Here is a 115343-nt window from a genome sequence, read left to right as displayed (position 1 = left end):
TCCAGCTTCTCGCAGCAGCTCAATCGTAAAAGACATAAGAATCGCCTCGACAACAGGAGGAAACGGAACATTCTGCCGGCTGCCTGCGATGGTGAGTGCCATTCGTGTTGGTAATAAACCGGGGTGATATGAGACAAGAGCGATGTAGAGCCCTGGTAAAAAAATCGTTAACAGTACGGCAAAATAACGGAGTAGGCGCAAAAGAGTCGCACTTGTCCATCTTTGATAATAATCCTCCGGTGATTGCATCAAGGCTGTAAGTGTCATAGGCATGATGAGGGCAAAAGGTGTGCCGTCGAGCAAAATGGAGACTTTGCCTTCAAGCACAGATGCAATCACCCGGTCAGGACGTTCTGTATTTTGAATCTGCGGAAAAATGGAGATGTGGCTGTCCTCAATCAGCTGTTCAATATAGCCGGTTTCAGGGATGTCATCCATTTTGATTTCGGTCATGCGTGATAAAATATCTTCTACTAATTTGGGATCAACAATATCACGAACGTACACAAGGGCAGCAGACTTTTTATTGCGAGTACCTACATTTATCTTTTGAATGACAAGGTTAGGGTCGTTTGCCCGCTCACGGATTAAAGCCGTGTTTTTTTCAAGATTTTCAATAAAACCAATTCGCGGACCTCTTACAAGGACTTCCGATTGCGGCTCTTCTACTTCTCTAAATTGAAAAAGATTCGTTTGGAGCGCAAGCGCTTGCGTTGCTCCATTTACAAATAAAATAGCCCTGCCGTTATATAACTGCTCGATGGCAAGGTTCATATCTTCCAGCACGTCATTTTGAATGCCAAAGAACGTTTTAGACAGGGACGGAAGCGTAGTAGAATCAACCTCGGTGATGTCCAGTTCCTTTTGCATGGGTGAAATGATTTGCTTGGAAAGCATCTCAAATTCTGTAAGTCCTTCAACGTACATGAGACATGCAGAGATAGCAGAAGGGCCAAATGAAAATGAGTGGAACACGATATCATCACTTTTCCCGGCAAAGCTTTTGACACGCTTGATGACGGACGCTATATCTTGTTCAATACGACTTTTCATAATACCTCACCCTCATGTCATGTTTTTTATAGAGTGACTCGATAGGAGGAGAATTATGCAAATAGAAAAAAGAGAATCCCTGCAAATAGGAATTCTCTCGTGTGTTTATCTGGCAAGCCAGCCGCCATCAACAGCTAAAATATGACCGTTCATATAATCAGAGGCTGGTGAGCTAAGGAAAACAGCAGCGCCGGCTAGATCCTCGGGCTTACCCCAGCGCCCGGCGGGGATTCGTTTGAGTATCTCTTCATTTCGATTTCCATCGTCTCGAATGGCTTGCGTGTTATTGGTCGCAATGTAACCAGGAGCGATCGCATTCACTTGTATATGCTGGTTCGCCCATTCGTTTGCAAAGGCCTTCGTCAGCCCTGCGACTGCGTGTTTACTTGCTGTATAAGCGGGGACAAAGACGCCGCCTTGAAACGAAAGAAGGGAGGCGATATTGACGATTTTCCCTTGTCTGTTTTTCAGCATCTGCTGTCCAACCCTTTGGGTGAGGAAAAAGAGACTATTGATATTCACATCCATGACCGTATGCCAATCTTCCTCTGAATAATGAGCGGCCTGCTCTCTTTTAATGGTGCCAGCATTATTGATTAAAATATCGATCGTATGCTTTTGTAACATGGCATCGACAGCCTGCTTTGCAGTTTGAGGGTCGGAAAAGTCAACCTGAACCGCATGAAATGAGCGGCCCGCCTGTTCGACTAGCGCTTTCGTTTCCTCAAGCGGTGTGTGGTGGTATGTGCCGATAATATCTGCGCCTGATCTGGCAAGCGCCACAGCAATGCCCTGCCCAATGCCGGTTCCAGGACCTGTCACAAGGGCTGTTTTGCCTTCAAGAGAAAAGAGGGACGCTACATAGGATGCTGACGTCATCACATTACCTCAGCTGGTCCATTGGGACAAAGTCCATATCTTTGAACGTATAGTTCTCGCCTGCCATCGCCCAAATAAATGAATAATTCGCTGTACCTGATCCTGAATGAATGGACCAGGCAGGAGAAATGACCGCTTCCTCATTGGCGACAACGAGATGTCTTGTTTCAGATGGCTCTCCCATAAAATGAAAGACACGAGCATCTTCTTCGATATCAAGATATAAGTACACTTCCATACGCCGATCATGAATATGAGCGGGCATCGTATTCCACGTGTTATTGGTTTCCAGCTGAGTGATTCCCATCATGAGCTGACAGCTTTGAATGCCATTTGCGTGGATGACTTGATACAGGTTTCGTACGTTTGAAGCAGACGCTTCCCCTAAGTGATTTGGTGTTAATTCAGCGATGGCTGCTTTTTGCGTAGGGTACGCTTGATGAGCCGTGGCTGATACAAGATAGAACTTGGCCTCTTCGCCTGATGAAGTAGCAAACTGTACATCTTTGTGTCCAAGCCCAATATATAAGAAATCTTTATGCTCCAGTACAAAGGCCTCACCATCGACAGTGACCGTTCCTTGACCGCCGACATTCACAATGCCGATCTCTCGTCTTTCAAGGAAATATTCCGTACGTAAAAAGTCTCCGGCATCTAATGTGAGCGGCTCTGCTGCCGGCATGACTCCGCCAATCACCACGCGATCCTCATGCGAATAGTAGAGCTTTAATTCACCACTGACGAATAGCGTAGGAATATGAAAATGACGACGAAGTTCCTCTGTTGTAAAACGTTTGACCTGCTCAGGGTGTACAGCATAACGATTTTCCATTTGAGATAAGCCTCCCTTTCCATCTGAAACAAAATATTGATGTTTTATTTGGTATCGGTTTCAAGGAAAATTCTAGAGGAAAAAGAGAACGCCGTCAACCGTTATTTTGAAATCGTTTTCTTTTTATTTATTTAGATGATTTTTTGCCCTCTTCATGCAAAAAAATCTTCTGGAATGCATGAAATTATGATATGCTCTTTTTAAGTTATTTGAAATCGGTTTCGAAACAAATGAGAAGATATCGATTGTGGGAGTTTTTTGAATGAAAGAGAAAAAGCAAACGAAAGTCACCATCAACGAAGTGGCCGCTTATGCAGGTGTTTCAAAATCAACTGTATCTAGATATATCAATGGCAGAACAAATGAAATTTCTGCTGATAAGGTAAAAAAAATCAAGAAAGCCATTGAGGAACTCCATTATCGTCCGAGTCAGCTCGCTCAAGGATTGAAAGTAAGAAAAAGCAAGGTCATTGGGTTTATTGTAGCCGACATTACGAATCCATTCTCTGTAGCGACACTTCGCGGTGTCGAAGAAATTTGTGATGAATATGGATACAGCATCATGGTGTGCAACACAGATAACCGTCCAGAAAAAGAACGAGAAATGCTCCTCAAGCTGAATGCGCATTATATTGAAGGGCTCATCATCAATACGACAGGCCAGAACAATGACATTCTGCAGGATTTTAAGAAAAACGGTGTACCGATTGTCCTTGTTGACCGGAAGTTACCTGAACTAAAAGTCGACACAGTGACAACGAATAACCGTGATATCACGATCCGGCTGCTTCAACAAATGTATGAGAAAGGCTATGAGCACATCGCCTTCTTTACTGAGCCTGTCGATGGAATCAGTCCTCGTGAAGAACGAAAAGAAGCATATGAACAGACAGCCATGAGTAAACATAAGACGTCCATTATTGCAGAAATTGATTTGAAGAAAAAGGAGCAATTGCGAGAAGAGCTTGTCCGTTTTGTACAACTAAACCAACAGAAAAAAGCGATTTTAGCAGCCAATGGATTACTCATGCTGAAGCTGATAAGTGAACTTGTAGAGCTTGGGATAAAGATTCCAGAGGAGATAGGCATTGCAGGGTTTGATGATACAGAATGGTATAAGCTGATTGGGCCTGGAATTACAACGGTTGCCCAGCCATCTCATGAAATGGGGAAAGCCGCAATGCAAAAAATCAAGACACGGCTTGAAGGGGATGAAAGTGCGCCCCAAACCATTCAGCTTGATGGAGAAATCATCGTAAGAAAATCTTTATAAACGATAGAAGAGAAGAGTATACATACGTGCATGCTCTCTCTTTTTCAGCTGATTTGAAACCGGTACCAAGAGAGGGGAGAAATGAGTGAAAGCATTGGATGCGGTCACATTTGGGGAATCAATGGCGATGTTTTACGCAAAAGAAGCCGGAGAGCTTCATCAAGTGCAGACATTTCAAAAGGCGCTTGCTGGTGCCGAAAGTAACGTGGCAGTCGGTTTGGCAAGGCTTGGCTTTGATGTGGGATGGATGAGCAAAGTCGGAGCAGATTCACTTGGCACATTTATTTTAGAAGAGCTTCAAAAAGAAGGGGTCGATACAAGTGCAGTGATCCGTTCAAATGATGGGTCTCAAACAGGGATTTTACTTAAATCAAAAGTGATGGATGGAGACCCTGACGTCACGTATTATCGTAAAGGCTCTGCTGCGAGCACAATGAGTCCAAGCGACTTTCCCGCCAGCTATTTCAAACAGGCAGGACACCTCCATATGACAGGTATTCCGCCTGCATTATCCAGTGAAATGAGAGCGTTTTCTTTTTGTGCTCTTCAAAAAATGAAAGAAGCAGGCAAAACCATTTCATTTGATCCAAACCTTCGGCTGCAGCTATGGGAAGAGGAGGAAGATATGATCCATACGGTGAATCAAATGGCTTTTCAAGTGGATTGGTTTTTTCCGGGGCTTGCAGAAGGGCAAAGGCTCACAGGCTGTCACGAGCCGGAAGAGATTGCCGATGTTTATTTGCAAAAAGGCGTCAAGCTTGTGGTCATGAAGCTCGGTGCAGAAGGTGCCTTTTATAAAAGTGCAGCCAGTCAGGGGATTGTGAGCGGATTTTATGTGCCAGATGTCGTTGATACAGTCGGTGCCGGTGATGGATTTGCCGTGGGGGTCATCAGCGGCTTATTGGACGGTTTATCATATGAAAAATCTGTGACAAGAGGCAATGCTGTAGGGGCTCTTGCGGTGATGTCTCCTGGCGATAAAGACGGACTGCCTACTCGGGAAGAGCTTCAGGCTTTTATGAAAGAAGCCAAACGATATCACAGACGAGAATATATGAAGGGAGATGAAGGATATGGGCAAGTCAGCAAGTTTGAGCGTTAAAGAGCAGCTCGCGGCTTGTAAGCTGATCGCAGTGGTGAGAGCGGGGAGTGAAGCAGAAGGCATTGAGACCATTGAGCGTTTAAAGAAAAAAGGCGTTCGAGCCATTGAAGTGACGTATACCACGCCTAATGCTGAACACATCATCGCGTCCTTTCAGCATGTGCAAGATCTGATTGTAGGAGCAGGCACAATCACAACCCTTGAGCAGGCACAATCAGCCATTGACGCAGGCTCACAATTTATTGTCAGTCCAGGATATCTCCCTGTGATCGGAGAGCATCTCTCATTTCACGACACACTCTATGTACCAGGTGTCCTCACCCCAAGTGAAATCATGCAGGCAAAAGCAGATGGCTACTGCTTGCTCAAGCTTTTTCCAAGCGGTTCCTTCGGTTTATCCTATATGAAAAACTTACAAGGTCCGTTTCCAGAGATTGAATTTATTCCAACGGGCGGTATTCATCCAGCCGATGTGCCAAAATGGCTGAAAGCTGGTGCAGTGGCAGTAGGAGTCGGAAGTCAGCTTGAAAGCAGTACAGCAGAAGAGTTACAAGCGGTACTTTCTTCATAAATAGTTGATATCAAACGAACAACTGGCGGATGGAGGCCGGTTGTTTGTTCGTTTATCTGACATAACAGCAGGTGAATGCTGACTCTTCACGTACAATGATCGTGAAGGAGTGATAGACATGTACATTCAACAAGATACACTCACGGATGGACAAATAGAGCAGCTGATTACCGCTCATATAGAAGAAATGAAAGAGCATTCCCCGCCAGAAAGCATTCATGCCCTTCCGTTAGCTGATTTGAAAAAGCAAGATGTCACAGTGTGGAGTGTGCGGGAAGGAGAGGAGCTTCTTGGCTGTGGAGCGTTAAAGGAGCTGTCAAGTGATCACGGCGAAATCAAATCAATGAGGACCGCAGCTCTCCATATGCGAAAAGGTGTAGCAAGGTATATGCTGAACCATCTTCTCCAAGAGGCAAAAAGGCGCGGCTATTCACGTGTCAGCTTAGAGACAGGTGCGATGTCTTTCTTTGAGCCAGCAAGAAAACTATATGAGAGTGTTGGTTTTTATATTTGCCCGCCTTTCGATTCATATCAAGAAGATCCAAACAGTTTATTTATGACAAAGGAATTATAGAGGTCGAGAGAGTATGCTTATAAGCAGCTCTTTTTTTATGCGCAATATTTGAAAGGGGGAGGATGTGGTGAAAAGATTAAAGTGGATCGGGATGGGCGCCTTTCTCACTTTTTGTGTCGTATCTGTTATTTTTTTAACATTATTAGGTCAAGATTTATTTAAAATTGAAAGCGCTTCCGAAAAAGCGTCATCAACCTATCAATATCACTTTGTCCTTGTACCGGAGGAACTTGATAATGAATATTGGCAGCTGGTACAAAGGGGAGCTGCTGATGCGGCAGCCGTTCATCGCGTGTATCTAGAATATTTGGGTCCGAAGCAAGCAGATATAGACGATCATCTGAAAACCATTGATATGGCAATCGCAGGGCATGTCGATGGCATTATGACGCAGGGACTTGATGCGAAAAAATACAAACCGCTTTTTCAGAAGGCGAGGGAAAAAGGCATTGATGTTGTCACCGTCGATACGGATGCAGAGGGGAGCAAGCGTCAAGTGTATGTAGGCACGGACAATTATTATTCAGGCTTTATCGCAGGACAGGCACTCATCGCAGATACAAAAGGCGAACAGTATGTAGGAATTGTCACAGGCAGGCTTGATGCCGTTCATCAAACGCAGCGTGTCAAAGGATTTCGAGATGCCGTCGCCGCTGAACAACGTATTCATATTGCTGGAATAGAAGAATCAGCCATTACGAAGTCAGGGGCCTCCGGTGCCGCGTATAAACTATTAAACGATCATGCGAAGCTCACCGCATTTTACGGCACGAGTGCATTAGATGGTGCAGGCATCATTCAAGCAACAGCACAATATCGATCGTCCACAGATTTTTATGTGCTCGCATTTGACACATTGCCAGATACGATTCAGGCGCTCGATGATGGAAAGATTGATGCAGTGGTTGTTCAGCATCCTTATGAAATGGGCTATCAAGCAGTGGAATCGCTTGTACGTTTGCAGAAAGGTGAAAAAGAAGAACCACTCCAGTACACAGGAACGAGTGTGATTCGGCGCGAGGATCTGCCTCTGCAGCAAACAGACAGAAAGCAGGGGGTGCAGCCATGAGAAGGATTCGAAGTAAATTGTTATTGGCATTTTTAATCCTTGTGTTCCTTGGCAACGTGGCCGCTTTTTTCGTCTATTGGAGCAGCTCGAACATCACATCAGAATATAGCAGAAGCTTTCGTTCCTTTCTCCTGCTCAATGATATATCGACAGAGGCAAAAACGATGTATGAAAAGGTCAATGCGTATGCGATTGAAAAGGATCGGCAGTTTGCCAAAGAATATCTGGCCTCAAAACAGAAAATGAAATCCTATGATCAGGCATTGCGAAAGGATGCCGGGCTTCATGCGGCGATTCCTTCTATTGAAAAATACCAATATATGATGCGGACGCTCATCAATGAAAGTGATGCGACCATGACACATGTAAAAGAAGGGAAAATCAAAGAATATGCAGCAAGTGTAAAGGAGGTGAGAACCGTCTCCTCCTACATACAAGAGCAAACGATGACCCTGCTTGATGATGAATTGTCTGAGTATCAAGTACTCTATCAATCTCTGCAAAAAAGACACCAAACCTATGCACTCTTTACCTTATGTTTGTTTACGCTGTCCATTGGGGTCGCATTATGGATGGCGTATATGATTGCTGGAGGGATATCAAGGCCGATCGTCCATCTGTCTCGAAGCGTAAAGGAAGTATCAGAAGGGAATTTTGATGGAGCGGACTTGCATGTCACCTCAAAGGATGAAATTTCTGTATTAAATGAGGCCTTTCAGCGAATGCGTCAAGAGATGAAAATGATGATTGAAGAGATGAAACAAAAGGCAGCCTTAGATCAAAAAATCAAAGACATGAAGCTGAAAACGCTGCAAAACCAAATGAATCCACATTTTTTATTTAATACATTAAACATCGTCTCACGCATGGCTTACTTAGAATCAGCGGATGCCACATCGAGGTTGATCCAATCCGTTTCCACGCTGATGCGGTATTCGCTCTCTGCTCTCAGTGCATCTGTTACGTTGGAGCAAGAAGTAAAAGTGGTCAAAGAATATTTTCATATACAAGAAACAAGATTTGCCGATCGTATTACATGCAAAACGACCATAGATGAATCATGTTTATCTGTACATATCCCAAGTCTCACCTTACAGCCGCTTGTCGAAAATGCCTTTATTCATGGCGTTGAACCAAAGGAGGAAGACGGGCTTGTCGAACTCTCGATCTATCAAGAAGGCGGCTATGTGATGATTCGGATTCGGGACAATGGGATGGGGATCAATGAACAAGAGATAAGGAGATTGCTATCAGAAAAAGAAGAGGAAAGTCCAAACACCTTGAGTAAAGGGCACTCGACAGGGATCGGTCTTCGAAATGTGATGTCAAGGCTGCATTTGTTTTACGGGGGAAAAGATGCCCTTCAAATTGACTCAAAGCCAAACGAAGGCACCACCATTCAATTGGCTATTCCGATGAAGGAGGGGCCGGCATGCTGAACGTGCTGATTGTGGATGATGAAAAAATAGAACGACTAGCGATGCGGAAATTCATGACCGATTGGCTTCCAGAGTGTCATATATCAGGAGAAGCTGAAAATGGAAAGAAGGCGGTTGAATTCGTGCGAACTGAGCCCGTTCATCTTGTGCTCATGGATATTCAGATGCCTGGAATGGACGGATTGACAGCGATCAAGCAGATCAAAGCGAGCAGTCCTCATACAAAATTCATTATGCTGACAGCGTACGATACGTTCGATTATGCCAAGCAAGCGATGCAGGAAGGGGTGAAGCAATATCTCGTTAAACCGGCTGACAAAGATGAAACCATCGCCGCCATTCGAACGGTTGCGGCAGAGATTCAGCAGGAGGCCTCTCAGCGGCAGGCGGTGGCGGCCGGTCAGCAGTCAAAGTGGCTCGAAGCTCATGTCATAAATGGTCAGTCTTATACCTCCATGGAGTTTCAACAAATGTTTCACGAATATGAAGCAGGTCTTGTCATCGCTGTTCAGCGGACAATCGGGGATCAGCTGTTGATTGATTTACAGACATCTCCCCTTTTTCATACGGTACCGATTCAGGTGAGTGGTGAGCTGTTTACATGTCTCATTTATCGCCACCAAGCGCCTGGTCAGTTAAAGGCAGATGTCCTACATGCGATTCGAACTGCCACAACAAACGATCAGCCTTCACCTGTCGTTGGCATGGGACACCCGGTCTCAAACCCGCTTTATCTTCAGAAAAGTGCAGCAGAGGCGAAGCTTTCCTATTATCAGCGAAAAAAGAGTCCCGGCGTTGTTCGTTATGGTTTTTATCAAACAGAAGAACAGTCCCATCCATTGATCCATCTGCCGGAGCTTGCAGACGATATGATGCAGGCACTGGAAGAAGGGAGAAGAGAGGATGCGCTGGCTTTATTCGATGCCTTTGAACTAGAGGGAGCGACCATTTCACAACTAAAAGAGCTGCTGATTTTATTTAAATCACGGCTCCGAGCAGACTGGCCAATATTAACGATCAGCACCGCAGCTGAATGCCGTGAGTGCTGTGAACATTTATTTGATGTGTATGAAGCGAGAACCCAGACCGTGAATGACATTGAGCGGGCAAAACGCTACATCAAAACGCATTTTTGTGAACAGATCACGCTTGAGCAGACTGCCGCCTATGTTGATTTAAGTCCAACCTATTTCACAAAGCGCTTTAAAGACGAGACAGGGCTGACATTTAAAGAGTATGTGACAACCTGCCGGCTGGATAAAATCAAAAAGCTTCTCAAAGACAGCTCGCTTAGTTTAAAAGAAATTACCTATCAGGCAGGATATACAGACCCCAATTACGTCAGCCGTGTGTTTAAGAAGATGGTCGGCTGTTCACCGAAGGAATATCGAAAACAAACCGTAAAAAAGTGAAGAATTTCATAAAAAAGTGAAGAAGTTTGCTGAAAAAAAGCGAGGATCTGCCATTATACTTATTTTGATAACGCTTACAAAATAGGGATGGGGGATCAATCATGAAGTTCAAATTAGGTTTTACGCTGTTAGCGCTCTGTATGCTTATCGTCACTGCCTGTAGTTCATCGACCAACTCAGATGCAAAAAAAGAGGGCGGAGCAGAGAAACTAGACATTTTCTCTTGGTGGACTGGAGCAGGTGAGGAGGACGGACTGAAAGCACTCATTCAATTGTTTGAAGAGAAAAATAAAGACATCCCAATTGAAAATGCAGCCGTCGCAGGTGGTGCTGGTACAAATGCAAAGGCTGTTCTGACTAGCCGGATGCAAGGGAATGACCCGCCAGCTACGTTCCAAGTACATGGCGGAGCGGAGCTGAATGAGAGCTGGGTCGCAGCAGGCAAAATGGAGCCGCTGGATGATCTATATGAAAAAGAAGGCTGGAAGGACAAATTTCCGGAATCACTCATCGACCTTGTCAGCAAAGATGGGAAAATCTATTCAGTACCAGTGAATATTCACCGAGGCAATGTGCTTTGGTATAACAAGAAGGTATTTGATGATGCAGGCTTAGAGCCGCCAACGACCTTTGATGAATTTTTCAAAACAGCAGATGCCTTAAAGAAAAAAGGCATTACACCGCTTGCACTTGGTGATAAAGAGCCTTGGGCAGCGACGCATTTGTTTGAGAGTGTGCTGCTCGGCGTTTTAGGCGCTGACGGATATCAAAAACTTTGGGCTGGCGACATGAAAATGGATGACGCAAAAGTGAAGGAAGCGGCAGACATCTTTGGACGTATGCTTGAATATGTCAATGATGACCACAGCTCACGTAACTGGCAGGATGCCTCGCAGCTCGTGGCAAAAGGAGAAGCAGCAATGAATGTCATGGGCGACTGGGCGAAGGGGTACTTTGTGAATGATCTCGATCTGAAGGTGAATGAAGACTTTGGATACGCGGCGACTCCTGGAACAGAGGGAAGCTTTATGGTGATCACCGATACATTCGGACTGCCAAAGGGCGTGAAACAGCCAGAAAACGTGAAGAAATTCTTATCTGTTTTAGGATCTGTCGAAGGACAGGATGCATTTAATCCGCTGAAGGGGTCGATACCGGCACGTGTAGATGCAGATGTCTCAAAATATGATGAATACGGAAAATCGGCGATGAAAGCATTTAAAGAATCAAAGCTGGCGCCGTCTCTCGCACATGGTTCAGCTGCTGAAGAAGGGTTTGTGACAAAAGCGAATCAAGCCGTAAATATCTTCGTCACGCAAAAAGACAGCAGCCAGTTTGTTTCATCTTTAAAAGATTCAATGAAATAAAGACGAGGAGGCGGCGGCTAAGCACCGCCTCTTTTTTGAAAAGGAGTGTAGCTTCATGCGCATGGACACATCGCCGATCACAAAAGCAGCAACACCTAAAGTCAAACGTGTTCGGAAAAAATGGAATGGGGATCAGCTGCTTGCGCTGCTATTTTTAGCCCCGTCGGCTGTTTTATTATTCATCTTTGTTTACGGCTTTATTGGCTGGACAGGGTATGTGTCATTATCAAACTGGACCTCGCTTGTTCCGAATTTCTCTTTTGCAGGTCTTCAAAACTATATCATGCTGTTTCAAGATTTCCGCTTTCAGTCAGATCTTCGAAATACGGTCTTTTTTACTCTATTCTTTATTGGAGCCGTCATTGCCTCTGGACTTGCACTTGCGATTTTACTAGATCAGAAGATCAAGGGTGAATCTCTATTTCGGAATTTATTTTTCTTTCCGATGGCCCTTTCCTTCGTTGTGACAGGGGTCGTCTGGCAATGGATTTTAAACCCGTCCACTGGGGTGAATCTGTTTTTAAAAACGCTTGGTATCCAGCCTAAGTGGTACACGGATACGAACATTTTAGCCGGATTTGTCTGGGGGAAAATTGAGTTTGGTGTCCCTGCCGCAATGATTGCAGTCGTGATTGCAGCTGTTTGGCAGATGACTGGCTTCTCTCTAGCGATGTATTTGGCGGGTTTGAGAGGAATTCCAGAGGAAGTAAGAGAGGCTGCTAGAATGGATGGCGCAACTGAATGGCAGATTTACCGGAAGATTATTTTTCCTCTATTAAAACCGATTACTGCAAGTGTCATTATCATCATGGCTCATATTTCGTTAAAGATTTTCGATTTGATTTACTCGATGACAGGACCGGGTGCAAACTTTGTCACAGATGTTCCTGGCGTTTACATGTTTGAAATGACCTTTAGAGGAAACCATTATGCAGGCGGTGCCGCCATTGCGATTGTTATGCTGATCTCTGTTGCGGTCTTTATCGTGCCGTATCTCCTGTCGAGCCGGAAGGGGGCGTCATCATGACAGCTAGATGGTTTGTCCGTCCAGTCCTTTATGCTTTATTGATTTTGTGCAGTCTTTTTTTTCTGATGCCAGTCTATGTCATGCTCGTCACAAGCTTGAAGCCATTAGGTGAAGTGACCCTTGAGAAAATGTGGGCGCTGCCATCAACACTCGATTTTTCAAGCTATCAAATCGCATTTGAAAAGCTAGCGCCCAATTTAATGAATTCACTTTATCTTGTCATTCCGGCTACCTTATTGTCAGCTGTACTAGGAGCGATGAATGGCTATGTCCTATCAAAATGGCGTTTCAAAGGGTCAGAAGTGGTCTTTACGCTGATGCTGTTTGGGATGTTTATTCCATATCAAAGTATCCTCATACCACTCATTCAATTTTTGCGTGAAATCGGATTGTATAATTCGATTCCAGGTCTGGTGCTTGTCCATGTCGTATATGGACTCCCGATCACAACGCTCATGTTCCGAAACTTCTATGTGAGCATCCCTGATGAAATGATTGAATCGGCAAAAATGGATGGCGCAGGGTTTATCGGGATTTTCAGACATATGATTCTTCCGCTTTCGATCACAGGGTTTGTTGTGGTCGCCATTTGGCAGTTCACAAATGTGTGGAATGAGTTCTTATTTGCAGTCACGATGACCACTGCGGAGCATCAGCCGGTGATGGTCGCCTTGCAAAATCTATCAGGCAGTCAAATTGTGCAATGGAACGTCCAAATGGCAGGGGCGATATTGGCCGCACTGCCGACACTTTTGGTCTATATTCTGCTCGGAAAATACTTTGTCAAAGGGCTTCTCGCAGGCTCTGTCAAAGGATGAAATATTTTTGTGTTATCGTTTTCATTTGGTGTACTGAAAGGATTGACTTCTCTTTAGATAGCGTCATAATAAAAGTTGAGACTTGCTAGTTTTCATCAAGCTTGGCAAGGATTATCAAAGGGTAGCAAAGGGAGGAGTCATCCTGAATGAAGCAGTCACCAATTTTTTTACTGCCTGAATTGAAGGAGAGAATATGGGGAGGTACAGCCTTAAGGGATCAATTTGGCTATGATATTCCTTCTGATCAAACGGGAGAATGCTGGGCAATTTCTGCTCATCCAAACGGACCAAGTGTCGTGCAAGACGGTCCATATAAAGGGAAAACGCTGATCGAACTATGGGACAATCACAGAGAATTGTTCGGGGGAATAGAAGGCGATCGATTCCCGCTGTTAACCAAAATTTTAGATGCAAACCAAGACTTATCCGTTCAAGTTCATCCGGATGATGATTATGCGGAAAGACATGAAAATGGCGAGCTTGGAAAAACAGAGTGCTGGTATATCATTGACTGCAAAGAAGGGGCAGAAATGATCTATGGGCACAATGCAAGAACAAGAACTGAGCTTGTGACCATGATGAACAGTGGAGATTGGGAAGGTCTTTTGCGAAGGGTGAAGATTAAGCCTGGTGATTTTTATTATGTGCCAAGCGGAACCATTCATGCGCTCTGCGAAGGAACGCTTGTCCTTGAAACGCAGCAAAGCTCAGATACAACCTATCGGGTATATGATTATGAACGAAAAGATCAGGATGGCAATGAACGTGAACTTCATTTTGTGAAAGCCATTGATGTCACAACGGTTCCTCATGTAGACGGTTATACAGATGAATCAGTTGAAACACGTCGGGGAGTGACCATTCGTACATTTGTCGAAGCAGAATATTTCTCTGTGTATAAATGGGAAATTGATCAAAAAGCAGAGCTTTCGCAGGATTATCCATTTTTGCTATGCAGTGTGATTCATGGAGAAGGGTCTTTAGAGCATGACGGAAACACATATCCACTGCCAAAAGGTACTCATTTTATTCTGCCGGCTGAAACAGGAAACTTCTCAATTGAAGGATCTTGTGAACTGATTGTGTCGCATATATAAAGGAAAAGAGGACTTCGAAGGGGTCCTCTATTTTTCTATTGCATAAATGACTTGAAAGAGTACTTGTTTTTGTCGATAAAGAGATTAGTAGACTATTATGCAAAGTTAAGAGAGGGACAGGGAACGTGAAAAAAACCATCAAGATTATGTTACTCGCAGCTGCCTTTGGTATGACAGTACAGACGGGCAAAGAAGCGCAAGCAGCCTCCTATGTCGATCAATCCATTTATACGATGAACACCTCAAAGGTATTTACAGCAGAATCAGAAGTGAAAAAAGCAGTGGAAACATTGAAGAAGGACAAAAAGTGGACAGCCACTTATCAAACCTCAGGAAACACGTCGACCTATCAGCTCACTGCCTCAGGATATGAGTCGCAAACAGCAGCGAGTGCAAGTGCAGCTGCATTAAAAAAAGAGACGGGCATGAGCGGTACGGTGTCTCCAGTAGGTGACCGCCTTCCTTTACAAAAGGTCGTATCTGACCCAGTCAATGATGAAGCTCAGGCAAAAAAGCTCTCGCTCGAGCTAACGAAAACATCAGGGCTCAATAGCACCTATGAAGTCATCAATCAAAGCAGACCTTCTTATCAGGTCATATCAGGAACCATTGATTCTGAAACGAAAGTCAAAAATATTCAAACCGAATTACAAAAGCAGGCCGGTGTCACCAGTACATACCAAACTGAAAACAAAGCTGGCACTGTGTATCAGCTGATTTCAGGCGGTATCGTTGGACAAAGTAAAGCGAATACCATCCTGCAAGGCTTTCAAAAGGAGTCTGGTTTAAAAGCAGTGCTTCAAACGGTGACAGCAGGCAAGTCATATTACATCGTCACATCAGCTGCACAAGCCAGCCAGTCAAAAGCACAGACGCTCCTTACCCAGCTGCAAAGAGAAGCAAAGATCAGGGGGAAGATTCAAAAGACAGGCGCTTTAAAAAATGTTTATCGCTTGGAATCAGGCTATTTCAAAGACAACAAACAAGCAGCCTCAGCTGCGGCTCAGATTAAGAAACAAACCGGCGCTGCAGGGACTGTGCAGCGAGTGGGAAAAACAAAAAATTATATCGTGAAACTCAATCAACTGAACGATACAGCATACGGAAAAACGGTAGCCTTTTTCAAGAAAAAGAAATGGCGCTACACATCCAAAAAGATCTCTTCTACACAGCCATATCAAGTAGTGACTGGAAACCTATTAGGAGATGATCAAGCGAAAAAAGCAGCGGCTTTCTTCCAAAAGAAAAAGGTATATACGACAACGAAAAAAACAGGCAAGGTATCTGACAGCACGTATCGACTTGTCGTCAATCAATCAGCAGACCAAGCGAAAATGAATAAAGGTGCCGCATATTTAAAAACGCAGAAGGTGACAAGCAGCATCACAACAGGTAAGGGACAAGCAGTCAGCAAAACGTATAGTCTCAAGACAACACCTGTATATGAGCAAAGTAAAGTCAAACAGGCTCAAGAGATTATCAAGAAAAATGGCGTTGCCAGCAGTACAAAAACGCTGACAGAAGCGGTTAAGCAATACCGGATCACGACAGAGCCGACGGCGAATCAGACAAAACTGAATCAAGCGTTAAGCTATTTAACGAAACAAAAAATGAAAGCAGCTGCTCAAAAAACAGGTACAACTGATTATGGTCAATATCAGATTAAAACTGGTGTTATTTCCACAGCTGCATTGCGCGACCAAGGCCTGGCATTTTTCAAAAAACGGAATGAACCAGCTGCTTATAAAACAACAACGAAACCAACCTACAAAATCAACATTACGCAGCAATTCACAGGATTACCAACTGTAAATGCGGCGATTGCCTTTGTGAAAAGCCAATATGGCTGGACAGCCACAGCCGTAAAAATCAAAAATGGCCCAATGGTCATGCAAACGAACTACAACCTCACTGTCAATGAGATGGTGAATAAGCAAATGAAGGTGTCACCACAGACAGATGGTGCAGCCTATGTCTATGCAGCATATGTAGACCCGGCGACGTCAACTGTGAATACGGACGGCTTAAATGTTCGTTCTACACCTGATTCGAGCTCTGCAAGCAACATCGTGGCGCAGCTGAACAAAGGAACAAAAGTAAGACAGCTTGGGAAAGAAGGAAACTGGATCAAGATCAGCTTGGGCTGGAGAAATGCAAGTTCAGCAGAGGTGCAAAAATATGTAGACCCAGCCAATATTGCTGAGGGCACTCAATCTTATTTTCAATTTCTGAAACTCTCTGAAGCTGCGAATCTCAATCCGGCAGAAGTCAATTCCAAGATTCTAGCAGGTAAAGGGATTCTAGCAGGTAAAGGACAAGCCTTTATTACGGCAGCGAAAACGTATCATATCAACGAAATTTATCTCATTTCTCATGCGTTGCTTGAAACGGGTAACGGAAGTTCGATTTTAGCGAATGGTACGATGTTTAATGAGAAGAAAGTATATAACATGTACGGCATTGGCGCATACGACAGCAATCCGAATTACCTCGGTGCAAAGTATGCGTATGAACAGCAATGGTTCACGCCAGAGGCAGCGATTATTGGCGGGGCAAAATTCATTGGCAACAGCTATATTAATCACGCCACATACAAGCAAGATACGATTTATAAAATGCGCTGGTCTAGTGCAGCGACTCATCAATATGCAACAGATATTGGCTGGGCTTATAAGCAAGTCACTCGTATGTATAGCTTGTATAACTTACTTGATAACTATACGCTGTATTACGACATCCCGGTTTATAACAAATAAAAAAACGTCCGTGCTTCCTAATGAGAAGCCGGACGTTTTTTGTGTAAGAGCTGCTGTTCAATAAATGATAGGAGCTGCTGACTAGACTCGCCCTTTGAATATTTGTTCCATTCCTCAGCGAAGGTTTTGATTCGTTCTCTGTGATCTGATTCGTTTAGATGAAGCAGCTCCTTCAAGAGCATGTCTTGAGTGACGCAAGCCTTTCCAGGAATGATGTCCTCATACCGATCGACTAAGCCGCGTTTCGCTCGATAAGTGTCTAAGTCATAAGTGAAGAACAAAACAGGCTTTTCAAGCAGCGCATATTCAAACACAATCGACGAATAATCTGTCATCAGTACATCGCAAGTACAAAGCAATGGATAGAGCGGCTGATCGGACACATCAAATATCCATTCACCGTCTGTTTCCGCCTTTGCTAAATGTTTGACCGCAGGATGAAGCTTGACGAGCAGAATATAGTCTCCATTTAGCTCTGTTTGCAATTGCTCTTTTGAAAAAGGCAGGACAAGATCGTCCATTGCAAAGTCTCGATAGGTCGGTGCATAAAGCAGGAGCTTTTTCCCTTTAGGAAAATCATTCGGCCTCAAGGAAGGCAGGCACTGATCATAGTACACATCCGTCATCGGTACACCTGTTGGTAAAAAACGTTCATCATTGACCCCAAACGAAGACTTAAAAATCTCGCGCATGTGATCTGAGCCTGTAACGATATAATCGAAAGACGCATAGACTCGTTTGAAGCGTTTGATATCACGGGGACTTCGTTCCGAATTTGATGCATCTTCAAGACCGAATTTTTTCAACGCCCCATTGGCATGCCATACTTGAATACATGTGGTAGAAGGGCGTTTTCTGAGTACACTTGTCATGAGAAAGTAATTATCTGTCACGACAACCTTGCTTTTAAACATCGTGTAAATACATTGAATGAGATGGAGAGGATTTTTTTCATGAAAATAGCGAAATGACAGATGAGACCCGTCCTTTTCTATCGCAGAAGCATGCTTCGTATAGAGGACAGTAAGCTTCATCGTCATGTTCGCCTGTTGTTGATAAGTATCAATGAGAGCAGCTGCATTCTCTTGAAATGAAACAAGCAGCGTCACCTGGTTTTCACGCGGTTTCACGCCGCTCATCAGCCATCCAATGAAAGAAACGAAAGCTGCATAGCATGAAATGATCATTGAGCGTATATTCATCATTGGTCAGTCTCTCACAGCTGCTTCGTCTGATCCTTTACTTGCTCAGGATAGTAACGTTTTTTCCCTTTGTTTTCTTTCAATACGGCAAAAGCGTATTTAGGAATATTCAGCATTCGTTTCCATCTCCACGGATTCACAATCAGTCTGTACAGCCATTCTGTATTTGTCTTAATCATCCATCGTGGTGCACGCTTCACCGTTCCGCTAAATACATCAAAGCTTCCGCCTAAACCGATGCAAACAGCCTGCGGGAATAAATGACGGTATTCATAAATAAAGTTCTCCTGATTTGGATAACCTAAAGCAACGAACACCATATCTGCTTTCGAGCGGGCGATTTGCTTCGCTACGAAACGTTTATCGGCTTGATAGCCATCACAGCTGCCCGCGATGACCACATTTGGATATTCCGTATCAATTCGCTGTTTAACAGCCTCAAGCACTTCTTTTTTCGCTCCATATAAAAAGATACTTTTAGACTGCTTGTTTGCTAGATCAAGCATAGACATGAAGACATCAAAGCCAGCAATTCTTGACTTCAGCGGACTTTGTGTCAAACGTGACATCAAGACGACGCCTACACCATCCGGCAGAACATAATCCGCAGAAGAGACGACTTGATGGTACGTATGATCCTTCATAACAGCATAGCCAATCTCTGGATTGACAGTCGCAATCATGGCGCCTCTTCTTTGAGAAATATGATGGTGATTCATATAGCTGATAAATTCATCTAGGTCGCCGTTTACATAAGAAAGGTTAGAGACCACTTCTGTTTGCATTGTTTAGACCTCCTTTTTCATCTTGTTATCTATGAACGTTCATTGTAAATTCATTCTTCGTCTACTCATCATTTTATCACAGATGCTCCATGAAATATTAACAATAACTTTACAAACCTTTAAATTTCATGACATTTTCATCAATTCATATGAAGGATGCTGCGAGAAACATTGATTCTTCGGACTTTCCCTTCTGCGCCCAATAAATTGGAAATAGTTTGTCTTTACATTTTCTTAACCTTTCATAGGCATTGTGATATAATTAGGTTCCGAAGAGCGAAAAAATGATCGATGATTATAGGATTACGGATAAACATTACTGCATGAAAGCAGTCAAATAAGGAATGAAGAAAGGAGTTCATGTTTGCAATGAAGAAAGTTATTACTTACGGTACATTTGATTTATTACACTGGGGGCACATTAAGCTGCTCGAACGTGCAAAGCAGCTTGGAGATTACTTAGTGGTGGCCATTTCGACAGATGAGTTTAACTTACAAAAATCAAAAAAGGCTTATCATAGCTACGAGCATCGAAAGCTGATTCTTGAAACCATTCGTTATGTAGACGAAGTCATTCCAGAAAACAGCTGGGATCAAAAAGTCCGTGATGTGCAAGAGCACGATATTGATGTGTTTGTCATGGGAGATGACTGGGAAGGTAAATTCGATTTCTTAAAAGAGCATTGCGAAGTCGTGTACTTGAAAAGAACAGAAGGCATCTCGACAACACAAATTAAGGAAGAAATTGCTGGACTTTAATAGATCGAAAAAAAGTACTTCTTATCTTTTGGTGAGAAGTACTTTTTCATGTAAAATACAATGAGCAAGTTATCATTATTTATAAGGAGAGCTTCCTTTGTTTCAAAATTGGAATAAAAAAAAAGTTGAACACACATTGGATCAACCTGAACATTATGAAACAATGACCTCAGTTGACATGCCTGATATGGACTACTACTTTATCATGGGTGATGTACCAAAACAGGATGAGCGCTTAACGAAGTCTTTAAAAGCGAGATTAAAGCCATTGGCTGACAAACATAAACATACTGCAATGTTAACTTTGAATTATGATGCAAATGTGAAAGAACATATTCATAGTTTGGAGGAGACCTTTCTTCGCCAAGTTGACATCTTGAATGTATTTGAACACTATATTCTACCGGAAAGCGGAAGTAAAAGACGTTACTCGGAATTTATCATCGGTACATCATTTCATTCGATCAATGAAGCAGTGATGCCAGTAGATGAATCAATGATACAGGTGACGAGATATGAACTGCCTTCTTCCCCTATTTGTTATATTGATCAATATAATGAAGAGCAGCAATTAGTGAAGAGGGAAGAATACAATTGGCAGGGCGTTTTGTGCAGAGTACAAAGCTTTGTTCCTCATACAGGTGCTCTATACTTGGAGGAACTAATCAATGACGATGGCGGCATTTATATGGAGATCATCTACTCAGGAGATGCAAAAAAGAATCCAGTTCGGCATATTAATTGGTATAAAAAAACAGGAATTCAAACTTTTACAAAGAAAACGGATATAAAGCAACTATGGTTATCCAGTATTCAAACACAAAATGACCGTTTGAAACTAATGATCACAGAAGACCGGGATCAGGACCGCCACCTGTTTAAAATCGATCAGCCTGAAACAACGTATTACGCTGCATTTGTACATGACGCACATTATGAAGAAGATCCGCATCAACTCTATTCTCATTACGGAGAATTATTTAAACAAATAAGAAAACAGCAAGTGGATGCCGTCTTCTTTGGAGATACTAAGCATAAGGTAGATGTTGAGAAGGTATTGGGAGAACAAACCTATTTTTATCTTGTGCCTTCTGATGAAATGTCTCTTTGGAATACAGCACTTCATCATATGCTCGAAAATCGTGAGCGAAAAGATGAACTGAGAAGGATCGTGGACCGTACGAAATGGGTTTTGCGTGATCTAAGCTCTGAACATCATGTTCTTCATCTTCAGCTTGAGTTGAAGGACGAAATGAGCCATGCGGATCATGTGCAAATCGATTTCGCAGGATATGATCGAGTCAATGGGGCTGAAATCATATCTCAAACAATCGATGAAAACCATCAAGTCAGTTTCCCAATTGGTCATTTTCAAACAAAGAAAAACATTGAAACCAACCTAACAAAATACGTTGATTTTTACATTCGTTTTAAAACAGAAGAACTTCAGGAAGTTTTGCAGCGTCTAGAAGTAGAGGAAGAGCTGCTCACCAATAAACCATCGTCAATCGATGGGTGGTCGTATCAAACGAAACAAGGAAACTATTCTTGGAAAGTGAAATAATGTGACAACACAACGGTAAGATTTCTGAACAGAGGAGATTAACGATTAATGATTGAAGAGGGAATTCATAAGAAGAGTGTCGTTGTAGGGTTAAAAAATCATCATGAGAAACTAGAAATGCTTATTCGCATCGACGATGACATGCCATTAACAGATAGAGAATTTTATTTGTTTATGAGGGAAAGGGTATCAAAACAAGAGCTTTTCCTTCCGCTTGTTCATCAAGAAGAGAATCTATTCAAGTTCGTATTGAGTGAATCATCGCTGCCGCTTGCATTAGAGCAGGGCCAGACATATAACCTGTATGTCACAGACTATCTCAGCGCAAACAAAGAAGAGGATGAAGACGATCTTGAGGACTCAGCCTATGATTCTGATACAGAAGAAGAGGAAGACGAGCTAAAAGAAACGGATAACGCCGAAGTAGAAGAGAAGACGCCATACTATAAACGCCGTTTAAAAATGGAAATAGACAAGCCAGAGCTGACTTTTTTAGAAAATAAAGATGCGATGCTGTATGTCATCCCGTATCGTACGGATAAAGGGAATGCATCGTTTAAAATCAAGCGTGAGCTAAAGGTTGTGAAATTCAATCATATCGAGCTCAACAAAGAGTGTACGTTATCTTTATCTGGGTATGCAGGCGTTCTCAGTGCAGAGCATCCTTATGAGATCAAAGAAGTAAAGCTTCTATTGAAGAGAAATGGTGAAGAACCAATTGAACATCGCTTTCCGGTAAATATGACCCCAATAAAAGATGAAGTGGTCAAATACCGTGATGATCAACAAGTACCACAGCTTTATCAATTTCTAGCAGAAGTTCCTTTAAAGGAATTGACCTATTCGTTAAACAACCGCCTTGTATATCGCTTCTATCTTGAATTTATTTGTGATGTAGATGGAGTAGAGGAGACGTTAACGACCGCTTCTTTAGTGCTTGGAGATCGCTCGAACAAACTCAAAGGACTTGTTCAAATTCATAAACGAAACGATGTACCCATTCGATATGAGGTGTATCGAAAGAAAAAAAGACAAACGCTTGGCATTCGAATTAATGATTATACAATGAAAACACGTGCGAAGTACTACGTCAAAAGCAAGTGGAAGAGGTTCAAAAAGCAAATCGGTAAAATAAAAAAAGTCCGTAACCGTCTTGTGACAAGGACCTTCCAAACGACCTTTAAGCTGGCGAGTAAGCTGTCTGTGAAAAAGAAAACGGTTGTTTTTGAAAGCTTTAATGGAAAACAATTCAGCTGTAACCCGCGTGGGATCTATGAGTATATGAAAGAAAATCATCCTGAATATACGTTGATCTGGAGTGTGAAAAAAGGACATGAAGCACCTTTTAAGGAAAAGGACATCTACTATATCAATCGTCTGTCATTGAAATGGATTCTTGCGATGGCAAGAGCCGAGTATTGGGTCGTCAACAGCCGTTTGCCGCTATGGGTTCCAAAACCAGAGCATACAACATACTTGCAGACATGGCACGGTACGCCGTTAAAACGACTTGCGATGGATATGGACGAGGTGCATATGCCTGGAACAAACACGAAGAAATACAAAAAGAATTTCACGAAAGAAGCATCGAATTGGGACTATCTCATTTCTCCAAATGCTTACTCGACTGAAATCTTTACACGTGCATTCCAATTTCAAAAGACCATGATTGAGTCAGGATATCCGAGAAATGACTTCCTTCATAATCAAAACAATGAAGAAACGATGAGAGCACTCAAACAAAAAATGAACTTGCCGCTTGATAAAAAATTGATCTTATACGCACCGACATGGAGAGACGATCAATTTTATAAAAAAGGGCAGTACAAATTTGATTTAGACCTTGATCTGCATGAGCTAAGAGCCGCTATCGGAGACGAATATATCATCATTTTGCGTATGCACTATCTAGTCGCTGAAAACTTTGATTTAGGACCATATAAAGGCTTTGCCTATGACTTCTCTCATTACGAAGACATTAGAGACCTGTATATGATATCTGATCTGCTCATCACTGACTACTCATCTGTGTTCTTTGATTATGCAAACCTTAAACGTCCGATGCTGTTCTATGTGCCAGACATCGAAACATATCGTGACAAGCTGAGAGGCTTCTACTTCGACTTTGAACAAGAAGCACCTGGACCTCTTGTGAAAGAAACAGCCAGCGTCATTGACTGGGTAAGAGAAACAGAACAGCCAACCTTTACACTACCGGCTTCATTCGCACCGTTTTATGAAAAATTCTGCTATCTAGAGAGCGGGGAGTCTTCGAAGCGTGTGGTGGAAGTGGTGTTTGATTAGCAATGCTTTGTATATTTTCTTATAGTTGAGAATTAAAAACACCTTTGGAAGGTATCAAGTTCAATACTTGACCATTATCCAAAGGTGTTTTTTTAAATACATGTAATTTTATTCTGTATATAAGGTATTAATCAGCTTTTGTACATACGTTTTTGTAGAAGAGCTCTAGTGCCTCGCTATTATACTTTTCATAATCAAAGGATTCTTGTTTCATACTATTCTGGATAAAATCAGACATACCATTAAACAGAGCAGTTTCATTATTCTCAACTAATAATCCGTATCCACCCTCTAAGACGGAATGTACTCCAGTTACATCGGTAGCTATGATTGGTTTTTTTAGAATCATTGCTTCCATGAGAACCAAACCTTGCCCTTCATATTCTGAAGATAATACAAAACAATCACATTCATCTAGCAAAGAGAATGGATTTTCGAGTTGCCCAACAAAAAACACACAGTGATCTAAATGTAATCTCTTTGTATGATCCTTTAATTCCCTTTTTAAAGGTCCTTCTCCCACAATATACAATACTGTATTTGGGTATTGTTTGTTTAATTGCGAAAAAGCAGAAATTAATTTTTTTTGCCCTTTTTCAGGAGATAATCTTCCTATAGTTATAAAGTTGATATACTCTTTATTTGGAAGTGGAATCCCAGATAGATTAAGACCGATGGATTCGGTTTTGTCGTTTTGATAAGTAATTAAATATCTTTCATTATTAAATTCTATAATATTTTTATTTTCTTTCATTTGAAGTACTTTGTTTGGCGATATAACATTATTTACAAAAACCATTTTTTCTAAAGCATTAGGAACATAAGGGCTTAAGTTCAAGTGATTTTCAATATTAGTCGATTCGGCGACAGAAACAATTCTATCGAAGAACTTGTACAGTGAGAAAATTACTTTTAGGTTACCACGATGTTTATATTTGTGGTTCACCTTTTTATTGTACTCTTTCATCATGTCAGCATGCAGGAAAATACTTTTGACTTTAAAATCTCCAAATGCGAAAAGAAGAGTCCAAAATTTATTATAACCTCCAAAGTCTATACCTACATCAAACTTCGCATTACCAATAATTCTCTTTAATTCTCTTTTGTATGAATTTACCGGAGTGTACTTTAACATTTTGTTATTATATATACCACGGCGGAAAATTATGTTCTGTTTATATGTCTCTATTAAGGTTCTATTAACAAAGCCTGGTCTATAAATAATATGGACATTAGGATGTAGCTTTTGTATGTTCACCCATTTATCTTTATGATAATTTGAGTTATCAATTACAACAACTTCATATTTATTGTAATCAATTTGGTCAAATAAATTAGTTGCTGAAACTGTAATACCGTTATTATAGAATCCTCCACAATAAAAAAGTAATTTTTGTTTATTGCTTTCAACCTTTATTAATTCATTTTGATTATTTTTTTTGAATACGATGTCAATGAATCGCTCTGTAGCTTTTCCATCATCATAAAAACAGTATTCATCTAAAAACTCCTTGTATTGATTCTCAAATTGTTTATTGAAGTTATTTAGACTGTTTAGTTGAGCTAAGTTGTTAATTAAATCAACTATATTTTCACTGATAGGTCCTGGAAGTGTTGTTATGTCTAAATAAAAACCTCTCTCTGATTCGTATTCTCTTAAGTCAGGCATATAGAAAAAAACAGGTCTTTTTAAAGGAAGGAAATCGAAAAAGATACTAGAATAATCTGTAATTAAAATATCTATAGCAGCTAAAAGTTCATTTGTATCAATCCAGTTTGGAACACAAAGATGTTCAAGTCCACTCTGTTTAAAGAATTTATAAGAAAAGTAATGAGATTTTAAAAGTACTAAGTAATCATCACCAAGCGCCTGCTGAATTTTCACAACTTCACTATGCAATGTATAGCAAGTATCCTCTTCAGCACCTATTGTTCCTCTCCATGTTGGAGCATAAAGTACAATTTTTTTATTAAAAGGTAAATCTAATCTTTCTTTCACACTTTCACTACTAGTGTTTAATGTTAAATCTACTCTAGGATATCCGATATTTGCTATTTTTCCGGTGAATATCCCAAATACATCATTTGATTTCAGTAACTTTTCATACGTAAAAGTATTCGGACTGATAAGGTAATCACAATGAAGAAAATTTCTTTGGATATTTTTATGGCCAGACATTGATCTTTTTTTAATGTCCTTCCCTAAAGTTTTTAAAGGGGTTCCGTGCCATGTATTGATATAAATTTGCTCTTCTCTTTTAATAAAATAAAAAGGAAATGACGTATCATTAACTAAATATTTAGATGTTGCTAAATATTTAAGATATTCGTTACTATCAACTTTAACAAAGGAAATATTAGGTGATTTCTGCTTTAATTCAGCAATCATTGGATCACTAAAATCATTAATGACCCAAACATGATGTAAATCTTTAAAGGCACTATCTTTCATCAAGCCTAGAAAGATTGCATAACAATTTCCAGATATACTTTTACCATGATAAGCTTCATATAGAATATAATTATCTCTAACAGGTTTTTTCTCTAAATAAGAGGTGTATTTACTTCTCATACGAAGTCGTGAATCTCTAGAAAACTCTATTAGTGGATTCAAAATAAATTTAATCTTTCTTGTAACGATTTTTTTGAAGTTCTTTATTCTCATTAATGTTAAGCCCCTTCATTTGGTATATATAATTTGAAAGAAAATGATATTTATTTTTTGGAGTTAAGTTGAAATGCAATTATCCTGATAATTATATTCTAATGGCAAATATAAAGCAATGATATAATAAGGTAATTAGTAACCTATAATAGCTGAAAATACCAGCATTTAATTTGATCGGTTTCCCCTACCATTTAATATACTCAATAGATTTGAAAAGTGAAATATTTCTCAACATCTGTTACAATTATGAACGGTGATTTTTTTAGAAGAGGCAATTCCAAAAACTTATATCTAAGGAAGATTAGAATGAATGCATTGTTTACGATATTAAGGGAGCAAATCAGCTCATTTCCGCTGATTATGCGCCTTGCTGTTTATGAAACAAAATCAAAATATCAGATGAATTATTTAGGTGTTTTATGGCAGTTTTTAAATCCATTAATGCAAATGCTGGCTTACTGGTTTGTTTTTGGTATGGGAATTCGCGGAGGACAGCCAATTGACATTGGAGGGATGGGAGTTCCATTTATCATCTGGATGCTTGCTGGATTAATCCCTTGGTTCTTCATTAGTCCGACGATACTTGATGGATCAAACAGTGTGTTTAAACGCATTAATATGGTATCGAAAATGAATTTTCCGATTAGTGCGCTGCCGTCTGTAGTGATTATGTCCAACTTGTTCAGCTACTTTGTGATGATGGGTGTCTATCTGATTGTGCTCATTTCCTATGGCATATATCCTGATGCGCACTGGCTGCAATATATATACTATCTTATTTGTATGATCGCGTTTATGTTTTCGTTTAGTTTGTTTAATTCCACGATTAGCGTACTCGTGAGAGACTATCAATTTCTTTTACAATCAGTGACACGATTGCTTTTCTTTTTGCTGCCGATTTTTTGGAATATCTCAGAGAAGCTCACTGGAGACAAAGCATGGATCGGGGATATATTAAGATTGAATCCTCTTTTCTACATTATTGATGGTTTTAGAAATAGCTTGTTAAAGGGAGAATGGTTCTTCCATGATGTGAAATATACGCTTTATTTTTGGCTGATCACGCTACTTCTTTTAACAGTCGGTTCATTGCTTCATATGAAATTTAGGGATAAATTTGTCGATTTTCTTTAAAAAGTAAGGAGATTATACGATGAAACTAAAGGTTTCGTTTCGAAACGTATCCAAGCAATACGTCCTATATAAAAAGCAGTCAGATAAGATTAAAGGACTGTTTTTACCCAATAAAAATGAAAAAGGTTTCTTTGCTGTTCGTGATGTGTCCTTTGATGTATATGAAGGTGAAACGATTGGCTTTGTAGGGATCAATGGATCTGGAAAATCAACGATGTCGAATCTTCTTGCGAAAATCATTCCACCGACAAGTGGTGAAATTGATATGGACGGCCAGCCTTCGTTAATTGCCATTGCGGCAGGGCTGAACAACCAATTAAGCGGGAAAGACAACATTCGCCTCAAGTGCTTAATGATGGGGCTGACGAATAAAGAGATAGACGAACTTTATGAAAAAATCGTAGAGTTTGCAGATATTGGTGACTTTATTGATCAGCCTGTGAAGAGCTACTCAAGCGGAATGAAATCACGTCTTGGCTTCGCCATTTCAGCGCATATTGATCCAGATATCTTGATTATTGATGAAGCATTGTCTGTTGGAGACCAAACCTTCTATCAAAAATGTGTGGATCGAATTACAGAATTCAAGGAACAAGGGAAAACGATCTTTTTTGTTAGTCATTCCATTAGCCAAATCCAAAAAATCTGTGACCGGGTGGCTTGGATGCATTATGGGGAGCTTCGTATGTTTGATGATACGAAAAAGGTTGTGAAAGAGTATAAGGAGTTTGTTGACTGGTTTAATAAGCTCTCCAAAAAAGAGAAACAAAAATACCAATTGGAACATAAGGAAGGTAGAAAAGGTGTACAAAAGACGGAAAAGGTCACACGTTATAAAGAAAATGGGAAACGTCGTTCATTTTTCGGCCCCGCATTTCAAGTGACAATATTAGCTGTCTTAACTATTCTGCTTGCCTTATCCATGTTTTCAGATCGCCCACTTCGTACACTGGCTACATTTGGTGCAATGTCATCAGATAAGACAGAAGCGCCTCAGACTAAGAACCCGCAGATGAAAGGGGCGCCTGATATGAAGAAGGTGGATCAACAGCTGATTGTCACGGCAGATCCACTCACGGTTTACAAAGATCAAGCCATGAAAAAAAAGGCGGATGTCACTTTGCCCTTTGGACAAGAAGTGCAGGCTGTGGCTGAAAATAAAAAAGCCGTTAAAATTAAAACAGCCTCAGAAACGTATTTTGTCAAACCTGCTGCGCTTCAAAATGCAGAGGAATTAAAGCCACTATCCATTGAACCAGGACAGTTTAATTCCTACGTATCGCCCGCATCTGCAGGCTCGTATGAGTATTTACTTTCTTTCCTTGGAAAAGAAGAATCTGTGCTTAAGCAAAGAATGCAAACGCTGAGCTCGATCAAAAGTAATCAAGGCGGAATGATTGAACGATTGACCACAGAGAAAGCCGACTATGTCATTCAAAATGGTCAAGCGAATACGATGGTATTCCGTGAGATCATGTCAATCTCTCCTTCAACACTTGGGCTGACAGAACAGAACGTTTGGATGAATGAGAAACAAACGAAATTCGCAGTGAAGGGCGAAAACAACTTGTTTGTCATTGATAATGAACAGCATACACTGACGATTTCAGTGATCAAATAAAAAGCTGCCGATCCCGGCAGCTTTTTTTAATTCACTTCTTCTTTTTCGAGAAGCTGTTTCATAAATGGAATGAGTTTCTTTTTCAGATCCTCATCTTGAAGGGCGAACTCTAGAGTCGTCTCGATGAAGCCTTGCTTTTCACCGACATCGTATCGTTTTCCTTCGAAATCATAGGCGAATACGCGCTGAATGTCATTCAGCTTTTGGATGGCATCTGTCAGTTGAATTTCTCCGCCTGCACCAATTTCTTGCTGATCAAGGTACATAAAGATCTCTGGCGTGAAAATGTAGCGTCCTAAGATGGCTAAATTGGATGGTGCTGTACCTTGCGGCGGCTTTTCAACAAAGTTTTTCACTTGGTAGCGGCGTCCTTCTTGTGTAAGAGGATCAATGATCCCGTAGCGATGTGTATCGCTGTCTGCCACCTGCTGAACACCGATCACAGATGAAAGAGTCTTTTCGTATTCATCCATCAGCTGGCGAAGTCCGGGTGTTTCGGCTTGAACAATATCATCACCTAATAAAACGGCGAAAGGTTCATCACCGATAAAGTTGCGTGCGCACCAAACGGCGTGTCCAAGTCCTTTAGGTTCCTTTTGACGTATGTAATGAATATCAGCAATGTTAGAGGATTTTCTCACCTTTTCTAAAAGCTCACTTTTTCCTTTTTCCTCCAGGTTGCGCTCTAGCTCTGGTGCAAAATCAAAATGATCCTCAATGGCTCTTTTCCCTTTTCCAGTGACGATAATAATGTCTTCAATTCCTGATTCAACAGCTTCTTCAATAATATATTGAATGGTTGGTTTATCAACGATTGGCAGCATTTCTTTAGGCATAGCTTTTGTTGCAGGGAGGAAACGTGTCCCAAGACCTGCAGCTGGGATAATGGCTTTACGTACTTTTTTCAATGAACTTTGCACCTTCCTTACATATTGAAAAAATGATTTGACTTCATTTTTCATCTTTCATAAAGTGTAACTTACAAATGATAGAAATGACAAATGATTTACGATAAATGTCTGATGATCTGATACAACATCTATTGTAAAGAGTCCGTGTAAATTTTTATGTTGAAAAGGGTAAAGGCGATGTAAAGATTGAAAATTGAATGATTAGGATTCGTTTCTATTCTTTTGTATAATAAACATATGATAAATGAGAAGGAAAGAGGCATCGACTATTGAAAACATTACATGTAATGACTGTATTCGGGACGAGACCTGAAGCGATCAAAATGGCCCCCCTTGTCCTTGAACTAAAAAAACATCCGCAAATCAAGTCCTCTGTCACTGTGACTGCTCAGCATAGGCAAATGCTTGATCAAGTGCTGAAAGCCTTTGACATTCAACCGGATCATGATTTAAATATTATGAAAGAACGCCAGACATTATCTGAAATCACATCAAATGCACTGTTAAAGCTAGATCAATTATTCCAAGAAGAAAAACCTGATATTGTCCTTGTCCATGGGGATACTACAACAACCTTTGCAGGAAGCTTGGCAGCATTTTATCACCAAATTTCAGTCGGTCACGTCGAAGCTGGATTGAGAACACACAATAAGTACTCGCCGTTCCCAGAGGAATTGAACCGTCAAATGACAGGCGCTATTGCCGATATTCATTTTGCACCTACAGACGAAGCGAAGCAGAATCTTTTAATTGAAAATAAAAAAGAAGAGACCATTTGTGTGACAGGGAATACAGCGATTGACGCCCTGCAAACAACGGTTACTGAGCAGTATCAGCACCCTATTTTAGAGAAAATAGGCACGGATAAAATGATCTTGTTAACGGCCCATCGCAGAGAGAATCTCGGACAGCCGATGAAAAACATGTTTAGAGCCATTAGACGTGTTGTAGAAGAGTTTGAAGATGTTCAGGTCGTTTATCCTGTTCATTTAAACCCTGCTGTACGTGATGCAGCTCAGACAGAATTTAGCGGTCTCGATCGGGTACACTTAATTGAACCGCTTGAAGTCGTTGATTTCCATAACTTTGCTGCCGCTTCACACTTTATCTTAACGGATTCTGGCGGTGTACAAGAGGAGGCGCCTTCTCTAGGGAAGCCAGTATTAGTGCTGCGTGATACAACAGAACGTCCAGAAGGCGTGAAAGCCGGCACGCTTAAGCTTGCAGGTACAGATGAAGAGACCATTTACAAAATGGCAAAAGAGCTGCTAGTAGATCAGAAAGAGTATGACAATATGTCGAAGGCGTCTAACCCTTATGGTGACGGACAAGCCTCGAGACGAATTGTCGAAGAGCTCCTCCATCGATTTGGATTAAGTGAAGAAAAACCTGCCCCATTCAAATCATAAAAAAAGAAGACTACAGTCATGTAGTCTTCTTTTTTACTGCTCCAAACTTTCCTTCAATTCCTTCTTCACTGTAGCTAAACTATTATCATCAAGCTGATAATAATAGATGTTATTGATGCGTGCTCCTGTTCCTTTCAGCTCATGCTGTTTGACGCGCTGTCTTGCGTCACGGTAGTCATTCATCATCGTCCACATATCATCAAATGACATGTTGGTCTTCATATTGTTTTCCACGACTTTGAACATATCGCCGAACTTCGTAATAGATGAAATGTTTGCCCCTTTTGCAATGATGCCTTCAATGACTTGGCGCTGCCTTTGCTGACGTCCAAAGTCACCCTTTGGATCTTGCTTTCTCATTCTTGTGTAGGCAAGGGCTTGATCACCATTTAGATTAATTTCTCCTGTACCAAATGAATGGCCGTCATAGCTGAAAGCAAATGTGCTGTTAACTGTAATGCCGCCTAGTGTATCGACAATATCCTTAAAGCTTTCCATATTGACTTTCACAAAGTAATCAACAGGTACATCAAGCAATTCCTCTACTGTATCTGCTGCCATTTGTGTGCCGCCGAATGCATAGGAGTGGTTGATTTTATCCATTGTGCCTTTTCCGACAATTTTTGTATACGTATCACGCGGGATACTCACCATCTCGGTCGTTTTGGTTTTTGGGTTAACGGTCATGTATATTAATGTATCCGCACGGCCTCGGTCATTTTTTCTTTCGTCAACACCCATGACTAAAATAGAAATCGGGTCTTTCTTATTTAAATCGACATCTTTGTCACGCTTATCTGACTTCTTTAAATTCTCCTGAATGCCTGCCACGGTTGATGCTGCTGTATTCCAAAGATGATATGCATATCCGCCAGTTGCTAATACGAATAAGCCAATAATCGATAAAACAATCCAAAGAACCTTTTTTTTCTTTCGTTTTCTTTCAGCTCTCATAATGTCCCTCACCTTTTCTATGATTCTTCCATGATTATAGGTTTACGAATCTTGATAAACAAGTTATTTTTTTACTCTGAACCTAGATATAGACGTTGTAACAAAAAAAAGGTTTCAAAAAACCTTAAATTTACCTTAAAATATTAAGTTATAAGACGATACAAAGACATGAGGTGAAAAAAATGAAGAAAATCGTCGTTTTACCGTTCTTAATACTACTACTTGGTATCGTGCTCACAGCATGTGGAACGGCTGAGCAGTCCTCGGGAGAAAACAAGACAAGCAGTTCAACTCCTCAGGTGCTGGAAGAAAAAGCTGAATTTATTGGAATGGCTGATGCACATACAGTCGAAGTGAAAAAAGTGAATACGACCTTAAGCTATGAATTTACGGATAATTTTAAAGATGTGTTAAATGAATTCAAACCAGGAGACACAGTAGAAATCTCTTACTTTATCAATGACAGTGGTCAAAAGGAAATTCAAAAGATTGAAAAACAGAAGTAAAAAAGATGGGCGGGATGAACAAAATTGAAGAAAACAGGCGTTACACTTATTGTTCTCATGACACTGACTCTACTAGTCGCACCCTTTCAGTCTGCCATGGCTAGCTCGACAATTTCAGTGAAATTGTCTAATTATATCGGAAATAAAAAAACGATGGATCTATCCACAGCTGGAGAATACAAACTGTCAGGATCAAATGTGGCTGTCACGAAAAGATATGATGGCAAAAATCGATACGAAGTTGCTAATAGCATCGCGTCTGCTGGCTGGAAGAATCCATCAACTGTTGTCATTGTGAGCCGTGATGCATTTGATCACGCCATTTCTGTATCACCGTTAGCTTACAAACTAGGCGCACCCATTTTGTATACGAACATTGAAAGACTGACAAAAACAACTGAAAACCAGCTGAAGAAAATGAAGCCGGATAACATCCTGATCATCGGTAACACGAAAAGTATTTCCACAGCTGCTGAGAAATCTATTAAAAAGTATGGCAAAGTCAGACGTATTAGTGGAAAAGACAAGTTTGAAATCTCTCAAAAAATCGCTAAAGAAATGGGTAACTATAAGCAAGCTGTCGTTGTCGGCGGAAACTCATTTATGAATGGGATTGCGATTGCATCCTATGCATCGAGAAAGGGATATCCAATCCTGTTAACAAAAAAAGATTCCATTCCGTCTTACAAGCTGCCAAGTAAAGTCATCATCATCGGCAGTACGAAAAGTACGGGACAAAAAGTAGAGAATCAAATTAAAAAAACGTCACAGGTGACAAGAATCAGTGGTGCCAATCGCTATGAACTATCTGTGAATATTATTAAGAAATTAAATATCAATGCAGATAAAGTTTATTTGGCAAAAGCCTCTAGCTATATTTATGCTATGCCGCTGTCTCAATTGGCTGCAAAGTCTAACAGTACCGTTGTGTATGTGAAACCAGATTCTGTCACAGCGTCACTAAAAGCACTGCTGAAACAAAAGGGTACATATGCTTATCACCTTGCTGGTAGCACAAGTGCGATTAAAGATAGCTTGAAAAACTCATTAGCTAAACAAGTCTATCTGAAAAAAAATCAAAACTACCAATTGAATATTTCTAACGGAAAAATTTCATTAAAAGGCATAAAGACGTATAACACAGTAAGAGTTGTTCCTGAGAAATATTCAACGAAAAATGTCCTTCAAATTGCAGGGAAGCCGTACTTAGGCAGCGTCAACTTTGCAATTGAATCAGGTTATATCAGGCCGACTCTCGAAAATATTCCATTTGAAGACTATCTAAAAGGCGTAGTACCAAATGAAATGCCTGCAAGCTGGCATGTTGAAGCGCTAAAAGCACAGGCAGTTGCCGCTAGAACGTATTCAGTGAAAAGTATTGGAAAAGTCGTACCTGATACAACTGCCTTCCAAGTATATGGAGGATATAACTGGTACACGAATTCGACAAAAGCTGTCGATGCCACAAAAGGGAAGGTACTGAAATACAACAATCAGCTCATTTCAGCAACCTATTATTCTAGTAATGGCGGTTATACAGAGGCAAGTGAAGAAGTGTGGGCAAATGCACTGCCGTACTTAGTGGCCAAAAAGGATACAAAAGATCCGGTCAATGCATGGACGCTAAAACTCTCTAAAAAACAACTAGGCACAACATTGACTGCTAGCACAGCAGCATCTCAGTGGTCTAAGACAAAAGAGACAAATGCAGCGGACCTTGCTGGTCTCAAATCATGGCTACTCAAAAACAAAGAAACAGCTGCATCTGATATGAAGATTGCATCCATCTCAAGCCTGACATTCTCAGGAAAAACAAAAGGCCAGCGTGCGAAGACGGTATCGATCAAGCTGACATATCATCTGAAAAATAAAACAGGCACGTATGCAGTAAACAAAAGCACAACGGCAAGTATGAAGATGACCGAGTTTAGATCCGTCATGGGCGCAACAAAGGTGAAAAGCACATTTGCGTCTGTCAAAAACAATACAAATGACTTTACGATTTCAGGAAAAGGATATGGTCACGGCATTGGTATGAGCCAATACGGAGCCAAAGCTAGAGCAGAATCTGGAAACTCATATTCTTCCATACTTTCGTTCTACTATCCAGGTACAAAACTAACAAACTATTAAAGGGTTAAAGGAGGACATAGATGATGCGCTCAATCATGAAAACAGCCATCCTCAGCCTTATCGCCATTTTCGTTATTGTTCCGACAGCTTCAGCAGATAATTCCGTCTCACGAATTGATGGCGGGAGCAGATATGCTGTAGCAGCAAACGTAGCGAAAAAGGGTTGGGGGACTGCAAGTACAGTCGTTTTAGTAGGGAAAACTGCGTATGCAGATGCAACAGCAGGGATTCCACTTGCACACCAAAAAAATGGACCAGTTCTTTATACAAACAGTAAGAGTCTTTCGGGTGATACGAAAAAAGCCCTAAAGGCTTTAAAAACAAAGACAGTTATCGTTTTAGGCAGTACATCAAGTGTGTCAAACAACGTAGTCAACGAAGTGAAGAAAATGGGCATCTCTACACAACGTATTTCAGGGAAAAATCGATATGAGCTATCTGCAAATATCGCGAAAAAAATGAAAAAGCCAGCAGGCGTCGTTGTCGTTGAAGGTTCCTTCTATGCTCATGGGATTGCAATTGCACCGGTAGCAGCACAAAAAGGATTCCCGATTCTCTACACAGATAAAAAGGGACTTCGTTCTGAAATCGCTTCTGTTGCAAAAGCAAGCAATGTCAAACAAACCATTGTAGTCGGCGGAGAAAATTACGTCACAAAAGCAGCTTATAATCAATTGAAATCTCCAACACGAATCAAAGGCTCCACTCGTTATGACGTTGCCGCTAATATTGTGAAAAAGTATAATATGAGCACGTATAATACCTATGTAGGAAGAGGATTTGGCTATGCCACTTCATCTTCTGCTGCAGGGATCGCAGCGAAGCAAAACAAAGCATTGCTTCTAACGAATGAAAAGACATTACCAAAAGTAACAAGAGCAACAATTAGCAGTAAAAAAATCACCAAATTTACTGTCGTAGGCAGTACAAATACGGTGACACCAACTGTTGTGAATCAATTAAAAAATCCTGCCGTCGGGAAAAAAGTATTCATTGATCCAGGTCATGGTGCACATGATTCAGGAGCTGTAGGCTACGGTTTATATGAAAAGAACTTGAATTTAGATGTAGCAAAACGTTTAAATACGAAATTAAACAACGCTGGTGCACTTGTTACCATGTCAAGAACATCAGACACATTTGACAGTCTTCAAACACGAGTGAGCAAAGGTGCGAATGCGAAAGCAGATATCTTCATTAGTGTCCATGCCAACTCAAATGATAACAGCAGTGCAAACGGAACAGAAACGTATTATGACAAAACCTATGCGTCTGCAAACAGCTTGAAGCTTGCGCAAAACATTCAGCCTAAAATGGTCAGTGCACTTGGTACAAGAGACCGTGGTGTGAAGACAGCTGGATTCTACGTGATTAAATATTCTAAGATGCCGAGTGTTCTTTTAGAAACTGGTTTTGTGTCCAGTCCAGTTGATTCAAACATCTTGAAATCTGCTACGTATAAAGATCGTTTAGCGTCAGGCATTTCAAGCGGTGTGTCAGGTTACTTTAGATAAGAAAATACAAACATGAGGGGTGCCTCAGATACTCCTCTTAGGCTGCTCGAGAACGTCTCTCGGCAGCCTTTTTTCAAAAGTCTCTGAAGTGATTGAGTAATCAATAATGTGTCAAGTTAAAAATACATTTCATTTTTGGTTATCTTTGTTATAATTGAAACATAGAAGGTGAATGGTTTACGCATGAATCTTCAAGCGACAGCAAATCGACAAATCATGAAGAGGTGACGATCTTGAAAAAATTAATCACAATGCCGTTTCTAGTATTGCTTCTAGGTGTATTACTCACAGCATGCGGCACAACAAATCAATCAAGCGACAACAATAAGGATGACAGCAAAAAGGAAACAAACGAAGCGGCTGATCAAAAGAAAGAAAATGCTTCAGAGGAAAAAACAGAAGATCAGTCATCTAATGAAAAAGCAGATGATCAAAGCAAAGAAACAGCTGCTCAAAAAGAAGAGCAAGCTGGTCAATCTGATGAAGCGGCAAAAGACAGCTCAAGTAAAGAAATCACAAAAGAAGAACCTGCTAAGGATCAATCAAAAGCTGATTCTAAAACAAAGAAAGAATCAACAACAAATAAGAAAAATGAAGTCACCAAAGAAGGCACATATGTCGGTTTGGCTGATGGACATACCATTGCTGTGAACATTGATGGCAAAGAAGTAGCTATTCAGTTCGGAAATGCGTTTTCTAAACAAGTGAACAGCTTAAAAGAAGAATCAAAAGTGAAAGTAACCTATACAAAAGATGCAAACGGACCCCTTCGATTAAAAACCATCGAATCCGTCAAAGCAAAATAAAGAAAAGACCCAAAGACCCGCAGAATTGCGGGTCTTTTTTACGTTGAAAAGGGCATAACTTGATATAAGTGCTCATTCTTAACACAGTTTTACAAGACTTAACAGCGCATTTACATTTGCTTAATGTTGCTCTGATAAACTGACTTTCATAGAACATCTCTTTACACAACAACTACTTTAGATGGTGAGGTGCAGGTCAGTGAGTGCAGAGAAAGCGATGAATCTTTATAGAGAATATGAAGTGAGACGAAACCACTCTTTTGCCTTAACAGAACATATGGTTCGTTATTTATTTGCAAAACGTTTCATAGATTTAATGTTCTCGTTCATCGGATTGATGTTGAGTACGCCAATCATTTTGCTGTTTGCTCTCTTGATTAAGCTGGAAACACCGGGACCAGCCTTTTATATGCAGGAGAGGGTCGGGAAAGACGGTGTTTACTTTAAATTATGGAAGCTCAGATCGATGAGAACCGACGCTGAAAGCGGAGGAGCGAAATGGGCACAAAAAAATGACCCGCGTATCACCAAAGTGGGAGCCTTCATTCGTAAAACAAGAATCGATGAACTCCCGCAATTTATCAACGTGTTAAAAGGAGAAATGAGTATCGTAGGTCCGCGGCCGGAAAGACCGATGTTTACCGCAGAATTTAATCGGACGATTCCAGGTTTTACGAAAAGATTAGCAGTAAAGCCGGGACTGACAGGTCTTGCTCAAGTAAATGGAGGATATGAAATGAGTCCGAGTGAAAAATTAACGCACGACTTACATTATATTCAAAACTTGACATTTTCTCTCGACACGAAGATTATGGTAAAAACGTTAAAAGTCATCATGACGGGTGACGGAGCCAGATAAGTAAAGTAGGGAAGAGAAATGGCAAGTATGAAAAAACGCATGCTAGGCGGGGCAAAATGGACAAGCTTGTCCGCATTCATCATTACGATTATCCAAATCGCACAGTTCGCTTTTTTAGGGAACGTGATGTCACTGAAGGAGTTTGGACTCGTTGGCATGATCACAACTGTCACAATATTTACGCAGATTTTACTTGATCTAGGGATTGGGGCAGCGATCATCCAAAAGGAACAAACAACAGAACGTCAATTATCTACATTATATTGGATCAATTTACTCACTGGAATTGTCTTATTCTGTTTACTCATTCTAGTAAGCCCAATGATTGCCGCCTTTTATAACCGGCCAGAGCTGGAGGGTTTGCTCAAACTATTATCCATCATGTTTCTGATTGCACCAATGGGCCAGCAATACCAGTACATGATGCAAAAGGACTTAGCCTTTAAAACATTAAGTACCATTGAAGCCATTGCAACCATGATATCGCTGTTTGTTTTACTCGCTTTGGCTTTTTTCATCAATCCGATTGTGGCCTATGTCATTTCTCAAGTGCTGCTGCAATCAGGAAAAGGGCTTATGTATGCCGCAGCTTATTGGAAGAAGTGGCGCCCAGCACCTGTTTTTGCATTAGGGGAAGTGAAAGAATTTTTCTCATTCGGTGCATTCCAGCTCGCATCCAGACTGGTCAATCGAGCAGGATCGAACATAGACATGATTTTAATTGGCCGGTTTCTTGGAGCAGAAGCATTAGGTATTTACAGCTTGGCGTATCAAATTGTAACGATCCCGGTGCTGAAGATTAACCCAATCGTGACGAGAGTGGCTTTCCCTGTTTTCGCAAAAAGTCAGCGTGATCACTCCATGCTGCGAGAGGGCTTCCTCAGTATGACGAATATGCTCGCATTGATTAGTTTTCCGTTATTAATCGGTCTTGCTGCCGTATCAGATAGCTTTATAGAAGTAGTGTTTGGAGAGAAATGGCTCGTAGCCGTTCCGGTTCTTAACATTTTGTGCATTGTCGGCCTTCTGCGTGTACTGATGAATCCAAACGGTTCAATACTTCTTGCCAAAGGGAGAGCGGACTTAGCCTTTTATTGGGATACGGGGATGCTCATCGTGTATGGATGCGCCTTATATGCAGGTGTCAGCACAGGCAGTCTGCTCACAGTAGCTTGGGTTTACTCAGGTGTCAGCCTGCTCAACTTTATTGTCGGCAGATGGCTCATGGCGTATGTCATTCAGCTTGATATGAAGGTGTATTTAAAATCACTTGGAAAGCCTGCTGTCATGACGCTGTTGATGGCCGCCTGTGCGGTAGCCCTGCATCAAGGCATGAAGCTGACGTCTGCGGACATTACACTTCAATTAGGATTGACGATTTGTGTCAGTGCTGCGTTGTATGGCTTGCTGCTCATCAAAATGTATCCGCAGGTGGCAGGCAGATTATTGAGAAGAGGTCGTTCGTCATGAAGGTGCTATGGCTGACAAGTGTATATCCTAGTGAAAAACATCCAAGTGAAGGTGTATTCCATGAAACGCAAGTACAGGAGCTGCTCAAACAAGGAATACAAGTGACCGTCGTATGTCCCAATCCGGTAAATCCACCGGTTTTGCGGATGTTGAAGGCGTCCTATCGGCAGAAAAAAGATCTGCTTGAACAGGAAGTGAGAAACGGAGTGACAGTATACAGGCCGCCCTATACAGCGCTCCCTGGACAGTTGAAATGGGCACAGCCGAGTAAACGAATAGCGGCTTCTGTTCTAGGCGCCATGCAGCGTTATCAGCTGTCACCAGATTTTATCCATGCGCACTTTGCGATGCCGTCTGGCGGAGCGGCGGCTGTCATTCAGAAAAAAACGCAAATTCCTTATCTTTTGACCTTACATGGCAGTGATGTGAACGTGTATCCGGGCTATAGCAAAGGGGCACATGCAGCCTTTGAAACGGCGGTGAAACAGGCATCTGCTGTTCTGACGGTGAGCGAGGAGCTTGCTAAAAAGACAAATGACATGACAAAGGTGGAAGCGCAATGTCTCCCGCTCGGTATTCCGCTTCAGTCATTTTCTAAAACGGAAGAAGATCAACAAGGCATCAGGAAGCAGTTAGGTTTACCGCTTCACGACAAGCTCGTTGTCTTCGTCGGGCGATTAGTCAAAGAGAAGGGCTTACTTGAATTAGCTGATGCTGTCAGCGGCATGGATGGTGTGAAAGCAGTCTTTGTTGGAAAAGGCCCCCTTGCAAAGGAGCTCACAGAACGGGCTGGTGCATCCATTGTACTCCCAGGACAGGTGCCGAATGAGCAGGTGAAAGACTACTTAATGGCAGCTGATCTGTTTGCACTTCCTTCCTATAGTGAAGGAATGCCTACCGTCGTCCTAGAGGCGCTTGCTTTAAAAGTACCTGTCATTGCGACACGAGTCGGTGGTCTCCCATCTTTATTTTCTAGCTATCAGCACCTGCTCGTTGATCCGCGTTCGACGAATCAGTTAAAAGAGGCCATTCACGCCTACCTTTATGAAAACAGATGGAGTGAGCAAGTGAAGAACGATCTTCAACAAATCGTTCATACAGAATATTCATCTGCAAATAATGCGAAGCATCTCATACAGCTATATGAAAAGGTGCTTAATCAATCAATATCCATCGTTTAAACAAGATGAAATGTGCAAAGAATGATAGATAGATAAACAGCTTGGAACGGACAATATGCTTTTATTGAGAGGATGAAAAATGTTGAAGAAAATTGCTGTGATTGGAACAGGGTATGTCGGGTTAGTATCGGGTACTTGTTTTGCTGATATCGGAAATCGTGTCATCTGCTGTGACATCGATGAATCAAAAATCAACAGCTTAAAAAGTGGTGTCGTTCCCATTTATGAACCAGGTTTAAAGGAATTGATTGAAAAGAATACGGAGGAAGGAAGACTGTTTTTTACAACCAATATTCCTGCCGCTATCAGGGAATCAGAGATTATCTATATTGCTGTAGGGACACCGATGACAGCACAGGGGGAAGCAGATTTAACGTTCGTGAAAGCCGTCGCTCAAACAATTGGTGAACATCTAAATGGCTATAAAATCATCGTCAATAAAAGCACAGTGCCCGTTGGAACAGGCCGGCTCGTTCAAGCCATTGTTGAAAAAGCATCCCGCAGTAAATATCCTTTTGATGTCGTATCCAATCCAGAGTTCCTCAGAGAAGGCTCTGCCATCCAAGACACGATGAATATGGAGCGGGCAGTAATAGGCTCGACAAGCACTCATGCGTCAACCATCATCAAAAGATTGCATGATCCGTTTCAAACAGAGGTTGTAGAGACCAACTTAGAAAGTGCTGAAATGATTAAGTATGCTGCAAATGCCATGCTTGCCACAAAAATCTCATTCATCAATGACATTGCAAATATTTGCGAGCGGGTGGGCGCTGATGTTGAAAAAGTCAGCGAAGGAGTTGGATTAGACAGCCGCATCGGGCAAAAATTTTTAAAAGCGGGCATTGGATTTGGGGGTTCTTGTTTCCCGAAAGACACGATGGCTCTTCTCAAAATTGCCGAAACAGCCGGCTACCGGTTCAAGCTGATCGAGTCCGTGATTGAAACGAACAATCACCAAAGAGCTCACCTTGTCAGCAAACTGATGAGTGTATTCGGTGATATTAGAGGAAAAACCATCTCTGTCTTAGGTCTCGCATTCAAACCGAATACGAATGATATGCGTTCAGCGCCTGCATTAGACATTATCCCTATGCTGAGAGAGCTGGGTGCTTTTGTGAAGGCTTATGATCCGATTGCTTATGTAGAAGCAGAGCGAGAGCTTGGCCCGCAGGCTGTCTTCAGCAATGACCTGTATGAAACAGTAAAAGATACGGATGCTTGCCTCATCCTAACAGAATGGGATGACGTACAGAAGATGGATAAAGACCAAATCAAGCAGCTGCTTCGTTCACCGATTGTAATTGATGGAAGGAATTTGTTTGATCCAGCAGAAATGAAAGAGAGAGGATTTATTTACCAGTCTATCGGCCGCCCAGGCGTATGGGAAGCAGAATTGGTATCAAAGGCACAATAACAGGGGGAGCTTGGATGAAGAAAGTATTGGTTACTGGGGGAAGCGGATTTATTGGGTCACACACGGTAGAGGCTTTACTAGAAAAAGGCTACGAGCCCATCGTTCTTGATAATTTTTCAACTGGATCTCGGGAAAATATTGCCCACCTTTCCGTTCAATGCATTGAGGCAGATGTCACAAAATTAGAAACGGTCGATTTGATCAAACAAATGGCACCGGATTATATCATTCACCTTGCAGCACAGGTGAGTGTAGCCGTTTCCGTTCAGAATTTCGTTTATGACGAAGAGGTCAATATAAAAGGGTCCCTGCACGTCATGAAAGCAGCGGCTGAAGCAGGAGTGGAGAAAATGGTATTTGCCTCATCAGCAGCTGTCTATGGAGATCCAGTGTATCTGCCAGTGGACACCGCTCACCGTCTGAAGCCTGGTTCGCCTTATGGTTTAGCGAAACTCACAGTAGAGCGATACTTAGAAATGGCAAAATCACTGTATGATGTGGACTATTGTATTCTTCGGTACAGCAATGTTTATGGTCCGCGACAAGACGCACTTGGCGAAGGCGGAGTTGTCTCTATTTTCTCTGATAAGTTTGCAAAAGATGAGGCTCCTTTCATTTTCGGAGACGGGGAACAAACAAGAGATTTCATTTATGTAGGTGATCTAGCAGCAGCGAATGTTGCGGCTTTAACAGCTCAATCAAACGTTTGTTTAAATATTTCATGTGGTGATTCGATCACTGTGAATGAGCTGTTTCAAACGATGAAGCGGGTGACGAGGTCGCATCTTGAACCAATTTACAAGCCGCAGCGTGCAGGAGATATTGTGCATAGTACATTGGCAAATGAGGAAACGAAACAAGTCTTAGCATGGGAGCCTGTTGTGAGTTTACAGGAAGGTTTGGCTCGTACCATTTCCTACTATGAACAGGAAATCAAGGCTTAATCCCTCAAATCGGATGGGTTGCTTAGGAGGAAAATGGGTATGAGTGTGAAACAAACAGCATGGCAAATCATGATTGGATGTATTTTGTTTGCAGCAGGGATCGGGCTTGTACAAATGGCAACCGCCCAGCCCGTCGGGTTAAAGAAGATGGTGGCTGTTCCGGTTATACTTTTGATCCTGTCGGCTGCTCTCGTGTTGATGAAGCTATACATGAATGGTGAGCAAATCTTCATGTCAGCCATCTATCTTTTGATTGCATTGACTTTTCTCAACAACGCTTTCTTTTCTATTAGTGCCGGATTCTTTAGTCTTTTTCTCTACCGTATTATGCTTATCGCCGTCTTTGCTTTATTCATATGGCGGATGAGAGATAAGGGGACGTACATATCGCAGTGGCAGCAGATTCGTGTCAAAGGAATTCTTGGTTTTTTCACTGCATGGTTTCTTTACGGGCTCATCTCACTGCTTTGGGCTCATTCGGTCACAGACGGCCTGAAATATATGTCCCTGCTTGCAATGGGGATGGGGTTTGTCTTTCTTGTCGTCATGTTCATTCAGCGAATGGATCAAGTGGTGACCTTTTATAGCATTTGGCTGGTCATGACTGTGTTTGTGATGGGGATTGGGTTCTATAATCATTTTACATTGAACCATTTACCGAATACCTCATTGTATCTAGGACCAGCGTATAAACAGCACTATCCTACATCTGTCTTTTTTAATCAAAATGACTTTGCGACGTTTTTATCGATTAGTTTCTTTTTATATCTAGCGTGCATGCGTCAAATGAAAAACGGTTATATCAAAGCGTTTGGATTATTAGGGGCAATCGCCGCACTGTATCTCATATTGTTAACCGAATCCCGAGCCAGTCTGCTTGGCATATTTGCAGGAGTGGCGGTCTATGTGTGGCTGCTGCTGCCGCGATTCCTCAAAAAGTGGTCAATCATTGCAGCAGGCGGACTTGTTGTTATCTGTATCGCTGTCTTTTCAGCCAAGATTTATTCGGTCTTTTATGACTTGTTTCTCGCTTCTCAGGTCGCACATTCTTTTAGTGAACCACTCCCGTCTAACATCGCGAGAGCGAATTTGATCAAAAATGCTTGGCACTTCTTTACGAATTCATACGGATTCGGGGTTGGAGCGGGGAATGTGTCTTACTACTTAGCTCACTTTTCGATCTTTGATACAGACCAGGTCGTAGAAGTGCACAATTGGCTGCTGGAATTGATGACGAACTTTGGGTTTGCATTCATGCTGGGCTATATCTCAGTATACGCCTATCTCATGTTCACACTGTACAAACAATACCAATGGGCTGAAACAAGATCGGCAAAAATGATCATTGAAGGGTTGTTTGCAGCCATGCTGAGCTTTCTCGTTTCAAGTATCAGTCCTAGCTCCGTCTCGAATTTATATTTCCACTGGGTATTTTTAGGACTGGTGATCGCAGCGGTGAATATGTTGAAAAATAAACAACGACTCAAGCTGTGGTAAACCGTTTGTATGGCTACACTAGTGAAAGAGCAAATACGTCAATGTTGGGAGAATGAACATGTCTGGTTTCATATCTAGAATAGGGAAGCGAATCAAAAAGTACATCGTATGGCTCATCCTGCTGCCTGTCATATTAGGCGCCTTTGGTTTCTTTTTTGCTAAAGGAACTACGCAGCAGTCCAGTTACACAGCTGCTGTTACCCTCACTCTTGGTAAATATGATGATGGGGTGTATAACAATATGGCGGAAGTGACATCTCTATTAAAAAGCGATGCTTTTCTAAACGAATCACTCAGTGATGTCAAAGAAGAAGAAAGGCAGGATGTGAAAACCCGTCTCATCCTTACCAATCAATCAGATACACAATTACAGCTGTCTTTCACAGATGCCGATAAGGATCGCGCTTTGGCTGTCGTGAAGCAGGTGTCGGATACATTTCTTAAGCAAGACAAAGCATTATTTACAAAAAGGCAGCAGGTGATTGAAAGTAGATTAGCTGCTCTTGAAGACGAATCTGTTAGCAATGATTCCAAAGTCGATAAAGAACGATTCTTATATGAATTGGAGTCGACAAAGCTTGGAATGAAGCAGGCAAAGATTGTCGATCCTGCACAAGTACTTGATGAGGGCAATAAAGGCATGTCAGCCAAAAAACGTGCACTGCTTGGGCTTGTCATTGGCTTTAGCATCTCGCTCATGTTTGTGGTCTTACCCGAAGTGTTCAAAGAATCTTAATGATGAACTGGAGATGAGTCTTAGGTGAACAATCAACCGTTAGTATCCATCATTACACCGGCGTATAATGCGGAACGTTATTTAACGGATACAGTTCATTCCGTCCTTGCCCAAACCTATTCCAATTGGGAGCTGATCATTGCAGATGATTGTTCTACAGATGGAACGAGAAAGCTATTAGGGGATTTAAGTCAAGCGGACGACAGAATCAACGTCATTTATTTAGAGGAAAATGGGGGAGCCGCCTTTGCTAGAAACGCAGCCATCAACCAGGCAAAAGGGCGCTTTATTGCTTTTTTAGATAGCGATGATAAGTGGAAAGAGACGAAGCTTGAAAAACAGGTAGACTTCATGCTGACAAATGATTATGCCTTTACATTTACGGCATATGACATCATTGCAGAAAATGGAGAACCGTTAGAAAAAACCGTCACTGCGCCAGCGAGATTAGATTATAATGAAGCCTTGAAAAATACCATTATCGGCTGTTTAACGGTCATGCTTGATCTTCAAAAGGTAGGACATGTGGAAATGCCGAACATTCGCACAAGGCAGGATTTAGCTACATGGCTGTCTATATTAAAAAGAGGATTTACAGCCTATGGTATGAGCGAACCGCTCAGTGAATATCGCATCGTTGGAAACTCCATCTCTAGTAACAAGTGGAAAGCAGCGAAAAAAACGTGGTTTGTCTACAGAGAAATTGAGCAGCTTCATTTTGTCAAAGCGTCCTGGTGTTTTATGCACTATGCGACAAATGCTGTGAAGAAGCGCTTATAAACAGAAGGGAAAAAAGGTGATAAAGGTGAAAGCAGACTCGATCATACATGTTGTCGTAGCGACGGGAGAATGGGGACAGGACGGACTGAGGTACAGACGGCATCGGCTGGCCGAATTTCTAGCATCTGATCCGGAAACGAAAGAGGTCATCTGGGTATGCCCGTCAGCATCTCGTCATACAGCTCCCTTTCAGCCCATAACAGATCGAATGAAGCAATTGACCATTCCTGATGTGCTCAAGAGTAAATTATTTCGCTTTGGCCGATATCAAGACATGTTCTATATTCATAAATTGTCCCCTCTTCTTGAACATTTGCGGCAGGAGGAAAAGAAGGGGATTGCTGTTTGTTTATGGTATACGTTTCCGGGCTTTCCGCTCTTATCTTCCTTATTTGAATGGAAACACATTGTCTATGATTGCAGTGACCTGTGGGGAGAGCCGATAAGCGGCAAACACAACATTCTTTCTTATATGAGGCAGCGTGTCATTGTCAAAGCAGAAAATCGAATCATTAAATACGCACACAGCATTACATGCTCTTCTCAATATTTACACGATCAAATCAAAAAACGTCTTATGGGAGAACCGAAAGATGTGTTTACTGTGGAAAATGGCGTCGAGTACGATGTATTTGCGAAAAGCAATCTTCCTTGTAAAGAAGATGTGCTGGAAGGAAGAGAAGGAACCGTGCTTGGTTTTATCGGAGGAATCAAGCCAAAGCTCGATTTTGACATGATGGCTGAAGCTGCTCGCATGCGGCCTGATTGGACATTTTTATTTGTCGGTCCGGATGGAACGAATGGAGATCCATCTTTTCAGCATGCACTCAAACGGCCAAATGTGATTTGGACAGGAGCTGTTGCACCAGAAGAAGTACCTGCTTATATGAAGCTGATTGATGTAGGCATGATGCCATACAAACAATCCCCTTACAATCAAGCGGTGTTCCCTCTCAAGCTCTATGAATTTTTAGCAGCTGGAATACCGGTTGTCGGTTTAAATCTCCCATCAACGGAAAGGCTAAAAGAGAAGGATGTGTATGAATATTTAGAGGGCGATGATCCTGCGCTCTTCGTAGAAGCCTGCCTGAAAGTGATCAGCAAAAAAGACGACACGACCTATAGACATCTAAGACAAAGCCGTGCGAAGAAAAAAGATTGGCACGCGCTGTTCACAAACATGGTGGAACTAACGAATATTAAAGAAAACGCATAATTCATTCGGGATTGTGCGTTTTTATTTGTTTCTTCTTCACCGGGGGAGCTTGTGATCATCCTCTATTCAATTGTATAATGGAAAGAGCGGCCAATATACAAAATACAGATTTCAATTTAGAAGGAGACTGACCTATGGATTACGAACGCGCCTTATTAGCGTTTTTTGTCTCTCTGGCTACAGTTTTAATTGTGACACCAATCGTCAAAAAGTTTGCAATTAAGATTGGTGCAGTGGACCAGCCGAATAAACGAAAAGTTCATGATAAAGTAATGCCTCGAATGGGTGGTTTGGCAATTTTTATTGGGGTAGCGGCTGGAGCATTAGCAGGCGGGCTGTTTCTACATAATAAAATTACAGCAATTTCAGTTGGTGCCGTACTCATCGTCATTTTAGGTATATTTGATGATAAATATAATTTAAGTGCAAAATTTAAATTTCTCGTACAAGTTCTTGTTGCTTGTTTGATTGTGAGCACAGGCTTAAAAATGGATTTTTTCTCTGTTCCTTTTTTAACAGATCGAATTGAGTTAGGCTGGATGGCATATCCCCTCACCGTGCTATGGATTGTCGGCATCACAAATGCCATTAATTTAATTGACGGTCTTGATGGACTAGCTGCCGGTATTTCCGTCATCGGTTTATCAACGATTGCAGTGATGGCATTTTCTGCTGATAAGATTCTGATTCTTTCTTTATCTCTTGTCGTCATTGGCAGTACGATCGGCTTTCTCTTTTACAACTTTCATCCAGCGAAGATTTTTATGGGGGATACCGGTTCGCTATTTTTAGGGTATATGATCTCGGTGCTGTCACTTTTAGGATTATACAAAAGTGTCACTTTGTTTAGTGTTGTTGTTCCTGTGATCATTCTAGGTGTTCCTATATTTGATACGACCTTTGCAATCATTAGACGCATATTAAACAAACAGCCGATTTCAGCGCCAGACAAATCTCATATTCATCATAGACTAATGGCCTTTGGCTTGTCCCATCGCATGGCGGTCATCGTCATTTACATGATTGGCTTAGTCTTTAGCTTAAGTGCGATTTTGCTGACAAGCGCGACCATTTGGTTATCGCTCATCATTATCTTTTTACTGGTGATGTTTATGCAAGTGATTGCGGAAGTCACGGGTTTGGTCAACGAAGAGTTCAAACCATTTACGAAATTCTATAAACGAATGGTCAAAAGACAATAAAAAACAGCCCGTTCCTAGGAACTGGGCTGTTTTTATTATTGTCCTGGTGTGCTGGTCGAAGGATTAGCTGTATCACTTGACCCTGTTTCACCAGAGGGTGGATTGGTTTGTGAATCTGTTTCAGTCGAAGATTCAGCAGGAAGCTTTAAATGCGTCCGTAATTCATTTTGTACGTTAGCTAGATTGGTTTGATCTGGCTCAAAGTAATACGTTCGATTTGGTCCTAAATAAAGATCTGACCCTTTAATAGAAAGCGTTTCTGTGTCGTTTCCTTTAAATCCGCTGTAGATTTGCTGAAGTGCAAGACCTTCTGTGATACGGAAGTTGGTCGTAATGTGATCACTTACTTCTTTAGCGATATTATCGACGTTCGCAATGTTATTTGCCTTCGACATTTGATCAATCATTGCGCGTAAAATTTGTTTCTGACGATCATTACGTCCGAAATCACCGCGTGGATCTTGTTTTCTCATCCGAGCGTAAGCAAGTGCTTCTTCCCCGTTTAAATGCATATTGCCTTTTTTGAAGTAAATCTTTTTCGATTTTTTCACATCACTTTTTTCATTGAAGTCAAATGGAACATCGATATCAATTCCGCCGACTTCATCAATGACATCCTTGAATCCGTCAAAATCAACGGTTGCATATTTATCAATCGGAATATGCAAGAATTGTTCGACAGTTTCAATCGTCTCGTCTTTTCCACCTTTAGCAAATGCTGCATTGATCTTTTCTTTATTTCCTGTCGTGTCACTTGCAAGCTGTACGCGTGTGTCACGAGGGATACTAACCATTTTCATCGTTTTGTCTTGAGGGTTAATCGTTGCGACAATGAGTGAATCTGAACGGCCATGATCACCATCTGTGGCATAATCCTCAATTCCGACAAATAGTACAGAGAAAGGTTTCTTCTTAATATCAATGACCGCATCACGAAGCTTCGATTTCTCTCCTCGGTCTAGCTCATCATATGTTTTGTCAGCAGCCTGAAGTGTATTGACTATTTTATATACTGCAAATCCGCCCATGCAGATGATAAGAAGCAAAAATAAGACCAGGATACGTTTGAAAATTTTCTTCTTCTTACTCTTTTTCTTTCGTACACGCACTCTTACTCGTTGTGCCATTCATCTGTCTCCTTTATCGGACCAATGTCCTTTTCTAAATAAATCAGTTCGCCTTCTTTTGTAACACTCTTTCCATTTGTCAGCTCAGTCATCCATTCAATGAACTGCTCTGTTTGTGTTTCTTCTACATACGTCTCAAAAATAACATCTTCTGCATAATGAATTTCTTTTAGCTGAAAAGATGAGGCTCTAAGCTCATTCTCTACCTTTCCAAGCCATGTATAATCTATTGTTGTGTGCATCGTACGCATTAAACAGCGTTCTACCATACCAACATGGTTGATGGCTTCTGATACAGATTTTCCGTAGGCACGAATCAATCCACCGGCGCCTAGCTTAATACCGCCGAAATAACGAGTGACCACTACGACTGTATCTTTCAGCTTCCGTTTTTTTAACACTTCAAGCATTGGCACACCTGCTGTACCGCTTGGTTCACCATCATCATTCGCTTTTTGAATCAGGTCATGTTCTCCAATGAGATAGGCAGAACAATTATGTGTGGCATTCCAATGTTGTTTTTTAATGGATTGTATAAATGCTTGTGCTTCTTCTTCTGAGACAGCACGCTGTATATGACAAATAAAACGTGATTTTTCAATGACGATCTCATGCTCGCCACGACTTTTTACTGTAAGATAGCGATTCAGCAAAAGACTTACCCTCCTGACAAGCAAATTGTAAGACTAGAGAAAATTTGCATTGGTTTTAGAATTTTACAGCGTATTTTGTTATGATGATAGGGGCGGAAAAAGGGTCGTCATAAAAACTTCATGATTTATACGCATTCTTTCATTATAATTCGACATAAAATGCAGATCAATGACATTTATAATAAAAAAAGATGACATCACTGTTACGGGAGGGAAAAGCCATGACAACACCTAAAATGGATCCGAAATTATTGGATTCAATCATCATGAAAATGCTAAGTACAGTTGATGGCAGCAAGGACGAAGTATTTAGGATAGGCGAACAGTCCCGTCAACAATATGAAAGCCTAGTAGAAGAGCTGAAGCAAATCAAGCAGCAAGTAAACGAAGTAATTGATTTTGGGGATAAACTCGAAGTCCATACGAGACATGCTAGAAATCGCTTATCTGAGGTCAGCAGAAACTTCAACAAATTTAGCGAAGAAGAAATACGGGAGGCCTACGAAAAAGCACATAATCTGCAAGTGGAACTCACCATGATCCAGCAGCGCGAAAAGCAGCTTAGAGAAAGAAGAGACGATCTGGAAAGACGATTGTTAAGCCTGCAAGACGTCATTGAACGCTCTGAAACGCTTGTGAGTCAGATCACAGTTGTTCTCAACTATCTCAATCAGGACTTACGCCAAGTTGGCGTGTTACTTGAAGATGCTCAGGCAAAACAAGATTTTGGACTAAGAATTATTGAAGCCCAAGAAGAAGAACGCAAAAGGGTGTCCCGGGAAATTCATGACGGTCCGGCCCAGATGCTGGCAAACGTGATGATGCGTTCCGAATTAATTGAACGGATTTTCAGAGACCGTGGGACAGAAGAAGGCTTTAAAGAAATTAGAAGTCTCAGACAGAATGTGCGAAATGCTCTGTACGAAGTGAGAAGAATCATTTATGATTTAAGACCAATGGCTTTAGATGATTTGGGTCTCATTCCGACGCTAAGAAAATATTTAAACACAATCGAAGAGTATGATGGAAAAACCAAGATTACGTTCCAATGCCTAGGGGATACAGAAAGCGAAAGAATTGCTTCTCAATTTGAAGTGGCACTGTTTAGACTAGCCCAAGAAGCTGTCACAAATTCACTAAAGCATTCCGAAGCTGAAGAAATCTCTGTAAAAGTAGAAGTGACGAAAGACTTTGTCACGTTAATTATCAAAGACGATGGAAAAGGCTTTGATATGAAAGATGTGAAAACAAACAAAAACAAATCCTTCGGTTTACTTGGCATGAAAGAACGCGTAGACTTACTGGAAGGTAAAATGACCATAGACTCAAAAATAGGTCTAGGGACATTCATCATGATTCGCGTGCCATTAACATTGCAAAATAAAATTGTAAAATAGAGACAAAAGACATATTGACCATAAAGTTCAGGTGTAGAACAATAAACATGGGGAGGCGTAGCTTGTGACTAAAGTAAATATTGTAATTATTGATGATCACCAATTATTCCGTGAAGGTGTCAAACGGATTTTAGATTTTGAACCTACTTTTGAAGTAGTTGCAGAAGGAGACGACGGTGACGAAGCTGCACGTATCGTAGAACACTATCATCCGGATGTTGTCATTATGGACATTAATATGCCGAATGTAAATGGTGTAGAGGCTACAAAGCAGTTAGTTGAGCTTTATCCCGAATCAAAAGTCATTATTCTATCTATTCATGACGATGAAAACTATGTGACACATGCATTGAAAACAGGGGCAAGAGGCTACCTGTTAAAAGAAATGGATGCAGACACGCTCATTGAAGCAGTGAAAGTCGTAGCTGACGGAGGATCTTATTTACATCCGAAAGTTACTCATAACTTAGTAAATGAATTCCGACGCCTAGCGACTAGTGGCGTTTCAGCACATCCGCAGCACGAGGTATATCCTGAAATTCGCAGACCACTTCATATCTTAACGAGACGTGAGTGCGAAGTTCTTCAAATGTTAGCTGACGGAAAGAGCAATAGAGGAATTGGTGAGTCGCTCTTTATTAGTGAGAAAACAGTCAAAAACCACGTGAGTAACATTTTACAAAAAATGAATGTAAACGACCGTACACAAGCTGTTGTTGTAGCAATTAAAAACGGCTGGGTAGAAATGAGATAATGTTCCGGACAAGTACTCCTTTTTCGCCTGTTTTTGGTTCTCTCACATGTTAACTGGAGAGAAATGATAGGTAGATAAGGAGTCTTTTTCGGATATAACGGGCTTGCCTATTGATTAGGCAGGCTTTTTTGATTACTATTATAAATCTAATGAATAACAATGATCATTCTTTGAAAATAAAAAAGAGCAACTTAACGGATAAGGAAGGTATTTAAGAATGAAAATAGCCGTTGTAACAGACAGTACTGCTTATATACCACAAGAGCTGCGTGATAAACATCATATTCATATGATCCCTCTTAATGTCATTTTTGGCAACGAATCATACCGTGAAGAAATAGAAATGGATTGGAAGACATATTATGAAGAAGTCAAAAAGCATAAAGACCTTCCAACCACCTCTCAGCCTGCTTTCGGTGAGTTAATAGAATTATATGAAAAACTAAGTGAAACATACGATGCCGTGATTAGTATTCACCTTTCAAGCGGAATTAGTGGAACATATAATAGTGCAGCCTCAGCAAATGACCTAGTTGACGGGATTGATATTTATCCGTTTGATACAGAAACTAGCTGTATGGCGCAAGGTTTTTATGCGATAGAAGCTGCTGAAAAAATCCAAGGTGGTGCTTCTCTAGAAGAAGTGTTAGCCCATCTCAATTATCTGAAAGAGAATCAGAGAGCTTATTTTATGGTAGACGATTTAACTCATTTACAAAGGGGCGGCAGATTAAATGGTGCTCAGGCTTTTATTGGGAGCCTCTTAAAGGTAAAGCCTATACTGCATTTTGACAACAAGCTAATTGTCCCTTTTGAGAAGATTCGTACACGGAAAAAAGCCATTTCACGTATTTTTGAATTATTTGACGAAGATGCATCACGTGGTGTCCCGATGAGAGCAACACTGATACATGGTAATAGAGAAGAAGAAGCAGACGACTTAATTGCGCACTTATCAGAAAAGTATCCTCATGTTGAATTTTATAAAAGCTACTTTGGTGCCGTGATTGGCACTCATCTAGGCGAAGGCTCTATAGCTCTTGGCTGGGTGATTAGATAAATCTTAAAAAACCTCTTTTCTAATAGAAAAGGGGTTTTGTTTTTCTATTTTAGCTGTTGGACGAAAGGTCATGTCTTTGCGCATAATAGGCAAACATCAGTTGAAAGGTGTTTGGTGAAATTGAACATGGACAAAGCAATGGAACTAAGGCAGCAACTGCAGTCACGCCACCTGCTTACCGCTGAAACAAGAAGCTCACAGTCCGATTTGGATTGGCTGGAGGAGAAAGGGTTCGTCATCCGAACACCTGCTATTGAGAGGAAAGCAAATGGTCTTACTTGCTGTAGATGTGGTATATCAAAAAAGCGGTACTTTGCCCACACTCCGTGTGACATGTGTCAAAAAGATTGTGTGTACTGTAGATCATGCATCATGATGGGGAAAACAACGGAATGTGGCTTTCTTTATGAATGGACGGGTCCACAAATGGAAGAAACATGTCATACGGAATTAACATGGCAGGGAAACCTGTCTAAAGGACAAAAAAGGGCGTCCGAAAAATTGATCGAAGCGATAAAAAACAAATCTGACCTACTCATCTGGGCAGTTTGCGGGGCAGGGAAAACAGAGGTGCTCTTTTACGGAATTGAATATGCCTTACATCAAGGAATGAGTGTCTGCATTGCGACACCTAGAACAGATGTTGTCCTTGAACTAGAGCCGCGGCTTAAAAAAGCATTTCAAGGAATGAAAATAGCTGTTCTTTATGGAGGAAGCCCTCAAAGGTTCCAAATAGCACCGCTAGTGATCGCCACAACTCATCAGTTGATGAGATACAAACATGCATTTGATGTGCTTATTATAGATGAAGTCGACGCCTTTCCTTATTCAATCGATGAACGTCTCCAATTTGCTGTTTTAAAGGCAATGAGAAAGAAAGGGGTTAGGGTTTATTTAAGTGCGACGCCCTCTAAGAAAATGAAAAGAGATGTATCTCGTGGACAACTAGAAGCCATAAAAATTCCTCTGCGCTTTCACCAACAACCGTTACCTGTCCCGTCCTTTCAATGGATTGGACATTGGAAGAAGAAATTAAAAAAGAACCAGCTCCCACCTAAAGTAATGAATTGGATGCAGAAACATATCACAAAGAAGAGAAGGATTTTACTTTTTGTTCCTTCTATTTCGACCATGAAGAAGATAACGAAGGTCCTTAGAGAACACCGCTTAAATGTGGAGGGGGTGTCTGCTGATGATCCAGACAGGAAACAAAAGGTCCAGCACTTCAGAGATTATAAATACGATGTACTAGTTACAACCACCATTCTAGAAAGAGGCGTAACCATTCCAAATGTTCAAGTGGGGGTACTAGGTGCGGAATCTACTATCTTTACAGAGAGTGCACTTGTTCAGATTTCTGGTAGAGCAGGTAGACATCCCGATTTTTTTAAAGGAGATGTTATCTTTTTTCATTTTGGTTTAACGAGAAGTATGAAACAAGCAAAGAAGCATATCGTAAAAATGAATGATACAGCTGCAAAAGAGTTTTCTGAAAAATAATGTGGGTGCAACTAAATTTCATGGTACATTTATATTCTCAATACACAAATGGCAGGAGAGACAAATATGCTACTCAATGCAAAAGAAATACTACTCAAGGAAATCCTCTATCAATATCTCAACCAATTAAACATGATTTGTCACTGTGAAAAGTGTATAGAAGATGTATTAGCGATTTCACTAAATCAAGTGAAGCCTCAGTATATAACAGATATCGATAAAATATCTTACAGTAAATCCGAGATGGTGGATAAACAGAAGAATACGGCCATGCTGGTCATTCTGACAGAAGCTGCTTCAAAGGTCACCACATTTCCAAGATGCGAAAATCGTCTGCCGATAAATAAGGATAACAATTGATCTGCCTAATTTGTGAGGGGCATTTTGTCGCTGCTTTTACATGGAAATCATTACTTCTATTAAATGATGATCATCTATGTATAGCATGTAAGCATCACCTAGAAAAAATTCAACGCCCGATTTGTCCAGCTTGTGGGAGAGCACAGTCGAATGATCAATTATGTCAAGACTGTTCCAGGTGGAAAGAACGCCCTGATTCTACTACAGTACTTGTGAAAAATAGGTCTGTTTATGCTTACAACGATTTGATGAAAGATGTCCTTTCCCGATTTAAATTTCGAGGTGATACAGCTTTAGCTGAGCTTTTTAAACAAGATGTCCAAGCAGTATTTAAGCGCTCCTTTTCAATTAAAGAACCTGTGCTGATCCCGATTCCTTTAAGTAAAGAAAGGCTAAAGGAAAGAGGGTTTAATCAGTCAGTCATACTTGCTTCCTTGATTGGTCAGCCGATCCTGCAGCCGCTTGTGAAAATACATCAAAGCAAGCAGTCTAAGAGAAAGAAAAATGAACGTTTAGATCAAAAAAGAATGTTTCAAATCAAGCAGACAGATGCGATCGTTCAAAGGGATGTTATCTTAATTGACGACATCTATACAACGGGGGCCACCATTTATGATGCGGCAAGAATTTTAAAAGAAGCAGGTGCCAAAAGTGTTTCCTCTTTTACGTTGATTCGTAGTTAAAATTCAGGATAATTAACCGATAATAAGAAGAGAAAATAACGTAAGGGGTTTTGGTTATGAATCAATTGGCAAACTGTCCACAATGTAATCAGCTATTTTTAAAAACCACCATCCAAACGGTTTGTAACAAATGCTTCGAAGAAGAAGAACGTTCTTTTGATATCGTTTATAAATTCTTGCGAAAGCAAAGTAATAGACAATCAACCATTGCTGAAATAGTAGATGCAACAGAAGTTGATGAAGAATTAATCTTGAAATTTATCCGTTTGAAAAGACTTCAAATTAGTCAATTTCCGAATATCAACTATCCTTGTGAAAGATGTGGCCAACCGATCAGAAAAAACAAGCTGTGCAGCCAATGTGAACAGGATATTCATTCGCAAATGAGTCAAATGAATCAAGAAGAAGAGCGTAAAAGGGAGATTGAATCTAGGAAAAAAGACACCTATTATGCCATTAATCCTAAAAACGATTGATTCCCTAAACTAAGTTGCAGTTTGGTCGATAAAATGGATAGAATCAAGACAGACTGTAACGGAAAGCGAGAGGAATCCCGTGAAAATTAATCGATATGGAACACAACCAGTAAATCCTTACAAGAAAACATATGAGAAACAAACGTTGCAATCAAATCAAGCAAAATCAACTGATAAAGTCGAAATTTCTAAAAAGGCAATCGAAATGCAAAAGGTGCCGAATATCATGAAAGAACGCCAAGATAAAATAGACCAAATTAAAAAAAGCATTGAAGCCGGAACATATCAAGTAGATACAAAAGGCATTGCTGATAAAATGCTGAATTTTTATAAACAACAATAACAAAAGGGAGTAGCGTGAATGTCAGTTAAAATAATCATTGAAGAGCTGCATCGTCTCTATGGATTGCATGAACAGCTTTTGAAGCTGTCGAAGGATAAAACAGAAATGCTGAAAAGCAATGAGATTGATGCTCTTTCAGAGGTTCTGAATTTAGAGCAAAAATATATTCAAGCCATTTCTCAATTAGAAGAAAAACGAATTGAAGCCACAGTTCAATTTTTACAAAGTGATGAACCGCCAACCATCACCGCGTGTATCGAAAAGGCTGAAGGTTCGGATCAAGAAGAGCTCATTTCATTATATGACAAATTAAATGACATCATGGTGGAACTGAAAGATGTAAATGAACTGAACAAACAGCTCATTCAGCAGTCGCTTCAATTTATTTCACTGACATTCGATCTCGTTAACCCTAATAAAGAAAATATGAATTACGGACAAAATGGTCTTGAGAGTTCAAAGCCTAAACAGCAGAGGGCTTTGTTTGATTCAAAGGCGTAAACAAGGAGGATACCAATGGGTTCTACATTCATGGGTCTAGAAACGGCAAAAAGAGGAATCACAGCCCAGCGTGCAGGGCTTTATGTCACATCAAACAACGTGTCCAATGCAAATACGGATGGCTACTCAAGACAAAGAGTTACCTTTAAAGCAGATAATCCTTATCCAGTCATTTCTGTTTATGACGGCAAGACTTATGGCCAAATGGGGACAGGTGTTCAAGTTGGAACGGTGGAAAGAATTCGAGACAGCTTTTTAGATATGCAATTCAGAGATCATAACAATAACTTGTCTTACTACTCAACAAAATCTGATGCCCTTTCGCAAATGGAGGGGGTTATGAATGATTTGACGGATGAAGGCTTAAACAGAGCTTTTGATAACCTTTGGAAATCATTACAGGTCCTATCCGAAACAAAAAATGCCGATACAGCTTCTGCACGTACAGTTGTTAAAACAAGTGCACAGGCTTTAGTAGATCAATTCCGTTTACTTAATTCTTCTTTAACAACGATACAAAAGAATTTAAAAACAGAACTCGATTCAACAGCTAAAAATGTGAACACTATTTTATCTCAAATAGATGAAGTGAATAAACAGATTGCAGCAGTTGAGCCAAACGGATATCTCCCAAATGATCTTTATGATACGCGTGATGCTTTGGTAGATCAATTATCCTCACTCGTTGATATTAAAGTGAGTTACAATCCATCTGGCGGTAATGCACTCAAAATTGCTGAAGGAACTGTCAACATCGACATAATCGGTGCAAATGGACAATCTGCTGGAACGATTTTGAATGGCATTACGAACGAAAAATCTGAACTGCAAATCTCCTATGATAATACAACGGGACTTGTTAACTCACTTCAATTCGGAACAACAACCATTGCAGCAGATCAGCTTCAAGTGAATGGTAAAGTAAAAGCACTTGTTGAGGCTTATGGCTACATGTCAAATGGTGCTGAAAAAGGCATGTATCCGGATATGCTTGCAGAGCTGGATGAAGTAGCACAAGTATTTATGGATACATTTAACGATGTGCATAAGCAGGGGTACACGTTAAATGGCACAAGTGGACAAGACTTCTTTGATATTGAGAATAACAATGAATTGAATAAAGGCTTAGCAGCTCGTATCAAAGTGAGTGATGTCATTTTAGCATCAACAGATAATATTGCAGCATCTCTCAATCAAACAAAAGGTGACGGTTCGAATGCTACAAAATTAGCAAATATACAAGACTTAAAGTTACCAATCGGCGGCAATACAACGACGATCCAGGATTACTACCAAAATGTCATTGCTGAGATGGGGATTCAAGGGAAAAAGAACATGACGCTAGAAAGCAGTTCAGCCGCTCTTGTCAATTCAGCCAATGAACGTAGAATGTCGACGAGTGCTGTTTCCATTGATGAAGAAATGACGAATATGATCCAATTTCAGCATGCATATAATGCAGCTGCGAGAGTTGTGACATTACAAGATGAAATATTGGATAAAGTAATAAACGGCATGGGTGTCGTAGGAAGGTAGGTATAGCTGATGCGAGTCACACAAGGTATGATTTCTCAAAACTCACTTCGTAATATTAGTAAAAGTTATGAAAAACTTTCTAAAATAAATGAGCAAGCACAAACAGGGAGACGTTTCACAAAAACGTCTGATGATCCCGTTGCAGCAGTAAAAAGCCTTCAATATAGCACAGCAATGTTTCGAAATGAACAATATCAAAAAAACTTAAATGAAGCACAAAACTGGATTGATACATCTGAAACAAGTGTCACTGAAATCATTGATATTATGTCAAATGTACGAGATAAAGTGCTTGATGCGGCTAACGGAACAAAGCAGCCAGAAGATTTAGCAGCTATCGGAGTGGAAATTGGCCAGATGAAGAAACAAATCATTGACGCAATGAACACTCAGATGTTAGGTAAATTCGTATTTAATGGAACGAATACAAATGTCAAACCAGTTGTCGAGAACGCAGATGGTACGTTTACGTTTAACTTTGAAAACTATACAGATGCAAATGCCGTTAAGTCGAACATTTCTGATGGTATCACTTTAAATGTGAACTCAAATCCAATCTCAGCGTTTGGTGGACAGTCTGCCAGCGGTCAAAATGTCATTGAAATGCTGACGGATTTAGAAAACTCATTGAAAAATGGAACGTTCGCGAATTCTGATGATGCGTTAGGAAGTATCGATCAGTTTAAAGAAGTGATGAGTGCTGAGCGCTCGGACCTAGGGGCCCGTTCAAATCGTGTTGACTTAGTAGGCAGCCGTTTAACTTCACAATTCCAAGTGCTGAAAGATGCTAAATCCGATAATGAAGATGTTGAAAGTGAAAAAGCGATTCTTGATCTTCTTCAACAAGAGACTGTGAATAGAGCTGCTTTAGCAACGACGGCTAAAGTCATTCAGCCATCTCTTGTCGATTTCTTAAGATAATAAAAAGCATCCGTTGGGTGCTTTTTTGCATCATGGAGGTGTACCTATATGCAAATCCCTAGATTGTTAATGCAACAAACCTATGCAAAGCTGCAAATGTCGACAACTTCTTCTCGGCAAGAAGTAGAGCAGCCAAGAGCGGACCTTGAAATTCAGCAGCCAAGAGCTGTCATGAATATCACAAGGACACCGTCAAAATTAACAATAGACCAAACTGAGGCATTTGCCGATATGGATATCAAGTCGATTTTTAGGCGTTCTGAAGAATGGGCAGCTGAGGGGAAACGTGCTGTTGGAGAAGGAATGGGCCGAAGAGCGGAAGAAGGCAGTGAACTCATCAAGATTGAGAATGGTGGGAATGCAATTGCCGAATTTGCCAAAATCAATGGCGCTCCTCCAGCCAAACAATTCACCATTGGTGTAATTCCTTCATTCTTTAGTGTGAAAATTCACTATCAGCCATCTGAGCTTCAAATTGATGTGGAGCCTCAAAAAGCTATCATAGAGGCAACGCCTCATAAACCAATCGTTAACTACCAGCCAGGTAAGGTCAATATTGATATGTTACAATACCCAGATTTAAAAATAGAAGTTGACGAAACGGGCCAAAATGGTGATAAGGTATAGTTAAGAAAAATGAAAAAGGTCGTGAATTATGATCATTCAAACAAAATACCATGGTGAAGTGACAATCAAAGAGGAGCAAATTATCAACTTCTCTAATGGAATACCAGGATTTCTGGATCAAAAACAGTTTGTCATTTTACCTTTATCAGAAGAGTCTCCATTTTTAGTTCTTCAATCATTGAAAAACGCAGAGTTAGGCTTTATTGTCAGCAGTCCGTTTTTATTTTTCAATCAATATGAATTCGATCTAGACGAAACGGTCGTAGATATTCTAGAAGTAGAAGATGCCAATGATGTGGAAGTAATGGTGATCTTAACAATGGAATCTTCTATTGAAAAAACGACAGCCAATTTAAGAGCGCCTATTATTGTGAACCGGAAAAACATGAAAGCCAAGCAGGTGATTTTGCATGATTCAGCCTATCATACAAAACATTTGTTAGAGGTGTCATCCTCATGTTAGTTCTCTCGCGTAAATTAAACCAGTCGATTCAAATTGGCGATGATATTGAAGTCAAGATTATTTCAATCGAAGGCGATCAAGTGAAAATCGGGATCGAGGCTCCTAAGCACATTGATATTCACAGGAAAGAAGTGTACCTGTCTATTCAAGAAGAGAACAATCGTGCTGCGAGTTTATCCGTAGATCTCCTCACTCAATTATCCTCACAAAAAAAGTGAGGATTTTTTTATCTAATTCAGTTGTCCTTCTCCGTATGAAAGCGTTTCGATGTGGGTGTTTATAATCTATATGAAACTTTAACAAATCTGTCCATCTATATTTAATTTGAAAATTCAAAGCCGATATAAAAGATAGATTAAAGCACAGGAGCTGAATAACTATGTCTGTTGGTAAGTTGACATCGCTAGAGCCAATTATCGATGCATTTCAAACCCGTGTTTCTAATAACCAGAATGACAATGTAAACTCTGATTTACAAGCAAATGGCAAGGTCGTTTCAAAAGAAGAAATTGAAAAAACGCTTCAAGGAGCAAACAAGCTGATTGAACCCACTCAATTTCATCTGCAATTTGAATTACATGAAAAACTCAATGAATATTATGTCAAAGTCGTAGATAACCAAACAGAAGAAGTCATTAGAGAAATTCCTTCCAAGGAATGGCTTGATTTCTATGCGGCAATGACAGAAATTGTCGGTTTATTTGTAGATAAAAGAATGTAAGTGAAGGGAGAACATAAAAAATGGTCAATCGAATTACTGGATTTTCAAATGTGTTTGATATTGATGAAATCGTATCAAAGCTAATGAAAACTGAGCAAGCACCACTTGATAAAATGACACGCCAGAAACAAACACTTGAATGGCAAAGAGACAGCTATCGCGAGGTGAACTCGAAAGTCAAAGAATTAGATGATTTGATCAACAGTTTAAACTTAACGCGTCCAAGTACATATGGCGCAAAAAAGGTGACAAGCTCAAATGAATCTGCTGTCACAGCAACTGGCTCAACTAATGCTGCCTCTGGCTCAATCAATGTCACCCAATTAGCGACAGCTTCCGTCTTCAGATCATCTGGTACATCTGGATTTACACCAACAAATGGCACGTTTACATTCGAAGTGACGACACCAGATTCGACAAAACCGAAAACGGTGACGATCAATACTTCTGATACCGATACAATTGATGACATCGTGAAAAAGCTGAACAACTCGCAATTAGGTGTGACGGCTTACAAAGGACAGATCTTTGACGGATCAAACTATGTCGATACGGTCGCTCTCACTTCACGGACAACGGGAGAAGGTGTCAGTATTAAAGCAGCTGATGGTAATTCAGCTTCATTCTTCACTCAATTAGGCTTCCAAGTGGATGGAGATAACAAATTAGTTGCGACCACTCAAGGGCAAAAAGCACAATACGAGATTAATGGTCTGAAAATGGAAAATAACAACAATACATTTGAGCAGGCTGGTATTACGTACGAGCTTAAAGGGACAACCGATAAGCCTGTCAGCTTAAACGTTTCAACAGATGTCGATACAATCTTTGATAAAATTAAACAATTTGTTGATAAATACAATGAACTTGTTGAGCAGGTCAATGGCAAAGTCAATGAAAAAAGAAATAGGGACTATCATCCTTTAACAGCTGAAGAGAAAAAAGCAATGTCTGACAAAGAAGTGGAGCTATGGGAAACGACAGCGAAGTCTGGCTTGCTGAGAAGTGATTCCATTTTACGAGGTGGTGCCTCTAAAATAAGAAGTGATTTTTATGCTGATATTACGACAAGTGATGGGAATAGAATTCACATGACACAAATCGGAATTACCACTTCAGATAAATATAAAGATGGCGGAAAGCTTGTCATTGATGAACCGAAACTAAGAAAAGCCATTGAAGAAGACCCACAGAAGATCAGTCAAATATTTATGTCAGGTTCGCTAAATGTGGATTCAAAAGATAAAGATAAAGCGCAGCAGCAATATCAAGAACAAGGAATCATTCATCGTATCAAAAATTCCTTATCAGCCTTCACGAAGAGCATTCAAACTAAAGCTGGCAGCACAACAATGCAATTAAAGGAATACGGACTTGGTAAGGACCTTGATTCTTTAACAAAACGAATGGATACATTCCAAGATCGTTTAAAAATGGTTGAAACCCGCTACTACAAAAAGTTTAGCGCCATGGATAGCGCGATTCAAAAGCTAAACAACCAATCTGGCTATCTTTCTCAACTGCTTGGACAATAATTGGAGGTTTATAACATATGGCAATAAAGAACCCTTATGCCGCCTATCAGAAAAATTCTATTGAGACTGCAACACCTGCTGAGTTGACGCTTATGCTTTATGAAGGCTGCTTAAAGTTCATTAGACTAGCGAAGTATGCCATTCAAAAAGAGGATGCAGAAACGAGAAATGTGAACCTGAAAAAGGCTCAAAACATCATTCAAGAATTAAATGTCACCTTAAATCGTTCTTATGACGTATCAAAGAGTATGGCAAGTATGTATGATTACATTTATCGCAGACTGATTGAAGCCAATCTTCAAAATGACGAAGAGATGTTGAATGAAGTAGAGCAATACGTAACTGATTTTCGTGATGCATGGAAGGAAGTTATTCAAACCGATCGAAAAGGGCGCCATCACTCTATCGGGGGATCTCTATGAGTATTGTGGACCAGCTGCATGACCAAACATTAAAAATGGCAGCCGAAATAGCGGCAAATCCGCAAAGTGACACCTTGGTTGAAGACTTTGATGCCTTTTTGATTGAGAGAGACGAATTAATGAGAGATATTCAGCATGAGCTGACAGATCAAGAAAAAGAGAAAATCAAAGAAATCATCCAAACAGATCAACAGATGGCGAAGCAATTAACTGTGATCCAAAATGGGATCAAAGCAGATATTCAAGCCATTCAAAGAAAGAAAACAAAACAGCTGAATTATCAAAATCCATACCAGCCTATGACGAGTGACGGCGTATATTACGATAAACGGAAATAATTAGGTGAGACCTGTGGCGTATCGTTCAGATGACTATATTTTATTAACCACATATTATGAACTTCTATTTACGATAGAAGAGAGTCTAAAATATTTAGATGAAATTGAGAAGGATTTTGCTAAAACAGAAGGGGATCGGATCTTTAATGATCTGATCCATGCCTTCTTTCATTTAGAGACAACACATCCCCTTCTGCTTTCAATTATAGAAAATGAGCACTTTGCCAAAACGATTCGTTCGTTTGATCAAATTTTTTTAAGTTTTGATATACTAGCTTTCTATACATTCCCTTCAATACACTTCCAATCATTCCTTAAAGCATATTTTATACCTGAATATAGAAAGTGGATGGATGAAATACATGCCTGTATGAGGCCGTATGTCATTCATTAATTTTTGTTCAATTCAGACTTTCGGAGGAAATTATGAGACTAAAAAATCAATTTTTGTTTGGGCTTATTGTCATATGTGTATTGTTTGTCAGTATTTTAGGATTCTCAAGCTTTATCTATTACAAAACAGATCAATCCTACAAGACGCTTCTCAGTAAAGAAGTGAAGCTTTATCAGACCTCACTGGAATTAGAGGCGCTTTTGCAAAAGCAGGAAGCACAAATCAAAACTTATGTTGTCGTGCAAGATGCTGAAAATTTACAGAAAATTGAGCAAACATATGAAGAGATTAATAAGAAAACAACGGAAGCTTCAAAAATGAGCGCTGTCAAACAAGCAAAAAATCTATTAGATCAAATCTCAGAAAAGAATTATCTCTACTACACCTCAACGAACCGACTATTTAATTCATTGAATATGCAAAATCAAAAAGAATTTAACACACGCCTCAATCAAGAATTACAGCCTATCGAACAAGAAATACATACCTTTACAAAAGAATTTGCTCAAACCCAGTTGAAGCAACGTGACCAGAAAATCAATCAGCTCAATCAAGACAGTAACCAATTACTATTCACACTCATTCTAGTTAGTGCGGTCATTATTGTTGGCTTTTTGGTGATTGGGACAAGATTCGTTCATCGTATGACAAAGCCGATTGTTTCTGTCACAAATGCCGCGAGAAGGATGGCAGATGGTGATCTTACACTTGAAGAGATTGAAGTGACCTCTAAAAATGAGATTGGCCAACTCGGTACCGCTTTTAATCAAATGACGACTCATTTACGTCAACTCATTTTACAGGTGCAAAATGGATCAAGACAATTAGCTGATTCTGCTGCTCAGTTTGAGGAAACCATTCATCAAACAATATCGGCAAGTGAGCAGACGTCTAGTTCGATTGAACAGGTCGGTGAAGCTTCACGTGAACAATCAGACGCGGTCGGAAAAGTAGCTTCTGCGATTCAAGAAGTCTCGACTGGTATGCAAAATGCAGCTGAACATACATCCGATGTTTCGGGTCACTCAATTTCAGTGACTGAAAAGGCTGAAGAGGGTGCAGCACTTATTCAGCAATTTGTAAAACAAATGAACTCTATAAAAGCGTCTGTGAATGAACACCATTCCACAATGGCTCATGTACAAACCCAGTTTACTGGCATTGAAGATTTGTTAGGTCATATCCATGCCATTGCTGACCAAACGAATTTGCTTGCTTTAAATGCTGCTATTGAAGCGGCAAGAGCAGGAGAACATGGAAGAGGCTTTGCGGTTGTAGCAGATGAAGTGAGGAAACTGGCGGAAGAATCTAGTCAGCTGACAGATCAAATTAGTCAATTACTCGCGAACGTGAACAAAGATACTGAAAAATCATCACACTCGATGACAAAGGTTGAGCAGGATGTAGCAGAAGGTGTGAAAGTATCGCAATTGTCTGAACAGAGTTTTCATGAAATCCTGGAATCTATTCGTGATATTTCGATGAAAGCAGAGGAGCTTTCAGCCACTGCAGAGCAAATTTCAGCTAGTACAGAGGAAATATCTCAGACGGTTGGGGTCATTGAAGAAGGAGCCAAACGCAATTCAGAAGAGACGGAGTACATGTCTGCTGCTGTTGAAGAATCATTGGCGGCAAATGAAGAGATGAAAGCAGCGGCGGAAGATTTAAAAACCTTATCTCATTCGCTGAAAACATCCATTTCATCTTTCACGATTTAAACGTGAGCTGGTCTTTTTCAAGAATGAGCCGAATATATATTCATCACCTATCAAGCAACAGTTGAAGCACCGCAAAATTCGACAAATTTCAATGAATATTCACATTTTTTTTACGTTTGAGCAGGAGAAAAGGAGGGAAAAGTAGAAATAGGTTTACATATCCTTAATTTTAAAGGAGGCGTTCTTTACATGAATTACAATGTCAGAGGAGAAAACATCGACGTAACACCTGCACTAAGAGATCATGTCGAGAAAAAAATTGGAAAGCTGGAGCGTTATTTTGAAACAGACGTAGATGCTTCAGTCAACGTGAACTTGAAGTTTTACAATGATCAAGAATCTAAAGTTGAGGTTACCATTCCAATGACTGATCTAGCACTTCGAGCTGAGGTGCATAATGAAGATATGTACAATGCAGTAGACCTAGCAGCCAGTAAATTAGAACGTCAAATTCGAAAACACAAAACAAAAGTAAACCGTAAATTCCGCGAGCAAGGTGCCAAAAAACACTTATTTGCTGGAGGAAATGGGACGGCTGATGTAGCTGTTCAAGATGACGAAGAAATTGATGAAACAGAAATCGTCAGACAAAAACGATTCAATTTAAAACCGATGGATAGCGAAGAGGCCATTCTTCAAATGAACATGTTAGGTCATAGTTTCTTCGTCTTCACAAATGCTGAGACAAATTTGACCAATGTGGTCTATCGCCGAAATGATGGCAAATATGGACTCATTGAGCCAAACGCTTAATCTGATCTAAAAACAACCTAAAAAAAGTAAACCCGTTCCCTTCATAAGGGGCGGGTTTTTTGTGCGAAATCATTGCAAATTCTTTGGAAATGAAGGAAGGTATGGTATGATAAATGCAGGTAAATATGGACCTGTCAATCTTTTGGACATGCCGAAAAATTGCATGAAATAGAGGAGCGTTATTATATGCTTGGAATCTTAAACAAAGTGTTTGATCCTACGAAGCGTACGATCAGCAAATATGAAAAAAAAGCAAATGAAATCGAAGCTCTCGCACAAGATTTCGAGAAATTATCTGACGAGGCTTTACGAAATAAAACGATTGAATTTAAAGAAAAACTTGAAAAAGGACAATCCGTGGATGACCTGTTGGTTGAAGCATTTGCAACGGTTCGCGAGGCATCACGCCGCGTGACAGGAATGTACCCGTTTAAGGTGCAGCTCATGGGGGGGATCGCGCTTCATGAAGGCAACATCTCTGAGATGAAAACAGGTGAAGGTAAAACGTTGACATCAACAATGCCTGTTTATTTAAATGCTCTTTCTGGAAAAGGCGTCCACATTGTGACAGTCAACGAATATTTGGCAAGCCGTGATGCAGAGGAAATGGGCAAGATTTTTGAATTTCTTGGCTTAACGGTTGGCTTAAACTTAAACAGCTTAGACAAAGATGAAAAAAGAGAAGCGTATGCCGCTGATATCACGTATTCAACAAACAATGAACTGGGCTTTGACTATTTACGAGATAACATGGTGCTTTACAAAGAGCAAATGGTTCAAAGACCGCTTCATTATGCCGTGATCGATGAGGTTGACTCCATCTTAATTGATGAAGCGAGAACACCTCTTATCATTTCAGGACAAGCTGCGAAATCTACAAAGCTTTACGTACAAGCCAATGCATTTGTTCGTACATTAAAAATAGAAGATGATTTCACATATGATATTAAAACAAAAAGTGTACAGCTGACAGAAAGCGGAATGACGAAGGCGGAAAAAGCATTCGGCATCGAGAACTTATTTGATGTTAAGCATGTTGCGCTGAACCATCACATCGCTCAGGCGCTGAAGGCACATGTTGCGATGCAAAAAGATGTGGATTATGTCGTTGAAGAAGGCCAAGTCGTTATTGTTGACTCTTTCACAGGACGTTTAATGAAAGGACGCCGTTATAGTGAAGGTCTGCATCAAGCTATTGAGGCAAAAGAAGGTCTCGAAGTGCAGAACGAAAGTATGACCCTTGCAACGATTACGTTCCAGAACTACTTCCGTATGTATGAAAAGCTATCTGGTATGACTGGTACAGCGAAAACGGAAGAAGAAGAATTCCGTAACATTTACAACATGCAGGTTGTGACAATTCCGACCAATCAACCAGTGGTTCGTGATGACAGACCTGATTTAATTTACCGCACAATGGAAGGTAAATTTAAAGCAGTGGCTGAGGATGTTGCGCAGCGCTATATGACAGGGCAGCCAGTTCTTGTCGGAACAGTAGCGGTTGAGACATCTGAGCTTATTTCTAAGCTGCTTAAAAATAAAGGGATTCCTCATCAAGTGTTAAATGCGAAAAACCATGAGCGTGAGGCACAAATTATTGAAGAGGCTGGTCAAAAAGGTGCCGTCACCATTGCGACAAACATGGCAGGTCGTGGTACGGACATCAAGCTTGGCGAAGGCGTCAAAGAGCTTGGCGGTCTAGCTGTGATTGGGACAGAGCGTCATGAATCACGACGTATTGATAACCAGCTTCGCGGACGTTCTGGTCGTCAAGGAGACCCAGGGATTACTCAATTCTATCTCTCCATGGAAGATGAATTGATGCGCCGATTTGGTGCAGAGCGCACGATGGCGATGCTTGACCGCTTTGGCATGGATGACTCTACACCTATCCAAAGTAAAATGGTGTCTAAAGCCGTTGAATCATCTCAAAAACGCGTCGAGGGGAACAACTTTGATTCCCGTAAACAGCTTCTGCAATATGACGATGTACTTCGTCAGCAGCGTGAAGTGATTTACAAACAGCGCTTTGAAGTCATCGATTCTGATAACTTAAAATCGATTGTCATCAATATGATTCAATCTTCAATTGAGCGGGCTGTTGGTTCTTATACGCCGAAAGAAGAGCTTCCTGAAGAATGGAAACTAGATGGGCTTGTTGAATTAATCAACACGAACTATTTAGATGAAGGAGCTATTTCGGTCAAAGATATTTATGGCAAAGAAGCAGATGAAATCACCTCCTTCATCATGGATCGTATTAAAGAAAAATACGATGCAAAAGAAGAAACATATGGCGATGAACAAATGCGAGAATTTGAAAAAGTCATCGTTCTTCGTGCGGTGGATTCAAAGTGGATGGATCATATCGATGCAATGGATCAGCTGCGTCAAGGGATTCATTTACGCGCGTATGCACAAACAAATCCGCTTCGTGAGTATCAAATGGAAGGATTTGCGATGTTTGAGCATATGGTTGCTTCAATCGAAGATGATGTAGCCAAATATGTCTTAAAATCAGAAATTCAAAACAACCTAGAACGTGAAGAAGTCGTTCAAGGCCAAACAACTGCTCATCAGCCTCAAGAGGGTGATGAGGAGAAGACAGTGAAAAAGAAGCCGGTACGTAAAGTCGTAGACATTGGGCGAAACTCACCATGTCACTGCGGAAGCGGCAAGAAATATAAAAATTGTCATGGGAAGACAGAATAAGTAATGGAAAGAGGTGAAAACCTCTTTCTATTCATGTCAGCCCCCATACATCTATGAGGTGAAGGATATGGAATTAGTAGAAATTAGACAAGAGCTTGAAAATATGGCTAGCAGGCTAGCTGATTTTAGGGGGTCTCTTTGACCTCGAAACAAAAGAAGCCAAAATTGCAGAACTCGAAGCGACAATGTCAGAAGCTGATTTTTGGAATGATCAGCAAAAGGCACAAGGCGTCATCAATGAAGCCAATGCACTAAAGGATAATGTGAATGCATACCATGAGCTCAGTGAATCTCATGAAGAGCTGCAAATGACACATGACCTATTAAAGGAAGATTATGACGAGGAGCTTCATGCAGAGCTTGAAAAAGAGCTGAAGAACTTAACCAAGCAGTTTAACGAGTTTGAGTTGCAGCTTCTCTTAAGTGAACCATATGATAAAAACAATGCCATTCTTGAGCTTCACCCTGGTGCAGGCGGTACTGAATCACAGGACTGGGGTTCTATGCTTCTGAGAATGTATACTCGCTGGGCAGAGCGCAGAGGCTTTAAGGTTGAAACGCTTGATTATCTTCCTGGTGATGAAGCAGGAATTAAATCTGTGACATTGCTCATCAAAGGGCATAACGCATACGGGTACTTAAAAGCAGAAAAAGGTGTCCATCGTTTGGTTCGTATTTCTCCTTTTGATTCATCTGGCCGCAGGCATACGTCCTTCGTTTCCTGTGATGTCATGCCAGAGTTCAATGAAGAAATTGATATTGATATTCGGACAGAAGATATCAAGGTAGATACGTATCGTGCAAGCGGCGCAGGTGGACAGCATGTCAATACGACTGACTCTGCCGTTCGTATCACACACATACCAACCAATGTTGTGGTGACATGCCAAACAGAAAGGTCACAAATCAAAAACAGAGAACGTGCGATGAAAATGCTGAAATCGAAACTTTATCAAAGACGGATCGAAGAACAGCAGGCTGAATTGGATGAAATTAGAGGAGAGCAGAAAGAAATTGGCTGGGGAAGCCAAATTCGCTCTTATGTATTCCATCCGTATTCTCTTGTGAAAGACCATCGAACCAATACGGAGATGGGAAATGTTCAAGCGGTCATGGATGGAGATTTAGATTCATTTATCGATGCTTACTTACGTTCGAAATTATCATAAAAACTCGGCTTCTTGCTGGGTTTTTTTAATTGTGAGAAAATATAATGAATATAAAGGAATACATATGCCATACTGACTCTATATCCTTTGTATGATGAAATTAGCAAATAAAGGGGGAAATATTTTGGGATTAACACCATTACAAGAGACGTGGGATTTAGATGCCTTTTTTAAAGGAGGCAGTTCTTCACCAGAATTTAAAACATACCTGCAACACATTCAGCAGCTATTAGATGAATTAAGACAAAAGGTCGATGCCTTTTCAAAAGAAGATACACACATTGAAAGCAGGTTAACGTCTGTCCTTGACACGTATGAAACCACATATAAAAAACTGTCTCAAGCAGGTTCATTTGTATCCTGTCTTCAATCTCAAAATACAAAGGATATGAAGGCTGGCAGTCTTCGAGGTACGATAGCCAAGCTTGAAGCTGATTTAGGTACCATTCTTGCGCTGTTTGATCAAGCGCTTGCTGCCATCTCTCCTGGAAAATGGGAAGATCTCATGAATTCAGAGGCCTTTTCAGATGTACGCTACATATTAAATGAACGCAGAGAGCGCGTGAAGGATCAATTGCCTGTTGAACAAGAAACGTTGATTCAAAAGCTAGCCGTAGATGGCTACCATGCGTGGGATGAGCTTTATTCTAGCTTGGTGAATAAGATTATGATTCCATTTGAACAAGATGGTGAAACGCAGATGATCTCTGTCGGCCAAGCGGAAAATGCGATGGATGATTCAGATCGTGAAGTCAGAAAGGCCGTATATCATAACTTAGAGCACGCATGGACGCAGGATGAACATCTATTTGCAAGCACTCTAAACCATCTGGCAGGTTTTCGTTTACAAGTATATGAAGCAAGAGGCTGGGATCATATTTTAAAAGAGCCGCTTGATATTTGCCGCATGAAACAAGAAACCCTTGATGCAATGTGGTCTGTGATTGATGAACATAAGCAGCCATTCATTGACTACTTACATCGAAAAGCTGACATGCTTGGAGTGGATAAGCTAAGCTGGTTTGATGTTGGGGCTCCTATTGGCAGTGAGACCAAGATCTATCCGTATCAAGAAGCAGCTGCTTTTATTGTGAAACATTTCGCTGGATTTGGAGAAGAGCTTGCTGCCTTTACAGAAAAAGCCTTTAATGAACGCTGGGTAGAAGCTGAAGATCGTCCAAACAAACGAGTAGGCGGATTTTGTACAAATTTCCCTGACAGCGGGGAGTCCCGCATTTTTATGACCTTCTCAGGAAGTCCATCCAATGTGGCGACACTCGCGCATGAGCTTGGTCATTCGTTCCATCAGGAAGTGATGCAGGATGTTCGCATTCTTAATCGCAAATATGCGATGAATGTAGCTGAAACGGCGTCGACATTTGCAGAAATGATTGTGGCTGATGCTTCATTAAAAGAAGCGGCAAATGAAGAGGAGCGTCTCAGTTTGTTAGAGGATAAGCTTCAGCGGAGTGTAGCATTTTTCATGAACATTCAATCTCGTTTCTTATTTGAACAGCGTTTTTATGAAGAGCGTAAACAAGGAGAAGTGCCGGCGGATCGGTTGAATGAGCTGATGGTAGAAGCGCAGAAGGAAGCCTTCGGTGACTCTTTAGATGAATACCATCCACATTTCTGGGCGTCTAAGCTGCATTTCCATATCACAGGTGTACCGTTTTATAATTTCCCATACACATTTGGCTACATGTTCTCACTAGGGATTTATGCAAAAGCCTTGCGGGCTGGTACTTCGTTTGAAGAGAAGTACATTGCATTACTAAAGGATACAGCTTCAATGACAGTAGAAGATTTGGCTCATAAGCATTTAGGCGTCGATCTTACCCAAAAAGCCTTTTGGGAGGAAGCCATTGGTTTAGCTGTAGCAGACGCTGAAGAGTTTTTAGAAGCGACGAAAAAGTAAAAATGAAAAGCTCCTATTACGGGAGCTTTTTTCCTGGTTTTAGCCATTCAAGCATGGTCTGAATGATATCCTTTTGCTGCGTGAGGGCTGGAATGTCCGCAGGCTGATCACCTTTTTGTTTGCCGTACATGCCAAACTGAGCATGGTTCCCGCCTTTTATTTCATGGTAAACGGTTTGAGACGGCAGATTTGTTTTCGATTTCTTGATTTTCTCTTGTGTCGCAAGCCCATCCTTTTCACCTGATATAGAGAGTACGTTCAAGGACGATGATTTCAAGTTATCTGATGCTGGATAAGACGCAAAGAAAAAGAGACCGTCGAGCTTGCGCTGGTTTTTTTCTGCAAACATAGCGGCAGCTGTTCCGCCTAATGAATGACCGCCAATATACCAGTGTTTGATCGTTTGATGAACTTTCATAATATCGTGTGCTTTGTTTGTATTAAAAATCGCAAACGAAAATGGCATGTCAGGGATAAAGACAGAATAACCTTTTTTCATCAGTTCATTCCCAATATAGGTGTACGCAATTGGTTCCACCTTTGCCCCGGGATAGAGAATAATACCAGTATCGCTTTTTGCTGATGCAAATGTATACACATCGTTTTTATGTTCCACTTGCTCGATGTTCACTTGCTTTTTTAATGCGGCGGATGGTCCGTATGTAAAGCGGCTCCATGTATAGAAAGCACCAAAAGCCAAGATGATCAGTGCAAGTAATGTCATGCCTGTTATCTTCAGGATTTTCTTCATCGCATGTCCCTTCTTTCTCATGTACATATTAAATATACCATCATTTGCTCCTATGCCAAACGGCAAGTACGCTGATCCGTTTGTGTGATAAAGTATTAATCCATTAGCACTGCATTTGGCTGTTATTTACATTCGTTTTAGGAGGGCTTAAAATAGGTGTGCATTCAGAAGTAACGGAGGAAGAAAGACATGAAGCAGGGACATTCACAATTATGGATTGAAGCGAAAAATTACTTGTTCATTTTAATCGGATCAGCCATTGTGGCGATTGGATTTAATACGTTATTATTACCGAATCAGATTGCTGCAGGTGGAGTGAGCGGTATTAGTACGATTATGCAATCATTCGGCTTTGAGGCGGCGTATGTGCAATGGGGACTCAATATTCCGCTGTTTATCGCTGGTTTTTATTTATTAGGCGGGACATTTGGCGTGAAAACGCTCGTTGGCTCTATTTTTTTACCTTTGATGGTGTTTGTCACAAGACATATTGCACCTGTGACACATGAAGCGCTCTTAGCAGCCATTTTTGGCGGAGTGGTGATTGGGATCGGAATAGGACTCGTGTTCCTTGGAAATGGATCAACAGGTGGAACGGCGCTCGCTGCCAAAATCATCAATAAATATACAGGCCTCACGCTTGGCACCTGTTTAGCGATGATGGATGGCCTAATTGTCCTGGCTGCGATGACTGCTTTTGGGATTGAAGAGGGACTGTACGCTGTCATTGGTGTGTTTATTTCAAGTAAAACGATTGATGTCGTACAGGCCGGCTTCAGTCATTCGAAAATGGCGATGATCATTACAGGGCATGAGGATGAGGTCAGGCAGGCAGTATTTGATCAAATTGACCGTGGTGTCACAAAGATCTCAGCAGTCGGTGGATATACTGACCATGACCGTCCAATTCTGATGTGTGTCGTTGGGCAGTCACAATTCACAAAGTTGAAACAAGTGGTGAAAGCAATCGATGCATCAGCATTTGTCATCGTAATGGATGCAAAAGAGGTGCTTGGTGAGGGTTTTAAAAGGGCGTAAACAAGGATATAATAGCGTTGACCAAATGATTGTAAGGGAGGGAAATTGATGAAAAAAAGCGGATTAATGATGCTGTTTGCAGTGATGCTTCTTGTTCTTGCGAGTTGTGGAGGAAATTCAAGCAGCAGTGACAAAGAAGGCAGCAAAAGTGCTTCAACTGTGAGCAGTGGTGAGGAAATTTATCAGCAAAACTGTATTGGCTGTCATGGGAAAGACCTATCTGGTGGAGGCGGACCAAGCCTGAAAGAAGTAGGGAAGAAATATAATGAAAGCCAAATCGCAGATATTGCACAGAATGGTAAAGGCTCTATGCCAAGCGGAATGGTAGATGAGAAGCAAGCAAAAGAAGTGGCAAAATGGCTTGCAGAGAAAAAATAAAACCTTTGTCTAATTGACAAGGTTTTTTTGTTTTTATATGTAGAAAAAGATTTTTGAATAGTATGAAAACGTATTATATTAAATTTTATTAAAAAAATAAGGGTAGAAAGACATGTTTATCGGTTTTAATTGTTCCTTTTACCTTTTAACTATAAGTTTTGAAATATAAATGTAATACCATTGCGTCGATTCATGACGTATAATTGGAGTTGTTGAAATTTAGACGATTCATTTTTTTCATCTTTTTGGATGAAAAGGACATAAATTGCTTGTACGTATCGAAGGGTATGTGCGTGACCATACATAACGTTTTTTGACGATAAGTGTCAAAACATCATGATAAGCTGTTAGTCAGCAATAAGAAAAGATTAGGTGATTACATGATTGAAATGAAGGAAGTCTACAAGATCTATCCTAACGGTGTAAAGGCGATCAATGGAATCAATGTCTCTATCCACCCAGGAGAGTTTGTGTATGTTGTTGGTCCCAGTGGTGCTGGTAAATCCACTTTCATCAAAATGATGTATCGTGAAGAGAAGCCAACCAAAGGGAAAATCTTAATTAATAGTAGAGATTTAGCCTCAATTAAGGAAAAAGAAATTCCTTACGTAAGAAGAGAAATTGGCGTAGTATTCCAAGATTTCAAACTACTTCCAACCCTCACGGTGTTTGAGAATGTGGCATTTGCTCTTGAAGTCATTGGGGAACAGCCTCATATCATTAAGAAAAAAGTGCTGGATGTACTTGATTTGGTCCAGCTCAAGCACAAAGCACGACAATTTCCTGACCAGCTGTCTGGCGGTGAACAGCAGCGTGTATCTATCGCTCGCTCGATCGTGAATAGTCCTGAGGTTGTCATTGCAGATGAGCCGACAGGAAACCTTGATCCAGACACATCTTTGGAAATCATGAAGACACTCGAAGAGATTAATAACCGCGGAACAACAGTCGTCATGGCGACACACAACAAAGAAATTGTAAACAGCATGAAGAAACGTGTCATCGCAATCGAAGATGGAATGATTGTGCGTGACGAAGCAAGAGGGGAGTACGGCATTTATGATTAAAACTCTCTCGCGGCATTTACGTGAGAGCTTCCGTTCACTTGGAAGAAACACGTGGATGACATTTGCATCAATTAGTGCGGTCACTGTCACATTGATTTTAGTTGGGGTTTTTCTTGTGATTATGCTCAACTTGAATAACATGGCATCGAACGCTGAAAAAGAAGTAGAAGTAAAAGTGTTAATCGAATTAACGGCGAATCAAAAGCAGCAGGATGAATTAAAAGCAGAAATTGAGAAGATTCCTGAAATCAGTGATGTGAAGTACTCATCTAAAGATGACGAACTAAAAGCGCTGATTAAAAGCTTTGGTGAAAATGGACAATCCATGGGACTTGTTGATCAAGAAAACCCATTAAACGATGCGTTTATTGTGAAAACATCAGATCCACACGATACACCAAAAGTAGCGAAGAAATTAGAAAACTTAAAGGGTACGTATAAAGTAACCTATGGAAAAGAAGAAGTCAGCCGACTCTTTAATGTGGTCGGAGTGGCGCGAAATGTAGGAATTGCGCTCATTATTGGTCTTTTATTTACAGCCATGTTCTTGATCTCTAATACGATCAAAATTACGATTTTTGCTAGACGTAAAGAAATCGAGATTATGAAGCTCGTAGGTGCAACGAACTGGTTTATCCGCTGGCCATTCTTTATTGAAGGATTACTGCTTGGTGTATTTGGTTCTATTATACCAATCGCTCTATTGCTTGGCACATATCAATATGCAGTGGGCTGGGTGGCACCGAGAGTACAAGGCTCATTTATTTCCATGCTTCCATATAACCCGTTTGTCTATCAAGTTTCACTGGTCCTTCTATTGATCGGTGCAATCATTGGTGTATGGGGAAGCTTGACGTCCATCCGTAAATTCTTAAAAGTATAAATCTATTTATGATGGCAGCACTCGAGAATTTGATAGAAGGTGTGACCGGTTGAACCGATTCATCCGGTCGACTCTTCATGCAGGCAGTTGTCATAGGAGGGGAATATCGTTTTGAAAAGAAAGCTGATGATGGCTGGAATGGCAGCGTTTATTGGAACAACGTGGCTATACATTCCAGGGAACGAGAATCGTGCATTCGCATACGAAGACCTAGATCAAAAACGTCAACAAATCGAAGAGAAAACATCAAAGACTGAATCAACTTTGAAGAAAAAGAAATCAGAGCTGGCTAAGCTTGAAAAGAAAGAATCCAAGCTCAAAAAAGAAATTGAAAAGATTGACCACAAGGTAAGTGCTGCAACTGAAAAAGTCGCTGAAAAAGAAAAAGAAGTCAAACAAACGAAGCAAGAGATCAAGAAACTAAAAAAAGACATTCAAGTCATCAATGATCGAATTGAAAAAAGAAAAGCTATATTCAAATATCGAATTCGTTCGATGCAAAAAAGCGGCGGTACGATCAACTATTTAGATGTGCTGCTGGGTGCTCGCAGCTTTAGTGATTTTGTCGGTCGTGTTGGAGCTGTCACAACCATTGTCGAAGCAGACAAAGACATGATTACAGAACATGAAAATGATTTAAAGCTGGTGGAGCAAAAAGAAGCAGAGCTAAATAATCAGCTAAATGGACTTGAAACATCTCTGAAAGAGCTAGAAGAGCTGAAAAAGGATTTGTCTAAACAGCAAAAAGAAAAAGAGAAAATCTTAGGGGATGTAACAGATAAAAAGAACCATGCCCATGATGAATTAGGCAAACTTGAAAATGAACAAGAAATTCTAGCGAACCAAAAAGCGGCTGTGAAGTCTGAGGAAGCACGCCGCCAAAAGGAAGAAGCGAAGAGAGCAGAACAAGCAGCTGCTGAAAAAAGTGCACCTGCACCTCAAAGCGGCGGCTCGGATCAAGTATCTGATACACCAGCAAGCAGCTCCGGCTTTATTAAACCAGCTGCTGGCCGATTCTCATCTGGCTTTGGCGGACGTTCAGGCGGACAGCACTACGGTTTAGATATTGCAGCAAAAGGCACAGTATCTGTCGTCGCAGCTGCATCTGGAACAGTCACGAACTCAAGCTACTCATCGAGCTACGGGAATGTGATATTCATTACGCATAATATCAATGGACAGACCTATCAAACGGTATATGCCCACCTGTCTACAAGAAGTGTGTCCACAGGGCAGAGAGTCGAGCAAGGACAATTCCTTGGATATATGGGGAATACAGGCCAATCACATGGTCAGCATCTCCACTTTGAAATTCATAAAGGATTATGGAATGGCGCTAAATCAAATGCAGTCAATCCAGCGCAATATATCCGCTAATCAAAAAGCCGATAACATTATGTTATCGGCCTTTTTTATTCTAAATGAAATTAAAATAACAGCAGTAAACCGGCAATAATAGGTGTTAACAGTACAGCCGATTTCAATAAGAGCTTCGGTGCAAGGCGTGTGAATTTTGCGCCAATAAATGCCCCTAATACTGTTCCGATTAAAATTTGAATCAGCAAGATAAAATCAACATAGCCCTCTGTAATGTATCCAATTCCACCACCGATGGAAATTGGAATAATGACAAGCATTGTCGTGCCAACTGCCTGTCGAATGGAAAGTCTCAGTAAAATCAAAAGTCCTACTTGAATAAATGGTGCAGACCCGATACCAAACATACCTGACAGCAATCCGGATACAAGTCCTAAAATAATACCCCTTATGAGCAGCTGACGTGAAGAAAGCGGCTGATGCTCAGTGTCTTCCTTAAGAACAAATAATTTGATCATCATAAACACAGCGGATAAAAAGAGCATTCCAGCTGTTAAATAGTGCAGACTTTCTTCTGGAATAAAAGGAGCAACCTTAGCTCCTGCAAAAGAAGCAACACAAGCCAAAGCTCCGACAATCAAACCAGATTTCAGCTGAATATTCCCTTCCCGGTAGTGGCTGTATGCACCTGATAACGTCGTAAATGCCATTGCGGCTAAAGACGTCCCGAGTGCGGTATGGATAGGGATATCAAAAATTAACGTAAGCAATGCGATGACAAAACCAGCCCCGCCTGCTCCTACAAATCCTAATAAAATTCCTAATAAAAGCATCGTCAATATAATATACATAGCGAAGACTCCTTCTCGATCATAACAAAATAAAAATTACACCTAATGAAATGATTAGTCAAGCCTTCGCGGGAGAATGTCTTTACATGAAATCCCTTCTTCTGGCATATAATAACTCAGGTCATCAGGAAGAGTTGAAGAAGGAGGCCAAATATGAAAAAACAAATCGCATCTATTATGGCAAGTGTCGTTCTATTAATAAGTGCAGGGGTGATGACGCATAAAGAGGGAACTCATGCGGAGTCACCGCAAGTAACTGCTGCAATGGCTGGACAAGCTCAATCAAGTGATAAGGCGAAAGAGAATGGGATGGAGAAAATCGAGAAAGCCTATGACCTGATATCGAATGAATATGTAGAGGAAGTGGATCGCCAAAAGCTGCTTGAAGGCGCCATTCAAGGAATGCTTTCAACTTTAAATGATCCGTATTCAGTATACATGGACAAGCAAACCGCCAAGCAATTTTCTGATTCGCTTGATTCTTCTTTTGAGGGAATTGGGGCAGAAGTGGGAATGGATGAAGGAAAAATCATTATCGTCTCTGCCTTTAAAAAATCCCCTGCGGCAAAAGCAGGTCTAAAGCCCAAAGATGAAATCATCAGCATTGATGGTGAGCCAATGAAAGATAAAAGCTTAAACGATGCTGTACTGAAAATCAGAGGAAAAAAAGGAACATCTGTCGCTCTGAAAATCAGACGAAATGGGATTGAAAAAGAGTTAACATTCCATATCAAACGAGAAGAAATTCCGCTTGAAACCGTGACTTCTTCTGTGAAAGAGGTAAATGGTCATAAAACGGGCTATATCGCGATCTCTAGCTTTTCTGAAGATACTGCGAAGGATTTCACGTCAAGCCTGAAACAACTCGAGAAAAAGGGCATAGAAGGTCTTGTGCTGGATGTGAGAGGGAACCCTGGCGGCTATCTGCAAAGTGTAGAAGACATTTTGAAGCATTTTATTACGAAGGATCAGCCTTATATTCAAATTGCAGAACGGAACGGCGACAGGAAACGATATTTTTCAAAACGGAAAGAACAGAAGCCTTACCCAGTTAATGTCTTAATCGATAAAGGCAGTGCATCCGCTTCTGAAATACTTGCTGGTGCTATGAAAGAAGCCGGAAAATATGAAGTCGTCGGTGATGTCTCCTTTGGGAAAGGCACTGTGCAGCAGGCGGTTCCAATGGGTGACGGCAGTAACATTAAATTAACGCTGTATAAATGGCTCACGCCAAAAGGGAATTGGATTCACAAAAAAGGTGTCGTACCAACAATTGCGATTCATCAGCCAGATTACTTTACCGTAGGCCCACTTCAACTGAAAGAACCGCTTCAGCTGGATATGAACAATGAAGAAGTGAGACAAGCACAGACGCTGTTAAAGGGATTGTCATTCGACCCCGGCAGAGTAGACGGCTACTTTGATGAAGAAACGAAAAAGGCGGTTCTAGCCTTCCAAAGCACATACAATCTCGATAAATCAGGTGTGATTGATCTGAAGACAGCGAAAATGATGAACAAAATGGTGGATGAAGTGAAATCCTATGAGAAAAATGATCTTCAACTGCAGACTGCACTAAAAGCACTATATCTTAAAAAATAAAGAGGCGAATAAATGCCTCTTTTTTTTGGTTCATAAGTGTCACGAACATGTAATAGTTTATTCTTAAAAATAAATTATATCGAGAAATATATTCATTTATTTTACAAAAAACATAACATTCCTTCGATTTTACCCGATAACATATTTATATAAGAGACTTTCTGTTGATTTAAACATGTCATGAAAATGAAACTTTTGAAAGTTGTATGTTACATAAATAATTCTTACAATATAAAGTAGCACTCATTTTAAATATTTTATTTTTTGCGGATATTCAGCTTGAGCATTAAGCTGTACCGAGGTTTGCGCTTTTCTTAAAAGAACTAGTAAATGGGGGTACACAATTGAAAAGGGCAAGTATTGTGAGAGAGAAAAAATATTACGAGTTGGTAGAGGAGCTTAAGAGTCGTACGAAAGATGTGACGTTTTCCGCTACAAAGGCATTAAGTCTGCTCATGCTGTTAAGCAGGTACTTGGTCAATTACACAACGGTAGAATCAGTCGACGAAATCGATGAAGACTGTGCTGAGATATACTTCAATTATTTAATGGATAATCATAAGAGACTTGGTATAAACTTAACCGACATCAAGAGGTCGATGCAGCTGCTCGGTGGCATACTAGATGTAGATGTCAATCACTACTTAAAAGATTTTTCACTGTCGAATGTCACACTTTGGATGAATCAGGAGAAATAAACCTGGTGTCAAGCATCGATTTATTTGATAGAATAAGAGAAAATGCTTGACTTGGGCGGTGAACGATAATGAGCTCGGAGTGGATGGGAGCTGGATTAAAAGCGGTCGGTCTGTTTTTGATCCACCCTCTTTTTTATTTCATGATATTAATCAGCCTGTTACATGGCTACATCCGCGTAAAGCGGGAGAGAAAAGCGTTTCAAACAAGAATAGAAGATGTATACGATGAACTTAAATTTACATATTCAAAGGGATGGATTCTAGGGATTTGCCTATCCGTCATTTCAGTAGGCTTAGGGATTGCCCTCCCGCCTGGATTCATCGTGCTGATTGCAGCGATGACCATCGTTTGCTCTTTATTCTTTAAGGCGAGTGCGCTTTCGTCTGCATACACACTCGGTTTCAGTTTTATTGCGGCACTTGGACTAATGTATGTCCAAGTGAGCCATTCTTGGCTGCCGCAGCTCTCAATGATGAATGCATCAGCCGTTGTTATTTTGCTAGGTCTTTTATTAATGACCGAGGGGATTCTAGCCTATCGAACGGCACATTTACGAACATCGCCTGCAATGGTGATGAGTGCGAGAGGACTTTTGATTGGCCAGCAGCGGGCAAACCGCCTGTGGCTTTTACCGCTTGTTTTGCTGATGCCGGCAGGTGAATTTACTTCTTCTCTGCCATGGTGGCCGGTGCTTCAAGTACACGATCAAAGCTTTTCATTTATTTTGATTCCATACATCATCGGTTTCGGGCAGCGGATTCAAGGATCACTGCCAATTGTGAGCATTCAAATTACGGCACGGCGTATTCTTATGCTTGGACTCGCTGTTGCTTTACTAGGTGCTGCAAGTATTTGGTTTGAGCCGATTGCATGGGGAGCTGTATTGATAGCGATTGTCGGAAGAGCTTTCCTCTCATGGAAACAGAGAGTCAATGACAATGCGGCTCCATTCTACTTCTCTAAGCGTAATCAAGGGCTGATGGTGCTGGGAATCATTCCGAATACACCGGCAGCTGATTTAAAGCTTGAGATCGGAGAAGTCATTACAAAGGTGAATGGAATTGAAGTCAAAACCGTTTCGGAATTTTACGAAGCCCTTCAAACCAATCGTGCTCTGACAAAGCTTGAGATCATTGGCTTGAATGGTCAGACAAGGTTTGAGAAACGCGCTTCTTATGAAGGTGAGCATCATCAGCTTGGCATCCTGTTTGTGAAGGATGATCCACAGCAAGAATCAACGGCGATTTCATCATAAAAAAAGCTGCTAGAGATGGCAGCTTTTTTCTTTTGGGCGAGCTTCTTTTCCATAGGATTCGCCCCATTCACGCATAGCGAAGATGATGGGTTTTAAAGTATCTCCAAGAGAAGTGAGTGAATATTCGACACGAGGAGGGACCTCCTCATAGACTTTTCTGTGAACAACGCCGTCTTGTTCTAGCTCGCGCAATTGAAGCGTGAGAACACGCTGAGAAATCCTTGGCAGAAGCCGGCGTAATTCGTTGTATCGTTTTGGACCGCAAGTCAAATGATAAAGGATCACTCCTTTCCATTTTCCTCCTATTACACTCGTTGTGGTTGAAACGGGACAGCCATGATTGACAATACTGACTGGATTGGATGGTGCACTCATCTTTACACTCCTTTCTAAGACGAAATGGGTGATAAACGAACATGATTGTACCTAACGAACAAAAATGTGCGTACTTGAATCAATGGAAGCTTTTCTTTTACCATAGAGATATCACATCACACATTCGGGCTGTTTGTTTTATTATCATAACAATTTCTATATGGGAATGGAAAGAAATTGGATTGATGAAACTTCTCACCCTAATCGTTCACTAGAAAGGATGAATACCATGCGAGACAAAGAGCAATTAAAAAAAGAAATCATTGAGGCGTATGAATTCCGTCATGCGACAAAAGAGTTTGACCCGACGAAAAAGATTCCAGAAGATGACTTTGCGTTCATTTTAGAAACAGGAAGACTTTCCCCAAGCTCTGTCGGATTTGAGCCTTGGAAATTTCTCGTCGTTCAAAATGAAGCATTTAGAGAGAAATTAAAAGAATATACATGGGGTGCGCAAAAGCAGCTTCCAACTGCCAGCCATTTTGTGATCATTTTGGCAAGAACAGACGCCCGGTATGATTCAGCATATGCAGAATACATCAACAAGGAAATCAAGGGAATGACAGACGAAACGTTTGAAATGGTAAAAGAACGCTACAAAGAATTCCAAGAGAATGATCTTCATTTGATGGAAAATGACCGTACGCTCTTCGATTGGGCTTCCAAACAAACGTATATTGCCCTTGGAAATATGATGACAGCCGCTGCACAAATCGGCATTGATTCATGCCCTGTTGAGGGATTCAGCTACGATGAGATTCATCGTATTCTTGAGGAAGAAGAATTACTTGAAGATGGTCAGTACGACATCTCTGTCATGGCAGCCTTTGGGTATCGAGTCATTGAGCCAAAGCGCGGCAAAACGCGTCGTCCGATGGATGAAGTAGCCGTTTGGATTCGTTAAAAGAAAATGTCTGAAAAAGGCTGTTGACAATTGCGTGGTTAGTCAGTATATTTAAAAAATAAAATCTTTGATAAATAGACAAATTGACTATAAAACGCTTTGACTTGAGAATAGTAAATGAATATCCGTTTTCTAAGAGAGCTGCGGGGTGGTGCAACGCAGTAAAACGAATCATTGAACTCGCTCAAGGAGCGGCAAGACTGAATGAATAGTAAGTCTTTACGTGTGACCTCCGTTATCGGGTTTCAAGTTGGATTCAGCTATGTCTGAATCAATAAGAGTGGTAACGCGGTTGCAAGGTCAGTCGTCTCTTCAAGGAGATGACTGGCCTTTTTATATGCTTTTATCTTATATTTGTCTGAAGATTCAATTTTAAAGGAGCTATAGAAAATGGAAAAGGAACATGTGCAGTTAAAACGAACAATGACGTCAAGGCATATCATGATGCTCGCACTTGGCGGTGCCATCGGTGCTGGTCTGTTTAAAGGAAGCAGTTCTGCCATTGATATCGCGGGTCCTGCTGTCATTTTGGCATATATGATTGGTGGTCTTATTTTATTATTTATTATGCAAGGACTTGCCGAAATGACGGTTGCACGACCTGGCGCTAGAACATTTCGTGATTTAATTGAACCTGTGTTAGGCAAATACCCCGCCTATTTCTTAGACTGGATCTATTGGAAAATGTGGGTGCTGAACATTGCAGCAGAAGCGATCGTGTCTGCAATCTTTATTCAGTACTGGTTCCCGCAAGTACCAATATGGACACTTGTGTTAATCATTTCACTTGTTGTGACATTGATCAATGTTTGTTCAGTCAAAATGTTTGCTGAGACAGAGTACTGGTTAGCTTCTATAAAAATTGCTGTCATTCTTTTATTTATTATTATTGGGTTAACGATGCTGTTTGTCTCATTTGGACAGCATGCAGCACCGGGATTATCCAACTTAACCGACCACGGGGGATTTTTCCCGAATGGAACGGGCGGCTTAATTGCGGCAATGCTGGTGGTCGTGTATTCATATGGGGGAACTGAAATGATTGGGGTCACATTAGCAGAAACAAAAAACCCTGAAAAAGTCATCCCAAAGGCCATTCAAAGTACATTTGTACGAATCATCGGTTTTTATGTACTTCCGTTCTTCATCATCGTCAGCTTGATTCCTTGGAATCAAGTAAACAATGAGCAAGTGAGTCCATTCGTCACGGTGTTTGCAACGATTGGTGTGCCATATGCAAGTGATATCATGAACGGGATTATTTTACTAGCGATCTTGTCTTCTATGAACTCTGGTCTGTATGCTTCTTCAAGGGTACTATTTACACAGGCGATGGATGGCCGTGTATGGAAGGGTTTTTCTAAGCTGTCGAAACAGCAGGTGCCAGTCAGAGCGATTCTAGTATGTACATCTACTTTGTATGCAGCCGTATTAATCTCTCTTTTTGTAGGAAGTCAAACCTTTAATTATTTAATGGGATCTTTAAGCTACACAGTCTTATTCATCTGGTTTATTATTGCTGTCGGGCATCTAAAGTCTCGAAGCGTAACAGCACCAGGAGGATATCGCGTCAAGCTGTATCCTTTCACGACATGGTTTTCTGTCATTGCGATCATTGCCATTTTTATTGGCGTAGTATCAACAACTCCGATCGTCCAAACCTTGGTCACAATGGGTATCTATCTCATCATCACTCTTTCTTTCTTCATCAATAGAAAGCGGTTTGAAACAGTTGTTTAATTTAAAAGCGTGCAGGACTTTTGAAGAAGGTCTGGCACGCTTTTTTAATGTAGTTTTATTGTTTGAACTGAAGCAATCGACTCTCCTTTTGAAAGGAATTGATGCATAAAAGTAGATGATCAAAAAGGGGCTGAAAATAGCTGTTCGAATTTAGACGACTGATGCGTATATATGGATCAAGCGAATGACCCTACCTTTAAAATCGAATTTGTTATGTCGTAGGCAGGTCTTCATCGATCGGAGTATTTGGCAGCTGAATGATGGCTGTCGTACTGCATCCTGGCTCAGATTGAATATCGAACGTGCCATGATGTTTTTTCATGATTTGATAGACAATGGCTAGTCCAAGACCGGAGCCGCCATCTTTTCTCGTACGTGCCTTATTTACTCGGTAAAATCGCTCAGAAACATGTGGAAGGTCTTCTTTTGGAATGCCGTTGCCCTCATCTGTCACTCTCAATTCAGCCATATGCTGGTGAACTAGTAATTCAATCGAGATCGATTTTCCAGAGGGAGTGTAATGAATGGCATTGTCCAGTAAATTACGAACCACTTGTTGCAGCCGATCGCTATCGCCATACACAATACAATCCTCATCAAGTGTTCGTTTCAGATAAATGCCTTTTTGATTAGCGATAAATGCCATTTGATCAAGAACGTCATGAATCAGCTGTGCAAAGACAATTGGCTCCATCGTTAGTGGATAAGAATCACCTTCTAGCTGCGCAAGGTCTAAAAGATCGTGCACAAGCCGGCTTAAACGTGCGGCCTCATCCTGGATGATGTGCATTCCTTTTTTTTGATCAATGATCCCTTCTTCAATTCCTTCAGCATATCCTTTCATATAACTTAGCGGAGTCCGAAGTTCGTGAGAGACATTCGCAAGAAATTCCCTGCGGTGCTGCTCAACTTTTTCAAGGGTAGAAGACAGTTTGTTAAAGGAGCGGCTCAGCTGGTTTAACTCATCTCCGTTTTTGGTCACTATCATACGTTTTGAAAAATCACCAGATTCCATTTCCATAGCAATTTCTTTCATTTGATTAATTGTCCGCACGACTTTATTGGAGCTTTTATATCCGATAAAGAAAATCAGGAGCAGGATCAATAAAATGGATATGCCAAGTGTCAATCTGATTTGGACAAAGGGTTCATACACATCCGATAAGGGCATGGATAGAAAAATTGTCCCCGATAGCTCATCTTTGCTTGAGAAAACAGGGATGGCGATGCCAAGAATATCTTGATGAAACTGTGAGTGTTCTCTAATCAGCACGACGGTTTCCCCTTGAAGGAGCTTTTGGCGTTCCTTGAACGTAATGAGATTATCATTTGTGTTCGTATCAAAAGGAAGACCACTTGAAAGCTCCATTGGGTCATCTGTAAAAATAATGTTCGCCTGACTTGAGTCGTTTGCCCATTTTATTCTATCGGTAAAATACGTATCTTTCCCGTGTTTATGATAGATTTGTGCCAGCTTTTTACCTTGTAAACTTAAGGAATCGATCTGTTTATCAATATATAAGTGCTGGTATAAGTAATAGGTAAGGGCAAGAGCTGAGGCAGCAACGATTCCGGTCACTACAAGGATTAAGAAGAGCACTTTCTTTTTAATCGATAAAGGCTTCATTCTTCCTCCTCAAACTTATAGCCGACACCCCAAACGGTTTTAATATGCCGTTCCGCTCCCTTTAATTTCAGTCGCAGCGTTTTGATATGTGTATCAACTGTTCGTAAAGAGCCGCTCGTGGAATGTGATTCCCACAATTTTTGATAGAGCTGTTCTCGTGAAAACACTTGGCCTTGATTGAGTAAAAGAAACATGAGTAAATCGAATTCTCTTCTAGTTAAATTAATGGGCTCCTGATGGATATAGACTTGTCTGCCATCCTGATCAATCTCCATGTCGCCAATCTGTATTCGGCTGCGCTTTAGCGAAAGACCTCTAATTCGTCTCAAGGTTGTTTCAATTCTTGCTGCAAGCTCACGTAGACTGAAAGGCTTCATGATGTAGTCATCCGCACCAATTTCTAGACCTCTAATTCGATCCTCCTCATAACTTCTAGCTGTTAAGAATAAAATGGGGATTTGAGATGTTTGCCGAATACGCTGGCAGACTTCAAATCCATCCATATCAGGCATCATGATATCCAGTACAACAAGGTCAATGGGTTCCTTTTCAAGCTGACGTAAGGCATCCATTCCATTATTAGCTGTGATGATGTGAAAGCCTTGTCTCTTTAAAAAGGATCCGATTAACTCAAGCATATCGAACTCATCGTCTACGATTAAAATATGCATTTGTTCTTTCATTTCTTTTCCTCCAACACGATAGCATAAGGTCCTGATGGGACATTCAGTCGATTTTTCATCATGAATGTATGTTTATCGATAATTGATACTGAATTGTCATCTAAGTTACTCACATATATTGATGTGGTATCAGCGGTGATATAATTCGGGTTTTGACCAGTTTCAACAGAAGCAAGCTGCTTATTTGTCTCTGTATCTACTTTGTACAGCGTATGATCTCCATGACAAAGTACATATAAAGTAGAAGAATTTTTCTCTGAAAAGAATGCAACGGGCATAACGCCTAGTTTCATTTCTCGCTGCTTTTTACCTGTTTTTGGGTCGTAAGAAAAAATGCTTTTATTTAAGGTACCTTGTTTACCGTGTCCACCGACCCAAATGGACTTTCCATCAAAATGAATACCAGAAGGCCGTTCAAGTACAGAGAACGTACGTATATGTTTTTGCTTCTCAATATCTATGACGGAGACAGTATGACTTTCTGCATTTAAAACAAATAAAGTACCTGAAGAAGAAAGTGTCATAGAAGAAGGTAACTTTCCGGTCTTCACAGTTGCTTTTATTTTTTTACGCTGCGTATCAATAAAATAAACGACATTTTTCTGTGTATCCGCTGCAATTAAGGTGTGAGAAGCTGCATCATATGTAAGAGAAGTCAGCCCTTTATTCACATTCATATAATCTGTTGCTGTACCTTTTTTTAAATTAATTTCGATAAGCGATTCTCCTTCTTTACTTGTTGCAATGATGACGTCTTTGTTGATTTGGATAAGATCAGTGAGCGGATGTTTTAAATCAACGGAAGAGATCATTTTATTCTTTTGTAAATCAACTATTGAAAAGGAAGCTTTTTTTAATTGAGAGATGACCGCGATCGATTGAGAACTGCCAGGTGGATTAAATTGCTGGTCTTTGCCACAGCCTGACAGGAATAATATTAGAGCTGACAAACAGATCAAAACATATTTTGCACGTTCCATTCTTCCGCTCCTTTGTGTCCTATATTTTCAAAAAGCATACCACAAAAATTGTGAAAAAAAATCGAAGTTATCAGTACTGGAAGAGATGAAAAACAGTTTTTAGGTGGGTGAACGGGGACAATTTCGATCGAAAGTTCCTTTTTTGTCTAGTCATATGGCTTTTTTTCATCTTTAAAAAAGGATTTTCAATATTTGATTACTGTGCCCGCTATAGCTTACAGTGATACAAATGATGAAAACTCCCCCGCTCTAAATCAACATAGAGCGCAGGAAGTCATTAGGCGGAATGCCCCGATGATGGAGAGGTGGATTTTGTTTTGACGCGTTGAGATAAAAGGAAACCAAGGATTCCTGCACCCATTAATACAATAAATAATGATTGGAAACCACTCATGATACCAATCAAAGTCGACGAAATGATACTGCCAAAATATCGAAAGGTAGAGAAAATACCAGATGCTGAACCAGATAAGCTTTGATCAACAGCTGTTAAAGAAGCCATCTGCATACTGGTCATACCAATCCCTGATGAAATTCCACCTGCGACTAGTGTCACGATTAGCAGTGGTAAGGTGGGGTACTGACTCAGTGTAATTAACATGATGCCTGATAAAGTGAGGCAGAGAAATGAAAAGCGAATCATTTTTTTCGCGCCTTTTTTCGGATGAAGTCTAGCCCCTAGCAAACCGCTAAGAGACATACAAAGCGAAAATACCGATAGAATCATACCGCCTTGTGTATGAGAAAGGGCAAGTTGTTGTTCCATAAACAGCGGCATAATAAGAAGGATGGCGTACATGACAAAATTACTTAGCATGATCGACAGATTCGCATTTGTAAATGAACTGTTTTTAAATAGGGACAAATCGATGATCGGATTCTTTACTTTCCGTACATGTTTAAAGAATAAAGGAATCACAATCAATGCTAAAATACCATAAATTAGATATTCATTTAGTAACTGGCTTTTTGTGCATAGAATGATTGTGGCAATTCCGATGGTTAAATACAATGAACCGATGATATCTACCCTTGCTTGTAGGCGTGTATGCTTTATGTTTGGAATGAGTAAAATACCGGTGACAAGTGTAAGAAACAGAAAAGGGATATTCACTAAGAATATGGAATGCCAATCAAAACTCTGAATGAGAATCGATCCAATAAAAGGCCCAAGTGCAGCACCAATACCAGCACCAAATCCAAAGTAACCCATTGTTTTAGACAGTTTTTCGGGTGATACTGTTGCACGAATCAATGCAATGCTATTCGGTGTTAAAATAGCCCCGCCAGCTGCTTGAATGGATCGAAAGATGATGAGAAATGCTAGATTAGGTGCTAAAGCACAGCCAATCGAGCCGATTAAAAAGAGTGTTACTCCGGTTAAATACATGCGGCGGTGTCCGTATATATCTCCTAACTTACCAGCGATAGGCTGAGTGACCGCCATGACAATAAGATAAATCGTGACAACCCAAGTAATGTTTGAAATGGATTGATCATAATAAGTTGATATGGATGATAGAGCGACTGCGATCATCGTTGAGTTGACCGGAACTAGTATAGCTCCAAGTAACAAAGAATAGATGATCAAGCTCTCTTTTTGTAACCTCAATGTGTATACCACCTTTTGTAAAAAAGAAGAATTCCACCCTTTAAGCGGGAGAAATTCCTCTCATGAAAATGTGTGTGTATGTCTCAATAAAATCATCTTTTTGTGTTAAAACGAGTTGAAAGTCTTGCTCTAGCTGCTGAATAAAAAAACCGAAATACGTACTAATGAAAATGTCTGCATAAATGTCTTCTTTTCCTTTTAAGACATGATGCTGAGCACTCATCTTTTTGAAATATTGTATCAGCATTTCCCTTAGTTCTTGAGGATAAATTTTTTCATGACTGGTCAAATCTTTAAACATAGCCGGTTCTCGCATGCTGATATAAATAAATTCTTTTTTTGAAGTTAAATCTTCAAGGAAATAGGAACCGAGAAACTTTAAATCGGTGTATAAATCGCCTTTAAATTCTGCTTCTAAGGTTTTCGTCGGTGTCGATTTCATTTTCATAATGGCAGTAATGACGCCGCGTTTGTTTTTAAAGTTGCGGAAAATAGTCGCTTCACTGACATTCGCTTTTGTGGCTATTTCTTTGGTTGTGGTTTTTTGATAGCCCTTTTCAGTTAATAAATCCATTGTTGCGCGAATGATTCGTTGATTTGTAGATTTTAACAAGCATACTCACCTCAGGTTATGAATGTGTTTGCAACAAAGTAAGTATACCGATAAAACCTATGACCGCCAATATGATCCAAAACGATAAAATTAGACACGTGCATGCTGTTTTAATATCTGAATGCGTCCATTGCTTCCATCTACTGTCACAAGGTCACCGGATTGAAGTGTTTCAGTCGCTATTCGGGTACCTAAGACAGCTGGCATCATATACTCTCTAGCGATAATAGCTGAATGAGACAAAATGCCGCCAGCATCGGTTATGACTGCTTTTGCATCTCTAAATAAGCTCGTCCATAAAGGTGTGGTTGTTTTGCAAACTAAAATATCATCCTTTTGAAATTGTGAGAATTCCTCAGCACATGTAATGACTTTTACTCTTCCAGAAACAATACCGCTAGATGCGCCAATTCCATAGATCATATCGTTTGTGTTATTTTCATTTTCTCTTAATGAACCGAGCATTCTTTCCACTTGCTGCAATTCAGCTTCAGTTGGGGTGCCCATATAAGCTGGTGGTTGAATGGCTTCATTTTCTTTCATTTCCATTTTTCTTTGTGCGATGACCGTATCGAATGTTGTAGACGTTGTGAGCGCTGTGTGTACCTCCTCATCGTAGAGATACCATAGATCTTCTTGTTGGGGAATCGCTCCTTTTTGTACAAGAAGTTCACCAATTTTTAATAGATATACCCTGGCTTTAGCATCTAACATGGCATCAATGTAGAAGTGATGATCATCACGAATATTAGCGGCCTGTAGGGCAAATTGATAAAGTGTCTCAAATTTTGTTTTAAACGCTTCATCCTTCACTTGGCTCATAAAATGTTCATATGTCTCTTGTCTTTTGATGACGGCTTGTGCAAATTCTTCATCAAAATCACATTGGTATTGAATGTTGTTTCTGATGATATCTAGTATAAACTCAGGGTTTTCCACCCATGTTTCTTCCGTAAGGTCATGACTTTTAACAGATCGCCAGCCATAGACTTGAAGAAATTCCTTTAATTCCAAAATGAAGTGTCTGCCTTTTTCCGAGTGATTGAGTGCATCAAGCAGCTCTGGGTTCTTTTCATGCTTCATAAATGCTTGATGAAGTTCAGTATCTTGAAGGACACTCTTTGCAAAATCAGATAGCTTCTTGTCTGTTTCAAGAGATTTGTTCATCACGCCTATCATCATCTCATGCAGCAGGATCACTTGTGTTTGATCACCAGTATACGTCACAAGCATGTCTTCGATCATAGCCGATAGAATGACTTGAGGTATGACAATATCAAAATGATCATCATATGCTTGTATATAAAAAGTCTTTAATTCTTCGAAGCCGATGATGGCTTCTTCAATGGTCATCGGTTCATTCATTTGACGATCGAGTTTTTCGTAAAAGGGAAAGAAATTTTCCTCTAAAATCTCATACATACGTTCACTTAAATGCGGAAACAACTCAAATATGCGCTCATCAAAAACTGGCGCAGCTTCTGCACTCGTTTCAGGCAGTGACGGTGCTGAGTACAGGTGGCCTCTATAAAGCTTGATATTTTTAATATTCAGATCAGGTACTTGATATTTTTCACCATTTTTCTTCATTCCGCTTTTTAATGCTGGGATGATCAGACTTGAAAAGAGAGGACTCGTTGGCCCAGGCATATGATCGTCCATTGAGATCCAGAAATCCTGCAGCTCATCTGGCTGCATTTGAAAAGAAGTACCCGCTGTTTCATCTGCTGCTTTTGAGAGGGCTGCGGTAATCGGCCTGGCTTGAAGTAAATAAAATGTGCCATTTGCTATTCCAAATTCGATATCGACGCTATGTCCATAAAGTGCTTCTACTTGTTTGGTGATTTGCGTGATTTCTACTAATTCGTCATCATTCAGGCAATATTGCCCAGCCATTTCCTCCGTTACTGACTGTTCAATGACACCTTCTTGATAAGGAATAATTTGCAGCTCTTTCGTTCCAAGTGATTTTTCAATAGAAAGTGTCTCTTTGTCTACAATAAATGTGTCTGGTGTCACAAGCCCGGAGACGATTGCTTCTCCTAGTCCGTAGCTTGCTGTCAGCATCATTTCATTTGTTTTTCCCGATACGGGATTCTCACTAAAGATGACTCCGGAGACGTCAGAATGGATCAATCCTTGAACGACAACAGCCATGAGCGGCATCTCTTCCTCGTTTTCATCCATCTCTTCCTTATATTCTGTCACTCTCGCTGCAAAATAAGAAGACCAGCATTCTTTGACAGCCTGTAAGAATTCTTCATTTGTTTTGATATTTAAATAGGTCTCGTACTGTCCTGCAAATGAGGCGCCTTCGAGATCTTCAGCAACAGAAGAGGATCGAACTGCAACTGAGGGATAAGTCTTCCGCAATGATTGAAAGGACGAAAGGAGTTCTGCTTCCATTTGAGAAGGAAACGATGCTTCTTTGATTTTGTGAGCAAGGTTTTGTTCAGTTGGATGCAGGTTGTGATATGAAAGAAAGCTGGAAAAGCTGTTGGTTTTGATAATAAATCCATCTGGGACTGGCAGTCCGTGATTGTTTAATTTAATTAAATTCAAGCCTTTTGCCCCTGCGAGTGCTGCGGATTCTTCAGCCGCATGAAATAAAACTGAATACATGGGAATGCCCCCTTATCCAAATAGCCAATGGTTTGTATGTCTCTCTATAGTTTTTAAAATGATAGTGCGCACTATCATTTTAATCATAGGATGTATTGGATGTTACTGTCAAAGACGGAAAGACCTATCTTTACAAAGGGGACATTCTCACTAATTTCCTTCCATATCTATATCAAAAGTCTCCGAACTGAAAGAAAAATAGGTGAAATTGAAAACTGTGAATTGTTCAATATGCCAATCTTTACTATAATCAAGGAAGTAGACCAAGAAGAGGGAGGGTTTTTGTGATTACAAAAGCCATATTTGCACTTGTTTTTCCTTTCCTGCTCGTTATTTTATTTTCAAAGGTTACTTATAATCATTATGTGGGCATTGCATTAACAGCAGCGCTTTTATTTGCCTCGTACATGAAGGGCTATACAGAAACCTACTTTATTGTGGGATTAGATATAATTTCTTTAGTAGCTGGGGCATTATATATGGCTAAAAAAGAAATTGAAAAAAGAGAAAAGGCTGAAAAACATCATTGATGTCATCATTAAGAGCGTGATAGGCCGAAAGGTGACGTTTTTTTTAAGCTGTGCTTACGAATTCTAGTGAGTGCAGCTTTCTTTTTGTGCTCTTTTTCTGCTCATCGAATATCTCTCACCAAAATGTTCCATACTGAAAGGAAGGTTTTCGTAAGAGGGTTATTTGCCATTGAAGAGAGGGTATGACTGTATTGGAAATAAAAATCAAGCAAGAGCCGAACTTTAGTTCGTATTTTTGTGTTCTTTTATGATAATATATTCATTAGATAGATTTCGTAACGAAACGGAGGCTTTGATGTGAGTGACCGCTTTGAATTAGTTTCTAACTATCAGCCCCAAGGAGATCAGCCGAAGGCGATTGAAAAGCTTGTTGAGGGGATCCATCAGGGGAAACAGCATCAAACGCTGTTAGGTGCTACAGGTACGGGAAAGACCTTTACTGTATCCAACCTGATCAAAGAAGTGAACAAACCGACACTTGTCATTGCGCATAACAAGACACTTGCCGGTCAGCTATACAGCGAGTTCAAGGAATTCTTTCCGAATAATGCTGTCGAATATTTTGTGAGTTACTATGATTATTACCAGCCAGAGGCGTATGTGCCCCAGACTGATACATTTATTGAAAAGGATGCCAGCATCAATGATGAGATTGATAAGCTGAGACACTCCGCTACGTCCTCGTTATTTGAGCGGAGAGATGTCATCATCATTGCCAGTGTGTCCTGTATTTATGGCTTAGGTTCGCCAGAGGAATACCGAGAGCTTGTGCTGTCTTTACGTACTGAAATGGAGATTGAACGCAATCAGCTTCTTCGTAAGCTGGTGGACATTCAGTATTCTCGTAATGATATAGATTTTCAGCGCGGAACCTTCAGAGTACGAGGAGACGTCGTTGAAATTTTTCCTGCTTCACGTGATGAGCATTGTATCAGAGTGGAGTTTTTCGGTGATGAAATTGAACGTATTCGTGAAGTGGATGCATTGACTGGAGAAATACTCGGTGATCGTGAACATGTGGCTATTTTCCCAGCATCTCACTTCGTCACAAGAGAAGAAAAAATGGAAAAAGCGATTATCAATATTGAACAAGAGCTTGAGGAGCAGCTCGAAAAGCTTCGAGATAATGGAAAATTGCTTGAAGCGCAGCGCCTTGAGCAGCGGACAAGATATGACCTTGAGATGATGAGAGAGATGGGCTTTTGTTCAGGAATCGAGAACTACTCAAGGCATCTGACCTTGCGCCCTCCTGGTTCAACACCTTACACATTGCTTGATTATTTCCCAGATGATTTTATGATTGTTGTTGATGAGTCACACGTGACGATCCCGCAAATCCGCGCGATGTACAACGGGGACCAAGCAAGAAAGCAAGTGTTGGTTGATCACGGATTCCGTCTGCCTTCAGCACTTGATAACAGACCGCTCACCTTTGATGAGTTTGAAAAGCATATCAACCATATTGTGCATGTATCTGCCACTCCTGGTCCTTATGAGCTTGAGAAAACCCCAGAGGTTGTGGAACAAATTATTCGTCCAACAGGTTTACTTGATCCAATCATTGAAGTGCGTCCGATTGAAGGGCAAATTGATGACCTAATTGGAGAAATTCATGCGCGGATTGAGAAAAATGAGCGTGTGCTCGTGACTACGCTGACGAAGAAAATGTCTGAGGATCTCACAGATTACTTAAAAGAGATCGGAATCAAGGTCAATTATCTGCATTCAGAAATTAAGACCCTTGAGCGGATTGAGATTATTCGCGATTTACGTCTCGGAAAATATGATGTGCTTGTGGGAATCAACCTTCTTCGTGAAGGACTGGATATTCCAGAGGTGTCGCTCGTGACGATTTTAGATGCGGATAAAGAAGGCTTTTTACGCTCTGAAAGATCCCTCATCCAGACGATTGGCCGTGCAGCGAGAAATTCAGAAGGCCGGGTCATTATGTATGCAGATAAAATGACCAAATCAATGGATATTGCGATTCAAGAAACGAAGCGCAGACGAGAGCAGCAAGAGGCGTATAATGAGAAATTTGGGATTACTCCGCAAACCATCCATAAGAAAATCAGAGATGCCATTAAGGCAACAAAGATACATGAGGAATCGGAAGAATATGAAACAAATGCAGCACCAAAGCTGTCAAAAATGAGCAAAAAAGAACGAGAAAAAGTGATTGAAAAGGTCGAGATGGAAATGAAAGATGCAGCAAAAGCGCTTGATTTTGAAAAAGCAGCAGAATTAAGAGATCTATTGCTAGAGCTAAAAGCGGAAGGGTGATTGCCTGATGGCTATGGAACGAATAGAGGTGAAAGGTGCTAGAGCCCACAACCTTAAAAATATTGATGTGAATATCCCGCGTGACCAGCTAGTGGTCATCACGGGTTTATCTGGTTCAGGAAAATCGTCTCTTGCCTTTGATACCATTTATGCAGAGGGTCAGCGCCGATACGTTGAATCTCTTTCAGCGTATGCGCGCCAATTTCTCGGTCAAATGGATAAACCGGATGTAGATGCCATTGAAGGTCTTTCTCCGGCGATTAGTATTGACCAGAAGACGACGAGCCGGAACCCTAGATCAACGGTTGGAACCGTTACTGAAATCTATGATTATTTACGTCTCTTGTATGCTCGAGTCGGGAAACCTATTTGTCCGATACATGGAATTGAAATTACGTCCCAAACGATTGAGCAGATGACAGATCGTATTTTAGAATATCCAGAAAGAACGAAATTGCAAGTGCTTGCTCCGGTTGTATCTGGCCGCAAAGGAACACATGTCAAAGTACTTGATCAAATTCGAAAGCAGGGCTATGTTCGAGTAAGAGTCGACGGAGAGATGGAAGATCTGTCAGAAGAGATCGAGCTTGAAAAGAACAAGAAGCATTCCATTGAAGTCGTGATTGACCGAATCGTGGTGAAGGAAGGCGTTCAGGCCCGGCTGTCTGACTCCCTTGAAACGGCGCTGCGACTAGGTGAAGGCCGTGTGATGATTGACGTGATTGGACAAGAAGAGCTGTTATTCAGTGAACATCATGCTTGTCCGCACTGCGGATTCTCTATTGGTGAGCTTGAGCCGAGAATGTTTTCATTTAATAGTCCTTTCGGTGCCTGCCCGAGCTGTGATGGGCTTGGCTCTAAACTAGAAGTTGACCCTGAGCTCGTCATTCCTAATAAGGATTTGACGTTACGACAGCATGCTATTGCCCCATGGGAGCCGCAAAGCTCACAATACTATCCTCAGCTTCTTGAGGCAGTATGTACACATTACGGCATCGACATGGACATTCCAGTGAAGGATATACCGTCGCATTTATTCGATAAAATTTTATATGGCAGCGGCTCTGAACGGATTTATTTTAAATATGAAAATGATTTTGGCCAGGTACGTGAAAATGAAATTGAATTTGAAGGCGTTCTTCGTAACATTGAGAGACGCTATAAGGAAACCAGCTCTGATTATATTCGTGAGCAAATGGAAAAATATATGGCCAATCAGCCATGTCCGACATGTAAAGGATATCGTCTGAAAAAAGAAACGCTTGCGGTTCTGATCAATGGCAAACATATCGGAGAAATCACTGATTTGTCTGTCTCTGATGCCCTTGATTTATATGGTGAAATCGAGTTGTCTGAGAAAGATTTGCAGATTGCCCAGCTCATTTTACGTGAAATCAAAGAACGCTTGTCTTTCTTAAATAATGTGGGATTAGATTACCTCACATTGAGCCGGTCAGCGGGCACACTATCCGGCGGAGAGGCGCAGCGGATTCGTCTGGCGACTCAAATCGGGTCAAGGCTGACAGGTGTTCTTTATATATTAGATGAACCATCCATTGGTCTGCATCAGCGTGATAATGACCGGTTGATCGGGACATTGAAAAACATGCGTGACATCGGGAACACCCTCATTGTCGTAGAGCATGATGAGGATACGATGCTGGCCGCTGATTATTTGATTGATATTGGACCTGGAGCAGGAGTTCATGGAGGAGAAGTGATTTCAGCTGGGACGCCGGAAGAAGTCATGAAGGACAAGAAATCTTTAACAGGACAATATTTATCGGGTGAGAAATTTATTCCGCTGCCGATCGAAAGAAGAAAGCCTGACGGCCGCTACATTGAGATCAAAGGTGCAAAAGAAAACAACCTGAAAAACGTCAATGCGAAGTTTCCTCTAGGCGTCTTTACAGCTGTGACCGGTGTGTCCGGCTCAGGGAAAAGTACGCTTGTGAATGAAATTCTATTAAAATCACTTGCGCAAAAACTGCACAGAGCGAAGGCGAAGCCAGGACAGCACAAAGAGATCAAAGGAATGGATCACTTAGATAAGGTGATTGATATTGATCAATCTCCAATCGGCCGTACGCCGAGATCCAATCCAGCTACGTATACAGGCGTATTTGATGATGTGCGGGATGTGTTTGCACAAACCAATGAAGCAAAGGTACGAGGCTATAAAAAAGGCAGATTCAGCTTTAACGTCAAAGGCGGACGCTGTGAGGCGTGTCGTGGAGATGGCATTATTAAAATCGAAATGCACTTTTTACCTGATGTGTATGTGCCTTGTGAGGTGTGCCACGGGAAACGTTATAACCGCGAGACACTTGAGGTCACATATAAAGGGAAAAACATTGCCGATGTCCTTGAAATGACTGTGGAGGACGCACTCCAATTTTTCGAGAATATCCCGAAAATTAAGCGGAAGCTTCAAACGATTTTTGATGTTGGGCTAGGATACATTACACTTGGACAGCCTGCGACGACATTGTCCGGGGGAGAGGCGCAGCGTGTGAAATTAGCATCTGAGCTTCACCGCCGTTCAAACGGAAGGTCTCTTTATATTTTAGACGAGCCGACAACAGGTCTGCATGTGGATGATATTGCCCGTTTATTAAAAGTGCTTCAGCGTTTGGTCGAAAACGGAGATACGGTGCTAGTGATTGAGCATAACCTTGATATTATAAAGGCTGCTGATTACCTCGTTGATCTCGGACCAGAGGGCGGTGCAGGCGGCGGAACGATCATTGCCTCTGGGACTCCTGAGCAGATTGCAAAAGAAGAAGCTTCTTACACTGGTCAATACTTGAAGCCTATTTTAGAACGTGACCGTGAACGAATGAAACAGTTGGTCAAAGAAACAGAAAGTGTAACGTCATCATAAAAAAACCCTCGTTAAGAGGGGGTTCAGATTGTTGACAAAGGGCTAAAATGATGTTTATTTTAGCCCTTTGTCTTCTTTTCAGTGTGATAGAAAACCTTTGAAGTCTAGGAAGGATGAGCACTGGCGCGGAGCGAATTTGACATTCGGGAGCACCAGCGCGCAGTCCTGACAAAGAATGCGAGGGTTTGCCTACACGCTGAAACCCCTCGTTAAGAGGGGTTTTCTTTTATTGCGCATCTTCCTTTGGCATTAAATGACTGAGTTGCGTTAAATCCTTTAAAATATGTGTGCTGCTGCTGTCGAGCAGTACTTTTAAATAACGGATATCACCATACTTTGGATGAGACGGATGAATGGTCTCAAGCTCCCTGATCATATCGCTGTTCATGCTTTTCTGTTTCTGTATAAGGTCTAAAAGCGTTTGAGCCGTGTGGTTAGTATTATGATGATCTGTCAAAATAATTACCCCCTATAATGATAATCACCATCTTTTCAACATATTTTAAAGGGTAATCCGTGAAGAATCTATACTTAGGTGCAAAAAGATATAATTTGTGTCTAAGGTCATATGTAATTCGAATGATTTTGAAACTTTTGATACGCAATAAACGTATGAGTGAGAAAGGAATTTTCATCATGAAGGAGCGAATATATGAATAGAGATCAGTCGATCATTGCATCTATTTGTTATTTTAGTGTATTTTTTATGCCGTTTATTGTACCGATCGTGGCATATTTTGTAGTTGATCAAAAGGAAACGAAACGGCACGCGATGCGGGCATTGTGGTCACACCTTTTGCCAGTCGCAGCGTGCGTGATACTGGTTTTTGGATCTATCCCATTTTTATTGGCGACACAGGCAAGTGACTCACTTATTCCAGTGATCACGATGCTCATCTTGTCCTTTTTAGTCGCCATTGGCTTTTTGATCTCTGTCATTTGGAATATCATTCAAGGTATTAAAGTACTTCAATCCATCAAATCGTAGGAGGGCTTTGTATGAATGAAAAAGAACGCATTTTAAAATTAGTAGAAGACGGGACATTATCGGCAAAAGAAGCGATTACGCTGCTTGAAAAACTAGAAGAAAGTCAGTCTGTTTCATTAGAAAAGTCTACAGCTGATCACACCTTTCATGAAGAAAAAGCTGGCACAGAGAGCAAAGGAACTGGTACTGAAAATCTTGGTGCAAAGCTGTTTGGCTGGTTAGATTCTGCGGTGAAAAAGGTGAAAGACGTAGATCTTGATTTAAACTTTGGACAGTCGGTCGACGTTGAGCACATTTTTCAGTTCAAAGACGCCACGCTCTCTCATTTAGATATTCAATTGGCGAACGGCAGTCTCAATGTGATGCCTTGGGACGATGGGGATATTCGTGCAGAGTGCCATGCGAAAATCTACCGTGCAGAGGACGGAGAGCAGGCAAGACAGCAATTTCTCAATCAATTGGACTGCGGCCTGGAAGGGGATAAATTTTTTATACGGACCGAAAAGAAGACGATGAAAGTCAATGTCACTTTATATGTACCTCGTATCCAATACGATAAAATCAAGGTTAAACTGTTTAATGGTCCGATTCGCGGGGAAAAGCTAAAGACAAAAGAACTTGCTGCGAAAACCACCAATGGTGTTGTCTCTTTTGCCTCGTTACAGGCAGAAAAGGTCGGAATTGAAACAGCAAACGGACAAATTAAACTGGCGGATCACGAGTGTGGTATGATTGAAGTAGAAACCATCAATGGGCTCATTGACCTGCGCGGGAAAAGTGAATCAATTGATGCCCAAAGCTTTAACGGAAACATTGCTATTCAGCTGTCGGATGAAAAGTGCCGTTCCATTTATGCGAAAACGACAACAGGCAGTGTGGACGTCCAGATCCCGCGTGCGTGTGCAGTGACCGCTGAACTGAAAAGCAATCTTGGGTCTATTTCTCATGATTTGCTTGATGCAGAGATGATTAAAGAGAAAAATGAAACATTACAAAAAGAGAAAATGATCAAAGCCAATCAACAGGCAGTGAACAGTATATCCATTTTTGCAGAAACAAAAACAGGTTCAATTCAAGTAAAGCACCAATCAGACAAGGAGTGATTCTACATGAAGAAGCTTTATCGTTCAGCAACAGATAAAAAAATAGCGGGTGTTGTTGGTGGACTTGCCGAATACTTAAGTGTCGATGCATCCCTGCTTCGCATTTTAACGGTCATCATCGGATTTTTGACAGCATTTATGCCTATCTTCCTGGTCTACTTCATCTGGTATTTTGTTGTTCCGGAAGAAGGCACTAAATAAATGCTTAGATGGATCGTCAGTATTTTAGTAAATGCATTACTTTTAATCGTCATTGCTGGATATTTTGATTCAGGCATTCTGCCAGGGCTCGGAAGCGTATATATTGAAGGGTTTGGGGCAGCCATTGTCGCAAGTATCATTTTATCCTTGCTCAATATTTTAGTGAAGCCGTTTTTGATCATTTTAACGCTTCCAGTAACCGTCCTTTCACTAGGATTGTTCTTGTTTGTGATTAATGCCATCACATTGATGATGACATCGAGCTTTATGGGTGATAGTTTTAACATTGATGGGTTTGGAACGGCCATTTGGATGGCTGTCATTTTATCCATTTTCCATCTGTTGATACAAAAAGGAATTGTGGAGCCGTTAGCGAAAAAAAGCTAACGGTTTTTTTTTACCATTTTGTATCGTTTCTCCGTTTCATCTGTCATAAAAACTTCCTTCAGGAGACACAATATCCGAAGGAGGCGGTGCACGATGGTGAACGTGAGCAGACAAATCATGCTTTTATGTTTTTTTATCATTCTTTTTTGTTTCAATCAGCCTGCTTCAGCAGGGCCTTTTATTCAAACACAAGTCAATATACCGGACAAGCCTTTTTCTCCTTTTATCTTTGATCGATTTCATGTGGATGTCCGTCCAGTTCTAGGGGAAAAAAGCCGTGATCTCCAGTTTCGTGCGTCTATTACGGATCCGGAACAAATTTTGTCTGCGAACTTGTACTATAAACAAAGTGATGAACTGGGGTACCGTTTGCTTCCAATGGAACGGTTACCAGGTATGAAGCCAGAATTTACAGCGAAAATTCCGCCAGATCAATTATGGAATTCAACCGTTCGTTACTATACAGAGTTTCTTACGCAAAAGTCCGTGATCAAAACGGCAGAACAATCTGTCCACTTAAATGGATTTGAAGAGGATCTTTCTCGCATTCCGGACTTAGTCATCACGGAAATTGTCGTCAATTCAAAGAATCGCAAAGGCAAAGATGCATTTGAATTTATCGAGGTGTATAACACGACACATGAGCCAATCTCTCTTAAACATTATCAACTTCGCTACCGCAATCCTGCACAAGGAACTGAAATGGATGATGTGTATTCCTTTCACGCAAATCCAGTCACCATTTCACCTGGAAAACCTTATGTTTTCTGGCTGAGGAAAAAAGGGCAGGAGCATTTAACTGTAGCGGACTTCAATGCCATGTACAAAAGTCAATTAAAAGAGGGAGAGCATGTATCTGTCATTGAGAGCAAAGGGCTGTCCAACTCTAAATCTCGTCTTGTTTCAATCACAACAAATATAGGGGAGGAGATTTCTTCAGCAGCATTTCGTTTGAAGCCATCATGGTTTAGTGAGCATAAATCTTTGCTGTTTAAATATCCAATGGACGGTACTTCGCAAATGAAGGTGATCTCGAAAATTGAAGAAGAGCCTACGCCTGGAAAAGTGCTAAAAGCACAAATTCCATCTGAGAAAAAAGAAATGTCTCAAGATATCCATAAACCTGTGATTGAAGATATGACAGTGAGGAAACCCGTGAAACCAACTGAAAGCATAGAGATTAAAGCGGATGTACAGGATGATCAGGCCGTCAAAACCGTCAAGCTTCGCTATCGAACAAATCGGAAAGATGATTTCAAGGAAATACTGCTTCAAAAAGATCATAACGACCGGTTATTTCATCATATTATTTACTCACCTGAGTTGATTGGTAAAGAACAATTGGAATATCAGCTTGAAGCGTCAGACGGCGAAAATACAGCAATGACGATGAAAAAAATGATTGATGTGGAGCAGGTTAGCAAAGCCCACGGCCTTCGATTCAATGTAGAAGAAGGAGATACGGTTTCAGGATTATTTCCATTAAAGGCAACGTCTGATCGGAAAAAAAGCATTGAATTATTGATAGATGGAAAGCGGAATCAGCAAGTATTTTCTGCCCTTGAAGCAGATCCATATATCGCATTTGATGTCAAAGGGACAAATTTATATTTTAAAAATGGTGTGTCCATAGGTAAGCACTTACTTTCTATTTTTGATGATTCGACAAAAGTGTATCGTACCTATACAATGCCAATACCAGAAGCAGAGATGAAAAAAGCAGGTCTCCAAACGATCTCCTTCCATGCTGGAACGAAGTCTTCTCCAGTAGATCGGCTGCCTGGAGAGAATCACGATGATTTTGAATTAAAAAACGTCCGGATGATCCTGTCGAATGGAACTCAAATTCCTCCAATCAATGCAAAGCCGCAAAAAGAATGGAAAATGGGAGACAGCGGTAACGCCAAAAAGGTAAGAACATTTCAATTTGAAATTCCAAAAGAAGCTTATGTTTCAACCTATATGAAGTGGGACACAAGAAGGCTGAAAGAGGGGCCGCATTTGATTGAGGCCAAAACCTCAGACGAGCATGCATCTGTACATGTGAACGTTGATAACACAGGTCCGAAAATCAAGACCAACGTCCAAACAAAGGATCCATATAAAGGAGCCTTTACGTTAAAAGCAAAGGTAACGGATCGTTGGAGTGACATAGAGGAGATGAAGGCATATGTAGATGGCAAGCCCATTTCCTTGCCATATCAGACGTCCTCTAGCGAATTAAACCCGGGTGAACACACGTTGACAATTAAAGCAAAAGATGCCGCAGGGAACATGTCGACGTTGAAAAAAGAATTCAAAACGGTACATGAACACCCTGAGACACCAGAACGAGTAGCAGATAAGACGAAAATGAAATCGTCTAAGCAAACTGTGCTCACCAAGGATCCAACGAATGATAAGCTGGATTACTCCTTTTACCGTGCCTATCAATATACATCGCTGCATCCATCAATGAAGATTTTGAAATATGCAGCGGAGACAGAACCGCCAAAAAGCTTTAACGAAAAAGGAGAAATGATCTTTTCTAATCAAGAAAGGAATCGCATTGCATTTGCTGATGGTAAGTCAGTTGAAACGAAGGATTTAAATCGTTTTCCCTATCATCGTTTTCAAATCAAGGTTCATCAAGATGTACGTGAAAAGGATGTCGTCGAAGCGATGTGGAAAGGGAGTTCATTGTCAGGGAGAAAGGTGACCATGTATGCATGGAATCATCAGCAAGAAAAGTGGGATAAAATCACTCATCATTTTGCTGAAGATCAAAAAGAATTTTACCTGAAAGGACTGCTGTCAGTAAGACAGTACATGAAGAATCATACGTTTGATTTGCTTGTACAGGATGAAATCAGCAAAGCGCAAAAGCCATATAAGATGGTTTGGATGTCTGACACACAATATTATGCAAAGAGCTATCCTCATATCTTTAAACAAATGGTCGAGTGGATTCGAGACCAGAGAGAAAAGTTAAACATTCAATATGTGTTCCATACAGGTGATATTGTGGATGATTCAAAGGATAAACAATGGCATCGTGCCGATACGTTTATGCGTGTGTTAGATGAGCATCAAATTCCTTACGGTGTTTTAGCAGGAAATCATGATGTTCGACATAAGGATGGCTTATATGCGGAATATGGGAAATATTTCGGGGAGAAACGCTTTGCAAATAAACCTTACTATGGTGAATCCTATCAAAACAATCGAGGTCATTATGATCTCATCTCTGCCGGTGGCAATGATTATATGATGGTATACATGGGCTGGGGGATTAAGCAAGATGAAATTGATTGGTTAAACCGTGTGATTTCTGAGCATCCAGACCGCATCGTCATTTTAAATTTCCATGAGTATTTGTTGGTGAGTGGCAACCGCAGCCCGATTGGCGACCTCATCTTCCATCAGGTGGTGAAACGCCATCCCAATATTGTGGCAGTATTTAGCGGCCATTATCACGGAGCAAGCAGGAAAGTAGATGAGCTTGACGATAACCAGGATGGCAAAGTAGACCGGAAAGTATATCAAATACTCGCTGATTATCAGTCAGGACCTGAAGGTGGACAAGGGTTTATGAGGCTGATAACAGCCGATCAAGAAAAAAACCAGCTTCATTTTACGACGTACTCACCTTATATGAATCAAGAGCATTTCTATGATCCTAAAACGTATGGAGATCAGGATGAATTTTCAATTGATGTGGATTTGACGCCGAAAATGAAATCTGTCAAAACCAATTATTTTGAACTTAATGTCTACACAAATGTCCTGATAGGAGAGGCACGCGGTGTAAAAAGCGGCAAAAAAGCAAGCTTTGTGTGGAAAGGCTTAAGGCCAAATGAAGACTATTATTGGTACACTGTAGCAAAAGATCGTTTTCAAGGAAAAGCAATTTCGCCTATATGGAAAATTCATACAAAAGATGATCGTGAAGCAACATTTCTTAGGAAATAAAAAACAGTGCTCCTCCTTTTATGAGGGCACTGTTTATCTTTCCATTGTATGAATGAGCTTGTAACGATCCCCTCTATACACGGAGAGAACATACTCAAATGGAACGTCATTCTGAAAATAAGTCGTTCTTGCGATTGAGAGCACGGGATCGCCTGTTGAAATAGACAGCACGTGTGCTTCTTCCTTTGAAGCTACATTCGCTTCAAGCTCTTGTTTTGCATGAGCAATTGCAAGGCCTGTTTGAGTCTCTATATATTCATATATAGAGCCAGTTAAATGTTCCTTTGTTAAATCTCCTGCAAATGCTTCAGGGATATAGCTCGTTTCAATCGCCATCGGTTCATCATTTGCAAGGCGTATCCGTTTGAGTTCAAATACAGCATCGCTATTTGACAGTTGTAAGACAGGCAGCAAGTGCTCTGGACATACGATTTTTTTGAAGTCAATCAGCTGGTTTGAAGCTTTAAGCCCACGCTGGCGCATATCCTCTGTAAAGCTTGTTAAGCCTTGAAGCGGCTGTTCAAATTTTTTTCGGCTAACAAAGGTGCCTTTTCCTTTTTGTCGATACAAATATCCTTCGTTCACAAGGTTCGATAAGGCTTGTCTGACAGTCATTCGACTTATACCAAAGCGTTCGGCATATTCTCTTTCAGAAGGAATGAGTGTATCAGGTGCTAATGTTCCATCCTCAATCTGCTTTTTCAAGTTCTCCATAATCTGATGGTACATCGGAATAGGTGACTGCTTATCAATAAACATGTGAAAATCCTCTCGTGTTTAGCTTTAGCGTAGTGAACCAGCTTCTCGATCAATCAAAATCGTCACATCTTCATGAAGTTTCAGAGCAGATGCTGGGAAGTCTGGATGTATCTCAGTCTGTTCTAAATATTGTATCACTTTCGCTTTTGATTTTCCTGATGCAAGAAGGAGAATCTTTTTACTTGAAAGAATGCTCGCAATACCCATGGTGATGGCATATGTAGGCACTTCATCAATAGAAGAAAAGTATCTTGCATTGGCCTCCCGGGTGTTTTCATCTAGTTGCACGACATGAGTCTTTGAGTTAAATGGGGTACCGGGCTCGTTAAAACCGATATGTCCATTTTGACCGATTCCAAGAAGCTGAAGGTCGATGCCGCCTATATCTTGAATGAGCTGATCATATCTTAAGCATTCTTTTTCTAAATCAGGTGCAGCGCCATTTGGAAGGAAATACTGATCCTGAGGGAGATCAATATGATCAAATAAATGACGTTTCATGTAGGTCATATAACTATTTTCATGATCTGGATCAAGTCCTGCATATTCATCTAAATTGACTGTTTTTGTTTGTTTGAAAGACAATTGGTGTGCTTGATGAAGGTGAATTAACTCTTGATATGTATCAAGAGGTGTACCGCCCGTTGCTAGGCCAAGTACTGCATCTGGTTTAGAAGCGATTGTGCGTGCGATAAGGGCTGCTGCTTCTTTTCCTAATTGTTCTTTATCTTCAAATTCGATGATTTTCATTAGTGGTTGGCCTCCTTTTTCTCAAAGACGATTTGTCCACGGCAGATTGTCATCATTAGTTCGCCAGATTGATCCCAAATCACAAGGTCTGCTTGTTTTCCAACTTCGATCGAACCGAGCTGCTGATCAAGTCCTAGCTGAATGGCTGCATTGGTTGAGGTCATCTTCGCAATCTCTGTCCATTCACAATGTGTAATCTGTTTCATCCGTTTGACGCCATCTTTCATTCTCAGAATCGATCCTGCAAGTGTACCATCTGAGAGTAATGCTTTTTCGCCGCTGACTGTGACTGTTTGACCGCCAAATTCGTACGTCCCATTCCCGAGTCCTTTTGCGCGCATCGAATCTGTAATCATGATCAAACGATCACTTCCTTTTGCTAAATATGCAAGCTTAATGGAAAGTGGATGGGAGTGTATCCCATCCGTAATCAGCTCGGTATGAAGATTCTCGTTCGTAAGAGCAGCCCCCACAGCATTTGGTTCACGATGCTGAAACGAACTCAGTGCATTATAAAGATGCGTGACATGGCGTGCACCATGCTTTGCTGCTAATTCAATCATGTCATGATGGGCATTCGTATGTCCAATAGAAGGAATGATGTTTTTTTCTTGCAACAGAGAAAGAAAAGCAAAGTCAGGGTCTTCCTCAGGTGCAAACGTGACAATTCGAATAAGCTGTTGAGAAGCATCCAGCCATTTTTCAAAAAGAGGGAGATCGGGCTGCTTTATCCATTGAACAGGCTGTGCCCCTGCTTTATCTTTAGAAATAAAAGGACCTTCAAGATGGATACCTAAACATTGTGCCTGAACTCCTGCTTGTTCTTCATTATAATGTTTCCACTGAGAGACATTTTTAAGTGCTTGCTCTATCTCATGATGGTTTTGAGTGATGGTTGTTGCTAAAAAACTTGTCGTTCCTTCTGATGGTAAGTTGTTAGCGAGTGTATTCATGGCTTCTGATGTCGCATCCATCATGTCTGCTCCATATCCGCCATGGATGTGAATATCAATCATTCCGGGAAGTAAATAAAAGTTTTCCCGGGAAATATATACTTTTTCATAATTTCCTGTCGGTGGTGATGTTGAAATATAGTCAATCTTGCCGTCGCGTAAACCGACAAAACCGTTTGCAATCATTTCAGTCTTTGTCACAATATGAATATTGGAGAGCAATAAAGAGCTGCTCATGATTGTGCCCCCTTTAGTCATTGTCTTTGACTTAGTTTACCCTTTTTAAGTATAGTTGTCTATACCAGTGAAGTAGATGAAACAGGATCAGGATAAAATACTGTTTTGGGATCATCATTGAAAGTGATAAAATAGAGCTGTATTTCTGAATCGCCTGTGATAAAAGGAGGAAGAAGCGTGCCGAAAGTTCGTACGAAGGACATAATGGAACAATTTCATCTTGAACTGGTAAGTGGGGAAGAAGGGATTAATCGTCCCATTACAATCAGTGATCTTTCCAGACCAGGTATTGAAATGGCTGGTTATTTTACATATTACCCAAAAGAAAGAGTTCAACTTTTAGGGAAAACAGAGCTTTCTTTTTTTGAACAACTCCCAGAACGCGAACGAAAGCAGAGAATGATGTCTCTTTGTACAGATATTACCCCTGCAATTATTTTGTCACGAGATCGTGAAGTGCCGAAGGAATTAATTGAAGCTTCAAATGAAAATGGCGTCCCTGTGTTACGATCAAGCCTAAAAACGACAAGACTTTCGAGTCGGTTGACCAACTTTTTAGAAAGTAAGCTTGCACCAACGACCGCCATTCATGGCGTGCTCGTAGATGTATATGGTGTAGGTGTATTGTTAATTGGAAAAAGCGGAGTAGGAAAAAGTGAAACAGCCTTAGAACTAGTGAAGAGGGGACACAGGCTGGTCGCAGACGATTGTGTGGAAATCCGTCAAGAGGATCAGGATACGTTAGTTGGAAGCGCACCAGAGCTGATTGAACATCTTTTAGAAATCCGCGGGCTAGGCATCATTAATGTGATGACCTTATTTGGAGCCGGTGCTGTCAGAAGCTATAAGAGAATTACGATTGTAATGAACCTTGAGCTTTGGGAACAAGGCAAACAGTACGATCGTTTAGGACTTGAAGAAGAAAAAATGCGAATCATCGATACAGATGTACCGAAGCTGACCATCCCTGTCCGGCCAGGAAGAAACTTAGCGGTCATCATTGAGGTGGCTGCGATGAACTTCAGGTTAAAACGCATGGGACATAATGCGGCGGAACAATTTACAAGTAAACTTGCCGATGTTATTGAAGACAATGGCCAGGATGAATAGGAGTTGTCTATATGAACGAAGCGATTCAGCCAATTGATCCGATTGCTTTTCAGCTCGGACCTCTTTCGGTTCATTGGTATGGTGTGATCATTGGGGTCGGAGCCTTGCTGGGACTCTGGCTTGCACTGAGAGAATGTGAGAAGAGAGGAATCAATAAAGATACGTTTATTGACTTAATCTTATTTGCCATTCCAATAGCCATTATTAGTGCACGAATTTATTATGTATCCTTCGAATGGGATTACTATCAGCAGCATCCAAATGAAATCATTAAGATTTGGAATGGCGGAATTGCTATTCACGGCGGGCTGATAGGTGCTGTGCTGACAGCGATCGTCTTTACAAAAGTGAAAAAGGTATCCTTTTGGAAAATAGCCGATGTAGCAGCACCTAGTATTTTACTAGGGCAGGCGATTGGTCGCTGGGGGAACTTTATTAATCAGGAAGCGCATGGTGAGGCGGTTTCAAGAGCCTTTTTAGAGAATTTGCATCTGCCAGAGTTTATCATTAATCAAATGTATATTGATGGGACGTATTATCACCCAACGTTCTTATACGAATCATTATGGAATCTTGCCGGTGTTGTGATCTTGATTTTATTACGCAGAACATCGCTGCGCAGAGGCGAAATCTTCTTGTCTTATTTAATCTGGTATTCAATCGGTCGTTTCTTCATTGAAGGGATGAGAACGGACAGCTTGATGCTGACAGAACATCTACGAATCGCTCAAATGATTTCGATTGCCATTTTTGCAGTGGCTGTTCTGCTGATGATCTTTAGAAGAATGAAAGGATACGCATCGATTCCTTATAAAGAGAACAACTCATCGAATTAAGCAGGGGGGATCAGAAGAGATGGGAGAGACATGGAAAAGCGGCTTAAAAGCAGGGCTATCGACAACTTGGACACTTGGAAAAGTCATCTTTCCGGTTACCATTCTCGTCAGTATCTTGCAGCATACGCCTGTTATGAATTGGATCATACAATTCATACGGCCATTTATGGGGTTGTTTGGTCTTTCAGGAGAAGCGGCCATTCCGCTTGTATTAGGAAATGTGCTGAACTTGTATGCGGGCATAGCCGCCATTCTGACACTAGATCTTCCTGTGAAGGAAGTGTTCATTTTGGCCGTGATGCTGTCCTTTTGCCATAACCTGATCATCGAATCGACAGTGACAGCAAAGGTTGGACTCAGAGTGTCTGTCATTTTGCTGGTCAGAATCAGCCTTGCTGTTATTTCGGCTATTGTCATTCATCTCGTGTGGCAGGGAGGCCAGGAGCCGGCACAATATGGACTGCTGACGGCAGCTCAGACGGCTGATGTGCCTTCCAGCTGGTACATGATTGTCCTTCTCGCTTTACAAAAAGCCGTACTCGGTGTGGTCCAGCTTGCCTGTATCGTCATCCCTCTCATGATCATCATTCAATTCATGAGAGATTTAGGATGGCTCCATACGCTGTCTAAGTGGCTGTCTCCATTTACGAGAATGCTTGGAATGAAAGAAAATACGTCGATGACAATGGTAGCTGGATTAACCATCGGTCTGGCATACGGAGCCGGCGTGATGATGAAGGCAGTGGAAGAGGACGGCGTGAGTAAAAAGGATTTAACCCTTGCTTTCATTTTTCTTGTTGCCTGCCATGCAGTGGTCGAAGATACGCTGATATTTATTCCACTTGGGATTCCTGTGTGGCCGCTTCTTGTCATCCGTCTGATATCTGCTATTTTATTAACAGCTGCCATTAGCTATATTTGGCGGAAGCGGGAGCTTGCAGCTGTTAGAAAGGAAGCCATATGAACGAATCAATTATTAACACCGTGCTATTTGATTTAGATGGCACATTAATCAATACGAATGAATTAATTATTGCTTCATTTCAACATACGCTTGATCATTATTATCCTGGTCAGTACAGCCGTGAAGAGATCCTTCATTTCATTGGTCCATCATTGTTTGATACATTCTCTGCGATGGACCCTGAGCTAACGGATGACATGATTCAGATGTACCGAACGTTTAATCATGAACAGCATGATCTGCTTGTGACTGAATATGAGACTGTTTTAGACACATTAAAAGAGCTGCAGGATCGAGGATTTAAACTTGGGATAGTCACAACAAAGATACGTGATACGGTTTTAATGGGTTTGAAGCTGACAGGTTTAGAGCCATTCTTTGAGGTGATCGTGACGCTCGATGATGTCCAAAATGAGAAGCCGCATCCAGAACCTGTCCAGCTAGCATTATCCAAGCTTGGCAGTGATCCGCATGAAGCGGTGATGGTCGGCGATAATTATCACGATATTTTGTCTGGTCAAGCGGCAGGGACAAAAACAGCAGGTGTTGCTTGGACGATTAAGGGAGAAGAGGCCCTTTTAAAGCATCGTCCTGATTTCATGCTGAAGAAAATGAGTGATCTCCTGGCGATTGTTGGAGCTGATTGAGTTGAGAAAAACAGATCGTTATCCTGTAAAAGGGGTCAATTCGTTACGACAAGTCTATCGGACGGTTCCCTTTTTCAAAGTGGTGAAAAACTTTATTTTCATTCAAATAGCACGGTACACGCCTTTTATGGGAATGAAAAATTGGATATACCGAACCTTTCTTCGTATGAAGGTCGGCGAGGATACAGCGTTTGCCTTAATGGTCATGGTGGATCTCATGTTTCCTGAGAAAATCACGGTCGGTCGAAATAGTGTGATTGGCTATAACACGACCATCTTGTCCCATGAGTATTTGATTAAAGAATACAGACTTGGGGAAGTCTATATTGGTGATGAAGTCTTAATTGGAGCCAATTCAACCATTTTACCTGGTGTGACCATTGGGGATGGGGCGATCGTATCAGCTGGTACACTTGTTCATAAGGATGTTCCAGCAGGCTCATTTGTTGGAGGAAATCCAATGCGTATGATTTATACGAAAGAAGAAATGAAAGCACGTCAATCTACGTCTGCTGAGTAGCTCGGCAGACTTTTTTGTTGACAATATGTTGTGGTGTAACTATAATGATTACAACAGAGGTGAGAAAACATGAAAATCAGCAGCAGATTCACTGTCGCTGTCCATATTCTGGCCTTGCTATCACTTGAAAAAGGATCATTACAGACATCGGAGGATATCGCGGGAAGTGTGAATACAAACCCAGTGGTCATCCGCCGCATTATGAGTAAATTAAAAAAAGCAGGCCTAATCTCAACGAGTCTTGGCAAAGGTGGTTCTCAGTTGAACCGCAGTGAAGACGACATCACGCTGCTTGATGTGTATAAAGCGGTTGAAGTGGTGGATGAGGGAGAGTTGTTTCAAATCCATGAAAGCCCAAATCCTGACTGTCCGATCGGTGCAAATATTCAGGCTGTGCTTGAGTTAATCTTGTGCCGCGCTCAAAGTGCGATGGAGCAAGTGCTTGCTGAGATCAAATTAAGTGAACTAACGCAGGTGTTAATCAAAAAAATTGGATGATTATTCAATTTTTTTTACCTCTATTGTAACCGAATTGGTTACACCTTTTGTTTATCAAATAAAATCATTTTACAGGAGGAATTCATATGAAAATCGGTATTATTGGCGCTACAGGTAAAGCAGGACAGGAAATTGTAAAAGAGGCTCAATCACGAGGACATGAAGTGACAGCTATCGTTCGAGATGCACAAAAGGTGACAGATTCATCTGTAGCTGTTATCGAGAAGGATGTGTTTCATTTACAAGCAGAAGACATCAAAGGCTTTGATGTCATCGTCAATGCATTTGGTGCACCTGCTGGACAAGAGCACCTTCACGTAGAGGCTGGGAAAAAGCTTATTGATATTTTGAAAGAGGTACCCGATACGCGTTTAATCGTTGTGGGCGGAGCAGGCAGTCTATTTGTTGATGAAGCCCTAACAACAAGACTTGTTGATACACCAGAATTTCCAAAGGAGTATGTGGCGACTGCTTCACAGCAAGGTGAAAACCTAAAAGATCTTCAACAGACCGAAGGATTAAAATGGACTTTCCTCAGTCCTGCTGCATTCTTTGACCCAGCAGGTAAACGCACAGGTTCTTATGTGAAAGGGAAAGACCAATTGATTCTCAATTCTAAAGGTGACAGCTATGTGAGCTATGCCGACTACGCCATTGCCCTTGTCGATGAAATTGAGCAGGTTGCCCACGTTGGAGAACGTTTTACCGTTGTATCTGAAGCAGAATAAGTCGTTTCACTGCCGCTAAAAACGATGAGTGAGAAGTCTAACGATCAAGGATTATCTCTCATTTTTACTAAAAAAAGGTTGAATACTTCATTGTAGGCGGAGGAGTAATGACAGCTGCAAAGCTTGAAGACCGCCTGAAGGAAATACTAGAAAGATCATCATGAAAAAACATCCTCTATACGGCTAGAGGATGTTTTTTCATGTTTTCAATGAGAAAGGTGTTCTACGCTTTAATGATAATCGCCTGCCGGCCCATCTGTTCCCAAGAATCCTCAAACTGATCGCGATCGACTTTTTGATTCTTTTCACCGTATGGGTTATTTAGGTAGACATGTTCCTTGTCATAGCCCGTGATGACCACGCTATGCATATTAAAGCTCACATCTATTTTGCCATTTGGTGTATTCCATGTTTCGATGTTATCTATTTTGTCAAAGGTGGATGTGGTAATTACCCAAACAGGATACCCTTTTTCAAGTGATTGATAGATGGCCTTTTTGACAGGTTTTCCACTTAAATCGACGACTTGAGCGCCCGCATATTTTTTCGCAAGCTGATAAATAGGTTCATGGTAAACACCAAGACCTGGTCCATTCTCCATATCGCCTACAAACCCGTCATGCGGGTCTCCTTTTAAGCCATTTTCATAATTGAGCGGAACACGTTTGATTTCATTTGCCAATGCGTCTTTTGTCACTTGCTCATAGCCGCTGTAATGAAGAAGCATCGCTAAGCTTGTGACTTCGCATCCATTATAAAGCTTTGGGGCATCCATTTGATTGTAGAGGATGACGTCCATGGCTTTTTTACTTCCTTTTAAAGAAGAATATGTGTTGTCTGTTTTTTTCGTTGATCGTGTTTCTTCAGCTGCGAGTGCCGTATCGTTTTCTTTTTCTTTGGCTGCTTCGTGTGGTGAAGCTGCCTTCTTGACTTGGTCGATTTGTGTCACGTATATAAAGCCGAAATAAACAAGGCATGCGCACAACAAAGTTAAGATTAATGTCTGGATGAACTTCACTGTAATCTCCTGTGTTATTCAATATTTTTAAGTATTATAGCACGTTCTTTTATCAAACATGCAGAAAAGGGACAGGT

General features: G+C 40.9%; 105 protein-coding genes and 1 other annotated feature (1 of these 106 only partly in view). Of the genes, 81 read left to right on the top strand and 24 right to left on the bottom strand.

The genetic code is table 11. The features are described from left to right. From MHH26_RS14960 to kduI, 3 genes are all read right to left on the bottom strand, one after another. A protein-coding gene (locus tag MHH26_RS14960) for a spore germination protein (protein WP_034660198.1) crosses the window boundary here: on the bottom strand, positions 1-1053 show its 5' portion. 414 nt of this gene lie to the left of the window's left edge; the window shows 1053 of its 1467 coding nt (coding positions 1-1053); its start codon is at positions 1051-1053; its stop codon lies beyond the left edge, outside the window. A 105-nt stretch (positions 1054-1158) separates the two neighbouring features. Beyond that, positions 1159-1932: a 2-dehydro-3-deoxy-D-gluconate 5-dehydrogenase KduD gene (kduD, locus tag MHH26_RS14955; RefSeq protein WP_034660196.1), complete on the bottom strand. Its 774-nt coding sequence runs from the start codon at positions 1930-1932 to the stop codon at positions 1159-1161. 4 nt (positions 1933-1936) lie between these two features. Beyond that, on the bottom strand, positions 1937-2764 hold the full coding sequence (gene kduI, locus MHH26_RS14950) for a 5-dehydro-4-deoxy-D-glucuronate isomerase (RefSeq protein ID WP_307500360.1): 828 nt from the start codon (positions 2762-2764) through the stop codon (positions 1937-1939). A 262-nt stretch (positions 2765-3026) separates the two neighbouring features. On the opposite strand from kduI, the gene MHH26_RS14945 reads away from it, so the two are divergent. From MHH26_RS14945 to MHH26_RS14890, 12 genes are all read left to right on the top strand, one after another. Next, complete coding sequence (locus MHH26_RS14945) at positions 3027-4037, top strand: LacI family DNA-binding transcriptional regulator (RefSeq protein ID WP_307500359.1); 1011 nt, start codon at positions 3027-3029, stop codon at positions 4035-4037. 85 nt (positions 4038-4122) lie between these two features. After that, positions 4123-5139, top strand: a complete 1017-nt coding sequence (locus MHH26_RS14940; RefSeq protein WP_106043189.1) for a sugar kinase — start codon at positions 4123-4125, stop codon at positions 5137-5139. Then, on the top strand, positions 5111-5710 hold the full coding sequence (locus MHH26_RS14935; protein ID WP_340973935.1) for a bifunctional 4-hydroxy-2-oxoglutarate aldolase/2-dehydro-3-deoxy-phosphogluconate aldolase: 600 nt from the start codon (positions 5111-5113) through the stop codon (positions 5708-5710). The genes MHH26_RS14940 and MHH26_RS14935 overlap by 29 nt, the downstream gene beginning before the upstream one ends. Positions 5711-5828: 118 nt before the next feature. Continuing rightward, entirely contained in the window at positions 5829-6284 is a 456-nt protein-coding gene (locus MHH26_RS14930) for a GNAT family N-acetyltransferase (RefSeq protein WP_034660191.1), read from the top strand. Between the two features lie 91 nt (positions 6285-6375). Next, positions 6376-7353, top strand: a complete 978-nt coding sequence (locus tag MHH26_RS14925) for a sugar-binding protein (protein ID WP_340974409.1) — start codon at positions 6376-6378, stop codon at positions 7351-7353. After that, positions 7350-8792 (top strand): sensor histidine kinase, encoded by a 1443-nt coding sequence (locus MHH26_RS14920; protein ID WP_307500358.1) that lies wholly within the window; start codon positions 7350-7352, stop codon positions 8790-8792. The genes MHH26_RS14925 and MHH26_RS14920 overlap by 4 nt, the downstream gene beginning before the upstream one ends. Next, complete coding sequence (locus MHH26_RS14915; RefSeq protein ID WP_095285710.1) at positions 8786-10204, top strand: response regulator transcription factor; 1419 nt, start codon at positions 8786-8788, stop codon at positions 10202-10204. Before MHH26_RS14920 ends, MHH26_RS14915 begins: the two co-directional genes overlap by 7 nt. Before the next feature lie 101 nt (positions 10205-10305). Next, a complete protein-coding gene (locus MHH26_RS14910) occupies positions 10306-11571 on the top strand; it encodes an ABC transporter substrate-binding protein (protein WP_034660188.1) in 1266 nt (421 codons plus the stop codon). A gap of 55 nt (positions 11572-11626) precedes the next feature. Then, on the top strand, positions 11627-12598 hold the full coding sequence (locus tag MHH26_RS14905) for a carbohydrate ABC transporter permease (RefSeq protein ID WP_189293834.1): 972 nt from the start codon (positions 11627-11629) through the stop codon (positions 12596-12598). Beyond that, positions 12595-13416 carry a carbohydrate ABC transporter permease gene (locus tag MHH26_RS14900; protein ID WP_034660186.1) on the top strand — a complete coding sequence of 274 codons (822 nt, stop codon included), beginning with the start codon at positions 12595-12597 and terminating at the stop codon, positions 13414-13416. Before MHH26_RS14905 ends, MHH26_RS14900 begins: the two co-directional genes overlap by 4 nt. 146 nt (positions 13417-13562) lie before the next feature. Continuing rightward, the gene (gene manA, locus MHH26_RS14895) at positions 13563-14513 is read left to right on the top strand and encodes a mannose-6-phosphate isomerase, class I (protein WP_340973932.1); all 951 of its coding nucleotides are present in this window, start codon (positions 13563-13565) and stop codon (positions 14511-14513) included. A 125-nt stretch (positions 14514-14638) separates the two neighbouring features. Then, on the top strand, positions 14639-17269 hold the full coding sequence (locus tag MHH26_RS14890) for a glucosaminidase domain-containing protein (RefSeq protein WP_340973931.1): 2631 nt from the start codon (positions 14639-14641) through the stop codon (positions 17267-17269). 17 nt (positions 17270-17286) lie between these two features. Here MHH26_RS14890 and MHH26_RS14885 read toward each other — a convergent pair whose 3' ends face one another. After that, the gene (locus MHH26_RS14885; RefSeq protein WP_340973930.1) at positions 17287-18474 is read right to left on the bottom strand and encodes a CDP-glycerol glycerophosphotransferase family protein; all 1188 of its coding nucleotides are present in this window, start codon (positions 18472-18474) and stop codon (positions 17287-17289) included. A gap of 11 nt (positions 18475-18485) precedes the next feature. Continuing rightward, on the bottom strand, positions 18486-19256 hold the full coding sequence (locus MHH26_RS14880) for a WecB/TagA/CpsF family glycosyltransferase (protein WP_307500354.1): 771 nt from the start codon (positions 19254-19256) through the stop codon (positions 18486-18488). Between the two features lie 369 nt (positions 19257-19625). On the opposite strand from MHH26_RS14880, the gene tagD reads away from it, so the two are divergent. The 3 genes from tagD (at position 19626) to MHH26_RS14865 (ending at position 23883) form a co-directional block, all read left to right on the top strand. Beyond that, positions 19626-20015, top strand: a complete 390-nt coding sequence (tagD, locus tag MHH26_RS14875; RefSeq protein ID WP_008343212.1) for a glycerol-3-phosphate cytidylyltransferase — start codon at positions 19626-19628, stop codon at positions 20013-20015. Positions 20016-20112: 97 nt separating this feature from the next. Next, on the top strand, positions 20113-21579 hold the full coding sequence (locus tag MHH26_RS14870) for an alpha-glucosyltransferase N-terminal domain-containing protein (protein WP_340973928.1): 1467 nt from the start codon (positions 20113-20115) through the stop codon (positions 21577-21579). Between the two features lie 48 nt (positions 21580-21627). After that, on the top strand, positions 21628-23883 hold the full coding sequence (locus tag MHH26_RS14865) for a CDP-glycerol glycerophosphotransferase family protein (protein WP_340973927.1): 2256 nt from the start codon (positions 21628-21630) through the stop codon (positions 23881-23883). Positions 23884-24010: 127 nt separating this feature from the next. On the opposite strand, the gene MHH26_RS14860 is transcribed toward MHH26_RS14865, so the two are convergent. Beyond that, entirely contained in the window at positions 24011-26548 is a 2538-nt protein-coding gene (locus tag MHH26_RS14860; RefSeq protein ID WP_340973926.1) for a glycosyltransferase, read from the bottom strand. Positions 26549-26857: 309 nt separating this feature from the next. Here MHH26_RS14860 and MHH26_RS14855 point away from each other — a divergent pair, with 309 nt between their 5' ends. Together MHH26_RS14855 and tagH are read left to right on the top strand one after the other, a co-directional pair. Continuing rightward, complete coding sequence (locus MHH26_RS14855; protein ID WP_034660176.1) at positions 26858-27685, top strand: ABC transporter permease; 828 nt, start codon at positions 26858-26860, stop codon at positions 27683-27685. A 19-nt stretch (positions 27686-27704) separates the two neighbouring features. Further along, a complete protein-coding gene (tagH, locus tag MHH26_RS14850) occupies positions 27705-29306 on the top strand; it encodes a teichoic acids export ABC transporter ATP-binding subunit TagH (protein WP_034660175.1) in 1602 nt (533 codons plus the stop codon). Positions 29307-29332: 26 nt separating this feature from the next. On the opposite strand, the gene galU is transcribed toward tagH, so the two are convergent. Continuing rightward, complete coding sequence (galU, locus tag MHH26_RS14845; protein WP_034660174.1) at positions 29333-30214, bottom strand: UTP--glucose-1-phosphate uridylyltransferase GalU; 882 nt, start codon at positions 30212-30214, stop codon at positions 29333-29335. Between the two features lie 272 nt (positions 30215-30486). Between galU and wecB the strand changes: the two genes are divergently transcribed. Continuing rightward, positions 30487-31626 (top strand): non-hydrolyzing UDP-N-acetylglucosamine 2-epimerase, encoded by a 1140-nt coding sequence (gene wecB / locus MHH26_RS14840; protein ID WP_340973923.1) that lies wholly within the window; start codon positions 30487-30489, stop codon positions 31624-31626. A gap of 33 nt (positions 31627-31659) precedes the next feature. Here wecB and tagU read toward each other — a convergent pair whose 3' ends face one another. Then, positions 31660-32580: a polyisoprenyl-teichoic acid--peptidoglycan teichoic acid transferase TagU gene (gene tagU / locus MHH26_RS14835; protein WP_307500348.1), complete on the bottom strand. Its 921-nt coding sequence runs from the start codon at positions 32578-32580 to the stop codon at positions 31660-31662. Between the two features lie 182 nt (positions 32581-32762). Here tagU and MHH26_RS14830 point away from each other — a divergent pair, with 182 nt between their 5' ends. From MHH26_RS14830 to MHH26_RS14765, 14 genes are all read left to right on the top strand, one after another. Further along, positions 32763-33086 carry a hypothetical protein gene (locus tag MHH26_RS14830; RefSeq protein ID WP_024423640.1) on the top strand — a complete coding sequence of 108 codons (324 nt, stop codon included), beginning with the start codon at positions 32763-32765 and terminating at the stop codon, positions 33084-33086. A gap of 24 nt (positions 33087-33110) precedes the next feature. Beyond that, positions 33111-35219 (top strand): SpoIID/LytB domain-containing protein, encoded by a 2109-nt coding sequence (locus MHH26_RS14825; protein ID WP_106030569.1) that lies wholly within the window; start codon positions 33111-33113, stop codon positions 35217-35219. Positions 35220-35242: 23 nt separating this feature from the next. Beyond that, positions 35243-36733 (top strand): N-acetylmuramoyl-L-alanine amidase, encoded by a 1491-nt coding sequence (locus MHH26_RS14820; protein ID WP_106038241.1) that lies wholly within the window; start codon positions 35243-35245, stop codon positions 36731-36733. A 224-nt stretch (positions 36734-36957) separates the two neighbouring features. Next, positions 36958-37539: a hypothetical protein gene (locus MHH26_RS14815; protein ID WP_340973921.1), complete on the top strand. Its 582-nt coding sequence runs from the start codon at positions 36958-36960 to the stop codon at positions 37537-37539. Between the two features lie 199 nt (positions 37540-37738). Further along, positions 37739-38398, top strand: a complete 660-nt coding sequence (locus MHH26_RS14810) for a sugar transferase (protein ID WP_340973920.1) — start codon at positions 37739-37741, stop codon at positions 38396-38398. An 18-nt stretch (positions 38399-38416) separates the two neighbouring features. Beyond that, positions 38417-39868: a teichuronic acid biosynthesis protein TuaB gene (tuaB, locus tag MHH26_RS14805; RefSeq protein WP_340973918.1), complete on the top strand. Its 1452-nt coding sequence runs from the start codon at positions 38417-38419 to the stop codon at positions 39866-39868. Continuing rightward, a complete protein-coding gene (tuaC, locus tag MHH26_RS14800) occupies positions 39865-41049 on the top strand; it encodes a teichuronic acid biosynthesis protein TuaC (RefSeq protein WP_340973916.1) in 1185 nt (394 codons plus the stop codon). Before tuaB ends, tuaC begins: the two co-directional genes overlap by 4 nt. 79 nt (positions 41050-41128) lie before the next feature. Next, positions 41129-42466, top strand: coding sequence for a UDP-glucose 6-dehydrogenase TuaD (gene tuaD / locus MHH26_RS14795; RefSeq protein WP_340973915.1), 1338 nt, complete (start codon positions 41129-41131; stop codon positions 42464-42466). 14 nt (positions 42467-42480) lie between these two features. Beyond that, positions 42481-43410, top strand: a complete 930-nt coding sequence (locus MHH26_RS14790) for an NAD-dependent epimerase/dehydratase family protein (RefSeq protein ID WP_340973913.1) — start codon at positions 42481-42483, stop codon at positions 43408-43410. Positions 43411-43449: 39 nt separating this feature from the next. Further along, positions 43450-44907 (top strand): teichuronic acid biosynthesis protein TuaE, encoded by a 1458-nt coding sequence (gene tuaE, locus MHH26_RS14785; RefSeq protein ID WP_106030566.1) that lies wholly within the window; start codon positions 43450-43452, stop codon positions 44905-44907. A gap of 58 nt (positions 44908-44965) precedes the next feature. Continuing rightward, positions 44966-45643: a teichuronic acid biosynthesis protein TuaF gene (gene tuaF, locus MHH26_RS14780; protein WP_106030565.1), complete on the top strand. Its 678-nt coding sequence runs from the start codon at positions 44966-44968 to the stop codon at positions 45641-45643. A 24-nt stretch (positions 45644-45667) separates the two neighbouring features. Then, positions 45668-46423 carry a teichuronic acid biosynthesis protein TuaG gene (gene tuaG, locus MHH26_RS14775; RefSeq protein ID WP_340973910.1) on the top strand — a complete coding sequence of 252 codons (756 nt, stop codon included), beginning with the start codon at positions 45668-45670 and terminating at the stop codon, positions 46421-46423. Positions 46424-46448: 25 nt separating this feature from the next. After that, positions 46449-47639, top strand: a complete 1191-nt coding sequence (gene tuaH, locus MHH26_RS14770; RefSeq protein WP_427847077.1) for a teichuronic acid biosynthesis protein TuaH — start codon at positions 46449-46451, stop codon at positions 47637-47639. 134 nt (positions 47640-47773) lie between these two features. Beyond that, a complete protein-coding gene (locus MHH26_RS14765) occupies positions 47774-48841 on the top strand; it encodes a glycosyltransferase family 4 protein (RefSeq protein ID WP_034660156.1) in 1068 nt (355 codons plus the stop codon). 35 nt (positions 48842-48876) lie between these two features. Here the strand turns inward: MHH26_RS14765 and MHH26_RS14760 are convergent, their stop codons facing one another. Then, complete coding sequence (locus MHH26_RS14760; protein ID WP_034660153.1) at positions 48877-49968, bottom strand: LCP family protein; 1092 nt, start codon at positions 49966-49968, stop codon at positions 48877-48879. Beyond that, the gene (locus tag MHH26_RS14755) at positions 49953-50621 is read right to left on the bottom strand and encodes a YigZ family protein (protein WP_012011434.1); all 669 of its coding nucleotides are present in this window, start codon (positions 50619-50621) and stop codon (positions 49953-49955) included. Before MHH26_RS14755 ends, MHH26_RS14760 begins: the two co-directional genes overlap by 16 nt. A 221-nt stretch (positions 50622-50842) precedes the next feature. Here MHH26_RS14755 and MHH26_RS14750 point away from each other — a divergent pair, with 221 nt between their 5' ends. The 24 genes from MHH26_RS14750 (at position 50843) to MHH26_RS14635 (ending at position 72922) form a co-directional block, all read left to right on the top strand. Then, positions 50843-52018: a sensor histidine kinase gene (locus MHH26_RS14750; RefSeq protein WP_003213166.1), complete on the top strand. Its 1176-nt coding sequence runs from the start codon at positions 50843-50845 to the stop codon at positions 52016-52018. Between the two features lie 64 nt (positions 52019-52082). Next, positions 52083-52772: a two-component system response regulator DegU gene (gene degU / locus MHH26_RS14745; RefSeq protein ID WP_008348273.1), complete on the top strand. Its 690-nt coding sequence runs from the start codon at positions 52083-52085 to the stop codon at positions 52770-52772. A 217-nt stretch (positions 52773-52989) separates the two neighbouring features. After that, positions 52990-53832 carry a DegV family protein gene (locus MHH26_RS14740; RefSeq protein WP_034660152.1) on the top strand — a complete coding sequence of 281 codons (843 nt, stop codon included), beginning with the start codon at positions 52990-52992 and terminating at the stop codon, positions 53830-53832. Positions 53833-53952: 120 nt separating this feature from the next. Further along, complete coding sequence (locus MHH26_RS14735) at positions 53953-55332, top strand: DEAD/DEAH box helicase (RefSeq protein WP_307500336.1); 1380 nt, start codon at positions 53953-53955, stop codon at positions 55330-55332. 66 nt (positions 55333-55398) lie between these two features. After that, complete coding sequence (locus MHH26_RS14730) at positions 55399-55692, top strand: late competence development ComFB family protein (RefSeq protein WP_060597398.1); 294 nt, start codon at positions 55399-55401, stop codon at positions 55690-55692. Then, entirely contained in the window at positions 55689-56375 is a 687-nt protein-coding gene (locus MHH26_RS14725; RefSeq protein WP_340973906.1) for a ComF family protein, read from the top strand. Before MHH26_RS14730 ends, MHH26_RS14725 begins: the two co-directional genes overlap by 4 nt. Positions 56376-56431: 56 nt before the next feature. Then, on the top strand, positions 56432-56851 hold the full coding sequence (locus MHH26_RS14720; protein WP_034660147.1) for a TIGR03826 family flagellar region protein: 420 nt from the start codon (positions 56432-56434) through the stop codon (positions 56849-56851). 79 nt (positions 56852-56930) lie between these two features. Then, positions 56931-57194, top strand: coding sequence for a flagellar biosynthesis anti-sigma factor FlgM (gene flgM, locus MHH26_RS14715; protein ID WP_003213252.1), 264 nt, complete (start codon positions 56931-56933; stop codon positions 57192-57194). A gap of 18 nt (positions 57195-57212) precedes the next feature. Further along, positions 57213-57695, top strand: a complete 483-nt coding sequence (locus MHH26_RS14710) for a flagellar protein FlgN (RefSeq protein WP_034660146.1) — start codon at positions 57213-57215, stop codon at positions 57693-57695. A gap of 15 nt (positions 57696-57710) precedes the next feature. Beyond that, positions 57711-59231, top strand: a complete 1521-nt coding sequence (gene flgK / locus MHH26_RS14705; RefSeq protein ID WP_307500333.1) for a flagellar hook-associated protein FlgK — start codon at positions 57711-57713, stop codon at positions 59229-59231. A 9-nt stretch (positions 59232-59240) separates the two neighbouring features. Beyond that, positions 59241-60152, top strand: coding sequence for a flagellar hook-associated protein FlgL (gene flgL, locus MHH26_RS14700; RefSeq protein ID WP_106050639.1), 912 nt, complete (start codon positions 59241-59243; stop codon positions 60150-60152). Positions 60153-60200: 48 nt separating this feature from the next. Beyond that, positions 60201-60779 carry a DUF6470 family protein gene (locus tag MHH26_RS14695; protein ID WP_106050640.1) on the top strand — a complete coding sequence of 193 codons (579 nt, stop codon included), beginning with the start codon at positions 60201-60203 and terminating at the stop codon, positions 60777-60779. Between the two features lie 28 nt (positions 60780-60807). Further along, complete coding sequence (gene fliW / locus MHH26_RS14690; RefSeq protein ID WP_307500331.1) at positions 60808-61242, top strand: flagellar assembly protein FliW; 435 nt, start codon at positions 60808-60810, stop codon at positions 61240-61242. Continuing rightward, positions 61236-61460 carry a carbon storage regulator CsrA gene (gene csrA / locus MHH26_RS14685; RefSeq protein WP_106050641.1) on the top strand — a complete coding sequence of 75 codons (225 nt, stop codon included), beginning with the start codon at positions 61236-61238 and terminating at the stop codon, positions 61458-61460. The genes fliW and csrA overlap by 7 nt, the downstream gene beginning before the upstream one ends. Positions 61461-61621: 161 nt before the next feature. Next, complete coding sequence (flaG, locus tag MHH26_RS14680; protein WP_060597391.1) at positions 61622-61963, top strand: flagellar protein FlaG; 342 nt, start codon at positions 61622-61624, stop codon at positions 61961-61963. Between the two features lie 20 nt (positions 61964-61983). Further along, positions 61984-63498, top strand: coding sequence for a flagellar hook-associated protein 2 (locus MHH26_RS14675; protein ID WP_106036480.1), 1515 nt, complete (start codon positions 61984-61986; stop codon positions 63496-63498). Between the two features lie 17 nt (positions 63499-63515). Next, complete coding sequence (fliS, locus tag MHH26_RS14670) at positions 63516-63920, top strand: flagellar export chaperone FliS (RefSeq protein WP_106036481.1); 405 nt, start codon at positions 63516-63518, stop codon at positions 63918-63920. After that, positions 63917-64258, top strand: a complete 342-nt coding sequence (gene fliT, locus MHH26_RS14665; protein ID WP_106043903.1) for a flagella biosynthesis regulatory protein FliT — start codon at positions 63917-63919, stop codon at positions 64256-64258. Before fliS ends, fliT begins: the two co-directional genes overlap by 4 nt. A 13-nt stretch (positions 64259-64271) precedes the next feature. Continuing rightward, entirely contained in the window at positions 64272-64652 is a 381-nt protein-coding gene (locus MHH26_RS14660; protein ID WP_003213093.1) for a hypothetical protein, read from the top strand. A gap of 32 nt (positions 64653-64684) precedes the next feature. Further along, positions 64685-66370 (top strand): methyl-accepting chemotaxis protein, encoded by a 1686-nt coding sequence (locus tag MHH26_RS14655; protein ID WP_340973897.1) that lies wholly within the window; start codon positions 64685-64687, stop codon positions 66368-66370. Positions 66371-66559: 189 nt separating this feature from the next. Continuing rightward, entirely contained in the window at positions 66560-67123 is a 564-nt protein-coding gene (gene hpf, locus MHH26_RS14650; RefSeq protein WP_003213481.1) for a ribosome hibernation-promoting factor, HPF/YfiA family, read from the top strand. A 186-nt stretch (positions 67124-67309) separates the two neighbouring features. Then, the gene (secA, locus tag MHH26_RS14645; RefSeq protein WP_060597383.1) at positions 67310-69835 is read left to right on the top strand and encodes a preprotein translocase subunit SecA; all 2526 of its coding nucleotides are present in this window, start codon (positions 67310-67312) and stop codon (positions 69833-69835) included. A gap of 67 nt (positions 69836-69902) precedes the next feature. Further along, positions 69903-71004, top strand: a protein-coding gene (prfB, locus tag MHH26_RS14640) for a peptide chain release factor 2 (protein WP_106030559.1) whose coding sequence is annotated in 2 segments (ribosomal slippage) — positions 69903-69974 and positions 69976-71004 — 1101 coding nt in all. Because the reading frame shifts where the segments join, the coding sequence is not laid out codon by codon here. Positions 71005-71128: 124 nt separating this feature from the next. Continuing rightward, complete coding sequence (locus MHH26_RS14635; RefSeq protein WP_340973894.1) at positions 71129-72922, top strand: M3 family oligoendopeptidase; 1794 nt, start codon at positions 71129-71131, stop codon at positions 72920-72922. A 16-nt stretch (positions 72923-72938) separates the two neighbouring features. On the opposite strand, the gene MHH26_RS14630 is transcribed toward MHH26_RS14635, so the two are convergent. Then, entirely contained in the window at positions 72939-73673 is a 735-nt protein-coding gene (locus tag MHH26_RS14630) for an alpha/beta family hydrolase (protein WP_307500326.1), read from the bottom strand. Positions 73674-73862: 189 nt separating this feature from the next. Here MHH26_RS14630 and MHH26_RS14625 point away from each other — a divergent pair, with 189 nt between their 5' ends. The 5 genes from MHH26_RS14625 (at position 73863) to MHH26_RS14605 (ending at position 78416) form a co-directional block, all read left to right on the top strand. Beyond that, on the top strand, positions 73863-74711 hold the full coding sequence (locus MHH26_RS14625; RefSeq protein WP_106030556.1) for a YitT family protein: 849 nt from the start codon (positions 73863-73865) through the stop codon (positions 74709-74711). 48 nt (positions 74712-74759) lie between these two features. After that, positions 74760-75089, top strand: a complete 330-nt coding sequence (gene cccB, locus MHH26_RS14620; RefSeq protein ID WP_340973893.1) for a cytochrome c551 — start codon at positions 74760-74762, stop codon at positions 75087-75089. A gap of 380 nt (positions 75090-75469) precedes the next feature. Next, positions 75470-76156: a cell division ATP-binding protein FtsE gene (gene ftsE, locus MHH26_RS14615; protein ID WP_034660129.1), complete on the top strand. Its 687-nt coding sequence runs from the start codon at positions 75470-75472 to the stop codon at positions 76154-76156. Continuing rightward, entirely contained in the window at positions 76149-77039 is an 891-nt protein-coding gene (ftsX, locus tag MHH26_RS14610) for a permease-like cell division protein FtsX (protein WP_034660128.1), read from the top strand. Before ftsE ends, ftsX begins: the two co-directional genes overlap by 8 nt. A 111-nt stretch (positions 77040-77150) precedes the next feature. Continuing rightward, positions 77151-78416 (top strand): murein hydrolase activator EnvC family protein, encoded by a 1266-nt coding sequence (locus tag MHH26_RS14605; RefSeq protein WP_340973891.1) that lies wholly within the window; start codon positions 77151-77153, stop codon positions 78414-78416. Positions 78417-78466: 50 nt separating this feature from the next. Here MHH26_RS14605 and MHH26_RS14600 read toward each other — a convergent pair whose 3' ends face one another. Beyond that, a complete protein-coding gene (locus MHH26_RS14600) occupies positions 78467-79207 on the bottom strand; it encodes a sulfite exporter TauE/SafE family protein (RefSeq protein ID WP_034660126.1) in 741 nt (246 codons plus the stop codon). Between the two features lie 153 nt (positions 79208-79360). On the opposite strand from MHH26_RS14600, the gene ctpB reads away from it, so the two are divergent. The 3 genes from ctpB to MHH26_RS14585 all read left to right on the top strand — a co-directional run bounded on the left by ctpB (position 79361) and on the right by MHH26_RS14585 (position 82763). After that, complete coding sequence (ctpB, locus tag MHH26_RS14595) at positions 79361-80809, top strand: carboxy-terminal processing protease CtpB (RefSeq protein ID WP_340973889.1); 1449 nt, start codon at positions 79361-79363, stop codon at positions 80807-80809. A gap of 344 nt (positions 80810-81153) precedes the next feature. Further along, positions 81154-81507, top strand: coding sequence for a swarming motility protein SwrAA (locus MHH26_RS14590; protein WP_007500014.1), 354 nt, complete (start codon positions 81154-81156; stop codon positions 81505-81507). Between the two features lie 68 nt (positions 81508-81575). Then, a complete protein-coding gene (locus MHH26_RS14585; RefSeq protein ID WP_340973887.1) occupies positions 81576-82763 on the top strand; it encodes a PDZ domain-containing protein in 1188 nt (395 codons plus the stop codon). Positions 82764-82772: 9 nt separating this feature from the next. Here the strand turns inward: MHH26_RS14585 and MHH26_RS14580 are convergent, their stop codons facing one another. Further along, on the bottom strand, positions 82773-83138 hold the full coding sequence (locus tag MHH26_RS14580) for a winged helix-turn-helix transcriptional regulator (protein WP_034660123.1): 366 nt from the start codon (positions 83136-83138) through the stop codon (positions 82773-82775). Between the two features lie 229 nt (positions 83139-83367). On the opposite strand from MHH26_RS14580, the gene MHH26_RS14575 reads away from it, so the two are divergent. Further along, positions 83368-84042 carry an NAD(P)H-dependent oxidoreductase gene (locus tag MHH26_RS14575; protein ID WP_106038160.1) on the top strand — a complete coding sequence of 225 codons (675 nt, stop codon included), beginning with the start codon at positions 83368-83370 and terminating at the stop codon, positions 84040-84042. A 90-nt stretch (positions 84043-84132) separates the two neighbouring features. After that, positions 84133-84357, top strand: a binding site (T-box leader). 75 nt (positions 84358-84432) lie between these two features. Beyond that, positions 84433-85782 (top strand): amino acid permease, encoded by a 1350-nt coding sequence (locus MHH26_RS14570; protein WP_034660121.1) that lies wholly within the window; start codon positions 84433-84435, stop codon positions 85780-85782. 211 nt (positions 85783-85993) lie between these two features. Here the strand turns inward: MHH26_RS14570 and MHH26_RS14565 are convergent, their stop codons facing one another. The 6 genes from MHH26_RS14565 to MHH26_RS14540 all read right to left on the bottom strand — a co-directional run bounded on the left by MHH26_RS14565 (position 85994) and on the right by MHH26_RS14540 (position 93919). Continuing rightward, positions 85994-87409: a HAMP domain-containing sensor histidine kinase gene (locus tag MHH26_RS14565; protein WP_307500320.1), complete on the bottom strand. Its 1416-nt coding sequence runs from the start codon at positions 87407-87409 to the stop codon at positions 85994-85996. Beyond that, a complete protein-coding gene (locus tag MHH26_RS14560; RefSeq protein WP_340973884.1) occupies positions 87406-88092 on the bottom strand; it encodes a response regulator transcription factor in 687 nt (228 codons plus the stop codon). Before MHH26_RS14560 ends, MHH26_RS14565 begins: the two co-directional genes overlap by 4 nt. Continuing rightward, positions 88089-89072 carry a YncE family protein gene (locus MHH26_RS14555; RefSeq protein ID WP_307500319.1) on the bottom strand — a complete coding sequence of 328 codons (984 nt, stop codon included), beginning with the start codon at positions 89070-89072 and terminating at the stop codon, positions 88089-88091. Before MHH26_RS14555 ends, MHH26_RS14560 begins: the two co-directional genes overlap by 4 nt. A gap of 277 nt (positions 89073-89349) precedes the next feature. Beyond that, complete coding sequence (locus MHH26_RS14550) at positions 89350-90684, bottom strand: MFS transporter (protein ID WP_340973882.1); 1335 nt, start codon at positions 90682-90684, stop codon at positions 89350-89352. 40 nt (positions 90685-90724) lie between these two features. Beyond that, positions 90725-91297, bottom strand: coding sequence for a TetR/AcrR family transcriptional regulator (locus tag MHH26_RS14545; protein WP_307500316.1), 573 nt, complete (start codon positions 91295-91297; stop codon positions 90725-90727). A 90-nt stretch (positions 91298-91387) separates the two neighbouring features. Next, positions 91388-93919 (bottom strand): PEP/pyruvate-binding domain-containing protein, encoded by a 2532-nt coding sequence (locus MHH26_RS14540; RefSeq protein WP_340973880.1) that lies wholly within the window; start codon positions 93917-93919, stop codon positions 91388-91390. A gap of 284 nt (positions 93920-94203) precedes the next feature. Here MHH26_RS14540 and MHH26_RS14535 point away from each other — a divergent pair, with 284 nt between their 5' ends. The 3 genes from MHH26_RS14535 (at position 94204) to uvrA (ending at position 99616) form a co-directional block, all read left to right on the top strand. Further along, positions 94204-94449, top strand: a complete 246-nt coding sequence (locus MHH26_RS14535; protein ID WP_012011392.1) for a CsbA family protein — start codon at positions 94204-94206, stop codon at positions 94447-94449. 297 nt (positions 94450-94746) lie between these two features. Beyond that, complete coding sequence (uvrB, locus tag MHH26_RS14530) at positions 94747-96732, top strand: excinuclease ABC subunit UvrB (RefSeq protein WP_034660110.1); 1986 nt, start codon at positions 94747-94749, stop codon at positions 96730-96732. Positions 96733-96739: 7 nt separating this feature from the next. Further along, the gene (gene uvrA, locus MHH26_RS14525) at positions 96740-99616 is read left to right on the top strand and encodes an excinuclease ABC subunit UvrA (protein WP_340973877.1); all 2877 of its coding nucleotides are present in this window, start codon (positions 96740-96742) and stop codon (positions 99614-99616) included. A 226-nt stretch (positions 99617-99842) separates the two neighbouring features. Here the strand turns inward: uvrA and MHH26_RS14520 are convergent, their stop codons facing one another. Beyond that, a complete protein-coding gene (locus MHH26_RS14520) occupies positions 99843-100073 on the bottom strand; it encodes a hypothetical protein (protein WP_034660106.1) in 231 nt (76 codons plus the stop codon). A 195-nt stretch (positions 100074-100268) separates the two neighbouring features. Here MHH26_RS14520 and MHH26_RS14515 point away from each other — a divergent pair, with 195 nt between their 5' ends. The 5 genes from MHH26_RS14515 (at position 100269) to MHH26_RS14495 (ending at position 106246) form a co-directional block, all read left to right on the top strand. Continuing rightward, a complete protein-coding gene (locus MHH26_RS14515; protein WP_034660105.1) occupies positions 100269-100604 on the top strand; it encodes a DUF4870 domain-containing protein in 336 nt (111 codons plus the stop codon). An 11-nt stretch (positions 100605-100615) separates the two neighbouring features. Beyond that, a complete protein-coding gene (locus MHH26_RS14510) occupies positions 100616-101707 on the top strand; it encodes a DUF4097 family beta strand repeat-containing protein (RefSeq protein WP_340973875.1) in 1092 nt (363 codons plus the stop codon). A 6-nt stretch (positions 101708-101713) separates the two neighbouring features. Then, complete coding sequence (locus tag MHH26_RS14505; RefSeq protein ID WP_034660102.1) at positions 101714-101908, top strand: PspC domain-containing protein; 195 nt, start codon at positions 101714-101716, stop codon at positions 101906-101908. Further along, entirely contained in the window at positions 101909-102295 is a 387-nt protein-coding gene (locus MHH26_RS14500; protein WP_024423577.1) for a phage holin family protein, read from the top strand. It begins immediately after the preceding gene. A gap of 93 nt (positions 102296-102388) precedes the next feature. Further along, on the top strand, positions 102389-106246 hold the full coding sequence (locus tag MHH26_RS14495; RefSeq protein ID WP_340973873.1) for a metallophosphoesterase: 3858 nt from the start codon (positions 102389-102391) through the stop codon (positions 106244-106246). A gap of 33 nt (positions 106247-106279) precedes the next feature. Here the strand turns inward: MHH26_RS14495 and MHH26_RS14490 are convergent, their stop codons facing one another. Genes MHH26_RS14490 through nagA form a run of 3 tightly spaced genes read right to left on the bottom strand, consistent with a single transcriptional unit; the run spans position 106280 to position 108945 of the window. Beyond that, the gene (locus MHH26_RS14490; RefSeq protein ID WP_307500309.1) at positions 106280-107005 is read right to left on the bottom strand and encodes a GntR family transcriptional regulator; all 726 of its coding nucleotides are present in this window, start codon (positions 107003-107005) and stop codon (positions 106280-106282) included. Positions 107006-107029: 24 nt separating this feature from the next. Beyond that, complete coding sequence (gene nagB, locus MHH26_RS14485) at positions 107030-107755, bottom strand: glucosamine-6-phosphate deaminase (protein WP_340973871.1); 726 nt, start codon at positions 107753-107755, stop codon at positions 107030-107032. Continuing rightward, positions 107755-108945 (bottom strand): N-acetylglucosamine-6-phosphate deacetylase, encoded by a 1191-nt coding sequence (nagA, locus tag MHH26_RS14480; RefSeq protein ID WP_340973869.1) that lies wholly within the window; start codon positions 108943-108945, stop codon positions 107755-107757. Before nagA ends, nagB begins: the two co-directional genes overlap by 1 nt. Before the next feature lie 177 nt (positions 108946-109122). Between nagA and hprK the strand changes: the two genes are divergently transcribed. From hprK to MHH26_RS14445, 7 genes are all read left to right on the top strand, one after another. Then, positions 109123-110055, top strand: a complete 933-nt coding sequence (gene hprK / locus MHH26_RS14475; RefSeq protein WP_003212943.1) for an HPr(Ser) kinase/phosphatase — start codon at positions 109123-109125, stop codon at positions 110053-110055. A gap of 11 nt (positions 110056-110066) precedes the next feature. Then, positions 110067-110891: a prolipoprotein diacylglyceryl transferase gene (gene lgt, locus MHH26_RS14470; protein ID WP_095285749.1), complete on the top strand. Its 825-nt coding sequence runs from the start codon at positions 110067-110069 to the stop codon at positions 110889-110891. A gap of 19 nt (positions 110892-110910) precedes the next feature. Beyond that, positions 110911-111855, top strand: coding sequence for a nucleoside recognition domain-containing protein (locus MHH26_RS14465; RefSeq protein ID WP_340973868.1), 945 nt, complete (start codon positions 110911-110913; stop codon positions 111853-111855). Next, on the top strand, positions 111852-112502 hold the full coding sequence (gene ppaX / locus MHH26_RS14460; protein ID WP_307500303.1) for a pyrophosphatase PpaX: 651 nt from the start codon (positions 111852-111854) through the stop codon (positions 112500-112502). The genes MHH26_RS14465 and ppaX overlap by 4 nt, the downstream gene beginning before the upstream one ends. Position 112503: 1 nt before the next feature. Continuing rightward, positions 112504-113022: an acyltransferase gene (locus tag MHH26_RS14455; protein WP_060597361.1), complete on the top strand. Its 519-nt coding sequence runs from the start codon at positions 112504-112506 to the stop codon at positions 113020-113022. Between the two features lie 69 nt (positions 113023-113091). Further along, positions 113092-113520, top strand: coding sequence for an Rrf2 family transcriptional regulator (locus MHH26_RS14450; protein ID WP_003213266.1), 429 nt, complete (start codon positions 113092-113094; stop codon positions 113518-113520). 86 nt (positions 113521-113606) lie between these two features. Then, positions 113607-114248: an NAD(P)-dependent oxidoreductase gene (locus MHH26_RS14445; protein ID WP_340973866.1), complete on the top strand. Its 642-nt coding sequence runs from the start codon at positions 113607-113609 to the stop codon at positions 114246-114248. Positions 114249-114471: 223 nt separating this feature from the next. On the opposite strand, the gene MHH26_RS14440 is transcribed toward MHH26_RS14445, so the two are convergent. Next, positions 114472-115266 carry a C39 family peptidase gene (locus MHH26_RS14440; RefSeq protein ID WP_034660087.1) on the bottom strand — a complete coding sequence of 265 codons (795 nt, stop codon included), beginning with the start codon at positions 115264-115266 and terminating at the stop codon, positions 114472-114474. Positions 115267-115343 lie beyond the last annotated feature (77 nt).

The organism is Bacillus sp. FSL K6-2839, assembly GCF_038003365.1.
Classification (GTDB): domain Bacteria; phylum Bacillota; class Bacilli; order Bacillales; family Bacillaceae; genus Bacillus.
The sequence above is the reverse complement of the archived record's forward strand: the minus strand, read 5'-3'. Positions and strand labels throughout refer to the sequence as shown.

Bases quoted from the DNA above. Each gene is read 5' to 3' on its own strand.
- kduD (WP_034660196.1), bottom strand. From the start codon at position 1,932: ATGACGTCAGCATCCTATGTAGCGTCCCTCTTTTCTCTTGAAGGCAAA.
- kduI (WP_307500360.1), bottom strand. From the start codon at position 2,764: ATGGAAAATCGTTATGCTGTACACCCTGAGCAGGTCAAACGTTTTACA.
- MHH26_RS14945 (WP_307500359.1), top strand. From the start codon at position 3,027: ATGAAAGAGAAAAAGCAAACGAAAGTCACCATCAACGAAGTGGCCGCT.
- MHH26_RS14935 (WP_340973935.1), top strand. From the start codon at position 5,111: ATGGGCAAGTCAGCAAGTTTGAGCGTTAAAGAGCAGCTCGCGGCTTGT.
- MHH26_RS14930 (WP_034660191.1), top strand. From the start codon at position 5,829: ATGTACATTCAACAAGATACACTCACGGATGGACAAATAGAGCAGCTG.
- MHH26_RS14925 (WP_340974409.1), top strand. From the start codon at position 6,376: ATGGGCGCCTTTCTCACTTTTTGTGTCGTATCTGTTATTTTTTTAACA.
- MHH26_RS14920 (WP_307500358.1), top strand. From the start codon at position 7,350: ATGAGAAGGATTCGAAGTAAATTGTTATTGGCATTTTTAATCCTTGTG.
- MHH26_RS14915 (WP_095285710.1), top strand. From the start codon at position 8,786: ATGCTGAACGTGCTGATTGTGGATGATGAAAAAATAGAACGACTAGCG.
- MHH26_RS14910 (WP_034660188.1), top strand. From the start codon at position 10,306: ATGAAGTTCAAATTAGGTTTTACGCTGTTAGCGCTCTGTATGCTTATC.
- MHH26_RS14905 (WP_189293834.1), top strand. From the start codon at position 11,627: ATGCGCATGGACACATCGCCGATCACAAAAGCAGCAACACCTAAAGTC.
- MHH26_RS14900 (WP_034660186.1), top strand. From the start codon at position 12,595: ATGACAGCTAGATGGTTTGTCCGTCCAGTCCTTTATGCTTTATTGATT.
- manA (WP_340973932.1), top strand. From the start codon at position 13,563: ATGAAGCAGTCACCAATTTTTTTACTGCCTGAATTGAAGGAGAGAATA.
- MHH26_RS14885 (WP_340973930.1), bottom strand. From the start codon at position 18,474: ATGATGAATATACGCTCAATGATCATTTCATGCTATGCAGCTTTCGTT.
- MHH26_RS14880 (WP_307500354.1), bottom strand. From the start codon at position 19,256: ATGCAAACAGAAGTGGTCTCTAACCTTTCTTATGTAAACGGCGACCTA.
- tagD (WP_008343212.1), top strand. From the start codon at position 19,626: ATGAAGAAAGTTATTACTTACGGTACATTTGATTTATTACACTGGGGG.
- MHH26_RS14865 (WP_340973927.1), top strand. From the start codon at position 21,628: ATGATTGAAGAGGGAATTCATAAGAAGAGTGTCGTTGTAGGGTTAAAA.
- MHH26_RS14860 (WP_340973926.1), bottom strand. From the start codon at position 26,548: ATGAGAATAAAGAACTTCAAAAAAATCGTTACAAGAAAGATTAAATTT.
- MHH26_RS14855 (WP_034660176.1), top strand. From the start codon at position 26,858: ATGAATGCATTGTTTACGATATTAAGGGAGCAAATCAGCTCATTTCCG.
- tagH (WP_034660175.1), top strand. From the start codon at position 27,705: ATGAAACTAAAGGTTTCGTTTCGAAACGTATCCAAGCAATACGTCCTA.
- tagU (WP_307500348.1), bottom strand. From the start codon at position 32,580: ATGAGAGCTGAAAGAAAACGAAAGAAAAAAAAGGTTCTTTGGATTGTT.
- MHH26_RS14830 (WP_024423640.1), top strand. From the start codon at position 32,763: ATGAAGAAAATCGTCGTTTTACCGTTCTTAATACTACTACTTGGTATC.
- MHH26_RS14820 (WP_106038241.1), top strand. From the start codon at position 35,243: ATGCGCTCAATCATGAAAACAGCCATCCTCAGCCTTATCGCCATTTTC.
- tuaB (WP_340973918.1), top strand. From the start codon at position 38,417: ATGGCAAGTATGAAAAAACGCATGCTAGGCGGGGCAAAATGGACAAGC.
- tuaC (WP_340973916.1), top strand. From the start codon at position 39,865: ATGAAGGTGCTATGGCTGACAAGTGTATATCCTAGTGAAAAACATCCA.
- tuaD (WP_340973915.1), top strand. From the start codon at position 41,129: ATGTTGAAGAAAATTGCTGTGATTGGAACAGGGTATGTCGGGTTAGTA.
- MHH26_RS14790 (WP_340973913.1), top strand. From the start codon at position 42,481: ATGAAGAAAGTATTGGTTACTGGGGGAAGCGGATTTATTGGGTCACAC.
- tuaE (WP_106030566.1), top strand. From the start codon at position 43,450: ATGAGTGTGAAACAAACAGCATGGCAAATCATGATTGGATGTATTTTG.
- tuaF (WP_106030565.1), top strand. From the start codon at position 44,966: ATGTCTGGTTTCATATCTAGAATAGGGAAGCGAATCAAAAAGTACATC.
- MHH26_RS14765 (WP_034660156.1), top strand. From the start codon at position 47,774: ATGGATTACGAACGCGCCTTATTAGCGTTTTTTGTCTCTCTGGCTACA.
- MHH26_RS14760 (WP_034660153.1), bottom strand. From the start codon at position 49,968: ATGGCACAACGAGTAAGAGTGCGTGTACGAAAGAAAAAGAGTAAGAAG.
- MHH26_RS14750 (WP_003213166.1), top strand. From the start codon at position 50,843: ATGACAACACCTAAAATGGATCCGAAATTATTGGATTCAATCATCATG.
- MHH26_RS14740 (WP_034660152.1), top strand. From the start codon at position 52,990: ATGAAAATAGCCGTTGTAACAGACAGTACTGCTTATATACCACAAGAG.
- MHH26_RS14730 (WP_060597398.1), top strand. From the start codon at position 55,399: ATGCTACTCAATGCAAAAGAAATACTACTCAAGGAAATCCTCTATCAA.
- MHH26_RS14720 (WP_034660147.1), top strand. From the start codon at position 56,432: ATGAATCAATTGGCAAACTGTCCACAATGTAATCAGCTATTTTTAAAA.
- MHH26_RS14710 (WP_034660146.1), top strand. From the start codon at position 57,213: ATGTCAGTTAAAATAATCATTGAAGAGCTGCATCGTCTCTATGGATTG.
- flgK (WP_307500333.1), top strand. From the start codon at position 57,711: ATGGGTTCTACATTCATGGGTCTAGAAACGGCAAAAAGAGGAATCACA.
- flgL (WP_106050639.1), top strand. From the start codon at position 59,241: ATGCGAGTCACACAAGGTATGATTTCTCAAAACTCACTTCGTAATATT.
- MHH26_RS14695 (WP_106050640.1), top strand. From the start codon at position 60,201: ATGCAAATCCCTAGATTGTTAATGCAACAAACCTATGCAAAGCTGCAA.
- fliW (WP_307500331.1), top strand. From the start codon at position 60,808: ATGATCATTCAAACAAAATACCATGGTGAAGTGACAATCAAAGAGGAG.
- csrA (WP_106050641.1), top strand. From the start codon at position 61,236: ATGTTAGTTCTCTCGCGTAAATTAAACCAGTCGATTCAAATTGGCGAT.
- flaG (WP_060597391.1), top strand. From the start codon at position 61,622: ATGTCTGTTGGTAAGTTGACATCGCTAGAGCCAATTATCGATGCATTT.
- MHH26_RS14675 (WP_106036480.1), top strand. From the start codon at position 61,984: ATGGTCAATCGAATTACTGGATTTTCAAATGTGTTTGATATTGATGAA.
- fliS (WP_106036481.1), top strand. From the start codon at position 63,516: ATGGCAATAAAGAACCCTTATGCCGCCTATCAGAAAAATTCTATTGAG.
- fliT (WP_106043903.1), top strand. From the start codon at position 63,917: ATGAGTATTGTGGACCAGCTGCATGACCAAACATTAAAAATGGCAGCC.
- MHH26_RS14655 (WP_340973897.1), top strand. From the start codon at position 64,685: ATGAGACTAAAAAATCAATTTTTGTTTGGGCTTATTGTCATATGTGTA.
- hpf (WP_003213481.1), top strand. From the start codon at position 66,560: ATGAATTACAATGTCAGAGGAGAAAACATCGACGTAACACCTGCACTA.
- secA (WP_060597383.1), top strand. From the start codon at position 67,310: ATGCTTGGAATCTTAAACAAAGTGTTTGATCCTACGAAGCGTACGATC.
- MHH26_RS14630 (WP_307500326.1), bottom strand. From the start codon at position 73,673: ATGAAGAAAATCCTGAAGATAACAGGCATGACATTACTTGCACTGATC.
- MHH26_RS14625 (WP_106030556.1), top strand. From the start codon at position 73,863: ATGAAGCAGGGACATTCACAATTATGGATTGAAGCGAAAAATTACTTG.
- cccB (WP_340973893.1), top strand. From the start codon at position 74,760: ATGAAAAAAAGCGGATTAATGATGCTGTTTGCAGTGATGCTTCTTGTT.
- ftsE (WP_034660129.1), top strand. From the start codon at position 75,470: ATGATTGAAATGAAGGAAGTCTACAAGATCTATCCTAACGGTGTAAAG.
- ftsX (WP_034660128.1), top strand. From the start codon at position 76,149: ATGATTAAAACTCTCTCGCGGCATTTACGTGAGAGCTTCCGTTCACTT.
- MHH26_RS14600 (WP_034660126.1), bottom strand. From the start codon at position 79,207: ATGTATATTATATTGACGATGCTTTTATTAGGAATTTTATTAGGATTT.
- ctpB (WP_340973889.1), top strand. From the start codon at position 79,361: ATGAAAAAACAAATCGCATCTATTATGGCAAGTGTCGTTCTATTAATA.
- MHH26_RS14585 (WP_340973887.1), top strand. From the start codon at position 81,576: ATGAGCTCGGAGTGGATGGGAGCTGGATTAAAAGCGGTCGGTCTGTTT.
- MHH26_RS14580 (WP_034660123.1), bottom strand. From the start codon at position 83,138: ATGAGTGCACCATCCAATCCAGTCAGTATTGTCAATCATGGCTGTCCC.
- MHH26_RS14575 (WP_106038160.1), top strand. From the start codon at position 83,368: ATGCGAGACAAAGAGCAATTAAAAAAAGAAATCATTGAGGCGTATGAA.
- MHH26_RS14570 (WP_034660121.1), top strand. From the start codon at position 84,433: ATGGAAAAGGAACATGTGCAGTTAAAACGAACAATGACGTCAAGGCAT.
- MHH26_RS14565 (WP_307500320.1), bottom strand. From the start codon at position 87,409: ATGAAGCCTTTATCGATTAAAAAGAAAGTGCTCTTCTTAATCCTTGTA.
- MHH26_RS14560 (WP_340973884.1), bottom strand. From the start codon at position 88,092: ATGAAAGAACAAATGCATATTTTAATCGTAGACGATGAGTTCGATATG.
- MHH26_RS14555 (WP_307500319.1), bottom strand. From the start codon at position 89,072: ATGGAACGTGCAAAATATGTTTTGATCTGTTTGTCAGCTCTAATATTA.
- MHH26_RS14540 (WP_340973880.1), bottom strand. From the start codon at position 93,919: ATGTATTCAGTTTTATTTCATGCGGCTGAAGAATCCGCAGCACTCGCA.
- uvrA (WP_340973877.1), top strand. From the start codon at position 96,740: ATGGCTATGGAACGAATAGAGGTGAAAGGTGCTAGAGCCCACAACCTT.
- MHH26_RS14515 (WP_034660105.1), top strand. From the start codon at position 100,269: ATGAATAGAGATCAGTCGATCATTGCATCTATTTGTTATTTTAGTGTA.
- MHH26_RS14510 (WP_340973875.1), top strand. From the start codon at position 100,616: ATGAATGAAAAAGAACGCATTTTAAAATTAGTAGAAGACGGGACATTA.
- MHH26_RS14505 (WP_034660102.1), top strand. From the start codon at position 101,714: ATGAAGAAGCTTTATCGTTCAGCAACAGATAAAAAAATAGCGGGTGTT.
- MHH26_RS14500 (WP_024423577.1), top strand. From the start codon at position 101,909: ATGCTTAGATGGATCGTCAGTATTTTAGTAAATGCATTACTTTTAATC.
- MHH26_RS14495 (WP_340973873.1), top strand. From the start codon at position 102,389: ATGGTGAACGTGAGCAGACAAATCATGCTTTTATGTTTTTTTATCATT.
- MHH26_RS14490 (WP_307500309.1), bottom strand. From the start codon at position 107,005: ATGTTTATTGATAAGCAGTCACCTATTCCGATGTACCATCAGATTATG.
- nagB (WP_340973871.1), bottom strand. From the start codon at position 107,755: ATGAAAATCATCGAATTTGAAGATAAAGAACAATTAGGAAAAGAAGCA.
- nagA (WP_340973869.1), bottom strand. From the start codon at position 108,945: ATGAGCAGCTCTTTATTGCTCTCCAATATTCATATTGTGACAAAGACT.
- lgt (WP_095285749.1), top strand. From the start codon at position 110,067: ATGAACGAAGCGATTCAGCCAATTGATCCGATTGCTTTTCAGCTCGGA.
- MHH26_RS14465 (WP_340973868.1), top strand. From the start codon at position 110,911: ATGGGAGAGACATGGAAAAGCGGCTTAAAAGCAGGGCTATCGACAACT.
- ppaX (WP_307500303.1), top strand. From the start codon at position 111,852: ATGAACGAATCAATTATTAACACCGTGCTATTTGATTTAGATGGCACA.
- MHH26_RS14450 (WP_003213266.1), top strand. From the start codon at position 113,092: ATGAAAATCAGCAGCAGATTCACTGTCGCTGTCCATATTCTGGCCTTG.
- MHH26_RS14445 (WP_340973866.1), top strand. From the start codon at position 113,607: ATGAAAATCGGTATTATTGGCGCTACAGGTAAAGCAGGACAGGAAATT.